This window comes from Oceanobacillus sp. M60 (assembly GCF_053839645.1).
In genome coordinates this window covers 1-105,207 of the sequence record NZ_JBSSNH010000010.1, presented here as the reverse complement: position 1 = coordinate 105,207, position 105,207 = coordinate 1, and the positions used below count along the sequence as shown (strand labels likewise).

The 105,207-nt window shown below is 40.5% G+C and carries 88 protein-coding genes and 1 pseudogene; 63 read left to right on the top strand and 26 right to left on the bottom strand.

The genetic code is table 11. The annotated features are described in order from the left end of the window. On the top strand, nt 1-501 hold a 501-nt coding region (locus ACW0TQ_RS20780), incomplete at its 5' end, for a 3D domain-containing protein (protein ID WP_455725983.1). Between the two features lie 84 nt (nt 502-585). Here the strand turns inward: ACW0TQ_RS20780 and ACW0TQ_RS20775 are convergent. Continuing rightward, nucleotides 586-1,031, bottom strand: a pseudogene (locus ACW0TQ_RS20775) (GNAT family N-acetyltransferase). A 228-nt stretch (nt 1,032-1,259) separates the two neighbouring features. Between ACW0TQ_RS20775 and ACW0TQ_RS20770 the strand changes: the two are divergent. The 3 genes from ACW0TQ_RS20770 to ACW0TQ_RS20760 all read left to right on the top strand — a co-directional run bounded on the left by ACW0TQ_RS20770 (nt 1,260) and on the right by ACW0TQ_RS20760 (nt 4,024). Next, complete coding sequence (locus tag ACW0TQ_RS20770) at nt 1,260-1,703, top strand: hypothetical protein (RefSeq protein ID WP_455725982.1); 444 nt, start codon at nt 1,260-1,262, stop codon at nt 1,701-1,703. A gap of 23 nt (nt 1,704-1,726) precedes the next feature. Further along, nucleotides 1,727-3,082, top strand: a complete 1,356-nt coding sequence (locus tag ACW0TQ_RS20765; protein ID WP_193064879.1) for a tripartite tricarboxylate transporter permease — start codon at nt 1,727-1,729, stop codon at nt 3,080-3,082. Nucleotides 3,083-3,178: 96 nt separating this feature from the next. Further along, nucleotides 3,179-4,024: a Cof-type HAD-IIB family hydrolase gene (locus ACW0TQ_RS20760; RefSeq protein ID WP_455725981.1), complete on the top strand. Its 846-nt coding sequence runs from the start codon at nt 3,179-3,181 to the stop codon at nt 4,022-4,024. Between the two features lie 107 nt (nt 4,025-4,131). On the opposite strand, the gene ytvI is transcribed toward ACW0TQ_RS20760, so the two are convergent. Continuing rightward, complete coding sequence (ytvI, locus tag ACW0TQ_RS20755; protein WP_455725980.1) at nt 4,132-5,226, bottom strand: sporulation integral membrane protein YtvI; 1,095 nt, start codon at nt 5,224-5,226, stop codon at nt 4,132-4,134. A gap of 106 nt (nt 5,227-5,332) precedes the next feature. Further along, nucleotides 5,333-6,658 (bottom strand): alpha/beta hydrolase, encoded by a 1,326-nt coding sequence (locus tag ACW0TQ_RS20750; RefSeq protein WP_332094421.1) that lies wholly within the window; start codon nt 6,656-6,658, stop codon nt 5,333-5,335. A gap of 203 nt (nt 6,659-6,861) precedes the next feature. Here ACW0TQ_RS20750 and ACW0TQ_RS20745 point away from each other — a divergent pair, with 203 nt between their 5' ends. Genes ACW0TQ_RS20745 through ACW0TQ_RS20735 form a run of 3 tightly spaced genes read left to right on the top strand, consistent with a single transcriptional unit; the run spans nt 6,862 to nt 8,037 of the window. Then, nucleotides 6,862-7,269, top strand: coding sequence for a secondary thiamine-phosphate synthase enzyme YjbQ (locus ACW0TQ_RS20745; RefSeq protein WP_042529877.1), 408 nt, complete (start codon nt 6,862-6,864; stop codon nt 7,267-7,269). Nucleotides 7,270-7,297: 28 nt separating this feature from the next. Next, nucleotides 7,298-7,834 (top strand): tyrosine-protein phosphatase, encoded by a 537-nt coding sequence (locus ACW0TQ_RS20740; RefSeq protein WP_455725979.1) that lies wholly within the window; start codon nt 7,298-7,300, stop codon nt 7,832-7,834. Nucleotides 7,835-7,866: 32 nt separating this feature from the next. After that, nucleotides 7,867-8,037, top strand: coding sequence for a tyrosine-protein phosphatase (locus ACW0TQ_RS20735; RefSeq protein WP_455725978.1), 171 nt, complete (start codon nt 7,867-7,869; stop codon nt 8,035-8,037). Between the two features lie 61 nt (nt 8,038-8,098). On the opposite strand, the gene ACW0TQ_RS20730 is transcribed toward ACW0TQ_RS20735, so the two are convergent. Together ACW0TQ_RS20730 and ACW0TQ_RS20725 are read right to left on the bottom strand one after the other, a co-directional pair. Continuing rightward, a complete protein-coding gene (locus tag ACW0TQ_RS20730; RefSeq protein ID WP_042529879.1) occupies nt 8,099-8,467 on the bottom strand; it encodes a hypothetical protein in 369 nt (122 codons plus the stop codon). Between the two features lie 98 nt (nt 8,468-8,565). Further along, a complete protein-coding gene (locus tag ACW0TQ_RS20725; RefSeq protein ID WP_042529881.1) occupies nt 8,566-8,817 on the bottom strand; it encodes a GlsB/YeaQ/YmgE family stress response membrane protein in 252 nt (83 codons plus the stop codon). Between the two features lie 470 nt (nt 8,818-9,287). Here ACW0TQ_RS20725 and ACW0TQ_RS20720 point away from each other — a divergent pair, with 470 nt between their 5' ends. The 5 genes from ACW0TQ_RS20720 to ACW0TQ_RS20700 all read left to right on the top strand — a co-directional run bounded on the left by ACW0TQ_RS20720 (nt 9,288) and on the right by ACW0TQ_RS20700 (nt 18,546). Further along, entirely contained in the window at nt 9,288-11,258 is a 1,971-nt protein-coding gene (locus tag ACW0TQ_RS20720; RefSeq protein ID WP_455725977.1) for a methyl-accepting chemotaxis protein, read from the top strand. A gap of 229 nt (nt 11,259-11,487) precedes the next feature. Then, nucleotides 11,488-13,449 (top strand): methyl-accepting chemotaxis protein, encoded by a 1,962-nt coding sequence (locus ACW0TQ_RS20715; RefSeq protein ID WP_455725976.1) that lies wholly within the window; start codon nt 11,488-11,490, stop codon nt 13,447-13,449. 237 nt (nt 13,450-13,686) lie between these two features. Then, the gene (locus tag ACW0TQ_RS20710; RefSeq protein WP_341173248.1) at nt 13,687-15,660 is read left to right on the top strand and encodes a methyl-accepting chemotaxis protein; all 1,974 of its coding nucleotides are present in this window, start codon (nt 13,687-13,689) and stop codon (nt 15,658-15,660) included. A gap of 97 nt (nt 15,661-15,757) precedes the next feature. Next, nucleotides 15,758-16,231, top strand: a complete 474-nt coding sequence (locus ACW0TQ_RS20705; RefSeq protein ID WP_193064872.1) for a DUF4365 domain-containing protein — start codon at nt 15,758-15,760, stop codon at nt 16,229-16,231. A 341-nt stretch (nt 16,232-16,572) separates the two neighbouring features. Then, nucleotides 16,573-18,546 carry a methyl-accepting chemotaxis protein gene (locus ACW0TQ_RS20700; RefSeq protein ID WP_319022574.1) on the top strand — a complete coding sequence of 658 codons (1,974 nt, stop codon included), beginning with the start codon at nt 16,573-16,575 and terminating at the stop codon, nt 18,544-18,546. 479 nt (nt 18,547-19,025) lie between these two features. Here the strand turns inward: ACW0TQ_RS20700 and ACW0TQ_RS20695 are convergent, their stop codons facing one another. Beyond that, nucleotides 19,026-19,196, bottom strand: a complete 171-nt coding sequence (locus ACW0TQ_RS20695; protein ID WP_084612842.1) for an aspartyl-phosphate phosphatase Spo0E family protein — start codon at nt 19,194-19,196, stop codon at nt 19,026-19,028. Between the two features lie 427 nt (nt 19,197-19,623). Between ACW0TQ_RS20695 and ACW0TQ_RS20690 the strand changes: the two genes are divergently transcribed. Then, on the top strand, nt 19,624-20,433 hold the full coding sequence (locus tag ACW0TQ_RS20690) for a flagellin N-terminal helical domain-containing protein (RefSeq protein ID WP_193064870.1): 810 nt from the start codon (nt 19,624-19,626) through the stop codon (nt 20,431-20,433). A gap of 133 nt (nt 20,434-20,566) precedes the next feature. Next, a complete protein-coding gene (locus tag ACW0TQ_RS20685; protein ID WP_455725975.1) occupies nt 20,567-23,107 on the top strand; it encodes a YheC/YheD family protein in 2,541 nt (846 codons plus the stop codon). A gap of 278 nt (nt 23,108-23,385) precedes the next feature. On the opposite strand, the gene ACW0TQ_RS20680 is transcribed toward ACW0TQ_RS20685, so the two are convergent. Further along, on the bottom strand, nt 23,386-24,276 hold the full coding sequence (locus tag ACW0TQ_RS20680) for a LysR family transcriptional regulator (protein WP_455725974.1): 891 nt from the start codon (nt 24,274-24,276) through the stop codon (nt 23,386-23,388). A 118-nt stretch (nt 24,277-24,394) separates the two neighbouring features. On the opposite strand from ACW0TQ_RS20680, the gene hutG reads away from it, so the two are divergent. From hutG to ACW0TQ_RS20655, 5 genes are all read left to right on the top strand, one after another. Then, the gene (gene hutG, locus ACW0TQ_RS20675) at nt 24,395-25,345 is read left to right on the top strand and encodes a formimidoylglutamase (protein ID WP_455725973.1); all 951 of its coding nucleotides are present in this window, start codon (nt 24,395-24,397) and stop codon (nt 25,343-25,345) included. Between the two features lie 25 nt (nt 25,346-25,370). Further along, on the top strand, nt 25,371-26,567 hold the full coding sequence (gene gltS / locus ACW0TQ_RS20670; protein WP_455725972.1) for a sodium/glutamate symporter: 1,197 nt from the start codon (nt 25,371-25,373) through the stop codon (nt 26,565-26,567). A gap of 336 nt (nt 26,568-26,903) precedes the next feature. Continuing rightward, nucleotides 26,904-27,026: a hypothetical protein gene (locus tag ACW0TQ_RS20665; protein ID WP_339179769.1), complete on the top strand. Its 123-nt coding sequence runs from the start codon at nt 26,904-26,906 to the stop codon at nt 27,024-27,026. Then, on the top strand, nt 27,019-29,997 hold the full coding sequence (locus ACW0TQ_RS20660; RefSeq protein WP_455725971.1) for a leucine-rich repeat domain-containing protein: 2,979 nt from the start codon (nt 27,019-27,021) through the stop codon (nt 29,995-29,997). The genes ACW0TQ_RS20665 and ACW0TQ_RS20660 overlap by 8 nt, the downstream gene beginning before the upstream one ends. 213 nt (nt 29,998-30,210) lie before the next feature. Further along, nucleotides 30,211-31,026 carry a flagellin N-terminal helical domain-containing protein gene (locus tag ACW0TQ_RS20655; protein ID WP_193064860.1) on the top strand — a complete coding sequence of 272 codons (816 nt, stop codon included), beginning with the start codon at nt 30,211-30,213 and terminating at the stop codon, nt 31,024-31,026. A 108-nt stretch (nt 31,027-31,134) separates the two neighbouring features. Here ACW0TQ_RS20655 and ACW0TQ_RS20650 read toward each other — a convergent pair whose 3' ends face one another. After that, nucleotides 31,135-32,250: a nitric oxide synthase oxygenase gene (locus ACW0TQ_RS20650; protein WP_455725970.1), complete on the bottom strand. Its 1,116-nt coding sequence runs from the start codon at nt 32,248-32,250 to the stop codon at nt 31,135-31,137. Nucleotides 32,251-32,635: 385 nt separating this feature from the next. Between ACW0TQ_RS20650 and ACW0TQ_RS20645 the strand changes: the two genes are divergently transcribed. Beyond that, the gene (locus ACW0TQ_RS20645) at nt 32,636-34,651 is read left to right on the top strand and encodes an EAL domain-containing protein (RefSeq protein WP_368900927.1); all 2,016 of its coding nucleotides are present in this window, start codon (nt 32,636-32,638) and stop codon (nt 34,649-34,651) included. A gap of 47 nt (nt 34,652-34,698) precedes the next feature. Here the strand turns inward: ACW0TQ_RS20645 and ACW0TQ_RS20640 are convergent, their stop codons facing one another. Further along, complete coding sequence (locus tag ACW0TQ_RS20640; protein WP_455725969.1) at nt 34,699-35,844, bottom strand: diguanylate cyclase; 1,146 nt, start codon at nt 35,842-35,844, stop codon at nt 34,699-34,701. A gap of 444 nt (nt 35,845-36,288) precedes the next feature. Here ACW0TQ_RS20640 and ACW0TQ_RS20635 point away from each other — a divergent pair, with 444 nt between their 5' ends. Together ACW0TQ_RS20635 and ACW0TQ_RS20630 are read left to right on the top strand one after the other, a co-directional pair. Further along, nucleotides 36,289-36,465, top strand: coding sequence for a YjfB family protein (locus ACW0TQ_RS20635; RefSeq protein WP_077601790.1), 177 nt, complete (start codon nt 36,289-36,291; stop codon nt 36,463-36,465). A gap of 230 nt (nt 36,466-36,695) precedes the next feature. After that, nucleotides 36,696-40,277 (top strand): cell envelope integrity protein TolA, encoded by a 3,582-nt coding sequence (locus ACW0TQ_RS20630; RefSeq protein WP_455725968.1) that lies wholly within the window; start codon nt 36,696-36,698, stop codon nt 40,275-40,277. 221 nt (nt 40,278-40,498) lie between these two features. Here the strand turns inward: ACW0TQ_RS20630 and ACW0TQ_RS20625 are convergent, their stop codons facing one another. Continuing rightward, nucleotides 40,499-41,224 carry a DUF3784 domain-containing protein gene (locus ACW0TQ_RS20625; protein ID WP_455725967.1) on the bottom strand — a complete coding sequence of 242 codons (726 nt, stop codon included), beginning with the start codon at nt 41,222-41,224 and terminating at the stop codon, nt 40,499-40,501. A 189-nt stretch (nt 41,225-41,413) separates the two neighbouring features. On the opposite strand from ACW0TQ_RS20625, the gene ACW0TQ_RS20620 reads away from it, so the two are divergent. From ACW0TQ_RS20620 to ACW0TQ_RS20610, 3 genes are all read left to right on the top strand, one after another. Next, nucleotides 41,414-41,785 carry a fluoride efflux transporter FluC gene (locus ACW0TQ_RS20620; protein WP_193064854.1) on the top strand — a complete coding sequence of 124 codons (372 nt, stop codon included), beginning with the start codon at nt 41,414-41,416 and terminating at the stop codon, nt 41,783-41,785. Nucleotides 41,786-41,809: 24 nt separating this feature from the next. Beyond that, nucleotides 41,810-42,172 (top strand): fluoride efflux transporter FluC, encoded by a 363-nt coding sequence (locus ACW0TQ_RS20615; protein WP_042529914.1) that lies wholly within the window; start codon nt 41,810-41,812, stop codon nt 42,170-42,172. A gap of 98 nt (nt 42,173-42,270) precedes the next feature. Then, nucleotides 42,271-43,035 (top strand): SDR family NAD(P)-dependent oxidoreductase, encoded by a 765-nt coding sequence (locus ACW0TQ_RS20610; RefSeq protein ID WP_042529916.1) that lies wholly within the window; start codon nt 42,271-42,273, stop codon nt 43,033-43,035. Nucleotides 43,036-43,094: 59 nt separating this feature from the next. Here ACW0TQ_RS20610 and ACW0TQ_RS20605 read toward each other — a convergent pair whose 3' ends face one another. The 4 genes from ACW0TQ_RS20605 to ppx form a co-directional block, all read right to left on the bottom strand. Further along, nucleotides 43,095-44,489, bottom strand: a complete 1,395-nt coding sequence (locus ACW0TQ_RS20605; RefSeq protein WP_193064853.1) for an L-cystine transporter — start codon at nt 44,487-44,489, stop codon at nt 43,095-43,097. 973 nt (nt 44,490-45,462) lie between these two features. After that, a complete protein-coding gene (menC, locus tag ACW0TQ_RS20600; RefSeq protein ID WP_193064852.1) occupies nt 45,463-46,569 on the bottom strand; it encodes an o-succinylbenzoate synthase in 1,107 nt (368 codons plus the stop codon). Between the two features lie 200 nt (nt 46,570-46,769). After that, nucleotides 46,770-48,845: an RNA degradosome polyphosphate kinase gene (locus tag ACW0TQ_RS20595; RefSeq protein ID WP_193064851.1), complete on the bottom strand. Its 2,076-nt coding sequence runs from the start codon at nt 48,843-48,845 to the stop codon at nt 46,770-46,772. A gap of 230 nt (nt 48,846-49,075) precedes the next feature. Next, on the bottom strand, nt 49,076-50,602 hold the full coding sequence (gene ppx, locus ACW0TQ_RS20590) for an exopolyphosphatase (protein WP_042529924.1): 1,527 nt from the start codon (nt 50,600-50,602) through the stop codon (nt 49,076-49,078). Nucleotides 50,603-50,776: 174 nt separating this feature from the next. Between ppx and ACW0TQ_RS20585 the strand changes: the two genes are divergently transcribed. The 11 genes from ACW0TQ_RS20585 to ACW0TQ_RS20535 all read left to right on the top strand — a co-directional run bounded on the left by ACW0TQ_RS20585 (nt 50,777) and on the right by ACW0TQ_RS20535 (nt 59,865). Beyond that, the gene (locus tag ACW0TQ_RS20585; protein ID WP_256705040.1) at nt 50,777-51,055 is read left to right on the top strand and encodes a spore coat protein; all 279 of its coding nucleotides are present in this window, start codon (nt 50,777-50,779) and stop codon (nt 51,053-51,055) included. Between the two features lie 154 nt (nt 51,056-51,209). Continuing rightward, nucleotides 51,210-52,223 (top strand): LacI family DNA-binding transcriptional regulator, encoded by a 1,014-nt coding sequence (locus tag ACW0TQ_RS20580; protein ID WP_319022573.1) that lies wholly within the window; start codon nt 51,210-51,212, stop codon nt 52,221-52,223. 14 nt (nt 52,224-52,237) lie between these two features. Further along, a complete protein-coding gene (hxlB, locus tag ACW0TQ_RS20575) occupies nt 52,238-52,795 on the top strand; it encodes a 6-phospho-3-hexuloisomerase (protein WP_193064849.1) in 558 nt (185 codons plus the stop codon). 11 nt (nt 52,796-52,806) lie between these two features. Then, nucleotides 52,807-53,442, top strand: coding sequence for a bifunctional 4-hydroxy-2-oxoglutarate aldolase/2-dehydro-3-deoxy-phosphogluconate aldolase (locus ACW0TQ_RS20570; protein WP_455725966.1), 636 nt, complete (start codon nt 52,807-52,809; stop codon nt 53,440-53,442). Between the two features lie 138 nt (nt 53,443-53,580). Further along, entirely contained in the window at nt 53,581-54,615 is a 1,035-nt protein-coding gene (locus tag ACW0TQ_RS20565) for a TRAP transporter substrate-binding protein (RefSeq protein WP_455725965.1), read from the top strand. Between the two features lie 12 nt (nt 54,616-54,627). Beyond that, nucleotides 54,628-55,113, top strand: a complete 486-nt coding sequence (locus tag ACW0TQ_RS20560) for a TRAP transporter small permease (RefSeq protein ID WP_455725964.1) — start codon at nt 54,628-54,630, stop codon at nt 55,111-55,113. Further along, nucleotides 55,113-56,399 carry a TRAP transporter large permease gene (locus ACW0TQ_RS20555; RefSeq protein WP_193064845.1) on the top strand — a complete coding sequence of 429 codons (1,287 nt, stop codon included), beginning with the start codon at nt 55,113-55,115 and terminating at the stop codon, nt 56,397-56,399. Before ACW0TQ_RS20560 ends, ACW0TQ_RS20555 begins: the two co-directional genes overlap by 1 nt. A 31-nt stretch (nt 56,400-56,430) precedes the next feature. Next, nucleotides 56,431-57,105 (top strand): ribose 5-phosphate isomerase A, encoded by a 675-nt coding sequence (gene rpiA / locus ACW0TQ_RS20550; RefSeq protein WP_368900924.1) that lies wholly within the window; start codon nt 56,431-56,433, stop codon nt 57,103-57,105. A gap of 23 nt (nt 57,106-57,128) precedes the next feature. Next, the gene (locus ACW0TQ_RS20545) at nt 57,129-58,079 is read left to right on the top strand and encodes a sugar kinase (RefSeq protein WP_193064843.1); all 951 of its coding nucleotides are present in this window, start codon (nt 57,129-57,131) and stop codon (nt 58,077-58,079) included. A gap of 12 nt (nt 58,080-58,091) precedes the next feature. Continuing rightward, a complete protein-coding gene (gene hxlA / locus ACW0TQ_RS20540) occupies nt 58,092-58,706 on the top strand; it encodes a 3-hexulose-6-phosphate synthase (RefSeq protein WP_368900923.1) in 615 nt (204 codons plus the stop codon). A 196-nt stretch (nt 58,707-58,902) separates the two neighbouring features. Beyond that, nucleotides 58,903-59,865, top strand: a complete 963-nt coding sequence (locus ACW0TQ_RS20535) for a Gfo/Idh/MocA family protein (RefSeq protein WP_455725963.1) — start codon at nt 58,903-58,905, stop codon at nt 59,863-59,865. A gap of 170 nt (nt 59,866-60,035) precedes the next feature. Here ACW0TQ_RS20535 and ACW0TQ_RS20530 read toward each other — a convergent pair whose 3' ends face one another. Then, a complete protein-coding gene (locus tag ACW0TQ_RS20530; RefSeq protein ID WP_193064841.1) occupies nt 60,036-60,506 on the bottom strand; it encodes an Hsp20/alpha crystallin family protein in 471 nt (156 codons plus the stop codon). Between the two features lie 285 nt (nt 60,507-60,791). Here ACW0TQ_RS20530 and ACW0TQ_RS20525 point away from each other — a divergent pair, with 285 nt between their 5' ends. Together ACW0TQ_RS20525 and purU are read left to right on the top strand one after the other, a co-directional pair. Continuing rightward, complete coding sequence (locus tag ACW0TQ_RS20525) at nt 60,792-62,699, top strand: zinc ribbon domain-containing protein (RefSeq protein ID WP_455725962.1); 1,908 nt, start codon at nt 60,792-60,794, stop codon at nt 62,697-62,699. A 117-nt stretch (nt 62,700-62,816) separates the two neighbouring features. Beyond that, nucleotides 62,817-63,716, top strand: coding sequence for a formyltetrahydrofolate deformylase (purU, locus tag ACW0TQ_RS20520; RefSeq protein ID WP_419880333.1), 900 nt, complete (start codon nt 62,817-62,819; stop codon nt 63,714-63,716). A gap of 1,223 nt (nt 63,717-64,939) precedes the next feature. On the opposite strand, the gene ACW0TQ_RS20515 is transcribed toward purU, so the two are convergent. After that, complete coding sequence (locus ACW0TQ_RS20515; protein WP_193065491.1) at nt 64,940-66,355, bottom strand: alanine/glycine:cation symporter family protein; 1,416 nt, start codon at nt 66,353-66,355, stop codon at nt 64,940-64,942. A gap of 385 nt (nt 66,356-66,740) precedes the next feature. Then, on the bottom strand, nt 66,741-68,138 hold the full coding sequence (gene pdxR / locus ACW0TQ_RS20510; RefSeq protein WP_256705038.1) for a MocR-like pyridoxine biosynthesis transcription factor PdxR: 1,398 nt from the start codon (nt 68,136-68,138) through the stop codon (nt 66,741-66,743). Nucleotides 68,139-68,254: 116 nt separating this feature from the next. Between pdxR and pdxS the strand changes: the two genes are divergently transcribed. Both pdxS and pdxT read left to right on the top strand, forming a co-directional pair. Then, nucleotides 68,255-69,145 (top strand): pyridoxal 5'-phosphate synthase lyase subunit PdxS, encoded by an 891-nt coding sequence (gene pdxS / locus ACW0TQ_RS20505; RefSeq protein WP_193065493.1) that lies wholly within the window; start codon nt 68,255-68,257, stop codon nt 69,143-69,145. 22 nt (nt 69,146-69,167) lie between these two features. Further along, complete coding sequence (gene pdxT / locus ACW0TQ_RS20500) at nt 69,168-69,770, top strand: pyridoxal 5'-phosphate synthase glutaminase subunit PdxT (RefSeq protein ID WP_042529944.1); 603 nt, start codon at nt 69,168-69,170, stop codon at nt 69,768-69,770. A 208-nt stretch (nt 69,771-69,978) separates the two neighbouring features. Here the strand turns inward: pdxT and ACW0TQ_RS20495 are convergent, their stop codons facing one another. From ACW0TQ_RS20495 to coaW, 3 genes are read right to left on the bottom strand one after another with little or no spacing between them, the layout of a single operon-like run. Then, the gene (locus ACW0TQ_RS20495) at nt 69,979-70,245 is read right to left on the bottom strand and encodes a DUF3006 domain-containing protein (RefSeq protein WP_455725961.1); all 267 of its coding nucleotides are present in this window, start codon (nt 70,243-70,245) and stop codon (nt 69,979-69,981) included. Nucleotides 70,246-70,259: 14 nt separating this feature from the next. Then, nucleotides 70,260-71,399 (bottom strand): MBL fold metallo-hydrolase, encoded by a 1,140-nt coding sequence (locus ACW0TQ_RS20490; RefSeq protein ID WP_455725960.1) that lies wholly within the window; start codon nt 71,397-71,399, stop codon nt 70,260-70,262. 30 nt (nt 71,400-71,429) lie between these two features. Further along, a complete protein-coding gene (coaW, locus tag ACW0TQ_RS20485; RefSeq protein ID WP_455725959.1) occupies nt 71,430-72,221 on the bottom strand; it encodes a type II pantothenate kinase in 792 nt (263 codons plus the stop codon). A 307-nt stretch (nt 72,222-72,528) separates the two neighbouring features. Here coaW and ACW0TQ_RS20480 point away from each other — a divergent pair, with 307 nt between their 5' ends. The 3 genes from ACW0TQ_RS20480 to ACW0TQ_RS20470 all read left to right on the top strand — a co-directional run bounded on the left by ACW0TQ_RS20480 (nt 72,529) and on the right by ACW0TQ_RS20470 (nt 75,442). Next, nucleotides 72,529-73,152 (top strand): 5-bromo-4-chloroindolyl phosphate hydrolysis family protein, encoded by a 624-nt coding sequence (locus tag ACW0TQ_RS20480; RefSeq protein WP_193065495.1) that lies wholly within the window; start codon nt 72,529-72,531, stop codon nt 73,150-73,152. 12 nt (nt 73,153-73,164) lie between these two features. Beyond that, nucleotides 73,165-74,328, top strand: a complete 1,164-nt coding sequence (locus tag ACW0TQ_RS20475; RefSeq protein ID WP_042529954.1) for a toxic anion resistance protein — start codon at nt 73,165-73,167, stop codon at nt 74,326-74,328. A gap of 295 nt (nt 74,329-74,623) precedes the next feature. Continuing rightward, nucleotides 74,624-75,442, top strand: coding sequence for a purine-nucleoside phosphorylase (locus ACW0TQ_RS20470; RefSeq protein WP_455725958.1), 819 nt, complete (start codon nt 74,624-74,626; stop codon nt 75,440-75,442). Between the two features lie 30 nt (nt 75,443-75,472). On the opposite strand, the gene ACW0TQ_RS20465 is transcribed toward ACW0TQ_RS20470, so the two are convergent. After that, nucleotides 75,473-75,727, bottom strand: a complete 255-nt coding sequence (locus ACW0TQ_RS20465) for a hypothetical protein (RefSeq protein ID WP_139089013.1) — start codon at nt 75,725-75,727, stop codon at nt 75,473-75,475. 849 nt (nt 75,728-76,576) lie between these two features. On the opposite strand from ACW0TQ_RS20465, the gene ACW0TQ_RS20460 reads away from it, so the two are divergent. The 12 genes from ACW0TQ_RS20460 (at nt 76,577) to ACW0TQ_RS20405 (ending at nt 89,179) form a co-directional block, all read left to right on the top strand. Then, nucleotides 76,577-77,416 carry a histidine phosphatase family protein gene (locus ACW0TQ_RS20460; protein ID WP_042529959.1) on the top strand — a complete coding sequence of 280 codons (840 nt, stop codon included), beginning with the start codon at nt 76,577-76,579 and terminating at the stop codon, nt 77,414-77,416. Between the two features lie 36 nt (nt 77,417-77,452). Further along, nucleotides 77,453-78,895, top strand: coding sequence for a glycoside hydrolase family 1 protein (locus ACW0TQ_RS20455; protein ID WP_042529961.1), 1,443 nt, complete (start codon nt 77,453-77,455; stop codon nt 78,893-78,895). A gap of 166 nt (nt 78,896-79,061) precedes the next feature. Beyond that, complete coding sequence (gene pxpB / locus ACW0TQ_RS20450; RefSeq protein ID WP_289585276.1) at nt 79,062-79,793, top strand: 5-oxoprolinase subunit PxpB; 732 nt, start codon at nt 79,062-79,064, stop codon at nt 79,791-79,793. Next, nucleotides 79,790-79,939 (top strand): hypothetical protein, encoded by a 150-nt coding sequence (locus ACW0TQ_RS20445; protein WP_175297004.1) that lies wholly within the window; start codon nt 79,790-79,792, stop codon nt 79,937-79,939. Before pxpB ends, ACW0TQ_RS20445 begins: the two co-directional genes overlap by 4 nt. Further along, a complete protein-coding gene (locus tag ACW0TQ_RS20440) occupies nt 79,936-80,895 on the top strand; it encodes a 5-oxoprolinase subunit C family protein (protein WP_042529965.1) in 960 nt (319 codons plus the stop codon). Before ACW0TQ_RS20445 ends, ACW0TQ_RS20440 begins: the two co-directional genes overlap by 4 nt. 82 nt (nt 80,896-80,977) lie before the next feature. Then, nucleotides 80,978-82,396 carry a hypothetical protein gene (locus ACW0TQ_RS20435; RefSeq protein ID WP_256705033.1) on the top strand — a complete coding sequence of 473 codons (1,419 nt, stop codon included), beginning with the start codon at nt 80,978-80,980 and terminating at the stop codon, nt 82,394-82,396. A gap of 241 nt (nt 82,397-82,637) precedes the next feature. After that, nucleotides 82,638-83,795, top strand: coding sequence for a thiolase family protein (locus ACW0TQ_RS20430; RefSeq protein WP_042529969.1), 1,158 nt, complete (start codon nt 82,638-82,640; stop codon nt 83,793-83,795). 14 nt (nt 83,796-83,809) lie between these two features. Beyond that, the gene (locus ACW0TQ_RS20425) at nt 83,810-85,432 is read left to right on the top strand and encodes a long-chain fatty acid--CoA ligase (protein ID WP_042529971.1); all 1,623 of its coding nucleotides are present in this window, start codon (nt 83,810-83,812) and stop codon (nt 85,430-85,432) included. Between the two features lie 70 nt (nt 85,433-85,502). Continuing rightward, nucleotides 85,503-86,459, top strand: a complete 957-nt coding sequence (locus ACW0TQ_RS20420; protein ID WP_368900917.1) for a nitronate monooxygenase — start codon at nt 85,503-85,505, stop codon at nt 86,457-86,459. 21 nt (nt 86,460-86,480) lie between these two features. Continuing rightward, nucleotides 86,481-87,257, top strand: coding sequence for an enoyl-CoA hydratase/isomerase family protein (locus tag ACW0TQ_RS20415; protein WP_042529975.1), 777 nt, complete (start codon nt 86,481-86,483; stop codon nt 87,255-87,257). A gap of 30 nt (nt 87,258-87,287) precedes the next feature. Next, nucleotides 87,288-88,232: an MBL fold metallo-hydrolase gene (locus ACW0TQ_RS20410; RefSeq protein ID WP_368900916.1), complete on the top strand. Its 945-nt coding sequence runs from the start codon at nt 87,288-87,290 to the stop codon at nt 88,230-88,232. A gap of 116 nt (nt 88,233-88,348) precedes the next feature. After that, nucleotides 88,349-89,179 carry an aldo/keto reductase gene (locus ACW0TQ_RS20405; RefSeq protein ID WP_042529979.1) on the top strand — a complete coding sequence of 277 codons (831 nt, stop codon included), beginning with the start codon at nt 88,349-88,351 and terminating at the stop codon, nt 89,177-89,179. Between the two features lie 74 nt (nt 89,180-89,253). Here the strand turns inward: ACW0TQ_RS20405 and ACW0TQ_RS20400 are convergent, their stop codons facing one another. Together ACW0TQ_RS20400 and ACW0TQ_RS20395 are read right to left on the bottom strand one after the other, a co-directional pair. Next, on the bottom strand, nt 89,254-91,305 hold the full coding sequence (locus tag ACW0TQ_RS20400; protein WP_455725957.1) for a catalase: 2,052 nt from the start codon (nt 91,303-91,305) through the stop codon (nt 89,254-89,256). Between the two features lie 419 nt (nt 91,306-91,724). Beyond that, on the bottom strand, nt 91,725-92,525 hold the full coding sequence (locus ACW0TQ_RS20395) for a Cof-type HAD-IIB family hydrolase (protein ID WP_042529983.1): 801 nt from the start codon (nt 92,523-92,525) through the stop codon (nt 91,725-91,727). 556 nt (nt 92,526-93,081) lie between these two features. Here ACW0TQ_RS20395 and ACW0TQ_RS20390 point away from each other — a divergent pair. The 5 genes from ACW0TQ_RS20390 to ACW0TQ_RS20370 all read left to right on the top strand — a co-directional run bounded on the left by ACW0TQ_RS20390 (nt 93,082) and on the right by ACW0TQ_RS20370 (nt 99,248). Then, entirely contained in the window at nt 93,082-93,522 is a 441-nt protein-coding gene (locus ACW0TQ_RS20390; protein WP_455725956.1) for a hypothetical protein, read from the top strand. 153 nt (nt 93,523-93,675) lie between these two features. Further along, complete coding sequence (locus tag ACW0TQ_RS20385) at nt 93,676-95,571, top strand: PrkA family serine protein kinase (protein WP_042529987.1); 1,896 nt, start codon at nt 93,676-93,678, stop codon at nt 95,569-95,571. Nucleotides 95,572-95,810: 239 nt separating this feature from the next. Continuing rightward, complete coding sequence (gene yhbH / locus ACW0TQ_RS20380) at nt 95,811-96,977, top strand: sporulation protein YhbH (protein WP_139089015.1); 1,167 nt, start codon at nt 95,811-95,813, stop codon at nt 96,975-96,977. 118 nt (nt 96,978-97,095) lie between these two features. After that, nucleotides 97,096-98,508, top strand: coding sequence for a SpoVR family protein (locus ACW0TQ_RS20375; RefSeq protein WP_455725955.1), 1,413 nt, complete (start codon nt 97,096-97,098; stop codon nt 98,506-98,508). 182 nt (nt 98,509-98,690) lie between these two features. Then, nucleotides 98,691-99,248: a GNAT family N-acetyltransferase gene (locus tag ACW0TQ_RS20370; RefSeq protein WP_042529993.1), complete on the top strand. Its 558-nt coding sequence runs from the start codon at nt 98,691-98,693 to the stop codon at nt 99,246-99,248. Nucleotides 99,249-99,330: 82 nt separating this feature from the next. On the opposite strand, the gene ACW0TQ_RS20365 is transcribed toward ACW0TQ_RS20370, so the two are convergent. Next, nucleotides 99,331-100,344, bottom strand: coding sequence for a YcjF family protein (locus tag ACW0TQ_RS20365; protein ID WP_042529995.1), 1,014 nt, complete (start codon nt 100,342-100,344; stop codon nt 99,331-99,333). Nucleotides 100,345-100,554: 210 nt separating this feature from the next. On the opposite strand from ACW0TQ_RS20365, the gene mbcS reads away from it, so the two are divergent. After that, on the top strand, nt 100,555-102,135 hold the full coding sequence (mbcS, locus tag ACW0TQ_RS20360; protein WP_455725954.1) for an acyl-CoA synthetase MbcS: 1,581 nt from the start codon (nt 100,555-100,557) through the stop codon (nt 102,133-102,135). A gap of 10 nt (nt 102,136-102,145) precedes the next feature. Beyond that, complete coding sequence (locus ACW0TQ_RS20355) at nt 102,146-103,087, top strand: dipeptidase (protein ID WP_212928353.1); 942 nt, start codon at nt 102,146-102,148, stop codon at nt 103,085-103,087. Between the two features lie 65 nt (nt 103,088-103,152). Here ACW0TQ_RS20355 and ACW0TQ_RS20350 read toward each other — a convergent pair whose 3' ends face one another. Beyond that, nucleotides 103,153-104,019, bottom strand: coding sequence for a YitT family protein (locus ACW0TQ_RS20350; RefSeq protein ID WP_193065277.1), 867 nt, complete (start codon nt 104,017-104,019; stop codon nt 103,153-103,155). 81 nt (nt 104,020-104,100) lie between these two features. Next, nucleotides 104,101-104,562, bottom strand: a complete 462-nt coding sequence (locus ACW0TQ_RS20345; protein ID WP_212928352.1) for an SRPBCC family protein — start codon at nt 104,560-104,562, stop codon at nt 104,101-104,103. A 170-nt stretch (nt 104,563-104,732) separates the two neighbouring features. Here ACW0TQ_RS20345 and ACW0TQ_RS20340 point away from each other — a divergent pair, with 170 nt between their 5' ends. After that, complete coding sequence (locus ACW0TQ_RS20340) at nt 104,733-104,933, top strand: alpha/beta-type small acid-soluble spore protein (protein WP_042530005.1); 201 nt, start codon at nt 104,733-104,735, stop codon at nt 104,931-104,933. Nucleotides 104,934-105,207: the final 274 nt, after the last annotated feature.

Here is a 105,207-nt window from a genome sequence, read left to right as displayed (position 1 = left end):
GAAGAAGCGGCGCAAGCAGAGGCAGAAGCTGAAGCAGCAGCACAAGCGGAGGCAGAAGCAGAAGAAGCGGCGCAAGCGGAAGCAGAAGCTGAAGCAGCAGCACAAGCGGAGGCAGAAGCAGAAGAAGCGGCGCAAGCAGAGGCAGAAGCTGTGAACTCCTCAGAAAATGAGGAACCTGTAACGGAAACCAACACACAAGAACAAGCTAGCGGTGAAACAATCTCTGTAACTTCTACCGCATATACAGCTAACTGTGAAGGATGTTCTGGTGTTACATCAACCGGAATTGACTTAAACGCAAACCCGAATGAAAAAGTAATTGCTGTTGATCCAAGTGTAATTCCACTAGGTACAAAAGTATATGTTGAAGGCTATGGTCATGCAGTAGCGGGCGATATCGGCGGCGCAATTAACGGTAATAAAATCGATGTTCATGTTCCGACACGTGATGAGGCTCTTAACTGGGGCGTGCGTGAAGTTAATGTGACTGTAGTAGAATAGTAGAAACTTAATAGAAAAAATTTGAGGGAAAGCACTTTGCAATAAGGTGCTTTCCTTTTTTTTATGGAATATGAAGCGATTATGTCAATGAATATCTTCCCAATCCAACTCCCGATAAAGCATCGATTCCGTCTGCTTTTCTTTTTTCATATTCACTTTCTCAAGCACCCGCATGGAAGCGGGGTTATCCAAACGTGTTTCGGCTATAACTTTTTCAACTTCGGCAGTACGTTTTGCCCAATTTAATAAAGCGGCAAGTGCTTCTGTTGCGTAGCCCTTATTCCAACAGCTTTCCAGAAATCCATAACTTCTGCCGTTTTATTTTCATCTGGTCTTCCTTTAAACCCCATATCTCCAATTATTTTGTCATCTGCCTTTCGTTTTACAAGCCAAACACCCCAATATAAGAGAGCAGGGTCTTCTTTTAATGCATGTAAATGCTGGATAATATGAGGATCGCGTGGATAGTCTGAAGTCATTGTCTGTTCTGTACAAGGGGTAATGATGAGTCTGTCTGTTTCCAGCTTCATAAAAACCGCTCCTTTTTCACTGTATTTTAATTCGGGTATAACCGACTTTCAAAGCTATTAGTATAACAGATAATATGGGTGATAAGCCTTCCAGGTTATAAGTTATGCTGTGATTAGTATCTGCTAATAACTCCTAGTATAATTAGCTTGTGTGTAGTATAATCAGGTTATTTCATTCTGCAAATAATTGTTTCAGAGATATTTTCAATAGAAGGGTGTTTAAAAAAGATGGAAGAACCAGAACAAAAACGTTCTCAAGCCTATGTTGAAATCATTGGTGATACGGTTGTCGGAAAAGACTTGATCATGACAATCTCCATCAGTGTGGTGTTGAGCTTTCTTGGCTTTTTTGCTGGCAGAGAGCTTATTTTTCCGAGGATTGCTCCAGAAGAAATGATCCTGTCTTATTCTCTATTGTCAGGCATCGTCGGCAGTGTAACAGGTTTGCTTGTGAACACGTTTTTATTTAAACCGAAGCGGATTTTAAATGAAACGGCGTCTACCAATGCAGAATTGTCGGAAATATATGAGAAGCTGCAGCTGGATATGGAGGAGGAGCGTGACTCTATCTTGAATGATCCAGTGACCACAGCAGAGATGAAGGAACAAGGATTTTATGAGATGTTTATCCTGGATGAGCAAACGCAAAGCGATGAGAAAGAAAAGAAATAGTTGAAAGAGGAGAATGAACGAAAATGGATGTATTACTGATATCAATCGGATTAGCGATTGTAGCCGGGCTGATTTTCACGGCAATCGGCTTGATTTCCGGCTCCGATGAAACCGCTGTGCTTGTTCCCGCTACATTGATTGTAGTGCTGTTGGGAGCACCTCCGGAAGCTGTTTTTGCCTTTTTTATGGCTGCCGTGCTTTCCAAGCATCTCACGCATGCGATTCCTACTGCATTAATGGGTGTTCCTGGAGATACGACGGCTACGCCGATGCTGGACCATGCGAACTTTATGCGGCGCATCGGCCTGCCGCATATTGCGTTGCGGAAAATGATTTCCGGCGGGATTATTGGTGCATTTATTGCGCTTCCTGTATCCTTGGCGTTTGCTGTATTCTTAAGCCAGTTTGGAGAATTTTTTCAGGAGAATGCCGGGCTAATATTTACATTAGCAGCTGTTTTGATTGGGTATTTTTCCAAAGGTCGCTGGGCGAGTATTATTTTGATTATCCCACTTGCCCTTGTAATTCAAGGGTTGAATATGGTCAGCACCACGATTCTGGGAACCGGATTATCAATCAGCTTTTTCTTAGGTATTGCAATTGGACCTATGTTTACCGATATCTTATTAGCAACCTCCGGAAGCGGACGGCTGATGATTCAGCGCCAGCAGCCCAATGAATATAAATTAGCTCCAGAAAAGAAATCATGGTCGGGATATTTTCCGAATCCATTTAAAGTATTAACGAAAAAACAAACAGCAGCGGTTGGAGGGACGTCGTTTTTATCTTCGTTAACCTTTGCTTTAAGTCCTGTCGGCATGACCGCATTGATGGGAGAGCTGGTAGGTTCCAGGATAAAGGGACAATACAAGAAGTCAACGGCCAGCCTTTCTACGATGAATGGGGTAACGGAATCAACGTATATTGCGGAGACGATTATTCCGCTTGTGGCCTTTGGAATTCCACTTAGTCCGGTAGCAATCGGACCGGCGCAAGCGTTATTTAATGCGCCGCCTGTATTTACAACAGAGCCGGTCCATAATCTGCATACGTTAATGGAGCCGATGGATTTTCTTCTATACGGGTTGATTGGAATTATTGTTGCGGCTGTTATTGCCTATCCATTTTCGATGAATTTTGCGCGGAAAGCGACGGTTCTTGTGTTAAAGCATATTAACCAGGAAGCCATTATTGCTATGTTTATCGGAGTGGTTACCTTGCTTGCGTTCTATGAAGGCGGCTTGGTGAGTGTTACCGTTACGTTTGCCATGGCAATGGTCGGCGGATTATTGAATCGTTTCCTTGGCGTGGGAATCGGGGTTCAATTTATGATATTCTATGGCTCCGGCTGGATTGTAACAACGTTATTAGGTATGTAAGGTGTGAAATACAGCGGAACAGATATATCAAAACAGGCCGGGCAATCAACATGGCTTCAAATATGGTAAGATAGCAACTGGAAGGATGTGAAGCACGTGAAGTTAATTGCAATTGATTTAGATGGTACATTACTAAGTGAAGACGGAAAGATCAGTGAAGAAAATCAAGAAGCGATTCATAGAAGACAAGCAAACGGCGATATCGTTGCTTTTTGTTCTGGAAGATCATTGCATGATATGCAGGAAATTGCGGATGCGGCGAATTTAGAGGTTCCATTAATTTGTGCGAATGGTTCGTTGACCAGTGTGAATGGAGAAATTATCCGCAGCCAGATACTTGTTGCAGACAAGCTGACGGAAATCATGGACACGGTGGCGAGTGCAGGATTATATTTTGAGGTTTATACGAATAAAGGCGTCTATATTCAAAAGGATAAGAAGCCGATTTTAGAAGAAGAGAAGGAAGCTTTGTTTGATACGCCGGAAGAAAAGGAAAATGCCGGGCATATTATTCGAATACAAAATATGCAGTATGGGATGGTAGAAGTAGATGACTACTTAGAAGCAGGAGTAACCGAATTGGATCCGTATAAAGTATTTATTTTGTCCTTCCGTCGCCAGGAGCTGGAGAAGCTTGCGGAAGGCTGGAAAGGCAGAGAGGATATTTCCATCACCACCTCGGGCTATCAAAAATTAGAGGTTGCTCATCCGGACGCCAGCAAAGGAAATGCATTAGAAGCGCTGGCAGCGTATTATGAAATTCCGCAGAAGGACACGGTCAGCATTGGAGATAATTTTAATGATATTTCGATGCTTGAATATGCAGGAACAGCTGTAGCGATGCATAATGCTGAACCGGAAGTAAAGGAATATGCAGACCATGTAACAAGAAGTAATGAAGAAAATGGTGTCGGTCATGCATTAAATGAAATCATCAAATAAGACAGCAGAGGCTTTGCTTATAAAACGAAACGTTACGCAGCGGGAGTTTTGGCTCCCCATAATAAAAAATCCGAATCTGATTTTTACAGATTCGGATTTTATTTGTTCTATATACTTTCTTCTTCTACCTTTTCAATCGACTTCTTCTTCACGAATTGAAATAAGCCAACTTCATGGGCTGCTTGAAATGCGCTGACAACAAACGGACCAAAAATAAGTCCGAGCACACCAAAGAAGACAAATCCAAAATACATGGATAAAACGGTTGGCAATGCCGCGAGCCCCATTTGATCACCGAGCACCTTAGGCTCCGTAATCCGTCTGATGACCAGGAGAAATAAGGCTAATACCATCAGCTGCAGACCGGTTGGAACGTCGCCGATAAGCATCATCAGTCCTCCCCAGGGAACCAGAATTAATGCCGGACCGACATACAGCGGAATAATGTCCACGAGCCAGATAATAAAGGTCATTAAGAGCGCAAACCGAGGTGAGATAAATAATAAGCTCACATAGGTAAGTATGAAAATCATTACACTAAGCAGGAATTGCGCTTTCCAGTATCCCCAGAAAACCGTTTTTAAACGCTGGAAGAAGGTCTTTAATTTTGTAGATGTTGTCTCTGGAAACAGAGAGAAAAAAGCTTGGAGCAGCTTTGGCAGATCCAGACTGAATAAAAAGAAAGTAATCAGGTAGACAAGCGATACAAAAAGCAGATTAGGAATGGATTGGACCCAGGAACCGAGCATGCCAATCAAACTCTCTACTAAGTCATATCCTGTGTTTAACAGCCGTTCTGATTGACGTTCCAGTTCACTGATAATCGCATCACGCTGCGGCAAATCAGCAATTAAATCATTGAACCTGTTAATAATTTCAGTGATGATGGTCTGAATTTCACTTCCGTATCTGGGAACATTATAACTCCATTCCACGATACGGCTGATGGTACTTGTGAGCATGACATAAATTAATCCGCAAGCCACTACCACGAAGGTCGTAAAAACAATGGTAACCGGCCAGATTCGTTTTTCTTGTTTTAATACTTTTTGCAGCAGCTTCACAAGCGGTTCAAAAATAATTGCTGTTAATAATGCCAGCAGGACAGGTATAAATACCGAAAAGTAAAAATATAAAAATACAGCTAGTGCTATAAGTAAGATGCCGATAATAATTTTTTTGATTAATGATTGATTTAACAAAAGCTTTCCCCCTGCCGAATAACACAATAAAATATCATAATATCATTTTATAATCCGGCTTTCAAATTGTAAACCGGATTAGTGGAGTTCAGGAATTATTGCTGTATTATTCCGCCTGTTCATGAATCCAATCGCTGATATCCTTGATAACCTGTTCATCCACATGACCGGGAATATTGTATTCAGCTATCGTGCCTTTATTTTCCCCTTGGGATAGAATAAAGTTATGGTTAAGGTCCGGATAGGTTTTTAATGTTGCCTGCGATTCATCTGCAAAAATATCTTCCCATGCAGCGAAGTCATTCTCCACGGTGACCTGAAAATCTGCTTCGCCCTGAAGAATAAGCAGTGGTTTATTGGAATCAAGAGCAATTTGGCCGACATCGTATTGATCCATTTCTTGAAGATAATATCCGCTCATTCCGCCAATGTCATATTCCATGGCTTCTTCTGGAGACATATCTTGAAAGCTTTCGGCAAGCTCTTTAAATGCATCTGCTTGTTCCTGCAGCTGTTCTCGTGCTTCTTCACTCAGATTATCAGAAGCTAAATCTAATTGCTGATTGTACAGGATTTCCCATAATGACCGGGGAGAGCCTGCTAAAAGAATCATGCCAGCTGTATCTGCCTCGTCGTCAATGCGCGGCGCCAGCATTCCCCCGAGAGAATGTCCATTGATGTATACTTGATCCGTCTGAATTCGGTCGTCCGCTTGCAGCATGCGGGCTGCTTCCACAGCATCATCCACCGATTCTTCCTTAACGGTCAGTGCCGCTCCCAGCTCTTCCACCATTTTTTCTCCATGTGTATACGTACGCTTATCATAACGTAACACCGCAATTCCTTCTTCTGCTAATCCATAAGCAATATCCTGAAAGGGTTTGTAGCTAAAAATAGTTTCATCCATATCATTTGGACCAGATCCATGTACAAGCACCACAGCTGGATATGGTCCGCCTTCCTCATCGGGCAGGGTCAATTTTCCATTTAGGGGGTAGCCGTCTTCCGCTTCTATTGTGATATCCTCTTCCACTGCAGCATCAGGGAGGGCTAAATCCTCCATTGGGCGCGCTATTTGTAAGCTCTCCAGTTTTTCTTCTTCATTCCAATCCATGGTTACCTCCATTCGTGCATCATCAAAAATGACTTCACCGGAAACAGCTGTCTCGTCATCATCTGCGGTTGCTTCCAGATTGTTAATTTCTTCAAATGTACTTCCGCGATTAGCTTCCCAGGACAGCCGTAATTCATCTGCAGGGTATGCATCCTGCAGTGCTGCGGAGAAATATTGGTCGGTAATTTGCTGATATTCCTCCTCCTGCAACTGCTGAAGCACTTCTTCTGCGTTCTCTTCTGCTGTGCTTTCCTGACTCGAACAGGCAGAGAGGAGAAAAAAGGCTGAACCAGCCAGAATTATGTATGTTTTGCGCAACATCATCACCCTTTTCATAAATTATGTGTTTATCTCAAATGAATGGAAGAGCATACAAAGCCTATACCCTATTGTACGATTTACGAAGGGGTTATGTTTCAAAACTACCTAATTATTTGTTGGTTTGTCCATATTTCGTTAAGATAGGGTTATACTTGAAAGAACGCATGATAGAATGATTTTTATGGGAAGAGGTGGAGGACATGACTACGAATGCAATCGAATTTCAAATAAAAACAAAGAAGAAGCAGGAATTTGTTTTCTTGGATAGCCAGCTGGAGGAAATTTTAGACCAGAGCGGTGTGCAGGAAGGAATCATGCTGGTATATTGTCCGCATACGACCGGCGGAATTACAATTAATGAAAATGCTGATCCGGATGTACGGCGTGACTTATCGCTTGGCTTGAACGAAACCTTTCCAAATAAAGAAGCCTATGTCCATATGGAAGGCAATTCGGACGGACATATGAAATCATCGGTTGTCGGTGCCAGCGAAACATTGATTATTTCCAACGGTCATCTGATTCTGGGAACATGGCAGAGTGTCTATTTCTGTGAATTTGACGGGCCGAGAACACGGACGGTGTATGTGAAGATAATAGAAGGGTAAGGTTTGTGACTAAAGGGGAGGCAGAAGCGTGACAACAGAAACTTTATTGTTTAATCCGGAAAGACATATTGCATTAGATGGAACACAAAATATTCGTGATTTGGGAGGCTATCCAACGAAGGATGGCAAGCAAACAAAATGGGGAAAGTATTATCGGGCAGATTCTCTGCATCAGGTGAGCCCTGAGGGGCATGCTTTTCTGCAAAAGGAAAGAGGCATTCATACCGTTATTGATTTACGCATGAGCATGGAAGGGAAATATCGAAAAGAGGATAAAGCACGTTATGATTTTTATAATATCCCCTTGCTGGACCCGGCTACATTTACGACTAAAATGCCGAAAAGTCTTGTGGAAATGTACATCTTGATGTTGGAGACCAGCAAGCCGAAATTTAAACAAATCATGGATATTTTTCTTGAGAATAAAGGAAATCCGGTTCTGTTCCATTGCCGGGTCGGAAAGGATCGTACAGGTGTCCTGGCCGCTATTTTATTAGATTTAGCAGGCGTGCCAAGAGATATTATCGTGAAGGATTATGCGCTGACGGCGAGTATAAGAAGATAACGGATGAAGAGCTTCATCATCGTCCGCCGTTGATGTCACGGAATCAATTTAAAGCGATGTTGAGCTGTGAACCTGCTTACATGGAAGCGTTTTTGGACTATTTGTATAAAGAATATGGCAGTGCGGCTGATTTTCTGAAAGTGATTGGTTTGAGAGAGGAAGAAATCACTGCTTTGCGAGATGATTTTATAGAGGAAGGATAGAATAAAAAAAGGAGAAGAACGGTTGAAATTTATGCCGTTCTTCTCTCTTTTTTTCTGTTTTCTAATAGTACGGTGGATAGGGGTAGCCGTTATAATAACCAGGTGGTCCGGGCGGTCCAGGAGGGCCAGGCGGACCCGGCGGACCATAATATCCCATTGGCCCAGGCGGTCCTGGAGGTCCGGGGGGCCCGGGAGGACCATAATATCCCGGGCCTCCGCCAGGACTAAAAGCGCTGCCCAATAAACCGCCGGCTAATCCGCCGATGAACGGGAAAAAGAACGCACGCTGTTCTGGCGCATGCTGATTAAATGGCTGTCCCGGGTATGCATTATATGGTGAAGCAGTTATATCAAACTGATCCGGATGCTGATAATCCATCACCTGATATTCATCTGCATGAGAATACCCATGATTTGGGTCAGAGTGCATATACATTCCTCTTTTCTACATAAACTATATACCTAACTTATGCAGCTGCTTCAATTATGTTCACCCATTCCTCTGTATCGTCTTTTAGAATCCGGTCCTTAACGGCGGAATAGTCGCATGATGAAACTGACAATAAGAATAAGGATAATCGCACCAATTAAAGCAGGTACGATAGAGAACCCGCCTATTTCCGGACCTAGTTCTCCAAGAATCGCAGTACCGAGCCAGGCTCCAATGAAACCGGCAAGAATATTTCCGATGATTCCGCCCGGCAAATCCTTACTTACTATTAATCCGGCTACCCAGCCGATAATTCCACCAACAATTAGACTCCAAATAAAGCTTAGCATAAAAATCATTCCTTTCTATATTTTATTTATCCCCAACTATATAAACTTTAAAACGAGAAATCCTTCTTTTTTTAACAAAAAATAGAAAAAATGCTTCAGAATTCCTAGTATGGAAAATGAAAATGAAATACAGCTATAATTTTTAGGTTGAAAGTACTTTTATAAATGAAAAGGTTAATAGGTAATAAGGTGTGTTCCCCCTGTGGAAATCATGGATATTTTATTAAAATCAATCTTTCATACATGGAACTTTTATCTTATAAGAAGTATTTAGTTTTTTTTGATTTAATGTTAAAGGGTTATTTTTATTTTATGATTTGATTCTAAAAGAATGATAAATTTACTTTATATTCCTTTTATTTCTTTTTAATGGAATTAGTAAAAATATTTTATAATATTTATTGTATTTAGATACATTTTTTCAGTTTTCTTCCGATAAATAATTATAGACAATTAGGAGAGATGAAAAAATGAAGAAATTATTTAAAGCCAAAGGAATCCGGTTTAAGTTAGTCTTATCTTTTTTCTTAATACTACTCGTCCCGGGAATAATCGTAAGTACGATGTCATTTTTTACTTCAACAAATACTGTAGAGCAGCAGAAGCGGGATCAGGTGCAGGAATTAACTGCGGTGATAAATCAGACAATCAATAATACATTTGATCTGAAGCAGAGGGATATGGAAGTCTTATCAAGCGTAATTACAGCCGACGTCATAGAAGATACTGACGAATTAGATCGAAGAATGTCTGAGTACATAGAGATTCATGAAGAGGCTCCGGAATTTTATCTTGGAACGACAGACGGCGATTACCATATGCAGCCGGACTTAGAGATGGAGGAAGGCTACGATCCAAGAGAGCGTGACTGGTATCTGGAAGCCATGGCAAATCCGGAAGAAGTCATTATTTCTGATCCATACCTGACAGCAAGCGGGGACGGGCAGATAGCGGTCAGTATTTCGAAAGCACTGGAAGATGGTTCGGGAGCCATCGGTATTGATGTATCCATGGACTTTATTCAGCAGCTTGTATCAGAAATGAGCATAGGAGAAAATGGATACGCTATCCTGCTGGATACGAATCAAAACTTTATTTATCATCCGGAAACAGAAGTTGGAGAAGACGCAGAAGAAGCTTTCTATCAGAATATGTATGGAAATGATTCTGGGACGTTTGACTATGATTACAACAATATGTCTAAAATTATGGTATATGATACGAACAGTTTAACGGGTTGGAAATTGGGAGGAACCATTGACCAAAGTGAAGTAGAAGCTGCAGCCAGGTCTATCTCTACACCGGTTACCATTGTACAGGCTCTGACGATAGTCATCGGAACAGTCATTATTTTATTTCTGATTCGTTCGATTATCCGCCCAATCAAGGATTTAAAAGAAAAAGCAGAAGTCATCAGTACGGGAGACTTAACGCAGTCTGTGGAAGTCAAAACAAATGATGAGATTGGCGAGCTGGGCACTGCTTTTAATAAAATGGGAGAGAGCCTGCGGGAGCTGGTTGGCGAGGTGGAATATAATGCGCAGCAGGTAGCCGCCTCTGCACAGGAATTAAATGCAAATGCTGATCAGATGACAAGCTCATCGGAGCAGGTTTCCCTGGCTATTCAAGAGGTATCCTCCAGTGCAGAGCATCAGTTAAGCGGTACGGAAGATGGAGTGAATTCGCTGGAAGAAGTGTCTACAGGCGTGCACAGAGTCGTTGAAAGCTCTGCCCAAGTAACGGAATTCGTGCAAAAAATGAATGAACAGGCAGAGGTCGGCGGACAGGCTGTGAGCAACACATTAAATCAGATGACCTCGATTCAATCATCTGTCGAAAATACCAATGAAAATATTTCATCCTTATTAGAACGGTCGAAGCAGGTCAGCACGATTTTAAATGCCATTACCGATATTTCAGAACAGACGAATTTGCTCGCATTAAATGCAGCAATCGAAGCAGCCCGGGCAGGAGAGCATGGGAAAGGCTTTGCAGTTGTGGCAGATGAGGTGCGAAAGCTGGCTGAACAGTCGAAGCTTTCCGCTACGCAAATCAGGGAAATCATTGTAGGAATCCAGACAGACGTTGAGAATGCAGTAGATAAAATGGGGCAGGTTACCTCCAATGTCAACAGCGGACTGGATGTATCCTATGATGCCATCGATAAATTCGGTGAAATTCTCCGCTCCAGCGAAAGCATTAAACCGCAGATGGAAGAAGTAACTGCCATCTCAGAACAAATGTCTGCCGCAGTTGGGCAGTTAATGGAAACCGTGAATAATCTGGCTTCCATCGCCCGCAATAATGCCGCATCCTCTGAGGAAGTAGCCGCATCTTCTGAAGAACAGCTTGCCTCCATGGAGGAAATCTCGGCATCTGCGAAATCACTTTCTTCCATGGCTGAGGATTTATCGGAGAAAGTGTCAAAGTATAAATATTAAAGGTTTTAACACTATCTTAAGAAGAAACCCTTAAACTGAATTAATTTTTACCTTAATAAAAAAGTGCAGTAGTGAGAAATTGCTGCACTTTTTTTATGTCATTTTTTAGGTAATTAAACATAATTGTAAAAATATTTACAGGACTAATTAACGAAAAAAGTATTCAAATTATCATTTTCTTGCCGATAGATAAGTATAGAAGCATTTTTAGCAGTAGGGGAGGACAACCATGAAGAATACAGGAATTCGATTTAAGTTAATTGTATCATTTGTTTGTATGTTATTGATTCCGGGCGTTGTCATTGGGTTTATGACGTATAACAGCTCTTTGAATACATTACAGACGCAGCAAGAGAACCAAGTAGAAGAAATTATCACGATTATGAATCAAACTATTGATAATACATTTACTTTAAAGAGCAGAGATGCAGAAGTATTAGCGGGACAGATTCAAGGTGAATCGGTAGATAACGAATCCGAGGAGATAGCTGCATCTTTTGATCAATATTTTAACCTGCATGATGAGGTAGTATCCGTTTATGCCGGTTCTGAGGAAGGAGCATTTATGGAAGCGTCAACGGATATGATAGAGGGAGAATATGATCCGCGTGAACGTACGTGGTACATAGAAGCAATGGAGAGCACGGGAGAAATTATTATTTCAGAGCCTTATATTTCAGCGGGAGCAGATGGTGACATGGTCGTTACCGTTTCGAAAGCATTAGAGGATGGTTCAGGCGTTGTCGGTATCGATTTATCGATTGATTTTATTCAGGAAGTAGCGTCAGGAATTCAAATTGGTGAAAATGGCTATGCGATGCTATTAGACGAAACGCAGCATTTCATTTATCATCCGACAGTAGATATTGGCAATGAAACAGATGAATCTTTCTATGATCATCTTTATGAATCAAATACTGGCGAATTTGAATATAATTATCAAGACACCGATAAAATTATGGTTTATGGAACTAATGAATTAACAGGATGGAAAATCGCCGGAACGATTGACTATAGTGAAATTCAGTCAGAGGCAGCTTCTGTTTTTAACACATTATTGATTGTATTAGCCGGTGCTATTGTGATTGGGCTGGCTGTGACAGCAGTGATTGTACGTTCCATCGTGAAGCCAATCAAAGAATTGAAAGAAAAAGCGCAAATTATCAGCACAGGTGATTTGACGCAATCAATTGAAGTGAAAACAAAGGATGAAATTGGTGAGCTTAGCATCGCTTTTAATGAAATGCAGGGCAGCTTAAAAGAATTAATTCGTGATGTTGAATTCAACGCTCAGCAGGTTGCTGCATCTGCAGAAGAATTAAATGCGAATGCCGACCAGATGACAAACTCATCTGAACAAGTGTCTCTGGCTATTCAGGAAGTATCCTCCAGCTCGGAAACACAATTGAATGGGACAGAAGACAGTGCGAATTCATTAGAAGAAGTCTCGACAGGGGTCAGCAGAATCGTTGACAGTTCCTCTCACGTAGCAGAATTGGTAAACCAGATGAGCGATCAGGCAGAAATCGGCGGCAAAGCGGTTACGGATACGTTGAATCAAATGACATCGATCCAATCTTCCGTAGATAATACAAATGTCAATATTACCTCGTTAATGGCCCGTTCAAATGAGGTAAGCACGATCCTGAAGGCCATTACGGATATTTCTGAACAGACCAACCTGCTCGCGTTAAATGCAGCGATTGAAGCAGCCCGCGCCGGAGAGCATGGAAAAGGATTTGCTGTTGTTGCAGATGAAGTACGGAAGCTGGCTGAACAATCGAAAACCTCCGCTGGAGAAATTAGTACGATCGTTCAAGGGATTCAGCAGGATGTAAAGGATGCTGTTGAAAAAATGTCCCAAGTAACCGCCAATGTAGATAAAGGTCTGGAAGTGTCCGATGATGCGATGGACAAATTTAAAGGAATTGTCCAATCCAGTACGGATATTAAGCCGCAAATGGAGGAAGTTATGGCCATCTCTGAGCAAATGGCAGCTGCGGTACAAGAAGTTTCTTCCACAGCGAATGACCTGGCTTCAATTGCCAGAAATAATGCGGCATCTTCTCAGGAGGTAGCAGCTTCTACAGAAGAACAGCTTGCCTCCATGGAAGAAATCTCTGCATCTGCCAAATCATTATCTACGATGGCAGAGGATTTAACAGAGAAAATCAATCAATATAAATACTGATAAAGACTAATTTTCATCATGAAGAACTGGACCTTTCTATTCCAAAGCGCTGGAATAAGGTCCGGTTTTTTATTTGCTGTAATGCATTAGATGGATAAAGAATAGTAGGTATTTTGTTTTATTCAATTAACTTTACTCTAGAATCGAAGTAGGGAAACAAGGAAAAATGATTCATTTAACATAAATACAGCCGATAAATAATTAGAAGAATTTAGTAAAAAAAGGAGGCTGGAAAGAATGAAGCAGAAAAAAGAAACAAATGGAGTGAAGCGAAAATTAGTGATATCCTTTTCATCTATCTTAATTATACCGATTGTTCTCATTGGCTTTTTAACGTACAACAGCTCTGTCAATTCCATGCAAGCACAGCAGGAGGAGCAGGTAAATGAAATCATCACCCTGATGGGACAGAACATTGATGAGACGTTCGATCTGAAGGGCCGGGATATTGATGTATTTGCCGAAAATACTAGAGGAGATCAGATAGAAGAGGCAGACGATGAATTGACCCTTATTATGCATCAATATTTACATTTTCATGAAGAAGTAGAAGAAGTTTTCTTTGGTTCAGAGGAAGGCACCTTTTTGATTGATGCGGAAACAGAGGTCCCGGAAGATTTTGATCCGCGTGATCAATCCTGGTACATACATGCAATGGAGAACCCGGGGGAACTGATTATCTCTGATCCGTATCAAACTACAGCGGTCGATGGAGGAATGGTTGTTACGCTTTCCAAAACATTAGCGGATGGTTCCGGTGTTGCGGGTATTGACTTAACAATCGATTTTGTCCAGAATATGGCATCCACTGTTGAAATTGGTGAAAACGGTTACCCGATTTTATTAGATAGAGAAGGAACGGTTATTTTCCATCCTGACAATGAAGTAGGGACACAGCTGGAAGAAGCGTTTACCTCTTCCATATTGGAACAGGAGTCAGGTGTTCTTGAATATGAGCAGGATAATGAAGATAAAATTTTAGTGTACGATTCGAATGACCATACAGGCTGGACACTTGCGGGAAGTATTGATTACAGCGAGGTTAAAAATAATGCAGCTTCCATTATAAAAACACTTATCATCGTGATGATTGTTGCCTTTCTCATTGGTGCAGGGATAAATGCAGTCACGATTCAATCCATCCTCCGTCCGATTAATGGTTTGAAAAGAAGGGCACAGGTGATTAGCACCGGAGATTTGACGGAAGAGATCAAAGTGGCCAAAAACGATGAAATCGGGCAGCTTGGCAATGCATTTAATGACATGCAGCATAGTTTAAGAGAACTAATCAGCGATGTGGAAATGAATGCACAGCAGGTCGCAGCGTCAGCGCAGCAGCTGACTGCAAATGCTGATCAATTAACAAGCTCGTCCGAACAGGTATCGCTCGCTGTTCAGGAAGTATCATCAAGCGCAGAAAATCAGTTAGATGGAACAGAAGACAGTCTTCGTTCGTTAGAAGAAGTGTCAACAGGAGTAGGGAGAATCGTAGAAAGTACGACCAGCGTTTCTGACTATGTAGATCGGATGAATGAGCAGGCGAATGTAGGCGGACAGGCTGTAAGCAACACATTGAATCAAATGACATCCATCCAATCATCGGTAGAAGATACAAATAAGGATATTCATTCTCTGTTAGAACGCTCGAAGGAAGTGAGTACGATTCTCAAAGCGATTACCGATATTTCGGAGCAGACCAATCTGCTCGCATTAAATGCAGCGATTGAAGCAGCACGTGCCGGAGAGCATGGAAAAGGATTTGCTGTGGTCGCAGATGAAGTACGTAAGCTTGCCGAACAATCGAAAACATCTGCTAGTGAAATCAGTGTTATCGTCCAAGGCATCGAAAGGGATGTTCAAAATGCGGTGGAGAAAATGAAACAGGTCACGACCTCTGTAAATGATGGACTTGATGTGTCCTATGACGCGATTGATAAATTTGGCGAAATCATACGGACAGGCGAAACGATTAAACCACAGATGGAAGAAGTGACAGCTACTTCAGAAGAAATGTCTGCTCTTGTGGAACAAGTGACCTCAACGGCAGATGGTTTAGCATCCATTGCCAGAAATAATGCAGCATCCTCAGAAGAAGTAGCAGCTTCTACGGAGGAACAATTAGCATCGATGCAGGAAATTACGGCGGCTGCGAAGTCCTTATCTTCTATGGCAGAGGATTTGACGGAGAAGATAAAGGTTTATAAATATTAAGGGTAGAAAAATCATTTCCCAAAAATGGGAAGTGATTTTTTCGCTTTTTAATTACTCTTTACTGAGATGTTATTAAAAAAATGATGGAGGGGTAGCAATGCCAAATACGGATTGGACCAAATTGAATAGATTACAATTAGGAAGGTATGCTGAATATTTTGCGAAAATGGAGTTCGCTTCATATGGATTAGAGGTTTATACAACAGAAGTGGATGACAGGGGGATAGATTTTGTTGTAAGAGACAATCATGGACGTTTCTGTGAGATACAAGTTAAATCACTTAGAGGGACAGGGTACGTATTTATGCAAAAAAGTAAATTTGACATTACGAATAAAAATCTATATCTGACTCTATTATTATTTCATTCCGGGGAAATGCCAGATGTATTTCTTATACCAAGTGCGGTATGGGAAGCACCTGACAAGATATTCGTTGATAAAAATTATGACAAAGAAGGTCAAAAAAGTGCTCCAGAGTACGGAATTAACATCTCTCGAAAAAATTACTTCCAACTTGAAGGTTACAGATTTGAAGATTCCATTCAAGATTTTCTCAAAAAGAAAGAATAAAAAAAAGCGGGTATTTGCTCACAATATAAATGGTATGAAATAGAATAAAAGTTATAAAATAGTTAAAAAATATTTAATTCATGAAAAAATAGCCGATAAATAATAGGTATGAAATCTTAGGGAATTATACGGTGTATTTGCAGAAAAAGGAGTGAGGAATGAGTCAATAGATACTGCATGCTTATTTTGTTTCAATAATTGGGAATGCTGGCGGCTTTCGTCGTAAGCATCTCAGAGAATGTTTGACCTGATTGTATAAACAACTGGTTCGATACATTATTGCATAAAAAAATGATATATACATCACCAGAATGAAATATAGCAGCGAGGGAGAGTCAGTTGTGAAGAAATTAACCAAACCAAAAGGAATTCGATTTAAATTAGTAGTATCCTTCTTTTTCATGTTATTGATTCCAGGAGTAGCAATTGGAATAATGACCTATTTCAGCTCCATCGATTCATTAGAACATCAGCAAACGGAGCAGGTGAAAGATACCGCTGATCTACTGAACCAGACCGTGGACAACGCCTTGGAATTAAGGATAAGTGATTTGAATACATTTGCTGCGCAATTTAACAGCGGGCAGATAGAGGATGATGAAGAGACCTTAGAACAGGTATTAGGACAATATAAGGAGATGAATGAGGAAGTCTCTGAGGTATATATGGCTTCCAATGACGGCGATTTATTTTATAGACAGCCGGATACAGAACTGCCGGAGGGATTCGATGCAACCGAACGTGATTGGTTTATCAATGCGGTGAATAACCCTGGCGAGGTACAGATTTCAGATCCATTTGAAAGTGCCAGCGAAACAGGAACAGTAATCAGCATCACCAAAACATTGGATGACGGTTCCGGTGTAATGGGAGTAAGTCTCTATATCGATTCTATCCAGCAGCTGGCTTCAGAGGTTTCAATTGGAGAGAATGGCTATGCTGTCATTATTGATCCACAGCAAAAATACGTATACCATCCAACCTTTGAAACAGGGGAAGAAGTGGAAGGCGACGTATTAGGAACGATGTTTGAAGATGCGTCAGGAAGCTATGAATATAGCCATGATAATACATCAAAAATCATGGTGTACCAGACAAATGATTTAACTGGATGGAAGCTGGCAGGAACCATTGATTACGATGAAATCAAAGGAGAGGCAGCATCAACCTTAACGACGATGATAACAATTATTGTCATTACCTTAGTGCTGGGAACAATCATTATTCTATTCTTGATCCGTTCCATCACCCGTCCAATTCAGAGACTGAAGGAAAATGCAAAAGTCATCAGTACCGGTGACCTGACACATTCGATTGAAATAAACACAACGGATGAAATCGGCGAGCTGGGACAAGCTTTTAACGAAATGCAGGAGGGCTTGAAAACGCTGGTTCGTGATGTCGAATATAATGCCCAGCAGGTTGCCGCATCGGCAGAGGAGTTAAATGCGAATGCCGATCAAATGACAAGCTCGTCTGAACAGGTATCCCTAGCCATCCAGGAGGTCTCCTCCAGCTCGGAAACACAGCTGCACGGTACAGAAGAGAGTGCGAATTCGTTAGAAGAAGTATCTACCGGCGTTGGCAGAATCGTTGACAGCTCCACAAAGGTTTCGGATATGGTGACACAAATGAGTACACAGGCAGAAGTTGGAGGAAAAGCAGTCAGCGACACCTTAAATCAAATGACATCGATCCAATCGTCTGTTGATGATACGAACCTGAATATCGCATCCTTATTGGAACGCTCGAAGGAAGTAAGTACGATTTTAAATGCCATCACCGATATTTCGGAGCAAACGAATTTACTGGCGCTTAATGCAGCGATTGAAGCAGCGCGTGCTGGTGAGCATGGGAAAGGATTTGCTGTGGTAGCGGATGAGGTCCGTAAACTAGCAGAGGAATCCAAAACATCTGCAGGAGAAATCAGCTCCATCGTCCATGGTATACAGAACGATGTCCAAAAGGCTGTGGAAAAAATGTCTCAGGTGACAGCTAATGTTAATGATGGTTTAGACGTATCCTATGACGCCATTGATAAATTTGGAGAAATCCTGCGTTCCAGCGGAGATATTAAACCGCAAATGGAAGAGGTCATGGCCATCTCCGAGCAAATGTCTGCAGCAGTTCAACAGGTAACAGCCACTGCCAATGACCTCGCTTCCATTGCCAGAAATAATGCGTCCTCTTCAGAGGAAGTCGCTGCATCTACTGAGGAGCAGCTCGCATCGATGGAAGAAATCTCTGCATCCGCTAAATCACTGTCAACGATGGCAGAGGATTTAACAGGGAAAATTGCAGAATATAAATATTAAGAAAGTTGATAGAAAAAGAAGGATTTCTTATATAAGGGAACCCTTCTTTTTTTTTGCATGATACTTGCACATCCATATTTTTAGCTGTCAAGCTGAATTCATATTCATTTTTGGTGTAGACAAACCCTATCGTTTGTCCACACCAAAAAAATGGAGTACAGCCTTATTCTTTCTATACATACTATCCATTCATATGTTGTCTTAGTAGAACATGGCAATTTGTTTTGCTTTTACAAGAAATACAGCAGTGAACAATTATCAGCCAGTATCGCTATGAGCTATCAGCGTCTTCGTTGAATGGGTATATTTTTACTTATAGGAAAGTTAATTATTTTAGCGATTGTTTTGTGAGGGTGAGTAACTGTAGTTCCCAGAAGTATTTTCTAGCCTGACTAAAATTTTTAAACAATCATATAAGTGCACCGATGTTGATAGGACGAGTAGTGCTTGTCCTAATGAAAGCAATCCTGCGTTAGTTGTTAAGTCGATTTGCTACTTTGTTTTAAAATCTGATCTAATTGGTTCAGTAATTTATCCAGCGATTGTGATATTTTTAATAAATTCGGGTCGTTTGGATTCTTCTCATAAACTGCATACATTTCTTTTCTTTTCGTTTCAATCTGCTTGTTCAATTCATCAATTTCCGACATACTCTCACGCCCTCTCCAATTACCAAATAGAAGTTAATTTGGATATGGCATAAAAAGATATGATAAGGCTTTAAGCAGAATTCTAACAGGAAACGTAAGAAAAATAAAATAAATCAACTGTTCTAATTAATGGGAAGGTAGTTATAAATAGTAAGTTTATATTAAAAATATCCTGTATTTTATAAAAAGGCAGAAGATTTTTGCGGCAAAAGAAGCAGAGGAATGAATAAAAAAAGAATTTAAAAAAATTATAAAAAAAGCTTAAACAATTTGTCCCCTTTGCCGATATAAGAAATAGGTCATCAAAGGATGATTCGTTAGGGCCTTAACGATTATTATTTATTTTGATATTGACCTGAATGGTTAATATAAATGAGTTCACAAGGATGTGGCTCAAAAAATTACAATTACATGGAGGTAAGGAATTATGATTATCAATCACAATATTTCCGCAATTAACGCACACCGTCAATTAGGGGTAAACCAAAACGGTGTACAAGGATCTTTAGAAAAACTTTCTTCTGGTCTTCAAATCAACCGTGCAGGGGATGACGCTGCTGGGTTGGCAATTTCTGAGAAAATGCGTGGTCAGATTCGTGGGTTGGAACAGGCATCTGTAAACGCACAAGATGGGATCTCTTTGATTCAGACTGCTGAGGGTGCTTTAAATGAAACACATGACATTTTACAACGCGTGCGTGAACTAGCTGTAAAATCTTCCAACGATACAAATACAGATGAAGACCGTGCTGAAATTCAAAAAGAAGTGACAGCATTATTGGATGAAGTGGACAGAATTGCTGGTCAAACTGAGTTTAATACGCAAAATCTTTTAGGCGGAGAGTTAGAAGTAACCTTCCATATCGGTGCGAATGAAGGACAAAGCATTCAAGTAGCAATCGATGCTATGGATGCAGAGGCATTAGGAATAAGTGATATTGATCTTAGTACACAAGAAGGCGCAGATGCTGCAATTACAACTATTCAAAGTGCAATTGAAACTGTTTCTGGACAACGTTCGGCATTAGGTGCTGTGCAAAATCGTCTTGAACACACAATCAATAATTTAGGTACATCTGCTGAAAACTTAACAGCAGCAGAATCTCGAATTCGTGACGTTGATATGGCAAAAGAAATGATGGAATTCACGAAGAACAACATTCTTTCTCAGGCTGCTCAATCGATGCTTGCGCAAGCAAACCAAGTACCTCAAGGTGTACTTCAATTACTTCAATAAGAAAAGATTATAAAAAAAGATCCCAGCTGGGGTCTTTTTTTATTTTATAATGAACTTTATAAAGTAGACTTTTCATCCGATATTATATATAGAACTAACTTGCATGCTGTGTAAATAGTAAAGGAGTTTTCGTATGGAAAAATTAGAAGAAAAACAAATATTTCAACTAAAAAATATTATTGATACATTATTGGAAGCAACCGAGCATTTTTCTAAATTAATCAAAGAAAAAGAACTCCATCAAAGTATATTTATATTCAATTCTATTGTAGAAGGAGCAACCGCAATTGAAAATTTACTTAATAGAGCTGAAATAAAGGTAGACGATATAGAAACAGAGAAAATCAATAAGCCATTATTATTCATTGCACGAGAAATGGAGAAAAACAATTTTTCAAAAGTATCCGAAATAACCCGCTTCTCTTTACAGCCGCAATTAAGAAAATTAAAAAAGGCTTTTCAAGAAAGTAATGGCGATCATTCTAATCAGAAAATAACAATTGGTGTTTATCTTGACCCGAACAATCCAAGAAAAAGCTATCCAGAATCTAGAATTAACGCACTTGTAGTAGAAGCGGAAAAACAAGATGCCAAATTGTTATTTTTTTCTTCGGAAGATGTTAACTTTGAGACAGAAGAAATAAAAGGAGATATGTACATAAATAATTCGTGGGAAAAAGTTTCCCATTCTTTTCCTGATGTTATTCATAATGTTGGAATTACTCCAAGGATAAGACAATCACTAACAGAAAGAAAATTGAGAAGAAAATTACCATTTACAAGTTTTGGTGTGGAGAATAAATTACATCTACCTAAGAAAATGCTGCAGTATTTGACGTTTGCTGATTTATTGGTGCCTTTCAAAATGGTTACAGATGAATCCATTGTAATAGACTTTGTAAATGAGAATGGAAAAGCTGTGTTAAAACCTATTGTAGGGAGAAGAGGATTAGAAATTTACTTTGTTAAAAAATATAAAAATCATTATATTGTTCAAGATGATACAAAGGAGCGCAGATTTAATCAAGCGGAATTAAAAAACTGGATATATGAAATTGCTTTGCGTAAAGGTCGTCATTATATGGTCCAACAATATGTCGAAGCTCGCACTAAAAATGAAGAGCCATTTGATATTCGATCTCATGTTCAAAAAAATGCAGAAGGGAAATGGCAAATCACAAAGATATATCCGCGTATTGGAAATAAAAAGAGTATTTTAAGCAATATTAGCCGCGGTGGTAAAACAGATGATTTAGAGGCTTTTTTAATACATGAATTTGGAGAAAAAGGAAAACAGTATAACAAAGATTTGAAGCAACTATCATTTGATTTAACACAGCATTTAGATAAAATATATGGATTAGTACTTGATGAACTAGGGTTAGATATAACCATTGATAAAACAGGACGTTTCTGGCTGCATGAAGTGAATATGGGACCACAATCTACCTATCATGAGAAAGAACGGGCAGTGAATACTATTGGGTATGCAAAGTATATTGCAGAAAATGGAATTTATTTAACCAATAGCTCGCAGCGGTTAACTAGTAAGGGACAATTTAATGCTAGAAATACCAATTTACCTTGGGCCGAGTTAAGTAAAAAAACAAGTATTGGCATGCTTGTACCGGAACAAGGAGAAAATGAGCTGGCTATTGCATGTGCATATGTAGCCAAATATGAAGATGTTGACTTCTTTTACTTTTCGCCGAAGGATATAGATTATGATGAAATGTTTATCAAAGGATATTTTTATGAAGATAAAGAATGGATTTCGAAAGTAGTAAATTATCCAGATGTCATTTATGACCGTCTCAGATTAAGAGGAGTAAAAGGGCATAATACCATATATGAAGAATTAGAAGGAATTCCTTTTACCAATGAATTTTATGGGAATTCAATCAGTAAGCTGGAGGTTTATGATAAGTTAACGAAAGCTAAATCAGTTGACGATGTAATTATTCCGTATCAAAAGGTTGGTAAAGTAAGAGATATATTTCGTTTTATTGAAAAATATGGGACAGTTATTGTTAAACCAGAAATAGGCTCCTTTGCTAAAGGAGTGCATCTTATTCAAAAAATTGAAATGAATAAATACTTTGTAGTGGATGGAGATAAAGAAACTTATCATAGTGAATTTTCTTTATCAGATTATTTAAGAAGTATGATAAGAAAAGATACGTTTATTGTTCAAAGATATATAGAAACTAGAACGAAAGAAGGAAATCCATTTGATATAAGAGTCCATATGATGAAAGATGGTAACGGTGAATGGTCTTTTACTAATAGTTATCCTAGAATTGGTATTAATTATGCTACCATTTCAAGTACTGGAAACGGGGGCTATATTGGTGGATTAGAGGGATTTTTAAATAGAAATTTCAATGATAATGATTCAAAGTTAAAGCAAAAAATAGAGAAAATATCTTTAAACATTGCTGCTAGTTTTGAAGATTTATATAAGAATGAATTAAGTGAGTTAGCATTGGATTTAGCAATAGAAAAAAATTCTACTGTTTACTTGATTGAAGTTAACGTTAATAAACCAGGAATTATTTATTATGAATTTGAAGTAGCTAAACATGCGATACCTTATAGTGTTTATTTAGCGGAGTTTGAAAAGCAGAAAAGAATGATTGCTATAGATTCAGATATATCAACAGATATTGAGTAAGTAATTTAAAGGTTTAAGCAAGTGTAAGTAGATAATCAATTACGTATGTTAAGTAAGAACCGTTGCACAATCAGGGAACTGATTGTGCAACAGTTTTTTTGTGAAGGCAAAAAACTATAAAAGTATACTCTCGTATATTATTAACTTATAACCAATAAAAAATAAATGTACGTAAATTCTCGCTAATTATTAATTATATTTATTGATGGGCTGGAAGAAATGATTCTTGCAGATTATTGGACCCGATTTCATTGATTCTTACTATGCCTATTCAGAATTTAAAATCCCCCCTCATGAAACGCACAAATAGTCTCTATAGACTTATCAATCACAGGCGGTAGATATCTCGAACGATTTTTAACAAGATATACATTTCTTTTTAACATCGGGCCTTCCAGCTTTTTGATATGCACATTTGGATGGTTGGATGCATTGACATAGTTTTCCGGAACAATGGTAATTCCAAGGCCGCTTTCCACAAGGTGATAAGCTGTTTCAAATCGTTCAATTTCGAATTGGATATTGGGATGGATACTTGCGTTTTGAAAAGCCTTTATGATATCAATCCGTGTTTGGTAGCCCTCTTTGCATAAAATGAAGGGCAGGTGCTGTAAATTTTCTATCGTAAGTGAAGCTTCGGATTGAAGAGGGTGATTCTTTGGAAGTAATACGACAAGATTTTCTTCATATAAAAAGATGGACTCGAGCTCTTGTGTATCAATAAAATGATTGGTTATTGCAAAGTGGATTTCATAATTTAATAAAGCATTTTGAAGCTCAGACAAACTGAGTAATTCTGAAATTTGAATATGAATGGTGCTGGAATCCGATTTGATTTTTTTTATTATCTCACTGAACCAGTTTTTTGCCGTTTCAATCATACTGATCGAAAGCTCCAATGGACCTTCTAATCGCAGCCGCTCCATTTCCTTCTCCATATCATTCATCTGGGTTATGATTTTTTTGGCCTGGTTATAAAAGATTTCTCCTTCCCGGGTAAGCTGAATAGAAGGCTTTCTTCGATGAATCAGAGACATTTGCAAATGCTCCTCCAGCTTCTTGATAGAAATACTTAAAGAAGGCTGTGAAATATGCAGCTGTTCCGCCGCTCTTGTAAAATTTTTTTCTTCAATCACTTTGATAAAGTAACGCAACTGTGTTAAATCCACAAGCGATTCTCCTTTAATTATAGTTTCAAACTATCGAATAATAAATTATATATATTAGTGATTATACTACACTAAATTTATAATGAAGGAAATCAATTTATTGTAACGGAGGGATAATATGTATCACGAACCTGCGAAAGAATACTGGAAAGGCAGGATAGACAGCACCTCCGATAAAGACAGCTTTCGTTTCCATCAAACCATCTCATTAGAAACAATGGAAACCATGAATACAGAAGAGAAGACGATTGCACTTATCGGGTTTGAGTGTGAGGAGGGGGTCCGCCGGAATAAGGGAAGACTCGGCGCGAAGGAAGCTCCTAATAAAATTCGGAATTTTTTATCGAATATGCCCAGCTCCGTTTTAGGAGGCTATTCTCTTTCTGATGTTGGTAACGTTTCCTGTGAAGGTGAAAATATGGAAAAGGCTCAGATGGAGCTTGGTGTTCATTTGAAAAAAATCTATTCTCAAAATGCGGTTCCGATTGTTATCGGCGGCGGGCATGAAACGTTATTTGGACATTATTTGGGCGCAAGATGCCATTTACAAAAAGAGGCGCGTCTCGGAATTATTAATATTGATGCCCATTTTGATATGAGGCAGGATAAGCAGCCTTCTTCCGGTACGATGTTTCGGCAAATTCTTGAAACAGATGAGAATGCAGGCTATCTCTGTATTGGAATTCAGCCTTTCTCCAATACAAACGCATTGTTTCAAACAGCAGATGAATTAGGATGCCGTTATTTCTTGGAGAATGATGTAAAAGAAAATATGGATGCCGTTTTTCAAGCTATCGATGCATTTAGTGCGGAGCATGATGCGATTATTTTTACATTATGTACAGATTCCATTTCTGCCAGCGAAGCTCCGGGAGTCAGCGCCCCTGCTGCGTTTGGTCTGGCTGTTTCCGATGTTCGGAAATTATTAAGTTATATTGCTTCCAAAGATAATACGATCAGCTTTGATATTTCAGAGGTCAATCCGGCTCTGGATGAAAATGACCGGACATCGCGCTTGGGAGCAGCTTTGATTACGGAGGTTATTCACGCATTTACTAAGAAAAACTAAGAAGGGGAAAGGGAGGACAAATAAGATGATAGAATTTGATCAGGTTACCACGATATTCTTTGCATTAGCTGTTTTTATGTTAGGAACGTTTCTTAACTATAAAATGCCGTTTCTCAATAAATTCTGTATACCGGCGCCAGTGGTAGGAGGGTTGCTGTTTGCTTTAGTGATTACCCTTTTACGCGGACTCGATATTGTAGTTATTAATCTGGACACGTCATTACAAAATTTATTTATGCTTACCTTTTTTACAACAGTCGGTTTGGGAGCCAGCTTCAAGCTGCTTAAAGTGGGCGGGAAGCTGTTAATTATTTACTGGCTCGCTTGCGGATTTTTGGCTTTGGCTCAAAATGTTATCGGTGTTTCCATGGCCAAGCTGCTGCATCTTGATCCTTTAATTGGTGTTATGGTAGGTGCGGTATCGATGGAAGGCGGTCACGGAGCGGCAACTGCATTTGGCAGTACCATTGAAGAGATGGGAGTTGAAGGAGCCTTATCCATTGGCTTAGCTGCGGCAACAGTTGGCTTGGTTGCCGGCGGTCTGATAGGCGGGCCGATTGTTAAATTCCTGATTAATAAATATCAATTAAAGCCAACCGAAGCTGAGGAAATCTCAGACGAAGCGATGGGAGCAGTGCCCCGACAGAATGAGAAAATAAATTCCAGATCATTTATGATCCAAGTCTTTATTATTGTGTTTTGTATGGCTGTCGGAACTTACTTGGGAGATTCCTTTACTTCGTGGACAGGCTTTGTCCTTCCTGGATATGTAGGAGCGATGTTTGTCGCTGTTATCGTAAGAAATATTATTGAACGAGTTTCGGAGGATGTTATCCAAATGAAAAGCATCGGTATTATTGGGGATATCACATTGGGTATCTTTTTATCGATGGCATTGATGAGTATTCAATTATGGGAAATTGTTGATTTAGCTTTACCGCTTTTACTTATCATTTTGGTGCAAGTTATCTTTATGGTGTTATTCAGCATATTTTTCTTATTTAAAATGTTTGGCAAAAACTACGATGCTGCGGTGATGATTGGCGGATTTACTGGTCATGGACTGGGAGCAACGCCGAATGCGATTGCCAATATGGATGCTGTCGTTTCGAAGTTTGGCCCATCACGTAAAGCATTCTTGATTGTTCCGCTGGTTGGTGCTTTCTTAATTGATGTTTTTGCCGTGCCGATTATCATTACGACGATTAATTTATTTAGCTAGTTCACTGTATCATTTTTGATTAAAATATGTATCCTCTCCTTCTTTGTCAACGTTAGAAATAACAACTCTATCATGCAGGGTTGAAAGGAAAACTGTCGCAGAATTATATGTTGCGGCAGTTTTTTTCTATTCTGTATTTTAACAGGTGTCTCTAGTTACTTCAGATAACTCCTATCTTAAACATGGGAAACGTTATAGAATATAAAGTCTCCGGAAAAACATACATCCTTTAAATGTTTCCATTCCATAGTCTTCAAATCATGGTATAATAGACTTAGTTTATTTGTTCTGTTTTATTGTTATATTCAGACTATATTCTTATGCTGGAGGAAAGAGGTGGATACTGCCAAGATCCCTGTCAGGAAGGAAGAAATGGAGGAGATCCAGCTTGCTTCATATGGATCAGCACATGCTGAAAATCAACTAATATACATAGAAGGAGAAACGAATAATGCATAGAAAGTACAAATGGGGTGGCTTTTTAATCGCTGCTGGTCTTATATTTTTTGCATTGGCAATACCATTACAGACAGTAAGCGCGGAAAAAGACAATCAACAATTTGGAAATACACAAAAAGATTCAAACGAACTAGATACGATTGAAATGCCTGCACAAGATCTTCTTTCATTGAAGGACTCGGAGGATGATGAGGGGGCAGAGGGACAAGCCCCAGAGGAAAAACAATCCGATGATGCGAAAGAATTAGATTCTCCAGAGGTTTATATTACAGATGACATATTGGCGGAAGCAGTTGCGCAAGAATTAGGGAAAGAAGCAGGACAGCCGATTACAGAAGCTGATATGAAGCAATTAATAGAATTGGAGAAGCAAGGAGCTGCTGGTGCTGCATCGATACGTTCTCTTGAAGGGCTGCAATCTGCGGAGAATTTGGAAAGATTACATTTGCCAATGCATAATGTCAATGATATTTCTCCGCTATCTAACTTAGGAAATTTACAGTCTTTAGATTTGGCTTACAGCTCGGTTAATGACCTGACGCCTTTATCCAATCTTGGAAATGTAGAGAATTTGAATTTGTTTGGAAATCCAATCAATGATGTTGCTCCTTTAGCAAATTTGGAAAAGTTAAGGGATCTAGACCTGGCTTATACGTTTATAGAGGATATTTCCCCCTTATCGAGTTTACCAAATTTAGAGAACTTAAATTTAGACGGCAATCCGGTGCAGGAGGAAGCGGCAGATTCTGAAGAAGATGGGGACGATGTTGATAATAACTCGGAATCAGATGAAGAAGGAGCAGAAGAGGATAACGGGGAGTCTGGTATGGATTCGCCGGAGGTTTATTTTGAGGACGCGGTATTAGAAAAAGCGATTGCGGAAGAATTGGGAATAGAAGATCGGGCTATTACTGAGGCGGATATGACAAAACTGACAAACTTATATGCCAATGGTTTTGATTCTGAACGAATTAGCTCCCTGGAAGGTTTACAGTATGCAACGAACCTGGCTGATTTATCTTTATGGGATAATAATATTAGCGACCTGACACCTATCAGCGGCTTAGAAAATTTATCTTATTTAGATTTGGATGATAATAATATTGAAAACCTTACGCCCTTGACCAATCTATCAAACGTAATGACGTTATATTTGAATAATAATTCGATTGAAGATATTACCCCGCTGCAGGAATTATCCTTGGCAGACATGTATATCTCTTTGTATGGGAATCATATCGATGATGAAGCTGCGATTCAATATTTACGGGATAATGGAGCTTCAGTGGGTTATGATGAAAGTGGAAACATTGATACCGATTCACCAGAGGTTTATTTTGAGGATGCGCGTTTGGAAGAAGAGGTTGCAAATACGTTACGAGTAGAAGGACGTGCTATTACAGAGTCGGATATGGCAAAGCTAACTGAATTATATGTAGATAGCTATGACTCAGATTTTGGATTAGTCACTTCTTTAGAAGGATTGCAATATGCGGGGAATTTGGTGTATTTAGATTTGACAGGGAATAATATTAGCGATTTGACGCCTTTGTCTGGGTTGGTGAATTTAGAAAGTTTAACTCTATGGGATAACGAAATTAGTGATTTAACACCTATAAGTAACTTAGAAAATTTACATGATTTAGATTTAGACGGTAATTATATTGAAGACCTCGCGCCTTTAACCAATTTACAAAATTTAGAGAGTTTATATTTATCTTATAATGCAATTGAAGATATTACACCGTTAAAGGATTTATCCTTGATGAACATGTATATTGCGTTATATGGAAATAACTTTAATGATGATGATACCATCCAATATTTAAGAGATAATGGAGCTGCAGTTAATTACCACGAAGATGAGGACGATTGGGAGTCACTAGAGGTCTATTTTGAAGATAAAGTATTAGAAGCAGCAATTGCTGAGGAATTAGGTATAGCAGGCCGGCCGATTACGGAGGAAGACATGGCTAAGCTTACGGAATTAACTTCATATGGAACCAATTCGGAATCGATAACCTCTCTGGAAGGATTACAGTATGCAGAGAATTTACGAGAGTTAAATTTGATGTCGAACACCATTAGCGACTTAACGCCCTTATCCAACTTAGTGAATTTAGAAGAGTTAACTTTATGGGATAACGATGTCAGCGACATAACGCCGTTGGAGAACTTGAGAAATCTATCTTATTTAGATTTAGATAATAATGCGATTGAAGATCTCACTCTTTTATCGGATCTAAAAAATTTAGAGACTTTACATTTGGATGATAATGCAATAAATGATATTACTCCATTAAGAGAATTATCCTTAAAGGATATGTATATTTCTCTGTATGGAAATAACTTCGACGATGATGATACCATTCAATATTTACGAGATAATGGTGCTATAGTCGGCTATTACTCTACAGAGAGTGATGAAGAAGACGAAACAGAAACACCTGACCCAGATGGTGATTCCACTAATCCAGAAGGGGAAGACGATACACCAAATCCAGAAGGAAGCGGAGATGAAAACGGAGAAACAAATGACGGCACTCCGAACCCTGAAGACAATGAAGGTGGAAATGGGGAACAAGAAGGTAATACTCCAGCCCCTGAAGGCGACAATGAAGAAAACGGAGATTCAGAAGAGGAAGTTCCACATCCGGAAGAAAATGAAGAAGGAACTGGAAATCCAGAAGATGATACACCAGCTCCAACCGAAGCAGAAGGAAGTAATGGAGAAGCAAATAATGCCGCTCCTAATACAGCTGGAACAACGGGCGACAGCGGAGAACCTGGAAACAATTCCACCGCTCAGGAAAGCCAGAGTGATGTACGCGGGGAATCAACAGCGGAAAGACTCCCGAATACATCAACCAATGCGTATAACTGGTTCTTGGCTGGAGCGATATTCCTTTTCGCTGGCAGCTATATGTTGATTTTTTATGCATATAGAAATAAAAGGCTAAAACACAGATAAATAAAAGAAGCAGCGCTCGTCCTGGCAATGAATGCAGAGGCGGGTGCTTCTTCTTTAATATTAGCTTCCCTGCTGAAATAGATAGCTATGGTTTTCTTTAAAATCAACCCAAAATAATAAAAAAACTCCTCAATCACTTCACTTACCCGCCAAATCAACCGATATACCTAATAACAAGTAAGATACACCTTAGGAAAGGTGGAGTTATTATCGATGCGTCTCAACAATAATGTAATGGCGTTTACGATTTACAATAATATGAACAATCATTTTGCCATGGCTCAGAAATCAATGCTTCGTATCGCAACGGGCAAGCGGATTAACAGTGCTGCAGATGATCCGGCAGGGCTGGCTATTTCCGAGAAAATGCGTGCGCAGATTCGCGGATTGAATATGGCCATTCGGAATGCGCAGGATGGCATCTCGCTATTGCAAACGGCGGAGGGTGCGGTGAATGAAACGCATGCGATATTGCAGCGGATGCGGGAGCTGAGTGTGAAGTCAGCGAATGGAACGTATTCGGAATCGGACCGGAAAATCATGCAGGATGAGATGAATCAGCTCCGGGAAGGGTTATCGCAGATTGGACGGGATACCAAATTTAATACACAGTCTCTATTAGACGGTTCCTTTACCAATAAACGCTTGCAGATTGGTGCCAATGCGGGGCAATATATTGAAATTTCAATTGGCGATGTACGGGCAGCTGCGCTGGGTATAGATGAAATCGATATTACGACACAAGAAGGCGCAGATACAGCCATCGGGATTTTAGATGAAGCGATAGAGAAGGCATCCTCACAGCGTTCCAGTCTTGGAGCTGTACAGAGCCGGCTGGAGCATACGATTAATAACCTCTCCAATACAGTAACCAACCTGACACAGGCAGAATCGCGGATTCGGGATGCGGATATTGCAAAAGAGATGATGCTTTATACCAAGCACAGCCTGTTGGCACAGGTTGCCATGGCTATGCTGGCTCAGGCAAACCAGCAGCCGGGGATGATATTGCAGCTTTTACAGAATTAATTTTAAAAATGAGAACCTGAAAAAATATCTTTGCAGTCTATGAGAAACATAGATATAGTGAAAAATTAAATAAAAAGCGCTCTCACTAAAAGTAAGAACACTTTATCTCTACCCATGAAACGGGCAGCCTTTTCCTTGCCGATAAGCCTTATCCTGATAAAAGAAATTTGGCTTTTTCAGCTCATTGCTGTAGGGCTGATGCCAGACATGCGTGGTTGCCGGGGAGACAGGAGGAATAAGCCAGGTCCATTTTCCGGTTACCTCCCGTTCGGCTTTTGCTTCCTGCTTTTCGAAAATGCGGAACTGGGATGCAGCGGTGTGATGGTCGACAATGGATACACCTTGTTTTTTAAAGGAGTGGAGCACCATTTCATTCAATTCAATCAGGGCACGGTCCTGCCATAAATTACTGGCATGTTTTGTCGATAACCCCATGATTTCAGCTATTTTTGGCAGTAAATTATAGCGGTGCTCATCTGCAAAGTTTCTGGCGCCGATTTCTGTTCCCATATACCAGCCGTTGAAGGGAGCAGATATGTAATGCAGCCCGCCGATTTCCAGACGCATATCTGAAATAATCGGGAGGGCATACCATTTCAAATTCAGGTCTGCTACCGCTTCATATTCTGGATGTTCCATAGGAATCTCAGGGATGAATGCCTCGGGAATGGTTCTCCAGACAGGGGGATGAGCACCGATTTGAATAACAAGCGGCAAAATATCGAAATGTGTTCCTTCCCCCTGCCAGCCCAGCCGCTCACATATTTGGGTGAATTCCAGGGAATCGGAATCACCGATAATTCCTTCTTCTGTTTCATAGCCTGCATAGCGCAGCAGCTGATGATTCCAGATTTTCACGGTTTCTTCCTTGGCTGAGGAGGCAGGGAAGATGGTGATGTAGGGTTTGATTTTACCTTGATTAAAGGCGTTTTTTAAATGACTGAACAGGAATTCGAATATCTCTTCTTCTGTTGTTGCCTGTCTGGCATCTGCCACGTCGATGCGTTCCCAGAACAATCTGCCGATACAGCGGTTTGAATTTCGCCAGGCGAGCTTTACTCCATACACCATTTCCTCATAGGTTTGGGTATAAGTGCCATGTGCATTTATCTCGGCTGTAACTTCTTTAATTCGTTCTGCTGATTTTTCTGCAGGAGCACCAGTTTCTGTATAGTAGGTTGTCAGGAAACGTGCCGCTTCCTGCTGCATTTCATCTTTATTCAACGGAATGACCTCCAGCTGTTCACAATGGATCGTATGCTTTCTTTTCCATTGTAGCGAAGAGTAAGACGAATTTCTATGTTATTCGACAAATGAAAAGAGGAGTAAAGACCTTTGTTCAATTGTCTGTCACATGATAAAGTAAATTGTAGTTACCTTTTTTAAAAATGTGCGTACTGATTTGCTGGATGGTTAAATCATTATTAATAGAATATACGCTGTATTTTATGGGATTTTGTCAAAAAATGATACGATAATTGAAAAATTAATTTAGGTTTAAATAATCGATAATTGTTTAAATCCATCGAAATAGATGTGTTTTTGTCTATTTTACATGATATATTAAAACTAGATGTAATTGCTGTGTTGGTGCGAGGAGGAAATGAACTTGGCTCAGGCTGTATTTAAGATTCGGAATAAAAAAATATATTTTACGGAACTGTTATCTTGGGATGTATTAAATGAGTCAAAGGATATCATTTCTGGAGAAGATTATGATAATATACTTTCTCATTATATCGGACCTCATGTCGCATTAGAATTTTCAAAGCTGGTTGATGGTGAGGAAGAGCAAATTCATTTTAATGCAACGGTTAATAGAAAAAACGGAGAAATGGTGCTGCTGAGTATTTTTGGCTATCAAATTCAATCAGAGGATGGGGTAGAAGTGTTCGGAATCATTTCTGATGACAGGGAAGCAAATAATCAATTAATGAAGGCATTAAAAGAGCTGTCAGATATTAAATATGCGTTGGACCAATCTGTGATTTTAGCCATTACAGACCGGCAGGGGAAAATCATTCATGCAAATAACCTCTTCAGTGAAATATCCGGTTATTCTCATGACGAGTTGATTGGAAATACCCATCAGCTGATTAATTCAGGCTATCATTCCAGAGAATTTTTTAAAGAGATGTGGCGGACAATCGGATTTGGCGGAGTTTGGAAAGGCGAAATCAGAAATCGTGCAAAAGACGGCTCTTTTTATTGGGTGGATACAACTATCGTACCGGTGAAGAATGAAAAAGGAAAGCCGGTGCAGTATATTGCGATGCGCTACGATATCACGGATAAAAAAGAAAATCAGGAAAAGATACGGATGATGGCCTTCTATGATCATTTAACAGGGCTGAAGAATCGCCGTAAGTTTGATGAAAATTTAATCCAAAAGATAGCATATGCTAAAGAAAATCAGGAAAGATTCGGAATCATGTTTGTTGATTTGGACGGCTTCAAGTATGTGAATGATACGCTTGGACACATCATAGGAGATGAATTGCTTATCGCCGTTGCCCGCCGGCTGGAGGAAATCGTCAGTAAGAATGGAGTTGTTGCAAGGCTCAGCGGTGATGAGTTTGCCATCCTTATTGATTTCATCACTTCCCCGAGAGATATGCAGCGCTATGCAGAATCTATTATTACCAATTTTAAAGAGCCTTTTGCTATTGAAGGCTATCAATTAAGCACGACAGCAAGTATCGGGATATCGACCTATCCAGAGGCTGGTTCAGATGCGCCTACGATGATGAAGCATGCTGATTTGGCAATGTATCGCGTGAAGGGCTTGTCTAAAAATGATTACCGTTTTTTTGACAGGGAGATGCGAATCTCGAATCAAAGAGCGTTTCAAATAAAAAATGATTTACGAATAGGTTTAGATAATAATCAATTTTATCTTGTATATCAGCCTAAAGTATCTCCAGGGAAAAAAGATATTGTTACAAGCTATGAAGCGTTGATTCGCTGGAAGCATCCGGAATTTCAGGAGGTATCTCCGGGTGAATTTATTCCTTTAGCGGAAGAATTGGGCATGATTAATGAAATCGGTGATTGGGTGCTGGAAAATGTTTGCAGGCAGCTGAGGGCATGGAAAACCAATGGTTACGATTTACTTCCTGTATCTATTAATCTATCATCCAGCCAATTTTTGCAGGCCGATTTTGTCGATAAATTCTGGTCTGTTCTTCATGCGTACCAGGTGGATCCAGCCTGGATTCAGATTGAAATCACAGAGAGCCTCTTTATTGATAATGAAAAATACGTGCAGCAAATATTAAAAATAATGAAGGAAAATGGAATCAAGATTGCATTGGATGACTTTGGGACAGGATACTCTTCATTGGCTTATTTGCAAAAGCTTGATTTAGATATTTTGAAAATTGACCGTTCCCTCATTAGCGGCATTTCGCATTTATCTATCAAGCGAAAAATTGCAACAACCATTGTCCAGCTGGGAAAAAGCATGGGGATGAAGGTGGTTGCTGAAGGAGTGGAAACCAAAGAAGAACTCGATATTCTACGCAATCATGATATTGATGAAATCCAAGGTTATTATTACAGCAAACCACTTGCGATACAAGAAATGTCGGAAGTATTGAAAACAAAGAAGCTGGGTAAATCATAATGCGGTATGTTTATGTGAAAAATGAATAACGTCATTCCGAAAATGATTTATGATTTATTCGGAGATGACGTTATAGCAGGGTATACTTGGTTTTTACCTAGGTGCTTTGCTTTATATAATGCTTCATCGGCCTGATGAATGATTTGACGCGGGTTGCTGCAGGTATCCGGGTAGGTTGCTGCACCAATCGAAACAGTGATATAAATGCTTTCCTTTTGAGAAATCTGAAAGGAGTGCGCTTTCACGTCCTCCAGTATGCGTTCGGCTACCTCCAGCGCATTTTCAATACTGCAGTTTGGCAGCACAATTGAAAATTCATCTCCGCCATTCCGGAACGCCATATCAAATGAACGGATATTTCTGGATAAGATGTCACCAAATTGCGTTAAAATTTGGTTTCCTGCCGGATGCCCATATGTATCATTTATCTGCTTGAACTGGTCAATGTCCAGCGATAAAATAGTCAGCTTTTCGTCTTTTATGACTGCTTTATTGACTACCTGGCCCCACACTTTTTCGAAGGAGCGCATGTTTTGTAAGCCTGTTAAAAAGTCTGTAGATACCTCCTCTTTATACTTCGCTAAAAGCATTTCTGTTTTTCCGAGATAACTCACGTAAAAAAGAGAAGCCAATCCGCCGACAAATGATACAAAACAATAAATCGGTAAAAAGCTTAGCAGGGAGAGGTAATCATTTTGAAAGTGGAACATCATCGTGATGGTAAAAACGATATTGGAATAGAAAATCATCACGACAGCTTTTATATATATCTTTTTTTCCATTTTCGTCTGGTATAGCTTATGTATCAATTGAAATCCAATCACTAATGCAATCATTAAAAAGACAGCAGAGATGGAAAAGTCCGACATTCCGCCGATGATAAATCTGCCCGCAATCACCACGATACTGGCAATAATCGCAGGAAATAATCCTTCCAGCAAGATTATGAGCATAATTGGTATAAAACGCAGGTCTACCAAGGCACCTTCTGCGACTTCAATGGAAAATATAATTAACATAACACTATTCAGCCCGCATAGAACCCCGTCGATAATTCCTTTTTGCCAAAACGGTCTGTCAGCAATTTTTAATTTTGATCGGAGTGGTACGTATAGCACAGTTAAAGTGATGATGACGCAAAGATTAATAAAAAAATCATCTAAAAAAAAGAACATGATGTCTCCGTTAGCCAAACGTTTTCCTCTCCTTTACCCAATAATTATGCAGCTTGGACGGCTTGAATTCACGGCTGTGTAGAGCGTAGCCGAATTAAAGAAGCTGCGGTAGTTACCAAAGGAATCGTCAGCTGCTGTTTCTAGTCATTATGTATGTTTTTTATGTATATTTTTAAGCGATTATCCATTATAGATATCGTTTCTTTTTGCAGCTGATGCTTTAGAAATAGTTCTATATTCTAATACTAGAATTTTATCATGAATCGATGTACTTACCAAAATTTAAGATACGTTTTTTAAATATTGTATTCTTTCTTGTGGTAATAATTACTTAAATCGTTTGAACACATAAGCCAATTATTTTCCTATCCCCGTTATAGTATAAAATATGCATCATTTGACAGAAAACTATGTTAAAATAAAGGTAATTCGTAAATCTTTCAGAGTGAGGTGAATGGATAGGTGGATGTTGGGAAAATGTCGATGATTATGAGTCAGGCTAATTTGCAGACACAGGTGTCCTTCAGCTTAATGGGAAAAGTCATGGATCATGCGGAAGCGCAAAATGCGGAGCTGATTAAAATGCTGGATCAGCCGCAGCATCCGAATTTAGGGCATTCCATTGATGTGAAGGCGTAACACTTTTTCTCTGTAGGAATGAAAAAGGAAGATAAAAGCTGCCCCGTTTCGGTGTGAAGAAGCGGGGGTTTTTTACATATTAGCAATATATCTGCCAGGAATAAATGTTATTTACTATCTCATAAAATTCTTGTAATCTTATAACAAGATACATAAAATGAAACTTCACTCAGTGTAAGTTTTACAGACAGTTCTCCATGATAAAGTATCCTTCACCTTAGAAAAGGGGCGTGGACGTTATTTCGAATTCTAAAAATCGAGCCCAAATTTTGCAAGAAGAATTGATTGAATTATTAAAAAGAGATCTTATCAGCATGGAAGATTATAAACGCATCTTAACAGCCCATCAGGAATATGCGAAACAGGTAGATAAAAGTATGGATGGGTTAGCGCGTGAGGATGCGGAAGAAGAAGCCTCTAAAGAGAGGTATCAGGCTGCAGAACAGGATCAGCCGGAGGAGGCAGAGGCCTCTTTTTCACAGTCAGACAGCAAGCCTGTTAAAAAACAATCAACCGGGTTTTTCCAGGGCAATAAGGATAAAAAAGAATGGCTGTTGACTCCAGAGGAGCGGGAAGCGGCAAAGCAGAAGAAAGCGAAGCCGGTCCGCGAACCGAAAACAGCGGAGCAGGTCAGAGAAAGAAATATTACCTGGCTGCTTATTTTAGGAGTTTCTTTTCTGTTAATCAGCGGTTTAGTTGTGGCAACCAGCTCTTGGGATCAGATGGGAGCCTTGTTAAAGGTTGCGACATTGCTTGGCGTTTCGATTTTCTTTTTAGCATTAAGCGGGTTATCCTCCCGTTTTCTTAAAATCGAAAAGACAGCTTTTGCGTTTTTGACGCTCGGAAGTTTATTATTGCCGATTGCGATAATCGGTATTGGTTTTTTCGGGTTGTTTGGCGATTATTTAACGTTAACAGGAGAAGGGCGTTATTGGCTGGGAATGCTGTGTACTATTGTCCCGCTTCCGTTATACGCTTGGAATGCTTATAAGACAAAAGCGAAATTATTTGTATGGATTTTTTATATATTCCTATCCTTCTTTATCGGATTTTCCCTTGCTGCACTGCAAGTCCCGACAGATGTGTTCTTTTTCCTAATGATGCTGTATAACGGTGTCTTGTTATTCGTGTATCACCATTTTCGGAAAGAGAAGGGGCAAGTGTTTCGTGTGTTTTTACATGAACTGCCGGCCTATGCACAGTTAAATCTGATTGTTTCCACGTTATTAATGCTGTTTGTCTATAATCAGGCTGTGTTTTATAGTTTTAATGTGCTTTTGACTGCATTTCTCTATATGGCGATGGTGTTCGTCTATCAGACAAAGGGCTATCAATTTGTTTTTGCCGCTTTATTTGCTTATGGCATTTACCAGCTGACAGAGAATTCGTTTTTATATACAGCGGATACGTTGATTTATGCATTGATGGGGGCAGCTTATCTCGGATTTGCTTATGTGATGCGGAAGGACAGCTTTGCGAGTAAGGCGTTTTATTATATAAGCGGCGTCATTTCGGGCTTTGCTTTTCTCTACATCAGCTTTCAAGGCTTGATTATCCGTGCTGACGGGGATTCCTGGTTTATGCTGCTGGCGTATATTGTTATTGCTGCCACCTATGTCTATCTTGCAGAGGTGACGAAACGGGGCGTTTTTAGCTGGATTGCTCCTGCATTCTTTATTGCGGTCGGGATACAGTTTTGGTCGTTAGCAGTGCATCCGTTTTTTCCGGAAAGCATACTTAACTTTATGTTTTTCTATATGATTATTTTATTTCTGTTTGCCGGTTTTCAAAATCGGATTCCATATATGCAGGCTGTACAAAAAAGTATGTATTTCTGGTCGATGCCGGTAATTGGAATCATTATCCTGGGTAAGCTGATCCTGCTTGAGTTCGTGGAGATTGCAATTATATTTGCCTTGCTAGGCGTCGTTGCTTACTATATGACTGTGGTATCGAAAAAAACGTTGGAGAAACAAGTTGCTTCCTGGGCTGTTCCAATTAATTGGCTGTTGGCCATGTACATCCTTTATTTTGAATTTGTGGAAGCATCCTATGTTTACCGCAGTCAGCTGGATATTCCTTTTCAACTGGCGGGCGCCGGTGTCGTTCTGCTTGGAATCAGCCTTATCTGGAAGCAGAGAAAGCAGCAGGAATTGACCCGGACAACGTTCTATACGGGTCAGGGAAGCTATCTATTAGCTATGCTTCTGCTGTTTGTTGGATTTACTGGAGATGAAATATTTGTAAGACCTGCCATTCTGTTGATAGGAATCGGTGTCGTCTACTGGCTGGTTCGTTTTACTGGAAAGCTTGTGTTTTGGAGTCTGGTTGCGGCGGTAAGTTTAGGATTTTATGTATCGCTGCTGCGCACATTTTCAATTGATACGTTGGATGGATTTGTCTGGTTTATGCTTGGCCTGCCCATTGTATTCTTAGCGGTGGAACGTTATTTAGGAAAATGGGATGCCGGCTTAAAGCCGTATTTCTTCTATTTTGCGCACGCGGTGCTCTTGTTCCTTGTGCTCATCATAGCAGGGGACAGTGTAGCACGTCCTATCCTTTATCCGGCAGTCTGGCTGGTTCCACTGGCAATCTATACCTATACGGCACTGACAAAGGAAAAAGAATGGGAAATAAAAACGGCTTTATATGCTGGGTTACTGATGCTGCTTGGAGCAGTGGTATCCTTCATCTCTCATTATGAATGGATGGCAGCTATTTCATTTGTTTATGCTTGGCTTGCTGCAGGAATCATTATGATTGCAATCTGGGCAGCAGTATCAGCGGTGTGGAAGCGGCGGATAGAATATTTTCTCATTCCGTTTATGAATCTGGTTTTAGGTATGGGCGTGTTTTTATTTGCAGTAGAGGTGTTTTGGCAGCTTCTCATCTTTACCGGACTGATTATAGTGAATGTATATTTTCTGCATATGCGAAAATGGACATTATACCTTGTGGTGCCTTTATTTTTCTCCATCTATTTATGGCAAATACAAGCGGTATTTGAGGAAACGATTCATTTATGGCTGATGTATACCATTGGATTTGGCATATTAACAGCTGCCGGGAGATATTTATTTTCAAAACTGTATGTTACTACTGAGGGAAGTCTGCGGGCTGTAGACTGGTATTCTCTGATGGCAGTTGCCTATCTCGTTTTTGCATTAAACTGGGCAAATGAGCTGGATACGATTTGGCTGACTGTTATTCCGCTTGTTTTGTTCGCTTCCTGGTTTTTCCTACAGCAGGATCGTGTAGGGAATCAGATGCTGCAGAAAATATGTATCAGCCTTGGCGGCGTGGCTTGTTTACCGCCTTATTATCTGGTGCTTGATTATTATATTAATGCTATTCCAGAAGTGTTTTATGCGGAGCTTCATGCGCTGCCGGTTCTTGCTTTGGCAATTATTTTGTCTAAGAAAACATGGAATGATTACGAATCGGTGATGCGGCATATTCAGACCGTGCTGTTGATTCTGGTTACGGTGTACCTGATTGCGGATGCGATTCAGAGTGCTACGATAATGGATGCATTGATTATCGGAGTGTTGTCAATTCTTTCCTTACTCGCAGGGATGCGTTATCAATTAAAATCCTATTTCTTTGTCGGAATCGGAACCCTCTTGTTTAATGTGATTTATCAGACACGGTCTTATTGGGGCAATCTCCCTTGGTGGGCGTATCTTCTGATTGCCGGAATATTATTTATCAGCATCGCCAGCTATAATGAATGGAAGAAACAGCGTGATGGGGAAGGAAAGCTGGAGAAAAAGCTGAAGCAAATGATTGCTCGGTTTAAAGAATGGAATTAATGAAAGCAGTTTGGGGAGGCTGAATTATAAAGCAGCTCCAAACTGCTTTATTTTTTATAGGGAGGGATAAGCTTGCTTATAAAATAATTGCTTTCAGGGAAATTTGGGATTGAATCTGGAGAAGGTCTTTATAAATACCCTGATCCGGCATATGAAAAAACCTGCATTTTTGAAATAAATAATAGTGATCAAAAAAAGCTGCCCGCGCTGGACAGCTTTTTCTAATCATTATTATATTGCTGATGCGCCTGTTCCAGCTGCTGATACTGCTCTCTAGTTTTATCTGCCTGCCCCGTATTTATAATAACAAAGCTGTCCCCGGTATGAACAACAATAAATGGGGCCTCATTGGAACGGATAAATAGTTTCCCGGATCCCCATTCCTCGATGCGATAATTCCCAAGATGTTTGCCAAACAAGGAAATGCCGTTTGTGCGTATCGTGGTTTCAGGAAGTTCGTCGTAGAGGGAGATATCTTCGATGTCAGAAAAAGCCCATGCTTCTCCATATAAACCTGTCATTTCAAAGGAGTCTTCGTTTATTTCCAGTTTATTTGGCATAAAAGGGATGGTGAAAACAACAATAACTAATATGAGGGAGAGGCCTAACACCGTTTTGTTTATCCTTCGAGATTTCTTTTTTACCTTTTTCGTCATCCAAAAAGATTCAATAAATAAAACGATAAGCATCACAACATAAGAGGCCTCAATTGCATAAGGAACATGCAAGAGCTGGAGCAGGAAGCCAAGGCTTAAAATAATGGCTATATGCAGGGTCATCTTGCCGACAGCACGCGGATAACCTGCTTGAATCATTTTCCGCTGCTCCTCAGGCGTACTTGTATTAAATCCGCTGATTAGATAATAGTTTTTGCGTATTAAAATAAGGTAACTGAAAAAGAAAAACATAAGGATTAAAAAGATTTGAATAACGTAGCTGTATTCCATTCGTTTTCCCCTCCAAATTCTTTCTGCACTATAACTACGAAATAAGGGAGAGAAGGTTTCAGCGAATACGAAAAATCAGGAATTTCTATGACAAACAAGCTTGTTTTATCCCGAAATACTTGCTTTATCGGCTGGATAGGATTAAATTATACATTATTAATAATGTACGGATAAAGGTCTGGTGGTTCGATGAATTATCTATTTGTGATGATAGGGGCTTTTTTGGGAGCGATCGCCCGCTATGGCGTCAGTCTATGGCTTGGTGATATGACTTTTCCAATGGCAACGATATCGGTAAATATCATTGGCTGCTTCTTGTTAGGCTTTTTACTGACGCTTGTTTCGCTTTCCAGACATGACCGCCACATATGGGCGTTGACGTTTGGCACCGGGTTTCTAGGCGCATTTACAACATTTTCTGCCTTTGCATTAGATGCATTGCTGTTAACCTTGCCCATGGCTCTGCTTTATATTGGGATAAGCGCGGTTGTGGGAGTCATTTTTGCCGGGGCAGGAGTTTGGACAGCGCGTGTTGTCTATGCACGAATCAGGAAAGTATAACAAACAGAAGGAGGCGTCATTCTTATGTTTTTTGTAGGGGCAGGCGGTGCCGTTGGTGCATTATTGCGTTACATCATCAGTGAATATATGAAGCCGTTAAAGGCAGAAAAAGGCATTATCTTTCCAGTTGCGACCTGGATCATTAATGTGTCTGGCTCTCTTTTACTGGGAGTGCTATATGGGCTTGATTTGCCATTCGAGCTGTGGCTGCTGTTAGGAGTCGGCTTTTGTGGCGGATATACGACCTTTTCTACTTTCGGGAAGGAAGTAATTGATCTGCTGCTGGATAACAAGTGGCTGGCAGCTTTCTGGTACATTAGCACATCTGCTTTATTAAGTATTGCTGCAGCTTGGGCGGGAATACATAGTGTTTTCATTTTTTCTTAAAAAAGAAACCGCCACCTCGATAGAAAGCCAATTATTTGTAGTTTTGTAAGCGGTTACGTAAAATAGGAAAAGAAGATACTATAAAGGAGAGGTGTTATATGCGAGATAAGGTGGTATTAATCACTGGTGGAGCCGGCGGAATTGGTCAAGCAGCTGCAAAATTGTTTTTAAACGAAGGTGCAAAGGTTGTTTTGGTTGATATTAATGAATCATCCTTAGCAAAAGCAAAGGAATCTCTCACGGATAATCCGGAAAATGTGGGCATTATTCAAGCCGATGTAACGAAGGAAGAAGACGTAAAGAAATATGTTCAGGAAACGGTTGATCAATTTGGCCGCATCGATGTTTTCTTTAATAATGCAGGAATTAATGGTCCTGTTGCGGAAATTACTGATTTGGATAAGGATACCTTTGAACAGATTATGTCGATTAATGTTACCGGGGTGTTTTTAGGCTTAAAACATGTGCTTCAACAAATGAAAAAACAGGGGCATGGACGAGTGATTAATACAGCATCTAATGCTGCCTATATCGGTTCAGCGGGAATGGTCGGTTATATAGCCTCCAAGCATGCGGTTGCAGGAATAACGAAGACGGCAGCATTAGAAACAGCTCCGTTAGGGATTCGTGTGAATGCGGTAGCTCCTGCTGCTATTGATACACAGATGCTTCAAGATATTCAAAATAATTTAACGCCTGGCGAGCCGGAGAAATCAGGAGAAGCTTTAAAACAGGGGATTCCGGTCGGAAGATTTGGCGCGCCGGATGAGGTTGCCCAGATTGTCCGGTTCCTGGCATCAGATGAAGCGTCGTTTGTACATGGCGCATTGTATAATGTAGATGGCGGAATGCAGGCGGATTAAATTATCCTAATAAAAAAGCAGTTATCTCGGGTATGTGAGATAACTGCTTTTTTAAAGACTTAAATGCCAGTGTTTTCTACTACGGCATCTTTATTATTAAATTTCTTCTCATCCAGGTTGCCGAGCACTTTGGAAGTGACAGTACCTGAAACCATGCTGCCGTTGACATTGACTGCGGTACGGCCCATATCAATAAGCGGCTCAACGGTAATCAGCAGACCAGCGAGTGCGATTGGCAGTCCCATAGAGGACAGAACAATAATTGCTGCAAATGTTGCTCCGCCGCCGACTCCAGCGACTCCAAAGGAGCTGATTGCTGTAATTAAGACAAGCTGTACAATAAAGTCAAGTGATGTTGGATCAATACCAACAGTTGGAGCAATCATAACGGCCAGCATCGCAGGATAAATACCTGCACAAGCATTTTGCCCCATGGTTGCGCCAAAGGATGCGGACATATTCGCAGCTCCGTCATCCACGCCCAGTGCTTCCTTCTGTGCAGTAATATTCAACGGAATCGCTCCTGCACTGGAACGGGAAGTAAAGGCAAATCCGAGCACCGGGAACACTTTTTTCATAAACGTAATCGGATTTAATTTGAATCCGCTGATGATGAGCATGTGAATAAGAACCATAACAATCAACGCGACATAGGATGCAATCACAAATTTACCAAGCTGAACAATCCCTGCAAAGTTTGTCGTGGCAACCATATTCGTCATCAGTGCTAATACCCCAAATGGAGTTAAACGTAAAATAAGCGTTACAAGCCGCATGACAATGGCAAATACGGCATTCACCATTCGTGTAAACCGTTCTGCCTGTTCCGGCTGTTTCCTGCTCACCCCAAGTGTGGCTATTCCGACGAGAACAGAGAAAATAACGACGGCAATAACAGATGTAGAACGTTCCCCAGTCATATCTAAGAAGATATTGTTCGGGATAAAGTTAATGATCCGCTGCGGTGTTGTTTCCTCTTCCATGGATTCAAAATTTTCTTCCATCGAAGCGCCGCGTTCTGTTTCTTCATGACCCGCTTCGATTTGTTCTGCATTCAAATCAAAAACAAGAGAGGTTACAACACCGAGTGTTGCTGCAACAAGTGTTGTCGAAATAAGTACGCCAATCACCCATGCGGCCATTTTTCCAAGCTGCTTTGTCTCATTCAAGTTAATAATGGCACGAATAATCGAAACCATAACGAGCGGAACCACGATCAGCATTAAGAAGCGAATATATCCGCTGCCGACAATGCCGTACCAATCGAGCGTTCCTGTAAGAATATCTGACCCTTCTCCATAGATAATCTGGAAGAGAGCTCCTAAAACGATACCAATCCCCATACCTGTAAATACACGTTTGGCAAAGGAAACATGCTTTTTCTGCATATAGATTAGTAAACCGATTAATGCAAGTAAAATAACAATATTTAATAATATAAACCAATTATCCATTTGGTATTATCCTCCTTTGATAAAATGTTCTTCGGAAATCCAACAAAAATAGTACGGATTAAACTATACAACGATTCTATTTTGATTTCAAGATAGTTGCTTTGGATGTGTTTTTATTTTGAAGAATAGGAAAGTATATAAAAAATGCTGAATATAGTCGCTCCAACGGGTTTCATGGGGTGAGTAATCGCAACCCCAGAAATACACTCCGCTTTCCGTGGGCCCCGAGCTCATCTCCTTTAAAGAAGACTTGCTGATTGGCAAGCCGTCAGGCGCAGACAGAAGCAAAGTCGCACTTATGCCCCGCGGGTAGAAAAAAAGAAGTACACTTTTTTCCTGCGGGGTCTTCCCACTGGGACTGCGATTACTCGCCCCATCAAAACCGTCGCTAGAATTTGCGTTATTTCCTTGTAAAAAAGCAAATAAAACATAATTCTACTTAGATGGGAGCGGATGTTGTCGACTCCTGCGAGAAAAGCAACAGGTGATTTAAAGACCAAGCGGTGTTCTTGGTTTTTCTAATTTGTTATGTTTTTAATCTGTTAAAAAACCCTTAGATAGCCGCTGTTCTGAAAGGACACTGTGCTTATCATGAGTAGAGAAAAATATTTTACTGGGAGATGAGTAAGAAAATACCCAACTCAAAATCATTTTTCAAGGAAAGATAGCTATTTAAAACCAAGTGATTTCCTAGGATTTTATATTCTATGCACGCTAAAGGGAAATGGCTATTCTTTATCGCTGTGCGGCAGGCTGTAATGTAAGTCTTCTATTACAAAAAATCAAAAAAATACGTCATTTTAAAACGGGAAATCAGACAGTAACGGTCCGTTTCGTTTTATAAAAAAATAATTCCTCTGCTTAGTATGTACGAACTTTGAAATAACATAATTGATTTTAAATAAGAAAAAGAGAAGAGGCATCCAGACAGAAATGGATACTGTCTAAATGTCTCTTCTCAAGATGGAGTTGATTATTTAAATGTTTCTTTCTGAACCGTGTATTTTGCCAATTTCTCACGGTTAACTTCATATCCGATACCCGGGGGAGCAGGGACTTGTACGATTCCGTCTTTGACAAATACTTCTGGGTCAATGATATCTTCTTCCCAATAGCGGGAGGAGGCTGCAGTGTCTCCAGGTAATGTAAATGCCGGGAGGGAGGTAATCGCGATATTATGCGCACGGCCTACACCTGACTCAAGCATGCCGCCGCACCACATTGGCACATTTGCTTCTTTACACAGCTCATGAATTCGTTTCATTGTTGTAATCCCGCCGACACGGCCGACTTTCATATTAATGATTTTACCGCTTCCCAATTGAATAGCTTGTCTCGCATCATCATAGGAATGAATGCTTTCATCCAGACAAATCGGTGTTTTGATATGCTTTTGCAGCTCCGCATGATCAATTAAATCGCCGGCGGTTAACGGCTGTTCAATCATCATCAGGTTATACGGATCCAGCTGCTTTAATGTTTCCACATCATCTAGTGTGTAAGCAGAGTTCGCATCAACCATCAGCGGAATATCAGGGAAATGCTCGCGGATTTCCTTAACAACTTCTACGTCTTTGCCAGGTTTGATTTTCACTTTGATTCGCTTATAGCCTTCTGCTGTTTTTTCTTTAATGTTGGTAAGCAGGCGCTCCATATCATCTTCAATGCCTAGGCTGACCCCGACTTCAATTTCTGTTCTGCATCCGCCGATAGCCTCTGCCAGAGAAAGACCCTGCTGTTTAGCATAAATATCCCAGGCAGCTGCATCAATCGCTGCTTTTGCTAAGTTATTGCGCTTAAACGGCTCGAATAACTCTGTCAGCTCATCGGGATGGCTGATTTCACGGCCGAGAGTAAGAGGAATTAAATATTCTTCGAGCATTACCCAGGCAGCTTTTGTGAATTCTTCAATATAAAGAGGAGACTCCGAGGTAACGCATTCTCCCCAGCCAATGGTTCCATCCGCATCTTTTGCCTCTAAAATAATAAATTCACGATCCTGTTCTGTACCAAAGCTTGTCGTGAACGGATTTTTCATTCGCATATTCATCCGATGCATTGTTATTTCTGTAATTTTCATTTCCAAGACTCCTCGTAATTTGTTAGTAAATAGGAAAGATACCTATTGTAAAAGTTCAACATCTTCTTATGTTCTAGTATATGGAAGTTTGTTCTCAATAGCAATATGGATGCTGAGGGAAGCTTCATTTCTGCAAGACAGGAGATGAATTTTAGATAAAAAAACAAAGGCTGTCAGCTCCCAGCCTTTGTTTTCTACTTTTAAGCAAATACATCCATCGCCTGTTCAAATAATTTTAATTGGCTATTCAAAGCTTCATCATCCGGCGGAACATGCGAATAAGTGCCGTCATTTGCCTGCTGTCGTGCTTTTTTAGAGTCACGGAGCATGATGTCGAGGATATCATGAATACGATTTTTTATCCGGGGGTCAAAGATTGGAAACATCAGCTCTACCCGTTTAATCATATTTCGCGTCATCAAATCTGCGGAGGACAGAAAAATATTGATGTCGCCATTATGATGGAAAAGATAGATGCGGCTATGTTCCAAAAATCGCCCGACAATGCTCAGCACGCGAATGTTCTCGCTAACACCTGGAATGCCCGGGCGCAGACAGCAGATACCGCGGACAATCAAATCCACTTGCACGCCGGCTTGAGAAGCTTCGTAAAGCTTTTTGATTAAAGGTTTATCTGTCAGCGAATTCATTTTGGCAATAATCCGTCCATTGTTATATTCCTTGTGAAACGTGATTTCCTGATCGATAAGCTGAATTAGGTCATTGCGAATATCAAATGGTGCCATGGATAAATGATGAAAATCAGGCTTTTCTGTATAACCGCTCAAATAATTGAAGAAATTGGTGGCATCGATGCCATATTTGCGCTTGGTCGTTAAAAAAGACATGTCTGTGTAAAATTTAGCTGTCTGATCATTATAATTTCCCGTACCAAGGTGGACGACCCGTTCAATCCGATTTTCATGCTTTCGGACAATCAGCGTGATTTTACTGTGGGTTTTCAATGAAATCATTCCGTAAATAACATGACAGCCGGCGATTTCCAGCTGTTTTGCCCACTCTACATTATTCGCCTCATCGAATCGTGCTTTTAATTCCACCAGAACGGTTACTTGTTTTCCATTTTCCGCTGCACGCTTTAAACTGGCGATAATCGGTGAATCCCCGCTGACACGATAGAGTGTCTGCTTAATTGCCAGCACTTCCGGATCATCCGCAGCTTCACGCATTAAATCAACAATCGGTTCAAAGGATTCATATGGATGATGAAGAAAGAGGTCTCTTTTTCTGACAGCTTCCAATACCGTTTCATCCTCATGGATATCCTGTGCCGGCTGCGGGATAAATGTTTCATAAATAAGATACTCAAAGTCATGCTTTACTTGATCATAAAAGTCATTTAAACACGTTAAATCGAGCGGTCCATCTACAATGTACAAATCCTTTTCATGAATTTCCAGCTCATGCAGCAGGAAAGAAGTAATAGAAGGGTCCTGCTCCATGGCATTCATCTCTAAACGGACAGCCTCTCCAAATTTGCGCTTCTTCAGCTCTTTTTCAATTTCCTTTAATAAATCATGCGCGCTGTCCTCATGGATATTCATATCTGCATTGCGGGTAATACGAAAAGTGCTTGTTGAGATTACCCGATATCCCTTAAAAAGTTTATGGATAAAAAACCGAATGACATCTTCTAACAACACATAGTGATGCGCATCATCAATCTGGATAAACCGGTCTAACAATGCAGGTACTTGGACAATCGCTGTTTTTTTCTGATGCTGTTCTTGTTCATACTCGTCTTCCAGCTGAATAGCAAGATTTAACGATTTATTTAACAGCATTGGAAAAGCGCGATAGGCATCGATGGCCATCGGTGTAAGAATCGGATAAATTTGTTCATCGAAATATTGCTCCAGTATATATAATGCTTCTGCAGATAATTCCGACATTTGAAAAAGACGAATCTGCTGTGTTTCTAATTCCTCCTGTACCTGTTTAAACAGGTGATACTGCTGCTCTACCAAGTCATGATTTAAGGATGCGATAGAAGAGAGCTGCTGCTTTGGAGTCAGGTTTGATTTGTCATCCGGCCGGTTAAATCCTGCTTTTACCTGATCCTTTAATCCGGCTACCCGGACCATAAAGAATTCATCTAAGTTGGATGAAAAGATGGATAAGAACCGCAGCCGTTCGAGCAACGGGTTGCTTACATCGTCTGCTTCTTCTAATACACGTTTATTAAATGAGAGCCAGCTCAGCTCCCTGTTATTGTAGGAGGCTGATGAATTGACGTTTTTTATTTGTTTGTCCATATCACACCATCCCTTTTTAAGAAGATATTCAAAAAGTTCCCAAATGATAAGCTGCGAATCGGGCTTTTTTGCTTCTGGTTTGAATCCTTTTTGAACACTCGTTATAGCGTCCTATATATATCATAATCCTTTTCCGCATAAAGTATGTTAAAGAGGTGTAAAGTTTGTGTGAATAATTTGTTTGGCAGGAGGGGTCGTAACAGCTTTCTCCTGCACGCTTATTTTTGTCTTTACAAATCAATAAATTCCAGGTCTACTTCTTTTCCAATTGCTTTTTCCAGATGCTTTTTCTGTTTTTCTGCCTGGTATTCTTCCGGCATGGCATTGCCTTTCGTATATATACGAATAATGAGGGTCTTTTTCTTTGATGTAAACTCTATTTTTTCGACAATCTGCCTTTTGGTCGCATCTAAGCAATAAGTGAATTTTAATAAAGATCCCAAATCTAATAATTTCTGGCGCTCTTCCTTTAGGAACCATGATTTATAGGGCTGAATAAATTGCTTGAAGACGGTCTTATTTTTAAACGAAGCAACCAGTGCAAGCTTCAGACGTTCCCGGTGCTCTAATCCATCAATGGTACGGTTAGCCAGAAGGTAGAAGGTATGCTGCGGGCTTGACTCGGAATCAATATATTCTCCGAGATTAAATAAAAAGCTCGCCATTTTCAACAGCTGCCGGTCCTGCTTGTCCAGATGGATCAGTCCATTTTCTTTGCAAAAATCAAATATTTGCTCGGTCAGGTTTTGGACATGGCTGATATGTTTACGATCCAGATCATAATCATTAACGAGCTCCTGGATGCTTTCCTCTAATACATTTGGAAAGAGGGAGGAATCGAATTGCTTTGCTAAATGTTCATACAATACGCCATCCCGAAGTCCTTTCCGGCTTAGGATCAAGCTCTCTGCCTGAACAGTCTGATAGAGGCAGTGAAAAACTTCAATCGCAGGAATAATAATGTCCGCCCTGTCTTTAGAAAGTCCTTCTACTTTTGCTAATTTAGCCGGTTTCAGAGAAGTTAAATGATTGCTTACTTCCATAATATCCTTTTGGAACATTTGATACTCATGCAGACCTGCTAGCGGATAAGACTCCAGATTTTGATGGACCTGAGCCAGGTTACGCGCACTTCCGCCGATGGCAACCAATTTGACCTCTTTATCTGCAAGCCATGGAAGTGTTGCGAATTGATCCTTTAGATAGTGGCGCAGCTTGGAGAGCTCTTCGGTTGTCGGAATGGACTTGTGGAAGAAATCCTTTAAGGTAAGCGCACCAAAAGGAAAACTGTGTGACTCCTTGAGTTCCCGGCCCTCAAAATAAGTAACCTCTGTACTTCCGCCGCCGATATCTACGGTAACTCCTTCTGTGAGAGAGGTAGAATGGATAACTGCTAAATAGCCATAGTAGGCTTCTTCCTGTTCACTTACAATGCGGATATTTAATCCTGTACGTTCGACGATTTGGGTTTCAATTTCTTTTTTATTCTCCGCTTGCCGGACAGCTGCTGTAGCCGCACAGATGGTGTCCTGTAAGGTATAGGTATCCAGCACTTCCTGAAAGCTTTTCAATGTATCAATTAAACGGTCAATCCCGGCCTGGTTTAAGGTATTATCCTCTTCTAAAAAGGTACGCAGCCTGGAGGAGGCTTTCACGTTTTCTATTTCTTTCAGCCGGTTCCCCTTTGTTTTTTCATAAATGACTAAACGCATGGTATTGGAGCCAATATCGATGATTGCATAATGTTGCTTCTTCATTTCTTTCGCCTCCTGTTGTTTTGTCTGATTTTTCTTTTAGTTTAACACATTTGCAGAGAAATAAGCTGGCATTGCTGCGCTGCGGCAGGAACAAAAATAAGAAAAAGCCTTCAATTATCACTTCCCTGGGTAGATGCATATCTTGGTAGGAAGCAATGGAAGGAGGGCAATGGAATGAATGAATTCAATGTACCTGCAGAAAATCAGCAGGGAATGTATCCATATAACTTTTATAACCCTGCCGGATTAAATAACCAATTCAATTATCAAGAAGTCAGAAGGCCATATCACCATCCAAGACCATTTTATGGAAATCCTGTATTTGGATTTGGCGTGCCATTTTTAGGAGGATTGGCGACAGGGTTACTGCTAGATGACATAGGAGGACCGCCGCCATATTATCCTTATCCTCCATACTATCCATATCCGCCGTATGGGTATTATCCTTATTAGTAATATTATTTTTAAGAAAGGTAAGCAAAGTATTTTGTTGCTTGCCTTTTAGCATGGTAGCAATTAAAAAAAAGACTTGTAAAACGCTTTCTATTGATTTATACTACACCTAAATCGATTTACTAAACCGATTTATTAATTATGAGTTAAACAGGTGAAGCAGATGAAAACAATAACAATGGCAGATGTTGCTAAGCATGCAGGAGTGTCCAAAAGTACAATTTCTCAATATTTGAATGGTCGTTTCGATTATATGAGCAAAGAGACACGTATCAAAATTGAACAGTCTGTGAAGGATTTAGGTTATTACCCAAATATGGTGGCTCGCAGCCTAAAGCAGAAATCCTCAACGACCATAGGTGTTATTGTAGCAAATATTCTTCATGTATTTTCAACACAGGTAATACGAGCAATTGAGGATTTTTGTCATGACAAAGGATTCCATGTGATTGTATGCAATGCAGATGATCAACCTGAGAAAGAAAAAAAATATATTGAAATGCTAAAGGCTAAACAGGTGGATGGAATTATTGCTTTTCCTACTGGCGGTAATGTAGAGCTATATCAACAGCTTTTGGACGAGGAGTATCCATTAGTGTTTATGGACCGAATTGTAAAAGAATTGAAGGTAGATACGATACTTTTGGACAATGAGGAAGCGTCAAGACTAGCTGCCGATACTTTATTGGAGGGTGGTTATAAGCATATCGCAATGATAAGTCCGCCTTTACTTGAACAGGTAACACCAAGAGTGGAGCGTGTAAATGCTTTTCAAAAATTTATTCAGCAGAAAGGCAAAGACAGTCCAAAAATTTCTTTAATTACCGGGAAGATCAGTACGATATATGAAAAGCTAGATGCATTGTTTCAAAAGGACAAACATCCAGATGCTATTTTTGCCATTAATGATCGTGTGCTGCATGAGATACTCTCATTTTTAAATAAGAGAAATATGAGGATACCAGATGATGTAGCAATCATTAATGTGGATGATGTATCTTTCGCGGACTTCTATAATCCGCCACTTACAACAATTTCTCAGCCTGCTTTTGATATGGGAAAAAAAGCAGCTGAAAACTTATTTGAAGTCATTTTAAAAGAAAAAACTGATAAGCATTCGGAAACGGTGCGATTCAAGCCGATTCTAGTACGAAGAAAATCTTGTTAAGGAGGATACTCTATATGAAAGATATATTGGAAACAGTAGCTGGAGAGATGCAGGAAGTATTGTCACAGGTTGATGCAAATCAAACGGTAGAACTGGCGGAGAAAATTCAAAAAGCAAATCGAATATTTATTGGGGGAACAGGCAGGTCTGGTCTTGCGGGAAAAATGTTTGCAATGCGTTTGATGCACAGCGGCTATCCGGTATTTGTAGTAGGAGAAACAATTACACCAAGTCTGGAATCAGGCGACTTATTATTATTAATATCCGGTTCTGGCGGAACAGCATCTCTTTTACATTATGCGAAAAAAGCAAAAGAAATTGAAGCGTCCGTTGCATTGGTTACAACAAATCCACAATCAGCAATTGGCGAATACAGCAATTTGATTGTCTGTATTCCAGCCGCTACAAAAAAACGGTTAGAAGCAGAACCAAAAACCATTCAGCCGCTAGGAAGTCAGTTTGACCAGTCTGCGCATCTTGTCTTAGATAGTATGGTTGTTTACTTATTGAAGGCATATCCAGAAAATCGCAGTGAAGCAAGTCTGAATCAAAAACATACTAATTTAGAATAGGAGACTTTGAAATGACTATTATTGAAGGAATCAAAAAAGAGAAAGTGGTAGCTGTTATTCGCAAATCTAGTGAAAAAAATATTGTAGGAATTCTGGAAGCTTTGGCAGAAGGCGGAATTCATCATGTAGAAATTACTGCGGAAACAACAAATGTGAATGCGATTATTAAAAAAGCAGTCGCAAATGTAGATGAATCGATTAAAGTTGGTGCTGGTACTGTACTGGACCCAGAGACAGCGCGTTCTGTTATTTTAGCAGGAGCTGCGTTTGTTGTTGCACCGACATGGAACCTAGAAACATTGCAATTGTGTCAGCGCTATGGAATAGAGCATATTCCAGGTGTTTTAACACCTACTGAAATAACCACCGCATACGAACATGGTGCCCGTATGGTAAAAGTATTCCCTGCTGATGCGGTAGGCCCAAAGTATATTAAAAATATCCGCGGTCCGCTTCCTCATGTAACAGCGATGGTAACTGGCGGAATAACCAAGGACAATTTGAGAGAATATCTAGATAATGGCAGTGCAGCAGTAGGGCTTGGCAGTAATTTAGTGGATGCTTCAAAACTAAAAACAGAAACAGATTATAAAGAACTAACAGCTCGTGCAAAGGAATTTATAGAATTAGCAAGGAAGAATAGATAAATAGAAAAATAAATTGCAGAAACGAAGGGCATCATCTTGATAAGCGTTCGTTTCTGCAAGCAATTTTTTAATCCTTTAAGAAGACGTTCAAACGCACTTTAATGCGTCTTATTTTGCAATATATAAGGGAGGTTATAAATGATGAAATGTAATAAATACGCTTTCATTTTCATTATGTTTGCTGTATGCTGCCTTTTTTTAGCGGCGTGTGGGAATGATGAGTTCGAGGTTGAGGAAGACGGTACGCTGAAGATTATTGCAGCACACAACCAGACGTCACCAGATAATCCTTACCAAGCTGGACTTTTGAAATTTAAAGAAGTAGTAGAAGAAGAGTCAGACGGCAAGATAGAAGTGGAGGTTCATGCTGGAACGATTGGAACAGAGGAATCTGAACTAGTGGAAAAAATTCAGCTGGGGGCTGCTGATGTTGTCGTTGTTTCACCTGGATTTATGACACAGACAGGTATTCGAGAGGTTGATTTATTCTCTGCTCCGTACTTATTTACGGATTATGACCATTGGCTTCGTACGGTAGACGGAGAAGTTGGAGAAGAGATGGCACAAATTATTAATGAAAAATCGGATAACTCATTTAAGCTTTTAGGTTATTGGTCAGCAGGGACAAGACATTACTATGGGAAAAAACCAGTTGAAACAGTGGAAGATATGAAAGGGTTATCATTTCGAACACAGACATCGGGAATAGTATCTGACTTCTGGACACAAGTGGGTGCTATTCCATCTGGTATCTCGTGGGGAGAATTATATCAAGGTTTACAGCAGGATGTGGTAGATTCTTCTGAAAACGCATACCCTTTCTTTGTACAGCAATCTCACCATACTACACCAAATGGAAAGTATATCAGTGAGACGGCGCATGATTATACAACACGTTTTCTTCTAATGAATGGAGAGAAGTTTGATAATTTAAGTGCAAATCAGCAGCAAATTATTTTAGATGCGGCAGAAGCTTCTGTCGAAACAGAACGTGAAGTGACATTAGAACAGGATGAAGATTATAAACAGCAGGCAATTGAAGATGGAGCTGAAGTGAATGAAGTAGATCGGAAGCCTTTTATTATTGCTGCTCAACCTATTTTAGATGAATTTGCAGAAGAAATTGAAGTAGAAAAAATGCTTGAGGAAATCCGCACTCTGGCAGAAGAGTAAGGGGGAAGTCATATGAAGAAATTTATACAAGCGTTGGAAAAAGTACAGATTATTATTGGAGTCCTTTTTCTATGTGTTTTCTTTTTTGTCATTGTTTTACAAATCTTGACTAGGCATTTAGGTATATCAATTATTTGGACGGAAGAAGCAGCAAATTATTCCTTTATTTGGGCAGTATTTATGGGGGCTGCTGTTATGGTTAATCGCCGGGAGCATTTTAATTTTGATTACCTGCAGCGAAAATTTCAAGGGAAAAAAAGAATTTATTTAAGTCTTTTTAACGATAGTGTTTTAATTATCTTTAATGTTTGTGTCTTTTTATTAGGTTTACAAGTGGTTAACGAGTTTTGGAATTATACATGGTCAACCTTGCCAAATATGAAAATGGGTTATATTTGGATTGCCATACCAATCATGGCAGGTACGATGCTGATTTATACACTGTCACATATGATACAACATGTACAGAAACTAAATGCAAAGGAGGTCCATGGATAATGGGATTTCTACTTGTTGGTTTATTTTTACTGTTAATGCTTATCGGTGTACCAATAGCTTTTGTAATTGGAATTGTTGCTCTCATTGGTATTTTGAGTATTCCTTATACACCAGAAGCAACGGTAGCTATGTCGATGGTGAATGGTCTTGATTCGTTCGTATTATTAGCTGTTCCATTATTTATTTTGGCAGCAAATTTAATGAATTCAGGGAAAATTTCTGAAAAGCTGATTGACTTTGCATTAGCAATCGTTGGACCGATTCGCGGTGGTTTGGCACATGCAAATATTCTTGTATCGATGATGTTTGCAGGCGTATCTGGCGCATCTCAGGCAGATACAGCAGGTGTGGGTAAAATTCTTATTCCCAGCATGCTTCGTAAAGGTTATGATAAAGAGACCTCTGTAGGCGTTACTGCTGCATCTTCCACGGTAGGAGTAGTCATACCTCCGAGTATTCCTATGATTATTTTTGCAGGACTGACAAATGCTTCAGTTGGTGCTTTGTTTCTGGGAGGAATTATACCGGGAATTTTAATTGGCTTAGGTATGATGATTTTAATTTACGTGATAGCTGTTAAACGGAACTATCCTAGAGATAAACGCGTTGAAATGAAAAAACTGCTTAAGTTATTTTTTGATGCATTTCCAGCTTTGTTGACACCTGTTATCATTATTGGAGGTATTATATCTGGTTTTTTTACTGCTACAGAAGCTGCAGCAGTAGCATCTATATATACAGCAATCGTATGTATGTTCTATTATAAAACATTAAAAATAAAAGATTTTCCAAAGATTTTATTCGATACTTTAGCGCTTAGTTCTTTATCTTTATTTGCACTTGCAGCTGCCAGTGCGCTTGGAGAGTTGATGAGCTATTACCAGCTGGGAACAGCAGCACAGGAGTTTTTCGATAATAATATTGGTGCAAGCTGGTTATTTATCCTTGTTATTATTGCATTTTTCTTGTTTATAGGAACATTCATGGATGCGATTCCAGCGATGATTTTGTTTGTACCTATTATATTGCCTACTGCTTTAGAATTTGGAATAGATCCGGTGCATCTAGGGTTAATTGTAATTATTACACTTGCGATTGGCTTAATTACACCTCCATACGGGCTCTGTTTATTACTTGCAGCAAAGATAGGAAATATGTCGATAGAACGATCTTTTGTAGCGGTAATTCCATATATTGCAATTATCTTAATCGTTCTCTTATTTGTTGCTTTATTCCCGGATATTACATTCTATATTCCTAAATTAATCAACCCTGCTTTATTTTAAAGGAAGACTTTAAAAGAAAGGAAGTTTGAAAATGGAAACATCAGATAAACAGTATGCTGCAGAGAATGCAGCCGAAAGAGTAAAAGATGGAATGATACTTGGAATAGGGTCTGGTTCAACGGTAAATTATATGTTAAAAAAACTTGCTAAGCGAATAGAAGAAGAAGGAATTCAGGTAAAAGGTATTCCTTCTTCTAAAAAGTCGGAGAAATTAGCAATTGAACTTGGAATTCCATTGACAAATTTTGCTGAGAATGGTCATATAGACCTTGCTATTGATGGAGCAGATGAGGTAGATAAGCAACTTCATCTGTCTAAAGGAGGCGGAGGTTCACTTTTTCGCGAAAAGATGGTAGATAATATTGCGGATTATTTTATTGTTATTGCAGAAGCAGATAAACTGGTTAAAAGATTAGGAGCATTTCCTTTACCTGTAGAAGTAGTGCCCTTTGGCTGGGAACTAACTGAGAAAAGGCTCCAAAAACTAGGATGCCAAACAACTTTGCGCTATCGGAATGAAAAGCAATTTGTTTCAGATAACGGCAATTATATTATTGACTGTCAATTCGAAAAGATTGATGCGCCAGAAAAAGTGCATAAGGAAATAAAATCGCTGCTTGGTGTAGTAGAAACAGGAATATTTGCAAATATGGCGGATGAAGTGATTATTTCAGAAAATGGAAAATTACGATCAATTAAACGATAGAAATGAATTTTGGAGGGAATAGAATGAAAGATATTATTACGATGGGAGAGGCAATGATTGTTTTTAATCCAGATGCGACAGGCCCGATGAAATTTGTAAATGGATTTAAAAAGCATATTGGAGGCGCGGAACTTAACGTTGTGGTCGGCTGTTCCAGGCTTGGTCTAAATACAGGATATATCAGTCGATTGGGAAATGATGAGTTTGGTAAGACCATCCTTACCTTTGCAAGAGGCGAAGGAATTGATGTAAAAGAAGTGAAATTGGTAGACGATTATCCTACTTCATTAAATTTTAAAGAAATTATGGAGGACGGCAGTGTAAAAGTCTTTTTTTACCGTGATAAGTCACCTACATCAACAATGAAACCAGAAGGATTAAATGAGTCATATATTAAAAATACACGTATACTGCATTTGACAGGTATTTTCCCAGCAATTGGCGGAAACAATTTAGAAGTCATGATGGAATCCATTCGTCTTGCCAAAAAGCATGGTGTGAAAATTTCTTTTGACCCCAATATCCGTCTTAAGATGTGGACAAAAGAAGAGGCAAGAAAAGTATTATTAACTATTCTTCCACATGTGGATATTTTGCTTACTGGGGAAGACGAAATGGATATTATTATTGGGGAGAGTGAACCAGAAGCAATTATTGAGAAAACAAAGGAATTTAATATTCCAACTATTATAATTAAACGCGGTGAGCTTGGCTCAGTTGGTTACCATCAAGGAAAGACAATAAAAGCGGATCCTGTGAAAGCTTCTAAAGTTGTGGATACAGTCGGTGCGGGGGATGGATTTGATGCTGGATTTCTTTATGGTTTTTTAAATGGCTGGAATTTAGAGCGCAGTCTGCACTTTGCTAATACTATCGGTTCCATAGTTGTTAGTATTGCTGGAGATAACGAGGGACTTCCATACTATGAAGATGTTCAAGAGAAACTGGGAGAAGTAGAACGTATTGAACGTTAAGGAGGACAGACAGTGAGACTACAATTAGCATTGGATAGATTATCAAAGGATAGATGTATTCAACTGGCAGAGGATACTGAAGAATATGTTGATATTATTGAAATTGGTACAGGGATTATTAAAGAATATGGTATGTCCATTATCCGTGAAATGCGTGAGCTTTTTCCATATAAAATAATTCTGGCAGATATGAAAACCTGTGATGCAGCAAAACATGAAGTGAAACAAGCCCTGGAAGCAGGGGCAGATATAACGACAGTGATGGCTTTTTCAGCTGATGCATCCATTAGAGAGGCACTGAAGGAAGCTGATAAACGAGGCGGACAAATAATGATTGATTTACTTGGAATTCAATCCAAACAACGTGTAGAAGAATTAGCTTCATTAGGGGCAGAACTGGTAAGTCTTCATGTGGGGAAAGATCAGCAAAGTAATGGGGCTTTTCATAAAGATTTATTCAAATTAACAGAAGAAACAGGCTTAGCAGTAGCTGTTGCTGGCGGGATTAACGAGGATTTAATGCCAGACATTGTGGCAAACCATCCTGATATTATTATTATTGGCAGCACGATAACTGGGCAAGAAAACCCAAAGAAAATAGCAGGTAAATTAAAAACTTTTATGTAAAATATTTTACCGAGAATAACACAGGTTGCAGAAACTTGTGTTATTCTATTAATTAAGCAATATTCTGCCGATTTTTCTTAGACGGAAAAGGCTGCTATTTTTTAAATTCGAATGATTTTTAGTATAATGTAAAAAATAGCTCGGATTACAAATATTGAAGTGAAAAGTTATTAAACCACAGGAAAGGTTGGTTAGTATGAAATTAGGCACAATTGGATCAGGTAAGATTGTTCAGGAGATGCTGCGGGCAATAGAACCGGTTGAAGAAGTAAACTGTGTTGCTGCATATTCCAGAAAACAAGAAACAGCGGATGGATTAGCCGACGAGTTTCAAATCCCGAAAACTTTTACATCTTTGGAAGAATTTTTTGCTGATGAAGAGATGGATACCGTATATATTGCTTCCCCTAATCAACTGCATAAACAGCAGGCGCTTCAAGCGATAGAAAATAAAAAGCATGTTATTTGTGAAAAGCCGTTCACCCCGACGGCCAAGGAAGCGAAGGAACTGAAGGAGGCAGCGATACAAAATCAAGTGTTTGTTTTTGAAGCGATTCCTACTTTGTTTTTACCTAACTTTCTAGAGCTGTCCAAGCATATTGAACGATTAGGACCTATCCGGCTGATTCAATGTAATTACAGCCAATACTCCAGCCGCTATGATCAATTAAAAGCTGGAGAGGTGACCAATATGTTTAATCCTGCATTTGCAGGCGGTGCATTGGCGGATATCAATATCTATAATCTCCATTTTGTATTGCGTTTATTTGGCAAGCCGGAAGAGGTTACTTATAAAGCGAATTTGTATGAAAATGGCATAGATACTTCCGGTATCGCTTTACTTTCCTATCCAGGTTTTCAAGCAAGCTGTGTTGGATCGAAGGACACCACTGGTGAAAATTTTGTCTCGATTCAGGGAGAAGAAGGCTATATGTATATCAAGCCTGGCGCAAATGGTGCAAGAAATGTCAAAATCACGATTGATGGAAAAACAAAGGACATCTCTGTAAAACAGGACCGGGCAAGACTTTCCTATGAATTTATTCATATCAATAAAATTATCAAAAATCATGATGAGAAAGTATTTGAGGAATTAATCGATCATACGATTGCAGCCGCTGAAGTGTTAGAGGATGCACGGAGTCAGGTCGGATTATAAAACGGAACTTCATTTAATGGGAGCTTTTTGCTTTTTTTCATGATAAAAGAATAAAAAAATCGCTGTATGAAAACTGTCATACGGCGATTTTTATTGGAGAATTAATTCGCAGAATTCAGGCTTGCTGCGAATTTGCCTGCAGGCCGTTGTATAGCTTTATCAGCTGCTTATTAGTCTTCAATATCTATTATATGGGGAGATATGGATTGATTTGGGATTTTTATGATTAAAATTCCATTCTCAAGGGTTGCCGTGATGCTTTTTTTTGGTATATTAAAAGGGAGTGTAATAATGCGTTCTTTCCGCTCGGTGGATTTTTTATTTACGTTTTCTTTTTCTGTCTGTACGGATAGGCTTTCGTCCTTATTTAATATTATTTTTATTTGATTTCCTATGATTTCAATTTGAATATCCTGCCGGCGGTATCCAGGAACTTCTGCTTTTACATAAACGTGATTTTTTTCCTCTATTATTTCTGCGGGAAAATCATTAAGTATCTGGCCCTGGAATGATTTAAAAGAACGGGAAAATAGATTATCCATTCGATCGACGAACTCTTGAAAGGGGGCAAAATCAATATTCCAATTTTCAGGGAAAACTTTTTTCTTATCAGAACGAGAATCATGCTTATCGGGATCCATCAAAAAACCTCCTAACGATAACTTTTGGTTATTTCTTACACGAGGCGGGAGCTGTATCTATTATGGAATCAGCCTATGGTTGTGACGTGATAAGAATATTGTATGCAGGCAGTGCAGAAGCTGTGCGCATATGACATATAAGAAAAGAGTGCAGAAAATAATGTTGTAATTTTCTGTTTCCTGTACATAGGCATTGTTAAAAAACGAGAGGAAGCGTTTGTTTTTCCATTATATATAAGGAAAAGCAATGGGCGTGCATGCTACGAAAAAGAGGGAGAGAAAAGATTGACTAAATTTTGTAAAGAATGTGGAAAGCCAATTGGGGACGGAGCGCAATTTTGTAAGCATTGCGGAACAAAGGTAAGCAGCGAGGTGCCGAAGCATAAAGCCATAGCGTCAGAAACGGAAAAAGAAGCTGCAGAGAAAAAAGCACCGGTAGAGCAAGCTGGCAAGGAAGAAAATCAGACACGAAGCGAGCAGCAGACGCGGCAGGTGAATAAAGAAAAGAAGCCAATGACAAAAAAGAAAAAGATATTGACAGGAATACTTGGCGTTATTGCATTATGTGTCATTGGTTTAGGTATTTGGGGAAATATGTATTATTCCGAGGAAAACACGGCAAATCGTTTTGCAAGTGCGATGGCTGAGGGAGATACTGAAACGATTCAAAAGGTGATGACAGTGGACGGCAAGGAGCTTTCTGCTGAGGAGGCCAATGCTGTGGCTGCGATGAGGGAAGAGGAGGAATTCGCTTTTATCAGTGACGGGGATTCCGAAGTGCTATTTGAAGAACTTCCTGTTTTTGATATGGAAGAATCCAATGAAAAAGCATTCTTGTTTTTCACGCAATATGATGTAGCAGCCGAGCCGCAGTATGTTACTGTCTATTCTAATGTAGAAGGGGTGACAACAACATTTAATGGCGGCGGGTTTGAAGAGGCTGATGCGTCTTCGGATTATATTGAATATGGTCCATTAGCTCCCGGTATTTATGAAGCGGCAAGCAGTTTTGAAACAGATTACGGAGAAGCTGCAAAAAGTCAGAACATACGGTTAATGGATACGTATAACAGCTATGAGTCGGAACTAGAGGTGGGGGAAGTCACTTTTTATGAAATGTTCGAGAGTGATTTACCATATAACTCGATGGAATGGATGATTAATGAAGAACCCCTTGAAACGAATACAGATAGTGGTTATGTGACAGCCGGACCGCTTTTACTTGACGGTTCCATGGAATTGACTGGTGTTGTCAAAACAGATTGGGGAGATATTGAAATTGAACCAATTGCGATTACAGATAGGGAACACGATGTGTATATTACCGAGTTATTCACTGATGGGGCAGAAGAAGAAATCAAAGAAGTCATCACAAACTTTAGTGAAAATTATGTAGAAGCAACAGCCCAGCTGGATGCATCCGTGATTGAAAATATTTCAGATGAATTAAGTGAAACGTTAGAGGATGAACTTTTTACGTATTTTAATGATAATGGATTCAGCGGCAGATTGGATGAAATCGGGATTGCCTTTGAGGATTCGGAATATGTAGAGGGTGATTCATCAGACAACCCGGAATTCGAACTTCCTGTTCAGCTGAATATGACAGGAACCTATGATCCAGATTCAGAGTATGAAGAAATAAATATAGAGACCATTTTTACTATTCAATACGGTACAGATGGCGGTAAATGGGATATTCAAGATTTCACAGAAGCTTTTTACCCGAGAGATATCAATTATGAGTTTTTTGAAGCATCTGGCGAGGAATATGAAGGTGTTGTTTTAGAGGACGAAGATGAAGCCGACGAAAATAGTGATGAGAATGGCAATTCGGAGGATGAGGAACTTACAGAAATAGAAGCAGTAGTTGAAAATTATGTTGATAATTTAATCTGGGCTATTAATACTGGTGACTATAGCATAGTAGAAGATTATATTGCTACTGGCAGTGAATTAGATACGATGCAGCAAGACTTAGTGGAACGCTTATATGATAGTGGATTAACACAAGAAATCGTATCAATGTCTGTAGAAGATGTGGAAGAGATTGATTCAGAAACATGGGAAGTAACAACAAGTGAAACAATTGAATTGATGTATGCAAGCGATGAGACAGAAACAGAAGATTATCAGTGGACGTATACGGTGGAGTTAACAGCTGACGGATATCAGCTGACGAATTTAGAATAACCGTTACAGCCAGAGGGGAACCTTTGGCTGTATCTTTCTGATAAAACACTTGACCAGACGCCCACTTTTCCGATAATCTATAGTTTACGAATATAAATAAAGCGAGGAAATTAGACAGTGAATATGTATACAGATAAACGGACAGATTTTTATAAAGACCGTTATGAAAATAGAGCAAGATTAATGATTAAATGTCCAGATCAGCCGGGAATTGTGTCTGCAATCTCTACATTTTTATGGAACCAGCAGGCAAATATTGTCACATCTAATCAATATACCCAAGATCCAAAAGGCGGCGAATTCTTTATGCGCCTTGATTTTGAATACCAGACCGGGACAGACGTGGAAAAACTGAAGCAGGAATTTCAGGAGATTGCCGATCGTTTTCAAATGGACTGGCGGCTAAGTCTCGTTCATGAGTTGAAAAATATCGCGATTTTTGTTTCAAAAGAGTCGCATTGTTTACTAGAGCTGTTATGGGAATGGCAAAGCGGCGATTTAATGGCAAATATTCCAGTGGTTATCAGCAATCATGAAAATTCCCGTAAAATGGTAGAAGCATTAGGGATTGATTTTTATCATCTGCCTGTTACAAAAGAAACCAAACCGGAGATAGAAGCGAAGCAAAAGGAAATCTTAGAGGATTACGATATTGATTTGATTGTATTGGCACGCTACATGCAAATTCTTTCCCCGACATTTGTGGAAGTATTTAAAGATAGAATCATTAATATCCATCACTCTTTCCTGCCGGCATTTATCGGAGCAAAACCGTATGAACGTGCCTTTGAACGAGGGGTAAAAATGATTGGTGCAACTTCGCATTATGTAACCAACGATTTAGATGAAGGACCAATTATTGAACAAGGAACAGAGCCAGTCAGCCATGAGCATAATGTGGAGGACTTAAAAAAGATTGGACAATCCATTGAGCGCAGGGTATTGGCGCAGGCTGTTAAATGGCATTTAGAAGATCGAATTATTGTGCACGGAAATAAAACCATTGTATTTGAATAAAGCGAAAAGGGAATGCTGCAGATTGTTTTTGCGGCGCTCCCTTTTTTATTATACTCCCTTTTTGGAATAGGTGATGGTGCATAGCTCCGCTCCGGCCAACCACTCCGCTTTCCGACGTACAAATGTTTTCGATGGGACGAGTAATCGCAGTCCCAGGACGTACTAGTGCAGACGTTGCAACAACTCTTTTCGATGGGGTGAGTAATCGCAACCCCAGGACGTTGCGGTCTTAGTCTGCCATGGGGACGGCTTCAGCTAACTTGAAAAGAAAACCGCTTTTCAAGTGGATCTTCAGCTCGCCCTGTTCCCATAGGAGTCTACGTGGTCGGCCTGCGCTCTGATAGGATTCTGCAGCGAATGAAAGGAATAACATTTTGATGAGTTGGACGAAATAACAGCTTTCGCCTGAACAACCAATCCAGGCAGCATGGAAATGAAGTTACTTTTTAATGTGTGAAAGTTGAGTTTATTAGTCAATGATTTTTCTGATTTTTTATTTTAGAAAGCGAAATGATATTAAATATTAATCTGATACCAAAACCTAACAGGATGATGAAAAATGAGATAAACAAGAGAGAAGACGAGCTTGTATCAGCAGCTTGATTACGTATGAAAAGAAGGTAAACCAATCCCGCTAATGCTGTGATTGTCAGGATCGTATTGATGCATAAAGAAATAATTAAAAATCTTCTGTTTTTATTATTCACAATACCCCCCCTCGTATTACGGGTGGTTTCTAAATATGGAAACGTCCAATCAAATGAAGCATTCCATAGATTGAATCTTCATTAATCCGGGATTTCTTGTATCCAACATATGCCCTAATCACAAAAAAATAATAGCTATATAAATTGAAATTAATAGCTACCGCTACAGAAAAACACTACGTTTTCCGTGGGCTTGAGCTCAGCCTCCTCGAAAAAAAGAAGTTCGCTTTTTTTTCTGCGGGGTCTTCCCTCCGCGCTTTCCCACAGGAGCCTCCGTGTTTTTCTTCCGCTAGTTACTGTTTTCAATCATTATTTCGTCATTTTTATAAGAAAAATAAAGTGTAATTTCTTACTTCAATTTATATATTATCCATTTTCCCGGGAGACGAAAGCTATAAACACGAGGTAACTTTGCTTAAGCAAAATCGCTTCTGAAGTTATGTTGATTTCTGCTTATATCCATAGAAAAACCATAGCCGGCAAAAGCAGCTATGGTTTCTTTTTCTTTGGAAATGATTATTGTTTCTCGGTTTCCCGTTCCCAGCACTCGATGCCGGTCTGATCGTCCAGAGTATCTTTATAGAAGACAGGGTCTTTTCCTTCTTTCCGCTGCCTCATATAATCCTTTAATAAAATATTGGCTTTCTTAAATAAGACAGAAATAGCATAAAGGTTAATCAGTGCAAGCAAGGCCATGGTGACATCAGCTAAAGACCAGACTAAGCCGAAGGAAGCCAATGTACCGAATACAACCATTACAAGCGCTGCTATGCGATAAATAAACAGGATGGTCTTAGAGTCTTTAATATAAGCCAGGTTGTTCTCGCCATAATAATAATTTCCAAGAATCGAGCTGAAGGCAAATAGAAAAATAGCGATGGCGATAAACACGCCTGCCCAATCTCCCAGCATTTGGGTGAAGGCTGTCTGTGTCAGCGCAATCCCGTCTTCTTCACTGCCTGCAAAGCCGCCGGCGGATAAAATAATCAATCCGGTAGCCGAACAAACTAAGATGGTATCAAAGAAAACACCTAAGGCCTGAACGAGCCCCTGCTTGACCGGGTGGCTTACTTCTGCAGTTGCTGCTGCATTGGGGGCAGCACCCATTCCTGCTTCGTTAGAAAATAGTCCGCGTTTGATTCCCAGCATAATGGCTGCGCCAAAGCCGCCGCCAGCAACCTCGCGGATTCCAAATGCATTTTCAAAAATAAGTACAAACATATCTGGAATAACGGTAATATTCATAGCTAAGACAACAAGCGCTAAGCCGATATAAATAATTGCCATAAAAGGAACAATAATTTGAGAAACATTCGCAATACTTTTCAAACCGCCAAAGATAACGATGGCTACAAAAATAGTCAAAACAGCCGCAATCCAGACAGGGTTTATATCAAACTGTGAACTGAACGCAATGCTGATGGTATTGGATTGAACGGAGTTAAAGACCAATCCGTAAGTAAAAGTAATCATGATGGCAAATACAATACCAAGCCAGCGTTTTTTCATTCCCTTTTCAATATAATAAGCGGGACCGCCGCGATACTGATTGCTATCTTTTTCTTTATAGAGCTGTGCTAGAGTACTTTCAACAAATCCGGAGGCGGCGCCAAGTAGCGCAATCAGCCACATCCAGAATAATGCGCCCGGTCCGCCAAGCGCAACTGCTGATGCAACGCCGGCCATATTTCCTGTACCGACGCGGGAAGCGGCACTGATTGCAAATGCCTGGAAGGAGCTGGTCCCTTTCTTGCCAGATGCATCATAGGATTGTTTATCTGCTACAGCACGGAACATTTCCGGAAGCAGGCGAAACTGGACGAATCCGGTCCGAATTGTAAAATAAAGACCTAAACCTATTAAGACAATAATTAAAATATACGACCAAAGAAAATCATTGATATGGCCGATAATCGATTCCAAAATACCCATAAAAATCCTCCTTTTTATTAAAATAAATATATTCCTTTGCTGCTTTAAAATGCCAGTAAATCCAAGAAGCGATGAATAAAATAAAAACGAAGCTTAAACCAGACCTGATGAATAGCACTTGCTGTTAAAAGCAATCATTTACTGGATTACAGATGAAACGATACTCTGCTGATAAATTGGGTGTAATGATAAATACCCTGTGTCATTGCCGAGCAAACCAAATTAGCAGGCAGCATCCCATTACGGTCAGAAACCATAAAAATCCTTTATTGGAAGGCTGCGTCATTTTGCAGAGAATAATTTATTATAGCATAAAGTGGAACTTTATTCAGCGGGCGTTTTACAATCCCTATGCCATCCTGCAGCAAGTCAGCTTGAGATAAACTCACTTCTGACAAATATCGATAATCGATTGTACTGCTTCTTTGAGCTTTTCCTCTGCGATACCTGCGAAGCCGATCACAAATTGCGGATAAGGGAAAACGGCATTTTTTGAAGCGTAATAGGAAATCGGATAGATTTTGATACCTTTCTGCTCCGCTCTTCGAAGTATCTCTTCTTCTGTCAGACCATTTCGCACCTCACAGACGACATGGAGTCCTGATTGTTCTCCAAGAAGCTGTATAGATGGTTTATACGGTTCAAATAATTGATGGACCAGTTCAAATTTCTTTCTATATATTTTCCGCATTCGATTCAAATGCTTTTCAAAATAACCCTCCTGAATAAAATGCGCCAGCACATGCTGATCCATTCGCGAAACTGTAGAATGGTGAAAAGTAAGCCTGTTCCGATACTGCTCCAGTAATGCTTTGGGCAGGATCATATAGCTGATTCGCAGGGAAGGAATCAATGATTTGGAAAACGAACCAAGGTAGATAACCCGGTCATTGAAATCCATTTTTTTCATAGGAGGGATCGTTTTCCCTGTATAACGAAACTCACTGTCATAATCATCTTCTATAATATACCGGTCCGCTGTTTCATTTGCCCACTGTAACAACTGATTGCGCCGGTTGATGGAGGTCACTGTTCCATATGGAAAATGGTTGGACGGAGTGACATAGATGTAATCAGGCTCTAAGAGGCGAACTGCTTCAATGGACACGCCTTCTTCGTTCATATCTAAGGCTCGTCCTAAAAAGCCAAAGTGTGTTATTAACTTCACCATTAACTGATAGCCGGGGTCTTCAATGCCGAATATGGTAGATCCGGGGAGCAGGGAAAGCAGCTGCTGCATTAAAACTTCAATTCCTGCTCCGACGACAATCATGTCCGGGTCACAGTCAATTCCCCGTGCGTGATAGACATAGTGGGCAATAGCTTCGCGCAGCTCTTTATCGCCTTGCCCATCGCCAAGCAGCAGTAAATCATGATGAGATTCATCAATCACTTGACGGTTTAATTTTCTCCATGCAGAAAAGGGAAATGCCTCCGTATCAATTTTATTGGGAGAAAAATCAAATAAAACGGATGGTTCTTTCCCCGCATCAGCAATCTCCTTTTTCCCCGAATGCTCTACAAATTCTAAATCGCCATGGGCCAGTACATAGAATCCTTTTCTGGGCTGTGATGCAATATAACCTTCTGCAACAAGCTGTTCAAAAGCAGTTTCCACTGTATTCTGACTTACTTCCAAATGATTGGCGAGCTTTCGTTTGGAAGGCAATTTTTGGCCATAGGGAAGCCGCTCCTGTACAATTTCCTGTTTAATAAACTCATAAAGCTGTTCGTATAATGGGCTATTGTTTGTTTTTTCTAAATGAACAGATAATAAATCCATCTTCTCTCTCCTCTGGAAAACTGACCTCATTAAATGATGAAAAATTGGCACTTTCATTCATATCATATTATTTTTATAATAATAAAAAATCAATCAAAAATCTAGGAGGAAATAAAATGGCAGATCGAGTAACAGGTACAGAGCGTGTAAAAAGAGGAATGGCGCAAATGCAAAAAGGCGGCGTCATTATGGATGTTGTTAATAAAGAACAGGCAAAAATAGCAGAAGAAGCGGGCGCTGTTGCTGTCATGGCATTGGAGAAAGTCCCGTCTGATATTCGTGCTGCAGGCGGTGTAGCGAGAATGGCAGATGTCAGTATTGTAGAAGAAGTAATGGAAGCTGTATCCATTCCAGTAATGGCAAAGGTGCGTATCGGCCATATTGTCGAAGCACGTGTTTTAGAATCACTTGGGGTGGATTATATTGACGAAAGTGAAGTGCTGACGCCGGCGGATGATTTATTCCACTTAGATAAAAAGCCATTCACTGTTCCATTTGTATGCGGATGCCGTGATTTAGGAGAAGCAGCCCGCCGGATTGGAGAAGGCGCGTCGATGCTTCGGACAAAAGGAGAGCCTGGAACAGGAAATATCGTGGAAGCAGTACGCCATTTACGCGAAGTGCAATCACAGGTAAGAAGAATTGTACATATGAACGCGGATGAGCTGATGACAGAAGCTAAAAATCTTGGAGCACCATTTGAAGTGCTGCTGCAGGTGAAGGAAACAGGCAGGCTGCCAGTGGTAAACTTTGCTGCAGGCGGGGTGGCAACTCCGGCAGATGCTGCATTGATGATGGAGCTTGGAGCAGACGGGGTCTTTGTCGGATCTGGTATCTTTAAATCAAAAAATCCGGAAAAATTTGCACGTTCTATTGTTGAAGCAACAACGTATTATCAAGACTACCAAAAAATTGGCGAGCTTTCTAAAGACTTGGGAGAAGCAATGAAGGGTATCGATATGAAAACGTTAAGAGCAGAGGATAGAATGCAGGATCGGAGTTTCTAAGTCGCTGAAAGGAGCGGATACGATGAGTGAACAAAAATATCGAATCGGAATTCTTGGCATGCAGGGAGCGACAGAAGAGCATGCGAGTCATTTGCAACAAGCAGGACATGAGCCGATTCTGATTAAAAATAGGGAGCTGCTTGAAACGGTGGATGCTTTAATTATTCCGGGAGGGGAAAGCACAGCAATTTGGCGCTTGATGAAGAAAAATAATCTTGTGGATGCTGTAAAACAATTTGCCCAATCCAAGAAGCCGATTTTTGGAACCTGTGCCGGTCTCGTTTTGCTTGGCAAGGGTCAGGTGGATGCAGAGCAGAGTGTGCATTTAGGTCTGATGGATGTACAAGTTAAACGGAATGGTTTTGGAAGACAGCGGGACAGTTTTGAAGCAAATCTGGATGTGAACGGAATGAAGGAGCCGTATCCAGCCGTGTTTATACGTGCCCCATATATTGAATCGGCAGGAGAGCGTGTGGAAGTTTTAGCTGCCTATGATGATAAAATTGTGGCTGCAAAAGAAGAAAATTTAATTGTAGCGGCTTTTCATCCGGAGCTGACCGATGATAATCGCTTTCTGGAATTATTTCTTTCGCTGGTGGAGGAGAAGCCGGTATTAACGGTATAGCAAAAAGTTTTACAATAGAATAGCAGCAAGAAACTAGCATTGACTAATCAGGTAAGTGTATACGAGTTTTGCATGTTCTTATGGTGAAACATAGAAAAAGAGCTGATACGTGAACCAGCTCTTTTTCGCGTTTTAAAGGGAATGATGCAGCAAGTTTTTCTTATCCTTAATGAGGTTTCTCTTGGCTGGAAAGAAGAAAGGAGGTAAACTATTTCTTTTTTTTCAGTTTACTATTCTTTTTTCGATTTAATAGAGCTTCCCGCAGGTTACTGGACACTTGTTTATTCTTCTGATCTGTTTCCGGATCAAGCTGAATTACTGGGTTTTGCTTTCCTGCGGATTCTTCTACAATTACCGCTGATTTCACTTTACAGTCACTCGGGAGCTCTTTCTTTGGAACAAGTAATTCCCGATTCTCCGCTTCCACTAAAATAACAGCCGATTCGCCTTCAAACCGGTCGATAATTCCTTTCATGCTATATCCCTCCTTTAAAAGTCACAAATTAGACCCTCGGCTTCCATATCTGCGATTCTGCTCGGACCGATTCCGTCAATTTCCTCCAGCTCCTCGAACGTATCGAACGGGCGTTTATTTATTATTTGATTGGCACGTTCGTCACCGATATGAATAATCCCGGTTAATTCCTCTTGGGATGCGTTATTGATATTAATACAGCTGCCATCCTCGTTTTCTTCATTTGAAGCAGAAGCGTCTTCGGAAGCATCCTGATTCTTCTCCTCGGCTGCATCTGGTTTGGAAACAGTAATATCCTCGCCCATCTCGGTTTCAATCGAATAGGATGATCCATCTGTCGTAACAACAATGTTTCCATCAACATCGGTTCCGTACCAGTCAATGTTTTCATCATCTAATAAATCAATAACCTCTGTACTTGGATGCCCGTATGAATTATCTTCTCCAGCGCTATAAATGGCAGCCTGCGGATCGACAGCATCTAAAAAGGCGGGATCAGTGGATGTATTGGAGCCATGGTGCCCTAAATGTAAGAAGGTGCTGTTAAGCGAAGAAGCTTCTATCATTTCCTTTTCTTCCTTCACTCCGGCATCTCCAGTCAAAACAAAGGAAACCTGATTATAGGCTAAACGAATACTGACCGACTCTTCATTCGCTTTTCCGGAAATGTCCTCAGGGTACAGCACTTCCAAGTCAATCGGGCCAAGTTCATACTCCTCGCCGGTCCGCGGTTCATGATAATTGATATCCTGAGATAGGATTTTTTCCATCGCAGTTTGGTATGTATTGGAGGTGCTTTCATTTCCGGACATCCAAACTTCATCGACAGCAAAATGATCCAGGACTTTGGAAAGCTGACCGATATGATCTGCATCCGGATGGCTGATAATGACAAGATCAATTGCTGAGATTCCCTGTGCCTCTAAGTAAGGAACCACTTCATTACCCTGCCAGTCCCCCGTATCAAACAGGATTGCCGTTTCCTCCTCTCCGTCGTCGAAAGTGAATAAGGTGGAATCGCCTTGCCCGACATCGATAAAATGTGCTTGAAAATCTCCGTCCACACTGTTTGATTGTACAGCTGTATCTGTGTCTGCGTTACAGCCTGCCAATGCAAAGATAATTATAAAGCTGAAATAAATAATGTTTTTCAAAATGAATTCTCCTTGTTCCTGTCATTCTTTTTATTCATCGTAATATAATGCACCGACAGCACCGGCATGGCCTCCTTTTTCTAAAAAGGTTAAATTGTAATCAAACATACTTTCAAAAGAGCCTATCACTTGCTTTAAAAGCGGATTTCCGGTCAATGCACCGCCGATCATGACGATTTCTTTTGTAGCTAATGAGTTTGCCGTTAAGCTGGAAAGCAGTACAATCGTCTCGCCAATAAGCTGGGTTAATGCGGCCAGCTGGTCCTCAGCTGAAACGGATTGATCCAGCTGGTCTTTTCCAAAATTAGCAGCGGTCAAAGAAGCCTCGACAGGCGAATAGCTGGATTGATAAATATCTGAGACCATCAAATCACTGCAGGTCCTGTCTCCTTTAGAGGCCAGATCTACCAGTGAATGATAATCAGAAGTACCCGCAATAATTGCTCCGAGGCCTGTAAACAACCCGCCGCCGACTCCTGTTCCTGATAAGCGTTTCTGTTTGTGGAAAAAAGAAGTTCCTGTGCCGATATTCACTAAAAGATAATCCGTATCCGGAAGCTTTTTTTCTTCCGATAATAAGTACTTTGTTCCCTCTATTACACATGTGAATTCCTTAAAAATAGAAATAGATTGGTTGTCGGCTTTAATCTGTTCAGCTCTTCCGCCTGTCACCTGAAGCGCTGCTTCCGGTGCAGTCAACTTCAACCAGGAAATGACCTCATGGGTTTGCTTGGCAGGAAAAGTTTTTAATCGAAGCTTGCCTCTCTCTTCATAGGCAATTTTTATTAAAGATCCGCCTGCATCAATACCAATTCGTTTCATTAAAAATCCCTCCATGAATGTAAGTCTGCTAATTTCGGTGCGGCAAATATAAGAACATTTATTCTTATATTATCATATTTTTTAATATAAAGATAAATTAAACAGGGGTCTCTTTAAGAGGAAGAAGAGAAAGCTGCTGTTAAAGATTTCTTACTGCAGGTGAGATATGAGAAAATAATTTATGTAACGGGTTTTAAATAAAAAGAAATTGAAACTTTTAAAAGCCTCGTTCGTAATAGTATAATAAGAGTAAGAGTATAGACGATTATACTTAGGATAGAATGATTAATCACGTAGGAGTGAGCATATGCGAGCAATTATGCAATTTTTAATGCAGAGCTTTGTTGGTGCTGTCAGCCTGACAGCTATATGGCTTGTTAGCTTTTTTATATATGGACAGACTGTCCTGTTGACCAGTCTTTTTGCTGCAATTGGGGGCGTATTGACCTATGCAGCCACAAAACAGATTATGGATTATCGATTTGTTAAAAGTCAGGGATTGACTAAAAAAGAATATAAATTTATTGATGCCAATTTAAAAGAGGCAAGAGGAAAAATCACACGTATGCAGAAAGCTTTATTCAAAGTAAGGTCTTTCCAGCATGCGCGGGAGAATTTAACGATTGTAAGAACGGCTCAAAAAATATATAACAACGCAAGAAAAGAACCGGTACGATTTTACCAGGCAGAGCGTTTCTTCTATAATCATTTAGACTCGCTTGTCGAATTATCAGAGCGTTATGCGTATCTTTCCAGCCAGCCTTCTCCATCTATCGAGATGCAAAAATCATTAAAGGAAACCAGGCAGACGCTTACCGCCTTTAGTCCCACGATTAAAAAGGATCTGCAAGTGATGCTGAGGGATGATCTAGAAACATTGGATTTTGAGCTGGATGTAGCTAAAAAGACGCTGCGCCGATCTAAAAAATAAGGAGGATTCTACATGACTGCAAAAGACCAAACTAATGATTCGATAAATGATTTATTAAATGACCCGTTTGGAGAACGAACAGAGGTTTCAACGGATATTTCCGAACAAAATATGGAAAGCTCGGAGGCGCCAAGACTGGTTGACAGACTTCCCGGCGAGCATCGTAAAAAAGCAGAGCAGTTAAAGCAGCAAATCGATACAACCAACCAACAGTCTTTAGTGAAATATGGTGTAGAGGCACAAGCAAAATTACATCAATTTTCACATGAGATGCTGGAGCATGTTCAAAAGCAGGATGTCAGCCAAATTGGTTCGATTCTAAATGAGCTGATGAAAAAGCTGGAGGATATTGACCCTTCTGAACTGCAGGAGGAGAAAACAGGCTTCTTATCACGTTTGTTTGGAAAACTGTCGAAATCTGTGAATGAGGTATTATCCCGTTATCAAAAGACAAGCTCCCAGATTGATCGTATCAGTGTGCGTCTGGACCGAAATAAAGATTTACTCTTGTCGGACAATGAAATGCTTGATAAATTATTTTCTACCAACCGGGATTATTACGATGCTTTAAATATTTATATTGCTGCCGGCGAATTAAAGGTGGAGGAAATCAATAATGAGATTATCCCGCAGCTTCGCCAAAAAGCAGAAACAAGCGGAAGTCAGATGGATGTTCAGGAAGTAAATGATATGCTTCAATTTGTGGACCGGCTGGAAAAACGGACGCATGATCTCCGGTTAAGCCGTCAAATTACAATGCAAAGTGCTCCGCAGATCCGTCTTATCCAAAATACGAATCAGGCACTTGTCGAAAAAATACAATCCTCTGTTTTAACTGCAATTCCACTATGGAAAAATCAGGTGGCCATTGCCTTGACCCTATTAAGACAGCGTCATGCGATGGAAGCACAGAAACAGGTATCGCAAACAACAAACGATTTATTATTAAAAAATGCGGATATGCTGAAAGAGAATACGGTGGAGACAGCCAAGGAAAATGAACGAGGCCTTGTCGATATTGATACATTGAAGCAGACGCAGGAAAAATTAATGTCTACCATCGAAGAAACACTGCAAATTCAATCAGATGGACGTAAAAAGCGTAATGAGGCAGAAAAAGAATTAATCGGCATGGAAGAGGAATTAAAAAATAAAATGCTGGAATTTAAAGAATAAAGACAGAAAACCAGGTGAAGCGCCTGGTTTTTTTATTTGGATGGCAGAAAAGGATGATGTATGATGGCGGTATTTGTGATAAGTTGACGCAGTCCACGTCTTATACCAAGCGCTTTTGGTTCCTAATTGACACCTTATTTTTAATCGCTTAACATAGATTACTGCACTGACAAATTGATTTTATATCGAACTGTAAGATAAGATAGAAGTGTACACCGTTTAAAGACGCTGGCGTTTTTAACAGACTGTCATCGGGAAGCTAAAAAATAAAGCTACTTTAAGGAGGAAATCATAAATGCATCAGACACAGCAAATAAAAGAAGCAAGAGAGTTTATTCAAAGTAAAACAGATATGACCCCAGAAATCGGTATTATTCTTGGTTCCGGATTAGGCGGCTTGGCAGATGAATTAGAAGACGCAGTTGTCGTTCCGTATGAAGAAATCCCGCATTTCACTAAATCCGCAGCTGTTGGACATGCCAATCAGCTTGTTATCGGTACATTGCATGGCAAGCGTATCGTAGCGATGAAAGGGCGTTACCATTATTATGAAGGCTATTCCTTGGATGAAGTGACTTTTCCAGTACGTGTTATACAGGCGCTTGGTGCGGATAAACTGATTGTTACCAACGCAAGCGGAGCAGTAAATAAAGATTTTAACCCTGGTGATTTAATGCTGATTACAGATCATATTAACTTAGTTGGAACGAACCCATTAATTGGCCCAAATAATGATGACCTGGGAACTCGTTTTCCGGATTCTTCCCAAATATATAACCGTGAACTTCGCGATTTGGCTAAAATTATTGCCAAAGAAAATCAGATTAATTTGCAGGAGGGTGTATATACCTGGTGGAGCGGACCAGCTTATGAAACACCGGCAGAAATTCGCATGATTCGCGTGCTTGGAGGAGATGCAGCCGGCATGTCCACCGTTCCTGAAGCGCTTGTTGCCGTCCATGGCGGAATGAAGGTATTAGGTATTTCCTGCTTAACCAATATGGCAAGCGGTATATTAGATCAGCCGCTGAGTCATGATGAAGTGATTGAGGTTGCTGCACAATCGCGCAGTAAATTTGTAAAACTCGTGAAAGAAGTCATTCATCAGATATAAGCACAGCAGTTATATGGCATAACGGAGACTTCATTCAGCACCAAGATGCAGGATGAAGTTTCTTTTTAAAGAATAAGAAAGTATATAAAAAATGTTGAATATAGCCGCTACAATGAGTTTCATTAAGGGAGTAATCTTCAATGTTGTCAGGTTAATGCGACCGCTGCGGAAAAACACTACGCTTTCCATGGGCTTGCGCTCAGCCTCCTCGAAAAAAAGAAGTTCGCTTTTTTTCTGCGGGGTCTTCACCCTGGGCCTGCGATTACTCGCCCCACCGAAGACCATTGCGCTTTCCCATAGGAGTCTCCGTGTTTTTCCTCCGCTAGATAGGTTTTATTACTATCTGTATAATATTTAAGAAAATTCATTAACCTGACAACATTGCTTGTCCTATCCAAAAGCGTCGCTAGAATTTGTGTTATTTCTTTGTAAAAAAGTAAATAAAACATAATTCTTCTTAGATGGGAGCGGAGGGAAGTCGACTCCTGCAGGAAAAGCAACAGGTGAAGACCCCGCAGGAAGCGGTTTTCTTCCGAGGAGACTGAAGCGTTGCCCGCGGAAAGCGACTTCCCGCAGCGGACATCTCTTCGGCGAGAACACTGATGTTTTAAAGACCAAGCGGTATTCTTGATTTTTCTTAGCTATTGATTTTGAAAGCGTTCTTATATATAATGAAGGTGATAAAGGATTGTTACTGTGAGGCAGGCAAAACCTGAATGAGTTAAACGGCATAGAGTGCGCTCTATCTGTTTAATTTGTTCAGGTTTTCTTTTTTGAAAGAAGAATAAGCATAGCTGGCGTTTGAAAAAAACCGGCCTCATGACATTTCTTTTGGTATAGAGGGTCCTCATAATTAGGGAAATGGAACCGTTGACATAATTTATTTTTTATTCTAACCTAAATATAGATTGAATATTGGCAAAATGGAATGTTACCTTATTGGGCATAACCTGGATTGTTTTGAATGCACGTGAAGTGTGTTCAAAATAATTCAGGTTTTTTATTTCTAAAAAAGCTGAAAGGAGGTGGAAGGAAAATGTAGCAGGAGCATGGCATATAACAGTATCAATATTACAGTTGGGCAAAAAGTGACTTATAAAATAAAGAATAAATCTATTTTGGAGGAGAAAAGATATGAAAAAGATATGGGGAGTCATGGCAGCACTATGTTTTGTATTCGTACTGGCAGCTTGCAGCAGTTCCGAAGCAGAGGAAAATAATGACGGAGATACAGAGGGGAGTGAAAAGGAAGTCGTAGAAGCAGAATCAAATGATGAATTAACTATCTACATTGTCCGTCACGGGAAAACAATGTTAAATACAACCGATCGTGTGCAGGGCTGGTCTGATGCTGTATTGACTCCGGCAGGTGAAGAGGTCGTCACACAAGCAGGAATCGGTTTAAAAGATATTGATTTCCAAAATGCCTACAGCAGTGACAGCGGAAGGGCTATTCAAACAGCAGAAATCATTATGGAAGAAAACGAAACATCTTCGGAACTTGATTTAAATACAGATGAACGTTTTCGTGAATTTAACTTCGGAACATATGAAGGAGATCTAAACGAGACAATGTGGCAGGATATTGCAGATTTGCAAGGAATTACACTGGAGGAATTTTTAGAAAATCTCGAACCAGAAATGTTTTCAAACAGTGTAGCAGAGCTTGACGAAGGAAGAGATGAAGAGGGACTTAATTGGCCTGCAGAGGATTATGATACCATTACAGCACGGCTGACAGAGGGCCTGGATGAGTTAGTAGAAGCAGAACAAGGGCAAGAGGGGTCAGGAAATGTTTTACTTGTCTCTCACGGGTTAAGTATATCTGCTTTGCTGGATACGTATTTTGATGATTATGAGGTGCCAGAAGGCGGTCTTGATAATGCAAGTGTATCCGTTATAACGTATCAGAACGGAGAGTTTCAGCTAGATTCTGTCAATGATATGAGTTATGTTGAAGAAGGAAAGAAGTAAGAGGAAGAATAATAATGACTCAAGGAGGAGAGTAACATGGCAAAAGCTTTTCCAGAAGGATTTTTATGGGGCGGCGCAACAGCAGCCAACCAATTAGAAGGCGGATTTCACGAAGGAAATAAAGGATTAAATATAGCCGATGTGCTGCCTGGCGGAAAAGAAAGATTACAGGTGCTGCGTAATCCGGGATTTCAGTTTGAAATAGAAGAAGGAAAAAGCTATCCGAATCATGAAGCAATCGATTTCTATCATCGTTACAAAGAAGATATTGCATTATTTGCAGAGATGGGCTTTAAAGCATTCCGCTTATCTATTGCCTGGTCACGGATTTTCCCGAATGGCGATGAATTGGAGCCAAATGAGGAAGGACTGGCTTTCTACGATAAGGTCATTGATGAGCTGTTAAAATATGATATCGAGCCGGTCGTCACCATTTCCCATTATGAAATGCCTCTGCACTTAGTGAAGGAGTACGGCGGCTGGAGAAATCGGGAAGCTATTACTTTCTTTGAAAGATATACGGAAGCTATTTTTACCCGTTATCAGGGGAAAGTGAAATACTGGATGACCTTTAATGAAATCAACAGCGGATTAATGATGCCAATCATGGGATTAGGGTTTGCGATTAAAAAAGAGGAAGATCGTTATCAACCGACATTCCAGGCATTCCATCATCAATTTGTTGCGAGCGCGAAAGCAGTGAAACGATGCCATGAAATCATGCCGGAAGCCCAGATTGGATGTATGATTATTTACGCTCCATTCTATGTCTATGACAGCAACCCGGAAAATGTCATGGATGCATTGGAGAAGGATGAACGCTTTAATTATTTTTGTACAGATGTACAAGTAAGAGGAGAATATCCAGCTTATATCCAGCGGTATTTCCGGGAGCATAACATTGAATTGGAGATAGAGGATGGCGACTTGGATATTATCAAGGAAGGAACAGTGGATTACATCAGCTTCAGTTATTACATGTCCAAGACAGAAAAGAAAGTGGATGTGAATGGCGGGCAAGCAGATGGAAATATTCTGCTTGGCGGCGTTAAAAATCCATTTTTGAAAGCTAGTGATTGGGGCTGGGAAATTGACCCGGTTGGTTTACGCATTTCCCTCAACCGGCTATACAGCAGGTATCAGATGCCATTATTTATTGTAGAAAATGGTTTAGGTGCCTATGACAAAGTGGAAGAGGACGGTTCGATTCAAGATGATTATCGTATCGACTACCTGCGGGAGCATATGAAACAAATGCTTGAAGCTGTAGAAGATGGTGTGGATTTAATGGGATATACGAGCTGGGGATGCATTGATCTAGTAAGTGCCTCCACCGGGGAGATGTCGAAACGCTATGGTTTTATCTATGTGGACAAGCATGATGACGGCAGCGGCACACTGGAACGAAAACGCAAAAAATCATTTTACTGGTATAAAGATACCATCGCTGCTAATGGTGCAAACTTAGCAAACCAGTAAAAAGAAATAATTTAAAACTAACATAGGAAAAGCGGCTTTACTTTCATTGTTTGAATGTAGAGCCGCTTTTTTGGATTTTGCGTGTTCAAATCATTCGTTTCTGCTAAAAAATAGGTGTACAATATGAATACAGAAAGTTCAGAACAAAAAAGGCAGGTGATAAATCATGTATCCTATTCAACTATACGGAGACCGCGGTGTACGAATTCCCTTTGGCAATGCCATTGACAGACAAGTAAATAACGCAGTGCATCGCTTTGGCGCTCTCTTAGAAAAATATCCAATACAGGGAGTATCGGAATGGATTCCTGCATATACTGCCATCACGATTTATTATAATCCGAGTGAAATCACTTATAGAGAGCTTGAAAAAAAGCTTATCCATTTACAAAAAATAATGGAGGAAACAGCTCCTCCTGCAGCCAGAAAGATTACGATTCCAGTATGCTATGACAAGGAGGTTGCCTTAGATATGGAAGATGTTGCTGCCCGCTCTAAACTTTCCATTCAAGAAGTGATTCGTCTGCATACGGAGCCGCTTTATTATGTGTATATGATGGGCTTTATGCCTGGCTTTCCTTATTTAGGCGGTTTATCTGAAAAGCTTGCCGTACCAAGGCTGGATAATCCAAGAAAAATGGTGGAGCAGGGGGCAGTAGGTATTGCGGATAAACAGACAGGGATTTACCCGCTGGAATCCCCTGGAGGCTGGAGAATTATCGGCAAAACTCCTGTACATCTTTATGATGCGAAGGGGGAGAAAAAAATCCTTATCGAATCCGGAGATCTGCTCCAGTTTGAAGCAATTGATCTGCAAACCTATTATAAAATAGAAGAAGCAGTAGAAAACGGAAGCTACCGGCCTCAGATAAACCAAGAAAAGGAGGAGCAATCATGAATTTGCATATCGTTTTGAATGGGAATCCAAAAAAGAGCTTTGGCGCAATGAATGAATTTGCGGCACGCTGCAGGAGTCAGTGCAGACATGTGAAATCGCATGGTGCTCTGTATTCGAAGGTAGTTACGGCAGGTGATTCACGTTGAAAGAAATCTTGGAAGTCATGAAACCTGGATTATCGACCAGTATCCAAGACACTGGAAGGATTGGCTATCAAAAATACGGTATTCCGACGGCAGGAGCAATGGACACCTTTGCCCATCGCATTGCAAATCTGCTCGTCGGCAATCCGGAGGAAGCAGCAACGTTGGAAATCATGTTGATGGGCCCCCGATTGAAGTTTTTACAGGATGCGGTCATTGCTGTCGGCGGCGCAGATTTGTCAGCAGCTGTTGACGGAGAGCCTGTCTGTCCATGGAAATCCTTCCGCGTTTATACAGGGCAGATTCTGTCATTTGGCAAGCCGGTTCATGGAACCTATGCTTATCTGGCAGTAAGCGGCGGATTTTATGCCGAAACAGTAATGGGGAGCAAGTCTACCTATGCGCAAGCCAATCTTGGCGGGATAGAGGGAAGAATCTTGCAAAAAGGAGACCGCCTATCTGCAGAGGATAAAAATCTGAAATCCATCCGGGCAGGCAGGTATTTAAAAAAGACAGATATACCAAATTATGAACAGCACCGTCCAATCAGAGTCATTACCGGGCCGGATATATCTGCTTTTTCAGACACAATCTATCAGCAATTTCTTCAGGAAAGCTATCGTATTACTGAACAGTCCAATCGCATGGGTTATCGTTTAGAAGGGAAGGCTTTGTCTCATGTGGATAAAGCGGACATTATTTCGGATGCTGTGCTTCCCGGTACCATTCAGGTGCCGGCAAATGGTCAGCCGATCGTGCTTTTAGCGGACCGGCAGACAACAGGAGGATACGCACGTATTGCTACGGTCATCGCCGCAGATATTCCTCAGCTGGTGCAAAAGAAGATTGGGGCAGAGGTGCGGTTTTTATCGGTTCCTTTAGAAAGAGCCCACGCAGATTATCTGGCGCAGCAGCGTTATTTTAAAATACTCCGGACAGCTGTCCGGTCAGAGGAGTGATTGCTGATTTGAAGGGAGCTTTAACACAAGGTGATTCCATGGTAAAGTAAAGAGAACACGAACGTATAGGAGCTAGTCAATAATGAGTAAACAATTCGTCAGTCCGGCGTTAGTCATTTGTATCATTGGTTTTACGATGATCCATTTTGTCACGTATTTTTTGCAGGTTCATCTGCTGTTAACACTGTTAGTATGGTTTGGGTTTGGAATTATTTTCTTTGGAACATTATTTTACGGGCCGCTGCATTTGAAAATGCCATTAGGCTTGTTTTTAACTGGAGTAATCATCTTTCTATCTGTAGACACCTCTTTTCTTTCGGGAATGCGGGAAGGGCTTTTGCAGATGCGGAATATGGTCGGATTATTAGTTATCATCCCTATGGTCAGCTGGGTATTGCGGGAAGAAGCATTTTTAGAATCTGCCATCAGCTATGCGCATGATTTTGTGGATACGAGTAAGAAATTTTATTTTGGAATGGTTTCCTTTACACAAGTAATCGCATATTTTCTCTTATTTGGCGCGATTCCTATGCTGTATCAATTTGTATCGATGATCTTAAAGGACGAAAAGGGTGAGGCGTGGGAGAGATATAAAGGAACAGCGATACTGCGCGGGTTTGCGTTATCGGTTCTGTGGGTAGTCAGTATTCCGAGCTTTGCCTATGTGGTGGAAGCAATGGAGGCTTCCTTATGGAAATCAATTCTGCAAGGGCTGGGGGTAGCTGCATTAGGAACCATCGTTGCGATTTTGTTCTTCCCGCTGGAGAATAAAAAGTATCATGTTAACTTTACAAGAGGCCTCCAGCATGAAATTGATGAGATTATGCAGCATACGAGAAATAAACGGGAGACAAAGCGGATCGTCCGTGAATTTATGATTCTCTTTCTCTCTCTTTTCGGTTCCATCTTTATCCTGAGCGCTTGGGTGAACATGGAATTGCTTGTCCTGATCCCTTTAACCATCCTCGTATGGATACTTAGCTATTATCTAGTGAAGAAGCGTTTATATAAATTAACACATATTGCAGCACTTTATGTAAAAGAAGAGATGGCGGGCAAGTCGTATCAGCTATGCGTGATGGTTGGGGCAGGAATGCTGATTGCAGGATTGACTAAAACAGGCTTTGCCGGCTGGGTTGTCGACAGTCTCTATGCCTTAGAAGCAGTCGCTCCATTTATCAATCTATTATACCTGCTGCCGTTTATGGTAATTATCTTAGGCTTTGCCGGTCTCGGTCCGTTGACAGTAATGGTATTGGTAGCTGGTATTTTGCAGACTATCCACCTGCCGTATCCTCCAGAGCTGATTGTGCTTTCAGTGACGCTGGGAAGCTCAATATCAATTTTATTATCACCGGTGATTATGCCAATCATTGTCTTAAGCGGCTCCAATGGTTTGAGCGGCTTTAAAAATGGTTTTCAGTTTAACGGTGTGTTTGCTGTGGTGCTATATGCTTTGGTGATGACATATATTCAACTAATGGCATATATGGCCGGATAATGTTTATAGAGCAGGGAATGATTGGGGGAAATGGGCTTAGGAGGCCATACCCTGCTTGTTTCCCTCTTGACATTCATTTTTGAACAACATAAAATGAATGTTGAAAGCGTTTACTTTATTTGGTTGTTTTACATTTTTATTTAATAACTGATAAGGGATATTGATAGGGTTCACCGGAAATCGATTTGCTGTAAATGATAATAGATTCATATCCTTTCCAAATGAAAAAGGAGGAGTATCGATGCGGGATGCGGTGATTGTAGAGGCAGTACGTACACCTATTGGTAAACGAAATGGTTTTTTGAGTGAGATAAGGGCAGAAGAATTAGCTGCAGCGCCTTTAAAGGAATTAGTTAGACGAACCAATCTGGATGCAGCAGCCATTGACGATGTTATTATGGGATGCGTCACGCAGACAGGAGAACAGGCAGTGGATGTGGCCAGGCAGGCAGCGCTTATTGCCGGCTATCCGGTCAGTGTTCCTGGAACAACGATTGACCGTCAATGCGGATCGGGTCAGCAGGCCATACATTTTGCTGCACAGGCCATCTTGAGCGGGGATATGGATATTGTGGTAGCAGCCGGGGTGGAAAGTATGTCACGTGTGCCAATGGGAACCAACCAGCAGGGTGTAAAGTGGAATCGTGCTTTACTAGATAACTATGATATGGTGCATCAAGGAGTCGCAGCCGCTCATATTGCTGAAAAATGGGGGATTTCTCGCCAAAAAATGAATGATTATTCATTCAAGAGTCATCAGCGTGCGATACAAGCGCAGGGAAAAGGCTTTTTTCGACAACAAATGATGCCTATTTCCGTCAAGCGCGCGGATGGAACCACTGCTCAATTTTGTCAAGATGAAGGGCCGAGAAGAGATACCTCGATGGAGAAACTGAATGCATTGCCTGATTTATTTACAGAGGAGAGCGGAATCACAGCGGGAAATGCCAGTCAGATGAGTGACGGTGCAGCAGCACTTTTAATCATGTCTGCTGATAAAGCCAAAGAGCTTGGCTTTACTCCGCGTTTTCGTATTCTTACCCGCAGTGTGATTGGTTCTGATCCGACAGAGATGTTGACAGGTCCAATCGAAGCTACTAAAAAGGTTCTTAAAAAAGCTGGTTTATCGATGGAAGATATCGATGTTTTTGAAGTGAATGAAGCCTTTGCATCCATTCCTTTAATGTGGATGAAGGAATTAGGGGCAGATGAAGAAAAAGTCAATATTGACGGGGGAGCTATTGCCTTAGGGCATCCTTTAGGCGCAAGCGGAGCCAGATTGATGGTAACGATGATGCATACCATGGAGCGGCTCGAAGCGCGTTTTGGTCTGCAGACGATGTGTGAAGGGCTGGGAATGGCTAATGCGACAATTTTGGAACGATGGACAGGGGAATAGGGAGGAATTTTAAAATGATGCAAACCCAATTAAATTTAACGACTATGGTGAAGCATGCGGAGAAATACTTTGCTGATAAAACAGTTATTTCGCGTACGCTGAGCGGAGTTCATACCATTCCGTACAGTAAAATAACCGAACGGATTCACCGGCTGGCAGGTGCTTTAAAAAGCTTAGGCGTGGGAAAAGGGGACAGAGTCGGCACAATAGCCTGGAACCATCACCGTCATCTGGAGGCTTACTTTGCGATTCCGACGATGGGAGCCGTACTGCATACAATCAATATCCGTGTTTCACCAGACGATTTAGCCTATATTATCAATCATGCAGAGGATAAAGTCTTATTGGTGGATGAGGATTTATTTCCATTGATCGAGCGCGTGAAAGACCAAATTACGGATATAGAAAAAATTATTGTGATGACGGATAAGGAGGAGCTGCCTGAAACAAGCCTAACAAATATGGCATCCTATGAATCATTGCTTGAAGAAGCAGACCCGGACACAGAGCTTGATGATGCTATTGATGAAAATACAATTGCCGGTTTATGTTATACCTCTGGAACAACGGGCAGGCCAAAGGGTGTTGCTTATTCTCACCGCGGGATTTATTTACATAGCCTGGCTCTGGGATTAAAGGACACCGTAGGCTTATCAGAGGAAGATATTGCGATGCCTATTGTTCCAATGTTTCATGTAAATGCGTGGGGGATGCCATTTGCTGCATTATGGTTTGGAACAACCCAGGTGCTTCCGGGACCGATGCCGACACCGCAGATTTTAGCAGAACTGGTTGAGGATTATAAAGTGACGATGGCAGCCGGTGTACCGACGATTTGGATGGGCTTTCTGCAGGCACTGGAGCAGGGAAATTACGATACAAGCAGTCTGCGCTGTATTCTTTGCGGCGGCTCAGCTGCTCCAAAAGGGATGATCCGCACATTTGAATCAACCTATCATATTCCTTTTGTTCATGCATATGGAATGACAGAAACCTCTCCGATTGTGACACTGGCCCGTTTAAAAAGCTATCAGCAGGAGCTGGATGAAGAGGAGCGTCTGGAATTACGCTCCCGTCAAGGCATGGTCGTGCCGGGAATTGAAATTAGAGGAATCAATGAACATGGCGATATCCCGCATGATGGAAACACAATAGGCGAATTGCTTGTCAGAGGGCCGTGGATTGCCGATGCATATTATAAAAATGACCGCAGTGAGGAATCCTTCCGGGACGGCTGGCTTCACACAGGCGATGTGGTCAATATCGATGAAGAGGGCTCCGTGAAAATCGTGGACCGTACCAAGGATATGATCAAAAGCGGCGGGGAGTGGATTTCCTCGGTCGATATCGAAAATGCATTAATGGCGCATGAAGCGGTATTTGAAGCCTCGGTGATTGCTGTTCCGGATCCAAAGTGGCAGGAGCGTCCGGTAGCATGCGTGGTATTAAAAGAGAAGAAAACATTAACGGAAGAAGAAGTGAAAGAATTTTTAACACCACAATTTGCAAAGTACTGGATTCCTGACCGCGTTCTATTTATGGAAGAAATCCCAAAAACATCGGTAGGGAAATTCTTGAAACGGGCATTGCGGGATCAAGTGGAAGAAATGCTTTCCTTATCTGATTCATCTTCATAATATCAAATTTTTTCAACAGGAAGCGCGGAGCGGCGCTTCCGTGTTTTCTAATGGAAAAGGAGCTGGTTAAATGCAATTGACTGATATAAAGAAAAAAATGGAGCTGCCGGTTATCATGGCTCCGATGTTTTTAATTTCTAACCCAAACATGGTTGTCGGGGCATGTGAAGCAGGAATCATTGGAACATTTCCGGCTCTGAATGCCCGCACGAAGGATGTTTTAGACAGCTGGATGGCTGAAATCAATGAGAGATTACAGGAAAAAGAAGCAGCAAATCCAGAGGCAGCGATGGCACCCTGGGGCGTCAACTTCATCAGTCACTCCTCCAACAAACGATTTTACGAGGATTTGGAGCTGATCGAGAAGCATCAGCCGCCAATCGTTATTACATCGTTAGGAGATCCATCTCCGGTTGTAAAGATTGTTCATAGCTATGGAGGTCTTGTTTTATCCGATGTGGTGGATGTGAAATTTGCTGAAAAGGCATTGGAAAAGGGCAGTGACGGGCTGATCTTAGTAGCAAGCGGGGCTGGCGGGCATGCTGGAACGCTAAATCCTTTTGCATTTATCGAGGAAGTACGCAGCTTTTTTAATGGCCCCGTTGCTTTAGCGGGAACCATTACAAAAGGAGAGCAAATATTGGCCGCAGAGCTTCTAGGAGCTGATTTTGCCTATATTGGCACCCATTTTATTGCGACAGCGGAAAGCGGAGCAAGTGCGGATTACCAGGAATCGATTATTCAATCTGCGGCTGCGGATATTATCTATACGCCTGCGTTTAGCGGGATACCTGCTAATTACTTGATCCCCAGTATTGTCAAAGCTGGATTGGATCCAAAGAATTTACCGGAAAAGGCCGGGCTTGATTTTAAAAAGCTGTCGGACTCCTCAGCTAAAGCGTGGAAGGATATTTGGGGCGCTGGCCAGGGAGTTGGCGGAACAACGAAAATACAGACGCTGCAGGGAGCTGTAGATGAATTAAAAACAGCATATACACAAGCAAAAAAACAACACCAGCTGACTTGATTTAAAAAGGGAGAGAAGGCAATGACAGATGCAGTGAAATACGAAAAGAAAGATGCGATTGCTTTGATAAAGATGAACCGGCCGGAGAAACGCAATGCCCTGTCGATTGTAATGGCGAGAGGCTTGGTGGAAGCGCTGACGGACGCAGAAAAAGATTCGGATATCAAAGCTGTCATCATCAGCGGAGAGGGAAAAATATTTTCAGCCGGCGGCGATTTGGAAGTGCTTCATACATTGGATAACAGCGCGAAAATAATGGAATATATGAAGCAGGCATTAGAGATTATTCAGACGATACGGGATCTTGATAAATATGTTATCAGCGCAGTCCATGGCTTTGCCGCAGGAGCAGGCTTCAGTATTGCCGTTGCAGCAGATTTTGTCGTAGCTAAAAAGGATGCAGCCTTTCTATGCAGTTTTACCGATGTAGGCATTATACCGGATTTAGGCTTAGTAAAAAAACTGACAGATAACCTGCCAAGTGCCGTAGCGAAGGAATGGATTTCTTCAGGAAGACCTGTTTCAGCAGAAGAAGCATATCGGCGCGGCATTGTTAATCGCGTAACAGAGGACGAGGTTGTGGAAGCAGCCATTGATTATGCCGGCTTTATTGTTAACGGGCCGCCGCTTGCTAATAAATTTGTAAAGCATATGGTCAACTATGCAGATGAATGGAGCAGCGGTACAAATGATCTGCAGGAAACGGCTATCCAGACCTTATTGCTGCAGACAGAGGATAATAAAGAAGGGATTCAATCATTTTTTGACAAAAGAAAACCGAGTTTTAAAGGAAAATAAAAGCGGATTGTTTAGAAAGAAGTGACGCCGATGTTAGATAAATTAGGGATAAAGCGGATTACTTTAGCATTGCCGTTCCGCTTAAATCATGTCCATTGTTTTATTGCTGAGGAAGCGGACGGCTATAAGATTTTAGATACAGGTCTGCATAATACAACTACGGAGAAAATATGGGAAAAGGAAATAGAAGGGAAACAAATTACGGACATTATTGTTTCTCATTACCATCCAGACCATTTTGGTTATGCAGGGAAACTGCAGGAACGAACCAATGCGCGCGTTTGGATGTCTGAAATTGATTTACAGGCGGCGCTGCAAGCCTGGGAGCAGCCCTTTTTAGAAAAGTTATGGGAGAATTATTATCGGGCGGGCATTCCCGAGGAGAAAAGCAGGGCTTTGACGCAGAATACTGCTGCATTTGCACCATTAGTAACCCCTTATCCAAAGGTGGAAAACATTTTAAAGGAAGGGGAAACGATTCAATTTGGGAAATATGTCTATGAGATTATACATACACCAGGTCATTCAGACGGTTTAGTCACCTTTTATAGTCAGGAAAAGAATGTGCTGCTGTCAACGGATCATGTTCTTCCGAGGATTACTCCGAATATTTCCTATTGGTTTCACGGGGACCCAAACCCATTAGAAAATTATTTGAATTCCTTGGAGAAAATTAAGAAACTGGACGTCGAATGGGTTATTCCATCCCATGGCGACCCGTTCCAAAATGCATCCAAGCGAATTCAGGAAATAGAGACCCATCATAAAGAAAGATTGAACAGCCTAAAGGAAATGCTGAAAACCGGCTTAACGGTTTATGAAACAATGGAAAAGCTGTTTCCGAAAAAGCTGGCTGTTCACGATACGCGGTTTGCAGTAGGTGAAACGGTCGCCCATTTAGAATATTTGCGTCTGGCTGGGGAGTGTACGCGCGAGTTGACAGATGGTGTGTATATGTATCATGTAACGAACTAGCAGACAATGCCGCCCATTTTAGAGTGGCGGCATTATCTGCTAGTTCCTTTTTCTTTCTTTTACGTGATTGATTGTTATAAGATGATAGAAAAGATAAGAAAGGATGGATGTCTGATATGAGTAATCACCTTCAGGGTACAGTCACATTAAATAATGGCGTAGATATGCCTGCGTTTGGACTGGGAGTCTATAAAGTAGAAGAAGGACAGACAGCAGTGGCCGCAGTGAAAACTGCGCTGGAGCATGGTTATCGCAGTATTGATACCGCTTCTTTTTACCAGAATGAAGCCAGTGTCGGGCAGGGTATCAAGGAGTCTGGTATACTGAGAAAGGATATTTTTCTGACATCAAAAGTCTGGAATGATGAGCAGGGCTATGCGTCTACATTAGAAGCATTTGAAAGAAGTCTTGAAAAATTAGATACCGATTATTTGGATTTATATCTGATTCATTGGCCTGTAAAAGAAACGTTTATAGATACGTGGAAGGCAATGGAAAAGCTTTATCATGATGGACGCGTTCGTGCCATTGGTGTGAGTAATTTTCATATCCAGCATTTAGAGCGGCTTTTAGCAGAAGCAGAAGTTGTTCCGGCAGTTGATCAAGTGGAATTTCATCCGCATCTAACGCAGGAAGGCTTGCGCGCTTTTTGTGAAAGACATGGCATCCAGCTGGAAGCCTGGTCTCCGCTGAAACGGGGAGAGCTGCTAAATCATCCAGCGCTTGTTACGATTGGAGAGAAATACGGGAAGAATGCGGCGCAAATCATCTTAAGATGGGATGTCCAGCATCAAGTTGTTACCATTCCAAAATCAATTACCCCGGAACGCATCATTTCCAATGCGGATATTTTTGATTTTGAATTAACGGATGAGGAAATGAAACAGATCGATGCGTTGAATGAAAATAGCCGTTCTGGTTCCAATCCAGACGAATATGATAAATAACTCTCGGGCTTCCGTCAGAGAGAACTGTAAAAAATGCGCTGCGCTGAAAAACATTCTGCGCGGCGCATTTTTTCTTATCGATCCCAAAAACGCTGTTTCGCCATTGCATTGACAAAGGCTTTATAGAAGCCGTCGGTCGGGGCTCTGCTTGTCAAGACGCCGGGGCGATTTTGAAGATGAATTTCTTCTATCCACTTTGCTCCTTCGTCAATACCGCCAATAGGCTTATAATGGTTAAACTGATCCACAATAAATTGATTTGTCATAAAATGAAAATCCCTGGTAGCATATGGGCCGCCTATAACAAATAAACCATCATACAGAAGCGGCGATCCGGTTAAAAATGTTTCATCAACGGAAAGGCTATCCCCGTTTGTTCCTTCCAATGTTCCGAGCCTTCTGCTTACAAAAACAGGCTCTAATCCTGCTTTTTCCCACGACGCCATCGCGTTTTTTAAAGCATTACTGTCATATTGTTCATCAATAATCACCCCGACCTTTAAGGTATCCGTACGAAACACTGTATTTTGCATACTTAAAGCCGGCGAGGAAGCGGTCACATCGGATTCTGGAATAGCTTCCGGCGGAGCTGGCACGCCAACCTCCTCGGCAACCGAAACAGCCAGCGGTCTGCTGATATGGGCAATCAGACGAACCGCGCGCTTCCGTACTTCCGGATTCTTCACTTTTCCAAGCTCGAAACTGAATGCCTGCAGGATATGGCTTTTTTCCACATCACTCATGCTGTTCCAAAAAAGTCGTCCTTGAGAAAAATGATCCTCAAAACTGGGTGCTGTCTGACGTACCTTTTTTCCTTCGACCAGAGAAGGGTAGGTGACAAATCCGCCTTTATCACCCGGCACAGGATAAGGTGTATTATTCGCCAGATAATTTTGATGGTAGGCAACCTGTCCTTTATCAATCACATAACGTGCTGCACCATCACGATGGTTATTATGTGCTGTGCGAATAGGGCGATTGATTGGAATTTGTTTGAAATTAGTGCCCACACGGTAAAATTGTGTATCTGCATAGGAGAACAGTCTGCCTTGCAGCAGCGGATCATTTGTAAAGTCAATTCCGCGAACAATATTTCCCGGATGAAGCGCAACCTGTTCAGTCTCTGCAAATACATTCTCGACATTTTTGTTTAAAGTCATTTTCCCGATTTTCTTCAGGGGAATAAGCTCCTCCGGCCACAGCTTGGTAGAATCTAAAATATCGAAGTCAAAATCAAACTCCTGATCCTCTCGAATCACTTGAATGCCAAGCTCGTATTCGGGGAAATTACCTTTCTCGATATTCTCCCATAAGTCCCGCCGGTGAAAATCCGGATCAGCACCGCCGATTTTCTGTGCTTCATCCCAAATCAGAGAATGAACGCCTAAAACTGGCTGCCAATGAAATTTACAAAAATGCGATACACCTTCTTTATTTACGAGTCGGAATGTATGCACACCAAAGCCCTGCATGGTTCGAAAACTGCGGGGGATGGTGCGGTCAGACATAATCCACATCATCATGGCGGCAGATTCTTCATTACTTCCGATAAAATCCCAAAATGTATCATGTGCTGTCTGGCCTTGAGGGATTTCATTATTTGGTTCTGGTTTTAGCGCATGAATCAAATCGGGAAATTTAATGCCATCCTGAATAAAAAAGATTGGGATATTATTGCCGACTAAATCAAAGTTTCCTTCCTCCGTATAAAATTTGGTGGCAAAGCCGCGCACATCCCGGAGTGTTTCATTAGCACCTCTGGAACCGGCAACCTGTGAAAAACGGACAAACACAGGTGTTTTTCTGCCCGCATCTTGTAAGAAATGTGCCTCTGTTAAATCAGATTGTGATGCATAGCATTCAAACACGCCATGCGCTCCATATCCGCGTGCGTGAACATTTCGTTCTGGGATTCGTTCTCTATCAAAGTGGGAGAGTTTTTCCCGATATATAAAATCCTCTAATAGCTGCGGTCCGCGGTCTCCGGCGCTTAGCGTATTTTCATCATCCGAAATTTTAACCGCTTCATCCGTCGTCATTGGTTTCCCTTCATTATCTCTATAAAATTTCTCCAGCTGTCTGATTTTTTTATTTTCTTCCGGCTCCCGATTCTTGTGGTCTGTCATGTCTTATCCTCCTTTTAAATGAATTTTTTTCACAGTAATAAAAGGATATTCGCTGGAAGTGGTAAATATGACCAGAGGAGAAGAATGGAGGTTTTCTGAGTTCATATTATCTTTTAAAAAATTTGTTTGATTGTTTAGCGTTATATAATATTATTAGAATAAGACAGACATGAGAGAGGGGAAGGCATATGGGCTGGATGAATCTCGTTATGTTTATTATATTGGCAGTGTTGGGGTTGTGGGGACTGATTTCCCGAGCTAAATGGCTGGAGGGCGAATCAAAAAAAATAAAAAATCTTAATATTTAAAGATTTATCTGTGTTAACATTGTCTTGCCTGATAACAGATAAAAAAGAGCCGTCCCGGGGGGATAGGCTCTTTACTCCGTTGTAAAGGGAATGATGATGTTTGGCTGAATCTTAGTCCTTCGGAAGCAGTCCATGGTGCTGTAATGCGTATGAAATGCCATCATCACTTACATCCTTCGTAACAAATGCAGCTGCTTCCTTTACTTCCGGCAGGGCATTTCCCATGGCGACACTGTTAGGAACGAGCTGCAGCATTTCTATATCATTTAAACCGTCTCCGAAGGCGTATTGTCTTTCTGACGGAAAATCGAGATACTCAAGCAGTTTTTTAATACCTAATGCTTTTGATCCGCCTTTTGGAAGGACATCTAGCGATTTTGGATGCCACCGGACAAAATCTAAGTTTGTGAATGTATCCTGATAAATCTTTTCTTCGCCTTCTGTGTTGAAAAGGAGGCTCTGATAAATGTCACTTTGCCGGGCCGTATTATGCTCTTCCTGTTCTGGATAAGCATCTACCTTTAATGTTGCAATGCTTTCTTCTATATATGGATGGTCATTCGGCACATTAGTTGTCATTTTTTTATCATTCATATAGACAACAGGATGGTTATTTTTTAAAGCAAATGCGGTTAATTCCTCTAACGTCTCTGGATTGATTGTGTTCGCATAGACAACTTCCCCGCGGCACACCACATATTGCCCGTTATAGCTTATGTAAGTGTCAATACCTAATTCGTCTCGTAAATCATCAAATAAGAATTTGGCCCGGCCTGTTGCGATGGCAACCTCATGACCAAGTTCCTTCAGCTTGAAAATGGCTTTCTTCGTTGATTCAGGCAGGGTTCTTTCCTCTTCTGTCAATAATGTCCCATCAATATCAAAAAACAGAATACTTTTATCTGGTACCATTTTATCCCTCATTTCACCTTCATTATACGCTTTCTATTATGATGGAACTGCTGTATAGATTCAACTGTTGACTATTATAATAATTAAAATTATCGCTTAAGATTATTCTTCACAAATATATGTGAATCGCTTACAATCAAGGTGAGTGAGTTGAAATCAATATTTTACTTTCTAGCAGTCGCTGCGGAAAAACACTCCGCTTTCCGTGGGCTTGAGCTCAGCCTCCTCGGTAAAAAGAAGAGCCCTTTTTCCCTGCGGGGTCTTCCCACTGCGCTTTCCCACGACGGACAGGACGTCCTGGTGTCGGTCGTTGGTCACAGGACGTGACCGTTCTTAGCCGACCAGGAGTCTCCGTGTTTTTCCTTCGCTAGATAGTGTTATCACCACCCATACTAATTTTTAATTCATTATATTAACCTGATAACATGGAGACCTGCGATTACTCGGTCTATTAAAACCGTTGCTGCGATTAGAAGTCCTATCAAAAAAAGTAACTTGTTATAATGTTTTAATTATAAAAAATTTTGTTAGAGACAAAAATAAGGAGTTAATTCATATGAAACGCCTGGTATTACTAATGATGATATGTATTCCTTTGTTCCTGGCAGGCTGTTTAAGTCCGAATAGTGCCCGGGTAGTCAATGATATGTATCAAGCTGCGATTATGGAGGAAGAAGAAAATGTAGCTTCCTACTTTTCAGAGGAGTATTTAGAAGAGCATCCAATTGATGAATTAACGAATGAATTAGCAGAAGATGCCCGGACCATGTACGGGGTCAATATGATGAATATTACGCTTATCCGCGAGAAAGAGCTGCAGGACGATTACATCAAATCGACCGGATTAGCTGATAATCCGGATTTATCAGTGGTTACCGCACAGACAGATGAACGGGAGGTAATAGTCTGGACAGTGGAGCGGGGGAGTACCCGGTATACGATAATTCAAGGGGAAAGGTATGACTTTGATACATATAATGAAAATGTTCTTGAGTAAAAACACGGCACCCCGCCGTGTTTTGTTATTGGACTTTTAAACATCCGTTTAAAAATGAACTCTGAATGTTTTTCTAAAATATTTCCATAGAGCATGTTTTACACTTCCACTGCATAGGATATAGAAATCGTTGTAAGATGGAGGGAGCCTGCGATGGATATTTTAAATAAAGTAAAAAACGATAGAGAAGCAGAAAAACAGCTGGTATGGGAAGGCACGTTTGCGGAATACTTAGAGCTGGTGAAAGAAAACCCGACAATCGCACAGACTGCACATTCTCGGGTGTATAATATGATCAAGAGTGCAGGGGTCACGGAGAGAGATAACCATAAAATGTATGAGTTTTTTGGATCAGCTATTTTTGGTCTGGAATCAGCAATTGAAAGCTTAGTAGAAGAGTATTTTCATCCGGCAGCAAGAAGGCTGGACGTCAGAAAACGAATTTTGCTGTTAATGGGACCGGTCAGCGGTGGAAAATCGACTATTGTTAGTTTGCTGAAGCGTGGCTTGGAGCAGTATTCACGTACCGATGAAGGGGCTGTATATGCCATTAAAAACTGTCCAATGCATGAAGATCCTCTTCACTTAATCCCACAGCATTTGCGGGAAGATTTCCATGAAGAATATGGTATACGAGTGGAAGGCAGCCTATCTCCATTGAATACCATGCGTTTAGAAAAGGAATACGGCGGCAGGATTGAAGATGTTAAGGTACAGCGAATCTTTTTCTCAGAGGATAAAAGGGTAGGAATCGGGACATTCAGCCCGTCTGATCCGAAATCACAGGATATTGCCGATTTAACCGGCAGCATTGATTTTTCCACGATTGCTGAGTTTGGATCTGAATCCGATCCGCGTGCTTACCGGTTCGATGGAGAGTTAAATAAAGCCAACCGCGGAATGATGGAGTTTCAGGAGATTCTAAAAAGTGATGAAAAATTCTTGTGGCACTTGCTTTCACTGACGCAGGAAGGAAATTTTAAAGCCGGGAGATTTGCTTTGATATCCGCAGATGAGCTGATTATAGCGCATACGAACGAATCAGAATATAAATCATTTATTTCCAATAAAAAGAATGAGGCACTTCATTCCAGAATGATTGTGATGCCGATTCCATATAATTTAAAGGTCAGTGAAGAAGAACGAATCTATAAGAAAATGATTCAGGAAAGTGATATTGCGGATGTTCATGTAGCTCCCCATGCTTTACGGGCTGCGGCGATATTCTCCATTTTGACCCGATTAAAGGAATCGAAAAAGCAGGGTGTCGATGTCGTAAAGAAGATGCGTCTCTATGACGGGGAAAGTGTGGAAGGATATAATCAGATTGATATAGAGGAACTTTCAAATGAGTATACGGATGAGGGAATGGCTGGGATCGATCCGCGCTATGTCATCAACCGTATTTCCTCCACGATTATCCGTAAAGAAATCCCTTCTATCAACGCACTGGATGTATTACGTTCGCTGAAGGAGGGATTAAACCAGCATCCGTCTATTTCCAAGGATGATCTGGATAAATATTTAAACTATATTTCGATTGCCCGGAAAGAATATGATGAGATTGCGAAAAAAGAAGTACAGAAAGCATTCGTTTATTCGTATGAAGAATCAGCGAAGACCTTAATGGATAACTATCTGGATAATGTTGAGGCATATTGTAACCAGAATAAATTACGTGATCCGCTCACTGGAGAAGAAATGAATCCAGATGAAAAGCTGATGCGTTCGATTGAGGAGCAGATTGGCATCTCGGAAAATGCAAAAAAAGGCTTCCGGGAAGAAATCTTAATCCGTTTATCTGCTTATGCGCGTAAAGGAAAGCGATTTGATTATCAATCGCATGAGCGTTTGCGTGAAGCGATTCAAAAGAAATTATTTGCTGATTTGAAAGACGTTGTGAAAATTACAACCTCATCGAAAACACCGAATGAATCGCAGCTGAAAAAGATTAATGAAGTGATTGCCCGTCTGATTGATGAGCATGGGTATAATTCGGTGTCTGCGAATGAACTGCTGCGTTATGTAGGAAGTTTACTGAATCGATAAAGCAGTGTTTATATTTATTTCATCTTAGAAAAATGAAAAGTGGTATCCAGATGAACATGGATACCACTTTTTAACTTACCTGATAAAAGGAAATAAGCTTTTCTAAAAACCTCAAATTCTTTTAATCCGTCTGCAATAACTTATCCCCTCTTGCATACAATAGATAAAGCATGTTTCTAAAACTGTTTGTACCATAAACTGATGATTGGAAACAATTCAAATATAAGGAGAGGATTCGAGTGTCCAATGAGCAAGAGCATAATTTCGTCGTCTCCCAAGAAAACTGGTCTCTCCATCGAAAGGGTTATCAGGATCAGCAGCGCCATAATGAGAAAATAAAAGATGCCATCAAGAAAAACCTGCCTGACCTGGTCAGTGAAGAAAATATCATTATGTCCAATGGCAAGGATGTAGTGAAAATCCCGATTCGTTCGCTGGATGAATATAAAATCAGATATAACTATGAAAAATCAAAGCATGTAGGGCAAGGAAATGGAGATTCAGAGGTTGGAGATGTCGTCGCACGCGCGCCTGGAGACGGGCAGCAGGCGGGAGCCGGCAATGGCAAGAAAGCCGGGGATAAGCCGGGACAGGATTATTATGAATCGGAAGTATCCATTGCAGAGATAGAAGACGCATTATTCCGAGAATTAGAGCTTCCTAATCTGCAGGAAAAAGAAAAATCAGAGATTATTACGGAAAAAGTCGAATTTAATGATGTGCGTAAAAAAGGGTTAATGGGAAATGTAGATAAGAAACGAACGATATTAACCGCATTAAAGCGGAATGCGCGGGATGGAAAGGCACAAATCACGCCAATTTATAACGATGATCTGCGTTTTAAGACCTGGAATGAAGTCATCCGGCACGATTCCAAAGCGGTTGTCCTGGCGATGATGGATACAAGTGCTTCGATGGGCGCATTTGAGAAGTATATAGCCCGCAGCTTCTTTTTCTGGATGAACCGTTTTTTGAAAACAAAATATGAAAGTGTTGAATTTGAATTTATTGCTCACCATACAGAGGCGAAAGTGGTGACAGAAGAGGCTTTTTTCTCTAAAGGAGAGAGCGGCGGAACGATTTGTTCATCTGCGTATTATAAAGCGCTGGAGGTCATTGAAGAAAAATATCCCCCGTCCCGCTATAATATTTATCCTTTTCATTTTTCAGACGGAGAGAATATTAGCTCGGATAACAAGACATGCATTGAGTTAGTCCATCAGTTGATGGAGAAATCGAATATGTTTGGTTACGGAGAAGTCAATGGCTATAACCGCTATTCTACGTTGATGAATGCTTATAAAACGATTGACCATCCGAAGTTTAAGCACTATGTATTAAAAGAAAAAGCGGATGTCTATCATGCGATGAAAAGCTTTTTTCAAAAGACAGCAGCACGCATATAGAAAATAAAACGAACAGCTCAAAGAAATATACTAATCTTTGAGCTGTTTTATAGGAATGGCAAGATTTTATTCAGAGGACATAGACTATAATAGTAGCTGAATAAAGGGAGGAATCTACTTGAGCGAAACAAAGGAGTTAACAAAAGCTATCGAAGAAATTACGGAGGTAGCCAAAGGGTTTGGTCTGGATTTTTATCCGATGCGCTATGAGGTTTGCCCGGCGGATATTATTTATACATTTGGCGCTTATGGGATGCCGACACGTTTTACCCATTGGAGCTTTGGTAAGCAATTCCATAAGATGAAGCTGCAATATGATTTAGGCCTGAGCCAAATTTATGAGCTGGTAATCAATTCGGATCCTTGTTATGCCTTTTTGTTAAATACGAACAGCCTGATTCAAAATAAGCTGATTATTGCCCATGTTCTGGCGCATTGTGATTTCTTTAAGAATAATATCCGCTTTGCAAATACGCGCAAGGATATGGTGGAAAGTATGACAGCAACAGCAGAGCGTATCGCCCATTATGAAATGGTGCATGGAAAAGAAGAGGTGGAGAGCTTTTTAGATGCAATTTTATCGATTCAGGAGCATATTGATCCTTCAATTGTCCGGTTTAAACTGCCACTCAAAGCAGCGGATGATATGATAGAGGAGGACACTCACAAAAAACGCGGTGAGTACGATGATCTGTGGAGTTTAGATCAGCGTGGCAAAAGCTCGCAGACGAAAAAGGTAAAAAGACAAAAGAAAATTCCCCCCTTTCCAGAAAAGGACTTATTATTATTTATTGAAGAATACAGCAGAGAACTGGAAGACTGGCAGCGTGACGTATTAACGATGATGCGCGAGGAAATGCTTTATTTCTGGCCGCAGTTAGAAACGAAGGTAATGAATGAAGGCTGGGCATCCTATTGGCATCAGCGCATAATGCGGGAATTAGATTTAACCTCCTCGGAAACGTTAGAATATGCAAAATTGAATGCCGGCGTGGTGCAGCCGTCCCGGACATCCATTAATCCATATTATTTAGGAATAAAAATCTTTGAGGATATTGAAGAGCGTTATAATAATCCAACGGAAGAAATGATAAGAAATGGATGTGAATCGAATAAAGGAAGAGATAAAATTTTTGAAGTAAGGGAAATGGAGTCTGATATTTCCTTTATCCGCAACTATTTAACGAAGGAATTGGTCGCAAAAGAGGATATGTATCTTTTTGAGAAAAAAGGAAGAGATTATCGGATTACAGAAAAGGATTATGTAGAAGTACGCGATCAGCTTGTTTCTCAGCGTGTAAACGGCGGTTTTCCATATATTACTGTAGAAAATGGCGACTATCTTCGTAATGGAGAGCTCTATCTGCGGCATGGTTTTGAAGGTATTGAGCTGGATATTAAATATTTGGAGCATGTTTTACCATATGTCTATCAATTATGGGGAAGAGCCGTGCATTTAGAAACAATTATTGAAGGAAAAGAAACACTGTATACGTATGATGGGAAGGATATGCATAAGCAGCGGATTTGAATAGGGTGAAGGCTGGTTAGATAGTTGGCCAGCCTTTTATTTTCGCACCTACACAGGAAAGAGTCTCTTTCGTTATCCATTTTAGTTTTGTCTCCTATTTCGTAATATAGAAAGTACTTGGAAACACGATTGTTTTTGGATATAATTGTAATAATTTTTTACGTGAAGAGGGAGGAGAGGAAGTGAATAATAATCCGTTTAGTCCATTTCCAGTATTGAAAACGGACCGGCTCATTTTAAGGAATGTAGAAAAAACAGATTTGCAGGATATTTTTGATTATGCTTCTGACCTAAATCTAACAACATATCTGACCTGGAGAGCGCATCAGACGCTTGCGGATACGGAAGGCTTTATAGAGTTCATATTAGCTAGTAACAAACGTCATATGGGAGCAACGTGGGTCATTGTCTGGAAGGAAAACAATCGTGTTATCGGCACCATTGACTTATCTTGGAATCAAAAGCATTATTCTGCCGAGCTCGCCTATGCGCTTTCTAGAAAATATTGGCGAAAGGGAATTGGAACAGAAGCTGTTCAGGAAATCGTTCGTTTTGGTTTTGAAGAAGTGAAGCTGGAACGGATTCATGCAAGATGCCATCCGAAAAATGAAGCTTCCTATAAATTAATGGAAAAAACAGGGATGATCTATGAAGGAACATTGAGAAAGTCGATGCGGAGAAAAGGGAAACAAGAGGATATTAAGATATATTCTATTTTAAAGAGCGAGTTTGAGGGGTAAGTATATCGCCATAATAGAGGAAAAGAACGATTGCTTCGCAGGTTAGAAGCAATCGTTCTTTTCCTTTTCTTTATTCTATTTTTTAGTCCTTTTCTTCCTTCTCCTCTTGTTTCCCTCTTTTATAAAAATAACTGTAAAGAGACTTCAACGTCTCTGCATTCAATTCAATATTATTTTCATAAGCATATTTCACCGAATACCCCATCGCAAGTGTCATCCCGCCTGCAACACTTCCGCCGATGACAGAGCCTGCACCAGGAACAAATTTGGAGACCTGACGAAAGATAGTTTTGCCGATATTACCAGTAATCGTGGCAATTGTCAGCTCCTTTGCTTTCTTTTTGGATAATGGTTTTTCATATAAGGTTGCCAGTCTAATCATTAACCCGACTTGGATTCCTGTCAATGGAATAAAATCTGATCCAGGAAGCGGTGTTGCTCCGACAGCAGTTGCTGAGGCCGAAGCGCCTAAAATCCATTTGTTCGCCGTCTGCGACTTTTCTTTAATAAGTCTTGCGAATTGAATTTCCTTTTCTTTTTTTTTCAGGATTTCTAATATCTCATTCCGTAATTTATCAATATTCTCTCCGGTCCGGGAGGAAATCGGGATAACCGGATAACGTTTTGACGTATGCTCCTTCACATATTGAACGAGAGCCGGGATATCATCTGCTGCATCAATTTTATTTAAAATAAAAACAATCTGCTTATTTTCTTTTCTGATGGTTTCAAATGACTTTCTTTCCCCTTCTGAAAAAACTGTTCCAGCTGCGTTTAGGAAAAATAAAATGACATCTGCTTCGCGGTAAAAGCGAAAGGTTTCTTCCGAATTAGTGTGGTTGATATCATCAAGCCCGGGCGTATCTGCGAAAATAATTTTGTCCCGGTATACATATTTATCAATACCAATCGTTTCTCCAGGACGTGCACCGACTTTGGCGACATCATCACCAATAAGCTGGTTAATGGTAGATGATTTTCCCGTATTGATGTCCCCAATCATGGCGAAAATAATATCTTTATCGAGCTGTTTATTTATTTTTTTCGTTTCCTCATTATAAGCTTTATCGAAATCTTTCTCATTAAATGCTGACATCAGCAACACTCCCTCCTGTTACTATTCCCTTTTAATTATTATCATACACCATTATTTACAGAGGGATATAATTTTAGCTGTCTAAAAGAGAGAAGGAAGAATTTTATACCTTTAATCCTATCAGAAAATTTAAATCCTTTTGAACTTGTTCTTATTTCTTGATATAATGACTAACGTATAGTACGAGGTACTAATTTGAGGAGGAATAAGATGAAAAAATCAGATTTGATTGCACCTGCATTATATAATATTACTTCTGAATTTGAAAAATATGCTGCAGATGAAGGAAGAAAAGCGGTTATTTTAGAAGAAGAAAATGGAGATATAAAAGAAATCACGTATACGAATCTGATAAAGAATGCAAATAAGGCAGGGAATATCCTGTTAAATCACGGTTTAAAACGCGGAGATAAAATAATGATTATGCTGCCGCGCTGTATTGAAGCGTATGAACTATATATTGCAGCCTTAAAAACAGGAATGATTATTATACCAAGCTCTGAGATGCTGCGGACCAAGGATTTGCAATTTCGTATCTCACATGGCGAAATTGATGCAGTTGTTGCGACAGAAGCATGTGTGGAAGAGTTTAAAAGAGTTGTAGAGTATGAGCAGCTTGCTAAATTCAGTGTGGGAAAAGAGATAGAAGACTGGGTATCAATTGATAAAGAAAAAGCAGCAGCTTCTGATCAGTTAGAAACGGTAGAAACATCAAGAGACGATATTGCCATTTTATCTTATACATCCGGAACAACAGGAAATCCAAAGGCAGTTATTCATTCTCATGGCTGGGGATTTGCACATATGTCCTCTGCTCCTCGTTATTGGCTCAGTATTCAAGATGGCGATACAGTTTGGGCAACTGCTGCACCCGGATGGCAGAAATGGGTATGGAGTCCATTTTTATCCATTATGGGGATGGGAGCAACAGCGTTTGTCTATTCAGGAAGATTCGATGCAGCAAAATATTTGGAGCTGCTGGAAAAGCATCAGGTTAATGTGCTTTGCTGTACGCCGACAGAGTACCGTTTAATGGCGAAGCTTTCTAATTTAGATGATTACAATTTGAATGCACTGCATAGCACAGTTTCTGCCGGAGAACCTTTAAACCGTGAAGTGATTGATAAGTTCAGACATCATTTTGATGTGACAGTCAGAGATGGTTACGGGCAGACAGAAAGTACCTTGCTGCTCGGATTCTTAAAAGGGATGGAAGTACGCCCGGGTTCAATGGGGAAACCAACTCCGGGAAATGATGTCGTTATTATTGATGAAGACGGGAAGCTGGTGAAAACTGGTGAGGTTGGAGATATTGCCATTCCGCTTGATACAGCTGCTTTGTTTAAAGGGTATTATAAAGACGAGGAAAAAACGAAAAGAACACAGCGCGGAGATTATTATGTTACCGGAGACCAGGCAAGCATGGATGAGGACGGTTATTTCTGGTTTGAAGGAAGAAGCGATGATATTATTATCAGCTCCGGCTATACGATTGGACCTTTTGAAGTGGAGGATACGCTCGTAAAACATCCGGATGTGAAAGAATGTGCTGTCGTTGCCAGCCCAGACCCGGTAAGAGGCAATGTTGTAAAGGCATTTGTTATTTTACAAGATAATATTATTGGAAATAGCGAAGTAGTTGCAGCCCTGCAGAGCTATGTAAAGCATGAAATCGCACCATATAAGTATCCGCGAAAAATTGAATTTGTTTCTGAATTGCCGAAAACATCCTCTGGTAAAATTCGGCGTGTGGAGTTAAGACAGAAAGAATATAATAATTCTTTTAAGTGAGGGAGACAGCATGAAGGTAATTGATACGCATTGTGACGCACTGCTTAAATTACAGACAGCACGCTTGGAGCAAAGAAAGCTTGATTTTCGAGATGCGCCGGAGATAGAAACGAATCTGAAGCTGTTAGAAGCGGGAAATGTTGCGGTCCAGTTCTTTGCGATTTTTGTTGATCCGGAAAATGTGGCGACAACAGATCAGTGGAAGTATGCGCAAGAGCAGGCAGCCATTTTTCATGAAGAAATTGTGGGAAAGAATGAGAAGGTACGGTTTATTCAAAACTGGAAGGATATTCATTCGCTTGCTTCCGATGAGATTGGTGCCGTATTGACGTTAGAAGGAGCCGAAGCAATTGGCAATGATCTTGAAAAACTAAAGACGCTTTACCAAATGGGAGTTAAATCTGTTGGATTGACATGGAATCCGGCAAATCTATGTGCTGATGGCGCTGAAGAACCCCGGGGAGCCGGACTTACCAGATTAGGCAAGGAAGTAGTCCAGTTAAATAATGCGAATAATGTTTTGACAGATGTATCTCATCTTTCTGTTCGAGCATTTTGGGATGTGATGGAGCTGGCTGATTATCCAATTGCTTCGCATTCAAACGCCCGGGCAATTTGTGAGCATCCAAGAAACCTATACGATGACCAGTTGAAAGCATTGATTGAAAAAAAAGCGCCTATTCATTTTGCGCTCTATCCGGTCTTCTTGAAAAAAGGGGCAGAAACAGCAACGGTTGCTGACCTTTTGGAGCATATTGATCATGTCTGTGCTCTTGGCGGAGAGAAGAATATTGGTTTTGGATCAGACTTTGACGGCATCAGCTGTTATATTGATCATATTCCGGACGCCTCGGGCTATACGTATTTGCTGAATGAACTGCAAAAACATTATTCAGAGGAGCAGGTCAGAGGTTTTGCTTATCAAAATATAATGAATATGCTGCCGGCATAGAAAAAACTATATAGATAGCAAAAGAGCCAGAATATCCGGATATTCTGGCTCTTTCCATTCCTGTTTTAAAATTTTTGTCCATCGTATTTATCGAGTGAGAATCCTCTCCCGAGAATTTCGGATGCACTGATAAAAATAGTGAAAGCGTCAGGTGTTTCTTCCTGTAATAATTTCTTCAGCTTAACTGCTTCCGCCTGCTGTGCCACCACCAGTATCATGGTTTTATCCAATTTCGTATAACCGCCAACAGAACGGATTTTCGTAAGACCCCGGTCAATACCGTTCTGAATAAGCTGCTGTACTTTTTCTTCCTCATCCGTGATAATCATTACCAGCTTCGTTGCGGATGTTCGTAATTGGACAATATCTATTGCTTTACCGCTGATATAAATTGCCATTAATGCAAACAGTGTCAGTTCGAAGCTGAATACAAAAATCGAAGTAATCACAACGAGTCCATCTACGATAAATTGCGAGTAGCCGCTGGAAATACCAGTGAATTTCTTCACAATTTGGGCAATAGCTGCTGTACCCCCGGTAGAACCATTTCCTTTATATACAATCCCTAATCCCGCACCAAGAATAAGTCCGCCGTAAAGTGCGCTCAGAAATGGATTGGTCACTGTAATCGGAATATCTCCTGATAAAAAAATGACAAATGGAACCCAAAACGTTCCAATCAATGTTTTTAGGCTGAAATCCTTCCCTAAAGTAATCCATCCAATAATAAAAATAGGGATATTAATGATAAATTGGCTGAGTGCTGGATTAATCGTATATAATTCAAATAATATCGTGCTGATTCCGGACAGACCTCCAGCAGCTAATCGTGCTGGCAGGAAGAAAATATTATAGGATAGTCCGACAATGGTTGCTCCAATAATAATATAGGCATATTGCTTCCATGCATGCGATTGTTTTGCGTTAACCATGTGCTATGTTCCTTTCCCGACAATGATAATTAGACCTATATAAATGTATCACTGTTGAGAATAAGAGTAAACAGCATAGCTTTAAAGTGGTAAAGCAACAGAATCCGCTTCTGTCAGAGGCTTTGCAATTCGCTGGACAAACTTTTCCAACAAGCCGGGAAGGAGGGAGCCAATCAATGGTGCGCTTATTTTTCCTGTTAAACCTTTTAATTCAAGCTCTAATAGACAGGTCAGTGTGGAGGAACGGGAAGAAAGCTGGGAAAGCTCAAAACAGCCGCTTCCTAAACAACGGTCTTCTGAATCACGAACCCGAAATTGAACGGTAGACGGAGATGTTATTTCTATGATTTTGACATAGAGCTTTACATCCTTAGTAATGGAGCCTGCTTTTCCGTGAAGCTCCCAAATCGAGTCTGTCGGGGATATGTTCTTATGTGTTTGATAACCGGGCACCTGCTTCGCCCAATTAGACCAATCTTCTAAATAACGCCATACGTCTGATTGAGGCAGGTTAATATCCATACTGTAATCTGCTTTTAACATCAAGTAGTTCCTCCTTAAAAATGCTTTCAGCTTTTTTTAATCACCTTGATATACATATGTACAATTTCCAGCACTTATGCTAAAACTTCTTGTATAGTTTATAACGTTCTGCACAAGATAGGAGCAAGCAAGTATGATACTTGCTTTTGAATAAAAGAGGAGGGTCTCTGGTGGCTGACAAACGAAGAAATGCGTTGTTAGTACCGCAAGCAGAACGTGCAGTGAATCAGATGAAAGAGGAAATCGCTGATGAAATGCATGTGAATTTAGGAGCTGACACGACTGCTCGTGAAAACGGTGCGGTCGGCGGTGAGATGGTTAAACGAATGATTCAAATGGCTGAGGGCAGCATTGCGAATCGGAAAAAATAACCTGACTTTCAGCTTGAAAAATTACCCGCTCTAATGTTCTGAATAGAAAAACCTGTGGTGAGAAACTCCTTCTCACCACAGGTTTTTTTTGTAGAATAGGAAAGTATATAAAAAAATGCTGAATATATTCGCTCCAATGGGTTTCATTGAGGGAGTAATCTTCAACGTTGTCAGGTTAATGCGACCGTTGTGGAAAAACACTACGCTTTCCATGGGCCCCGAGCTCATCTCCTTTAAAGAAGACTTGCTGATTGGCAAGCCGTCAGGCGCAGAC

What these genes read in the sequence shown, in the direction of transcription:
- ACW0TQ_RS20770 (WP_455725982.1), top strand. Translation starts at nt 1,260, where the DNA reads ATGGAAGAACCAGAACAAAAACGTTCTCAAGCCTATGTTGAAATCATT.
- ACW0TQ_RS20765 (WP_193064879.1), top strand. Translation starts at nt 1,727, where the DNA reads ATGGATGTATTACTGATATCAATCGGATTAGCGATTGTAGCCGGGCTG.
- ACW0TQ_RS20745 (WP_042529877.1), top strand. Translation starts at nt 6,862, where the DNA reads ATGACTACGAATGCAATCGAATTTCAAATAAAAACAAAGAAGAAGCAG.
- ACW0TQ_RS20735 (WP_455725978.1), top strand. Translation starts at nt 7,867, where the DNA reads ATGTCACGGAATCAATTTAAAGCGATGTTGAGCTGTGAACCTGCTTAC.
- ACW0TQ_RS20730 (WP_042529879.1), bottom strand. Translation starts at nt 8,467, where the DNA reads ATGCACTCTGACCCAAATCATGGGTATTCTCATGCAGATGAATATCAG.
- ACW0TQ_RS20725 (WP_042529881.1), bottom strand. Translation starts at nt 8,817, where the DNA reads ATGCTAAGCTTTATTTGGAGTCTAATTGTTGGTGGAATTATCGGCTGG.
- ACW0TQ_RS20720 (WP_455725977.1), top strand. Translation starts at nt 9,288, where the DNA reads ATGAAGAAATTATTTAAAGCCAAAGGAATCCGGTTTAAGTTAGTCTTA.
- ACW0TQ_RS20715 (WP_455725976.1), top strand. Translation starts at nt 11,488, where the DNA reads ATGAAGAATACAGGAATTCGATTTAAGTTAATTGTATCATTTGTTTGT.
- ACW0TQ_RS20710 (WP_341173248.1), top strand. Translation starts at nt 13,687, where the DNA reads ATGAAGCAGAAAAAAGAAACAAATGGAGTGAAGCGAAAATTAGTGATA.
- ACW0TQ_RS20705 (WP_193064872.1), top strand. Translation starts at nt 15,758, where the DNA reads ATGCCAAATACGGATTGGACCAAATTGAATAGATTACAATTAGGAAGG.
- ACW0TQ_RS20695 (WP_084612842.1), bottom strand. Translation starts at nt 19,196, where the DNA reads ATGTCGGAAATTGATGAATTGAACAAGCAGATTGAAACGAAAAGAAAA.
- ACW0TQ_RS20690 (WP_193064870.1), top strand. Translation starts at nt 19,624, where the DNA reads ATGATTATCAATCACAATATTTCCGCAATTAACGCACACCGTCAATTA.
- ACW0TQ_RS20685 (WP_455725975.1), top strand. Translation starts at nt 20,567, where the DNA reads ATGGAAAAATTAGAAGAAAAACAAATATTTCAACTAAAAAATATTATT.
- hutG (WP_455725973.1), top strand. Translation starts at nt 24,395, where the DNA reads ATGTATCACGAACCTGCGAAAGAATACTGGAAAGGCAGGATAGACAGC.
- gltS (WP_455725972.1), top strand. Translation starts at nt 25,371, where the DNA reads ATGATAGAATTTGATCAGGTTACCACGATATTCTTTGCATTAGCTGTT.
- ACW0TQ_RS20660 (WP_455725971.1), top strand. Translation starts at nt 27,019, where the DNA reads ATGCATAGAAAGTACAAATGGGGTGGCTTTTTAATCGCTGCTGGTCTT.
- ACW0TQ_RS20655 (WP_193064860.1), top strand. Translation starts at nt 30,211, where the DNA reads ATGCGTCTCAACAATAATGTAATGGCGTTTACGATTTACAATAATATG.
- ACW0TQ_RS20625 (WP_455725967.1), bottom strand. Translation starts at nt 41,224, where the DNA reads ATGGAATACAGCTACGTTATTCAAATCTTTTTAATCCTTATGTTTTTC.
- ACW0TQ_RS20620 (WP_193064854.1), top strand. Translation starts at nt 41,414, where the DNA reads ATGAATTATCTATTTGTGATGATAGGGGCTTTTTTGGGAGCGATCGCC.
- ACW0TQ_RS20615 (WP_042529914.1), top strand. Translation starts at nt 41,810, where the DNA reads ATGTTTTTTGTAGGGGCAGGCGGTGCCGTTGGTGCATTATTGCGTTAC.
- ACW0TQ_RS20610 (WP_042529916.1), top strand. Translation starts at nt 42,271, where the DNA reads ATGCGAGATAAGGTGGTATTAATCACTGGTGGAGCCGGCGGAATTGGT.
- ACW0TQ_RS20605 (WP_193064853.1), bottom strand. Translation starts at nt 44,489, where the DNA reads ATGGATAATTGGTTTATATTATTAAATATTGTTATTTTACTTGCATTA.
- menC (WP_193064852.1), bottom strand. Translation starts at nt 46,569, where the DNA reads ATGAAAATTACAGAAATAACAATGCATCGGATGAATATGCGAATGAAA.
- ACW0TQ_RS20595 (WP_193064851.1), bottom strand. Translation starts at nt 48,845, where the DNA reads ATGGACAAACAAATAAAAAACGTCAATTCATCAGCCTCCTACAATAAC.
- ppx (WP_042529924.1), bottom strand. Translation starts at nt 50,602, where the DNA reads ATGAAGAAGCAACATTATGCAATCATCGATATTGGCTCCAATACCATG.
- ACW0TQ_RS20585 (WP_256705040.1), top strand. Translation starts at nt 50,777, where the DNA reads ATGAATGAATTCAATGTACCTGCAGAAAATCAGCAGGGAATGTATCCA.
- hxlB (WP_193064849.1), top strand. Translation starts at nt 52,238, where the DNA reads ATGAAAGATATATTGGAAACAGTAGCTGGAGAGATGCAGGAAGTATTG.
- ACW0TQ_RS20570 (WP_455725966.1), top strand. Translation starts at nt 52,807, where the DNA reads ATGACTATTATTGAAGGAATCAAAAAAGAGAAAGTGGTAGCTGTTATT.
- ACW0TQ_RS20565 (WP_455725965.1), top strand. Translation starts at nt 53,581, where the DNA reads ATGATGAAATGTAATAAATACGCTTTCATTTTCATTATGTTTGCTGTA.
- ACW0TQ_RS20560 (WP_455725964.1), top strand. Translation starts at nt 54,628, where the DNA reads ATGAAGAAATTTATACAAGCGTTGGAAAAAGTACAGATTATTATTGGA.
- ACW0TQ_RS20555 (WP_193064845.1), top strand. Translation starts at nt 55,113, where the DNA reads ATGGGATTTCTACTTGTTGGTTTATTTTTACTGTTAATGCTTATCGGT.
- rpiA (WP_368900924.1), top strand. Translation starts at nt 56,431, where the DNA reads ATGGAAACATCAGATAAACAGTATGCTGCAGAGAATGCAGCCGAAAGA.
- ACW0TQ_RS20545 (WP_193064843.1), top strand. Translation starts at nt 57,129, where the DNA reads ATGAAAGATATTATTACGATGGGAGAGGCAATGATTGTTTTTAATCCA.
- ACW0TQ_RS20535 (WP_455725963.1), top strand. Translation starts at nt 58,903, where the DNA reads ATGAAATTAGGCACAATTGGATCAGGTAAGATTGTTCAGGAGATGCTG.
- ACW0TQ_RS20530 (WP_193064841.1), bottom strand. Translation starts at nt 60,506, where the DNA reads ATGGATCCCGATAAGCATGATTCTCGTTCTGATAAGAAAAAAGTTTTC.
- ACW0TQ_RS20515 (WP_193065491.1), bottom strand. Translation starts at nt 66,355, where the DNA reads ATGGGTATTTTGGAATCGATTATCGGCCATATCAATGATTTTCTTTGG.
- pdxR (WP_256705038.1), bottom strand. Translation starts at nt 68,138, where the DNA reads ATGGATTTATTATCTGTTCATTTAGAAAAAACAAACAATAGCCCATTA.
- pdxS (WP_193065493.1), top strand. Translation starts at nt 68,255, where the DNA reads ATGGCAGATCGAGTAACAGGTACAGAGCGTGTAAAAAGAGGAATGGCG.
- pdxT (WP_042529944.1), top strand. Translation starts at nt 69,168, where the DNA reads ATGAGTGAACAAAAATATCGAATCGGAATTCTTGGCATGCAGGGAGCG.
- ACW0TQ_RS20495 (WP_455725961.1), bottom strand. Translation starts at nt 70,245, where the DNA reads ATGAAAGGAATTATCGACCGGTTTGAAGGCGAATCGGCTGTTATTTTA.
- coaW (WP_455725959.1), bottom strand. Translation starts at nt 72,221, where the DNA reads ATGAAACGAATTGGTATTGATGCAGGCGGATCTTTAATAAAAATTGCC.
- ACW0TQ_RS20480 (WP_193065495.1), top strand. Translation starts at nt 72,529, where the DNA reads ATGCGAGCAATTATGCAATTTTTAATGCAGAGCTTTGTTGGTGCTGTC.
- ACW0TQ_RS20475 (WP_042529954.1), top strand. Translation starts at nt 73,165, where the DNA reads ATGACTGCAAAAGACCAAACTAATGATTCGATAAATGATTTATTAAAT.
- ACW0TQ_RS20470 (WP_455725958.1), top strand. Translation starts at nt 74,624, where the DNA reads ATGCATCAGACACAGCAAATAAAAGAAGCAAGAGAGTTTATTCAAAGT.
- ACW0TQ_RS20465 (WP_139089013.1), bottom strand. Translation starts at nt 75,727, where the DNA reads ATGGTCTTCGGTGGGGCGAGTAATCGCAGGCCCAGGGTGAAGACCCCG.
- ACW0TQ_RS20460 (WP_042529959.1), top strand. Translation starts at nt 76,577, where the DNA reads ATGAAAAAGATATGGGGAGTCATGGCAGCACTATGTTTTGTATTCGTA.
- ACW0TQ_RS20455 (WP_042529961.1), top strand. Translation starts at nt 77,453, where the DNA reads ATGGCAAAAGCTTTTCCAGAAGGATTTTTATGGGGCGGCGCAACAGCA.
- pxpB (WP_289585276.1), top strand. Translation starts at nt 79,062, where the DNA reads ATGTATCCTATTCAACTATACGGAGACCGCGGTGTACGAATTCCCTTT.
- ACW0TQ_RS20445 (WP_175297004.1), top strand. Translation starts at nt 79,790, where the DNA reads ATGAATTTGCATATCGTTTTGAATGGGAATCCAAAAAAGAGCTTTGGC.
- ACW0TQ_RS20435 (WP_256705033.1), top strand. Translation starts at nt 80,978, where the DNA reads ATGAGTAAACAATTCGTCAGTCCGGCGTTAGTCATTTGTATCATTGGT.
- ACW0TQ_RS20430 (WP_042529969.1), top strand. Translation starts at nt 82,638, where the DNA reads ATGCGGGATGCGGTGATTGTAGAGGCAGTACGTACACCTATTGGTAAA.
- ACW0TQ_RS20425 (WP_042529971.1), top strand. Translation starts at nt 83,810, where the DNA reads ATGATGCAAACCCAATTAAATTTAACGACTATGGTGAAGCATGCGGAG.
- ACW0TQ_RS20420 (WP_368900917.1), top strand. Translation starts at nt 85,503, where the DNA reads ATGCAATTGACTGATATAAAGAAAAAAATGGAGCTGCCGGTTATCATG.
- ACW0TQ_RS20415 (WP_042529975.1), top strand. Translation starts at nt 86,481, where the DNA reads ATGACAGATGCAGTGAAATACGAAAAGAAAGATGCGATTGCTTTGATA.
- ACW0TQ_RS20410 (WP_368900916.1), top strand. Translation starts at nt 87,288, where the DNA reads ATGTTAGATAAATTAGGGATAAAGCGGATTACTTTAGCATTGCCGTTC.
- ACW0TQ_RS20405 (WP_042529979.1), top strand. Translation starts at nt 88,349, where the DNA reads ATGAGTAATCACCTTCAGGGTACAGTCACATTAAATAATGGCGTAGAT.
- ACW0TQ_RS20400 (WP_455725957.1), bottom strand. Translation starts at nt 91,305, where the DNA reads ATGACAGACCACAAGAATCGGGAGCCGGAAGAAAATAAAAAAATCAGA.
- ACW0TQ_RS20395 (WP_042529983.1), bottom strand. Translation starts at nt 92,525, where the DNA reads ATGGTACCAGATAAAAGTATTCTGTTTTTTGATATTGATGGGACATTA.
- ACW0TQ_RS20390 (WP_455725956.1), top strand. Translation starts at nt 93,082, where the DNA reads ATGAAACGCCTGGTATTACTAATGATGATATGTATTCCTTTGTTCCTG.
- ACW0TQ_RS20385 (WP_042529987.1), top strand. Translation starts at nt 93,676, where the DNA reads ATGGATATTTTAAATAAAGTAAAAAACGATAGAGAAGCAGAAAAACAG.
- ACW0TQ_RS20365 (WP_042529995.1), bottom strand. Translation starts at nt 100,344, where the DNA reads ATGTCAGCATTTAATGAGAAAGATTTCGATAAAGCTTATAATGAGGAA.
- mbcS (WP_455725954.1), top strand. Translation starts at nt 100,555, where the DNA reads ATGAAAAAATCAGATTTGATTGCACCTGCATTATATAATATTACTTCT.
- ACW0TQ_RS20355 (WP_212928353.1), top strand. Translation starts at nt 102,146, where the DNA reads ATGAAGGTAATTGATACGCATTGTGACGCACTGCTTAAATTACAGACA.
- ACW0TQ_RS20350 (WP_193065277.1), bottom strand. Translation starts at nt 104,019, where the DNA reads ATGGTTAACGCAAAACAATCGCATGCATGGAAGCAATATGCCTATATT.
- ACW0TQ_RS20345 (WP_212928352.1), bottom strand. Translation starts at nt 104,562, where the DNA reads ATGTTAAAAGCAGATTACAGTATGGATATTAACCTGCCTCAATCAGAC.